Below are 98,106 nucleotides of genomic sequence, written 5' to 3'. Positions count from 1 at the left end.
CTTCCAGCGTCATGCCGGGTTTAAGGGGCTGGTTCTGGCCGTAGGCTGCTACGTTTTGTTGCGCCAGTCTGACTTTGATGCGGTACAGGGCTTCATTGCTGTTAAAGCCTTGCAGGCTTTGCTGGGCATTGCTGAGTATGGTGCTGGCGAGGTGGGTGGGTAATTCATTGGGGGCGATTGGGGTGCTGCTGACGTCGGTGACTGTGCCTTGTTGTAAGCCGAATTTTTGGTAAGGAAAGGCCTGGTAGCGGATCAGCACGGTTTGCCCGGCACTCACAAAGCCAGCAGTGCGGCTTGGGGCGTAGAGCTGGACTTCGAGTTCGCTTTGCTTGGGTAACAGGGTCAGCACATTTTGTCCGGCGGTGATGGTTTGTCCGGCGGCATAGCTGAGCACGCTGACGATGCCGTCTTGCGGGGCGGTGATCAGGGTGGATTTACGGTTACTGTTTTCTGCGCTTTCCTGTTTTAAGCTGGCCAGACTGCGTGCCAGCTGGGCCTGATCATTGGCGAGCTGGTTGTCGAGATCGGTCAGCTCAGCGCGTAAAGCGAGCTGATTCGCTGCAAGCTGGAGTTGATTACACTGCAGTGTCGATAAGCGACTCGACAGGTCGAGTAATTCTTCCTGCTTTTGTTGGGTCTGGGCGGTGGAAACGTAGCCGCTTTTTTCTAATTGTTCAAATTTATGCAGACTCTGTTGCGCCAGTGTGATTTCCTGATTCAATTGCTGTTGTTCGGTTTGCAGATTACTGAGGCGGGATTGCAATGCGGATTTTTTGTCACGGGTCTGGCTACTGCGCTGTCTTTGTTCGGTTTCCAGACTATGCTGACGCGCCGCTAACTGCTGTGCGATTAAGGCAGTGATTTCTCCCTGATCGCCCATGCGTTCGGTATTGAGTTCAAACAGGGCTTGTCCCGCTTGTACCAGCTGGCCTTCTTTGACCAACAATTGACGCAGAACACCCGTGCCGGGTGCGATCACACTCAGGCTGCCAGAGACCGGCAAAGTCAGACCAGTGACACGGGCTTTTTTAGTGATACTACCGAGGGTGATGTAGGCGATTAAGGCGATTAAGGCGATGCTGAGGCAAGTTGCGACTAAGGCAATCAGCCAGGACGACACCGGTTGCGCCAGACGAATCGCACCCATCCATTGCTGACTTTGTTCCGCAGTAACTTCATTGCGGAACAGGGGACTGCTGGGGGTAACGGACTGCGACATCGCTATTCACCTTATCAATTTGACTCAGTGTTTTTAATTTAGCATGTAAAAATTAATAAGGAAACAGAGTTTTTTTAAATATACTTATCTGTTGTTTTTTTAATGATCGCTAATAATAGGTATTGCCTGCGACATAAAAAAAGCGGTTATGTAAAATCGGTGCGAGCTAACTCATATCCGGAACTGAAGTTTCCAGATATTACAAAACATCCACTTGGGATAGGGTTGCCGTTTATGTCCCTTGAGCGCATAGCAATGCGTGATTCATCGCCGATGCGGATTGCAATTGCTGAGTGGTGCGCACAAAGCCTGGCGCTTAGCCCACTTTTAGCCCATGTCGCGATTAGCGCAGGAAATCAAATTCCAGTTTCTGTGTACTTTTGAATTCGCGATGTAGCCTGTGCAACTGCAATGATCGCTGAATCACATCACAGCCTCTTCTTTGTATCGCCTGTTCCTGTTCAATTCTCTCTATTTCCTTTTTGACTTTCAGATGGTCAGCACTTCTGCTGCTATGAATTCACTGTTTTGTGTTTTTTAAAAGCTTAATGACCTCAGCGTGATCTCAAAAAAATGATTCAGCGTGATAGAAAAACATGTTTTTTCATTGTTTAACAAATTCACGATGATTCGTTTCAGTTTTGCACTAAAGGGCAATATCAAACTCTAGCACGCCTTTATATTATTGATTTAAGGCAAGTTATTTTGGTTTTCTTGATGAAGAAAAAGCGTTTTATTTTTAATTAATTAGAAACAATGTTTCCTTAATAATGGGTTTTATAGAAGTTTGTGAAGAAGCGAAATTTCTGAACTTTAAATTGGCTGGAACGAGTGTTTTCTTGGAAAGTTGGCGCTAATTTTTATTGGGAGAAAACGGGCAGTGGTGACTAATCATGAGTTTAAAACCAATAAATGTAGATGAATTTCACGTCAAAAATTGGAGCCGTAATGTCTGTCAAAAAGGTGTTTAATTTTCGATTGATCGGCGTTAGCCCGCGTGATGCTGCACTGTTTGCTTCCTATGTCCGCGTCCTGGATTTCAGACTTGAACATAAGTGGCAGTATCAGGACAACGATGCGCACTTGATTATTTATGGTAGCCCATCCACTCAAACTCAATCGGTAGAAATCCAGGATGAATTCGTTCACGCGCTCTGTTTTTCTGCCAGTGAAACCGGTGACAAGTTTTTGCGCCTGCCTTTAAATTCTGCAGAAATTGAAGCTGCACTTAATCGGATAGGAAATTTAATCAATCTCAGGCAAGACCAACAAAACACATCAGCCATTAACCCGGAACAATCCTATCGCTTAAAGCGTTGGCCGCCCGCTGGCTTGCTCAATACATCTGATCGTATTCGCTTCGCTACGCTGTTGACTAAACGTGTTCTTTCGGTGAGCAAGCTACATATGCACACAGGATTAGCATTGGAAAAATGCAGATTATTTGTTGAGGAATTGTTGAGCAATGATTTGTTAGAAGAGGTGGCTGCTGAAGATGAAAAGTCCCCTGATCCACAAAGTAAGCGCATTGAGCAAGATAAGGGAATTTCACGGTCCGGTTTGATTTCTTTGATACGCAGCAATCTATCCCGATTTGCAAAGTGAGGTGAAGGGGAATGACAGAGCACAAAATATTATTTAGCGGCACGACAGGCGCAGGAAAGACAACGGCGATCAGCAGAGTCAGTGAAATAAGGACTTTAACGACTGAAGTCAGAAATACTGACGCTACTGTGAATAAAAGTACGACGACAGTAGGCTTGGATTATGGCGAGTTGACCTTGGATAACGGCGATAAGCTCAGGCTTTACGGGACACCGGGGCAAGTCCGTTTTGACTTTATGTGGGAGATTCTCGCGCGCGGCGCCTTGGGTTTAATCATCTTAATCGATAACAGTTCGGCCGATCCCTTAGCTGACTTAAGTATGTACGTAAAGGGATTTGAACGCTTGATCAAAGAGACTGCCTGTGTGGTCGCCATTACGCGCACAGAGACGCATCCAGAACCTGGTATCGATTGTTTTATTGAACATCTGGAGTCGTGTGGGGTAGTTTGCCCGGTCATCGCAGCAGACATTCGGGATACTTTTCAGGTGGTTGAATTATTGGAATTGTTGATGCTTCAGTTAGAAGTAAATCAGGAGGTTTCTTCGTATGCAGAATAAAGAAAGTCTACTAAGCGATGCAAAGGCTGCAATCGACTTAGTCCTGGCGGAAGTACGCAGTGTTAAGGCGGTTGTGATTTCTACCGGCGACGGTTTCGAAGTGGCAGCGAGAGTAGAGGACGCGACGCAAATTACACGTATGTCTGCGATGGCGAGTTCTTTGTCCGCGTTGGGGGCATTGGCCGGGGAAGAGAACGGTTTAGGTAATTGTAAAAATATGATTATCGAATCGGAGTCAGGAATGCTCGTTATTTTGCAGGTGCAGAGAGGAGCGGATACCTTCATTCTCAGTGTTATCGCGGGTAGCGATGCGGTGGTTGGGCAGATACTTTTCTTCGCTAAACAGGCTGTGCGGATATTACAGATCGCTTAGGAAATTTTCTGAATCAAGCTCACAAGACCCGCCTTGGCTGCAAATGATTTTGAGGCAATAACTTAGTGTCTGTAATCGCTGATATCAGGTGTTTGATGTTTTGCTTAGTTTTTTTGCAAATGGTAATTTTGACGCCATGCCATTTGCTTTTATTTGTGGCGCCAACCAATAGGAGTTTGAAATGGCAAGTATCTCTCAATCTGTGGAAGAAATAGTGAGTAGCATAGACGGCGCTATGTGTTCGGCTCTGGTCGATTCATCGAGCGGCATGATGCTGGGGCAGGCAGGCTTTGGCGTTGACCTCGAAATTGCAGCTGCGGGCAATACCGAGGTCGTAAGAGCAAAACTCAAAACCATGCGCGCGCTGGGTTTGAATGATGTGATCGAAGATATGTTGATCACCTTAGGAAAGCATTATCACATCATTCGCCCATTGCTTAAACATGAAGGTTTGTTTCTCTATGTGGTGCTCGATAAACAGAAATCGAATCTTGCTCTCGCGCGCAGAAAGATAGCTGATGTTGAGGCTGCATTGTCTGTGTAAATAATCGCTGGCTGTTAAAAAGCGCGTTAAACGATTTGCAGAGGTACATGCTTATGTATCTCTGCACACAGACAGTTTTATAGGTTTTACTGATAGACAGCCTGCTTTTTTCTTCGTTAAGACACTGAGCGAAATCAGAGCTCTTTATGAATTAAGGCAGTAAAAATTTTTAATAAGAGTGAGCTTCAGCGTGCATGTTTCTTGAATTTCGATGGAAATTTGAACATTGTTCTTCAGAATAGTTCATGTATTCCAATCGCTTAAATTGCGCGTTTTTTGGGGTGATAAACCTATCTGGTCATCGTTCTTTTACTATCCATCAATTGCAATGAAATTCAATGTCGCTTATAAAATTTGTGCCATTGTTGTCGCTGTTGGGTTTAGCCAAACTTTAGCGCAAGTAGCACCTTCGTTAAATCTGAATTCGATGCTTCAATATCCGGTAGTACAGCTATTTCTTAGCACGGACGTCAACAATAATCTGTCTATTGAGCCTGTTCCTGCGGAACATGCATTACTCATACAATTCTTAGAAGATAGACTTGACCTCAGGTTTAAGATAGAGCGCTTACCTTGGAAACGAGCATTGAGCAAGGCAATCGCTGGCGATGGTTTCTTATTTGGGGTCAGTAAAACTAAAGAGCGTCTGCAAGTGTTAGATTTTTCGGAGCCGCTTTTTGAAGATCATGCCTGGTTAGTGACCCGATGCGACTGTCAGTTTTCATTTAAAACTTTGGCAGACCTTAAAAATAAGACGATAGGCATAGTGCGAGGGACGAGTGTCGGAGAGGCTTTCGATGCGGAAGCAAATAAGTCCTTCAGAATTGAAGATGACACAGATGCGACTGAAGCGCGCTTCATTAAGCTTGATAAAGGGCGCATGGACGCCTTAGTTTTTTATAAGAGAACAGCCATCAGTCGGGAAGTGCTGGCCAGTGACTTAAATCAGCGTTATGCACCCAAACGTGAAAACAAGAAAGAACCCGTTTTTTGTGTGTTAGAAAAGCCAGTTGCGACTATTAGCATACACATAGCTGTCAAAAAAGCAGTTCATCAGCAATTACTACAAAGACTGAACGAGGTAATTGTGAGTGCCCGTTTTGTCAGTGGCTTGTAAGCCGAACCAGGAAACTGAGGCCGCTCTGATGCAGTTCGCAAGCGCTGAATTGACACGGCCTCTCGCTTTTCTGGTATTCGCATTTCACATGGCCTAGCGCTTGCCGCCGCCCAGGACACGTGCTGGCAGCATCACGATGGCGCGCAGCAATTCAAACACTCCATCAACCGCAATACCGAGTATGCGGAATGGCAGTGTGATGAGCCAGCAAACCGGATACAACAGCAGTGCGAGCAGGGCCAGTGGCCAGCAGATCACGAACAGGGTGAGCCAGATCAAAAATCCCAACATGCGTTGCTCCGTTCAGGCGAATAGCTGTTGAGCGAAATTCAGCACAGCGATCACTGCAATGCTGGCCAATAACAGGCTATCCATTTTGTCTGTGAGTTGCATGATATTTCCTTTCAAAGTGTGTGGCTGGTACGGTCACTGTAGCAGCATCTGGCTGGCATGAAAGGCTGGTGCGACTAACTGCCGTTTGTGCGGAACAGACGGCAATATCCTGTGATAAACAGGCGGATAAGACGAGGTGCAAAATACGGTCAGATGGCTCACCAGCCGTGAGCAGGCTGGTGAGCGGGCAGGTCTTACTTGAGCTTGAGCAGCAAGGCATCGATGATGGCAGCGGTTTCTGCATCCGGGTAGCCATCGAATTTACCAGGGCGGTATTTGGATTGAAAGGCGATCAGTACATTCCTGGTCGCTTCGTCCAGATTGCCATGCTGAGGGATGGCATAGCCGATTTTGGCGAGTTTTTGCTGAAACCATTTAATCTCAGGCATTTGCGTCTGATACTGCTCGCTCAGACGTGTCACTTCGTTAGCGTCAGGCCAGGGAATCAGGCCGGCATCGGCAAACTGCTTCCACGGGAACAGCGGCCCCGGATCGGACTTGCGTTGTGGTGCGATATCTGAATGGCCGAGTACATACTCGGGCCGGATCTGGTAACGCTGCACGATGTCTTTGGACAGCGCAATCACGCGGTCTATCTGCTCTTGCGGGAACGGATAATAAACGCGTCCTTGCGGTGTATCTTTATAGCCGAAGTTGACGATCTCTATGCCGATAGAGCTGGGATTAAGTTTGCTATTGCCCTTCCATTCACTGAGGCCGGCGTGATAGGCCATGCGGCTTTCATCCACCAGTTGCCAGACTTTGACCGGGCTGCGGTCACCGACCAGGTAGTGGGCGCTGACACCTTGCTGACTCAGCACGCGCAGCGAGGCCGGCTCATCAATCGCGGTGTAATGCAGGATCAGGAATTGTACCCGTGGCTCCTGGCTCACAGCAGAGATACTGCGCTCTATATCCTGTCTGGGCATCGGGGTGGTACAGGCGCTCAAGACTGCAAGGGCGAGCGTGGCAAATGAAATTCTTTTCATCATAAAGTATGTAAATGTTTAGCCGCCAGCCGCGCCGCTGAAAAATGCGCCTGGCAAGTGCTTTGGCGCAGACTGACTTCTGATGGTAAATGTTTGCGCAGCGATTCGACGATCATGGGGTGCAATTCCTGCACGCGTCCACTGAGCACGACAGGCTTATTGCCATATCTGGCGCACATAGACATACCCAGTCTGGCCAGTTCCTGCCCGGCGCGCCACAGTATATCTGCAGCCACCTGATCCTGTTGCGCAGCGGCCGCAACCGCTAAGGCCAGTTTGCCGATGTCGCCGCGACTGCGATGATAGACGAATTCCTTGGAGCTGTTCCAGTCGTGCGCACCTATCATATGAAACAGATTGCGTGCCAGCGGTGACTGTCTCCAGTAGCCTGGCTGCTCATCTTCTATGCGCCAGACATGGCGCAGCGCTTCACGCGCGATCCAGAAACCGCTGCCGCCATCATCGAGCAGATAACCGCGGCCACCGGCCCGGTGTAATTTGCCATCCGGGTCGATGTAGGCCGCAATCGAGCCTGTTCCTGCATAGATCAGGTAACCGCTGCCGGGCGAGAAAATATCGAGGTAAGCGATTTCTATATCATTGCCGACCGAGATGTGCTGTTCCGGCAGTTCGAAGATTTTTGCCAGCATCATCAGCAGCACATTGGCGTCACCACCAAAGCCTGTGATACCTGCTTTTACTGTTCTTAATTCACCATGGATGCGTGCGGTGGCCGACAGGCCTCCGAAAATTTGTTGAAATGCGGCTTTGCCATCCCGTGAATTCATTTGCAGCGCACTCAGTCCTTCGGCGGTGCCGCTGGCGATAATTTCCTGTCTGGCGGTCGCAAGTGCCCAGCGCGTTTGGGTTCCACCCGTATCGATACCCAGCCCCAGTTGCACAGGTATGTAGCTTTTCGGGCTGCTGGCTTCGGTTATGTCAGGCGGAACGTGTTCTGATTTCATGGATGAATGTATGGCGCAGGCGGATGAAAGCTAAGTCAGGCAATTTGAACTGGTGTTAAGTGGCTGATCGTTTATCATAGTCGGTTACAGACAAAACGGGCAGGTGCTGTATAAGTTTGCGTCAAACCAGTGATTCCTGCAGTCTTGTCAGAGTCAGCTGCTTATTATTGCATTTTAATTAGTATTTGATGCATAAATAGCGCACCCGTTTATATATAAATCAAGCAATGGAGATATCACACTGCATGCCTCAGGATAATCAGCCTACTGTCGGTCAGGCCGCCAAGACCAATGCCAGCACTGCTACAGTGAGTCCCGACATATCAGTCTGGCGCTGGATCCCCTCATTGTACTTCAGTCAGGGCATACCTTATGTCATCGTCATGACGCTGTCTGTGATTATGTACAAAAATATGGGTATCTCCAATACCGATATCGCACTGTATACCAGTTGGTTGTATCTGCCCTTTGTGATCAAGCCACTGTGGTCGCCGTTTGTGGATATGTTCAAGACTAAGCGCTACTGGATAGTCACCCTGGAGCTGGTGCTGGGCGCTTTGTTCGGGCTGGTGGCGCTGACCATACCACTGGATGGTTTTTTTCAGGCCAGCTTGCTGGCATTCTGGCTGGTCGCTTTCGCGTCGGCGACGCATGATATCGGTACCGATGGCTTTTATATGCTGGCGCTGGAACAGCATCAGCAAGCAGCCTTTGTCGGTGTGCGCAGCATGTTTTATCGTTTGTCCATGCTGACAGGACAGGGCGCACTGGTGTATCTGGCGGGGTGTGTCAAGGACTTCAGCGGCAGTACGCAAGTGGCCTGGATGGTGGTATTCGGCGTATTGGCGGCGATGTTTATCGCGCTCTCTTTTTATCACCGCTTTGCCTTGCCCATCCCGGTCAGCGATAAGGCGCAAGGCGATACAAGTCAGGTCGTCAGCAGCTTTTTTCAGGTGTTTGCGGCCTTCCTCAAAAAGAAGCGTGTGCTGGTGACCATCGCTTTCCTGTTGCTGTATCGCTTTGGCGAAGCGCAGCTGGTGAAGATCGCACCCTTGTTTTTGCTTGATGCGCTGGAAAAAGGTGGACTAGGTTTGAGCAATCAGGAGGTCGGCATCGTCTACGGCACCATAGGCATGGCCAGCCTGACGCTGGGCGGTTTGCTGGGGGGGGCCGCGATTGCACGCTTTGGTTTGAAAAACTGCCTGTGGCCGATGGCACTGGCGATTAACGTGCCTCATCTGGTGTATGTGTATCTGGCCTTCGTGCAGCCGTCTTCTATTTGGCTGATAGGCACTGCGGTGGCGGCTGAACAATTTGGTTATGGCTTTGGTTTCAGTGCCTATGTGCTGTACATGATTATGGTTGCTGATGGCGAGCACAAGACCGCGCATTATGCGATCTGCACCGGTTTCATGGCCTTGTCGATGATGTTGCCGGGGATGTTCAGTGGCAGTCTGCAGGCAATGCTGGGCTATTCACACTTTTTTGTGTGGATTTGCATTGCGGCCTTACCGACCTTTGTGGTTGCGGCGCTGATACGGGTAGAACCGGATTTCGGCCGCAAGAAAAAACTTCCGGCCTGACGGAGATGGGATAGATATGCAACTGCAAGACTTACAGTTTGTCAGCCACACGTTTCGTTCTCCGCTACCGGGGCCTAAGCTGATCATTACCGGTGCGGTGCATGGCAATGAAGTTTGCGGCACGCTGGCGATACGCCGTTTGCTGGAGCAATTACAAAGCGGTGCGCTGCAGCTGATCAGCGGTCAGCTTACGCTGGTGCCGGTCTGTAATCCGCTGGCCTATGCCAAGGGCGAACGCCAGGGCGAGCGCAATCTGAACCGGCGTCTGATCCCGACCGCGCATGCGCAGGAATTTGAAGACCATGTCGCGAACTGGCTGTGCCCTTTACTGGCCGCGCATGAGGTGCTGCTGGATTTGCATTCCTTCCGTGGTGCGGGCGAGCCCTTTGTGCTGGTGGGGCCGGAAAACAATCAGGGCGAGATCGAGCCCTTCCGCCATGCTGAAGCCGAGCTGGCCATGGCGGCACGGCTGGGTGTGCAGCGCATGGTAGATGGCTGGCTGAGCACCTATGCACACGGCGTGGCCAGACGTCAGCAGGCATTAGCACCGGATGCCGATGCGAAAACCCGCGCCAATGCAGATACCCGTTTTGGAGTAGGCACTACCGAATATATGCGTTCGGTCGGCGGCTATGCCGTCACGCTGGAATGTGGTCAGCATGAAGACCCCCAGGCGGCAGATGTGGCCTGGCGTGCGATTGACAACACGCTGCGGCATCTGGGACTGATCGCAGGTAGCCCGCCTGATCTACAGGCGCAGATCGAAACCCTGAGAATTTATGATGTGATCGACAAACAGCATCAGGACGATGTTTTCTGTCGCGACTGGTATAGCTTTGATACGGTCAGCGCCGGTGATCTGATTGGTACGCGCGCCGATGGCACAGCAGTCCGCGCCAGCATGGATGGCCGGATTATTTTTCCGGATGCAGCAGCCGGGGCAGGTGAAGAATGGTTTTACATCACGCGTTACAGTGATCGTCTGGCAGGAGTCGTATGATGCGGCGTCGTTTATTATCTGCACTGACCTTGATCGCGACACTGGGTATCAGCCTGCACAGCGGCAGCAGTATGGCGCGCACCGGGAATGCAAGCATTCCTGCCAATCCAGCCAAGGCGGTCAAAACTCTCAACGTGCTGGTGACCACGCCGGAAAGCAGTTTTGATCCTGCGCTAGCCTCGGACATCACCACCTTATCGGTCAATGAAAATCTGTTTGAGCCTATGCTGCGCTACGATTATCTGGCGCGTCCGCTCAAGCTCAAGCCCAATACCTTGCGTGCCATGCCCGAGATCAGCGCGGATGGCAAAACCTATACCCTGCGTTTGCAAGCCGGGATTTTCTTCAGCGAGGACGCAGCCTTCGGCGGCAAACGGCGCGAGCTGCAAGCGGCTGATTATGCCTATGCGATACAGCGCATGTATGATCCGGCGCTGAAATCACCGTGGTTATTCATGTTTGAAGGCAAGCTGCAGGGGGATGAGGCGCTGCGTGGCGACGCTTATGCAAAGACGGTGAAAAGCGGCAAACAGTCTGTGATTGCTGGCATACAGGTCGTCGATCGCTACACCTTGCGCTTGCGTTTGCAGGCGCCAGACCCGAATTTTCTGTTTATATTAGCGACGCCAGCCACGGGTGCCGTTGCGCGTGAAGTGATGGAGTTTTACGGCAATCAGGCTGGTAATCATCCGGTTGGTACCGGCCCGTTCCGGCTCGGTGAGTGGAAGCGCAGCTTTCAACTCAATCTGATCGCTAATCCCGATTATCGCCGCCCGTTGTTTGATGGTGAAGCGACTCAGGATGCGTATTCCAGGCGCATTGCAGAAAGCCTGCGCGGTAAAAGCTTACCGCTGGTTCAGCGCATCCGTATCTCGGTAGTGGAAGAACAGCAGGCCAGGGTGCTGGGCTTTTTGAATCGCGAGTTTGATTGCCTGGAACAGGTGCCTGCACCGCTGTCTGAAATGGTAATGCGTGATGGACAGCTAAAACCTGAACTCAGCAAGCAGGGCATACAGCTGCGTTTGTTTTCACCACTACAGACGTATTACGTCTGGATGAATATGGAAGACCCGGTGCTGGGTGGCTATACGCCGGACAAGATTGCGCTGCGGCGTGCGATTGCGCTCAGTTACAACCATCAGCAAGATATCGCGATGATGGAGAAAGGTCTGGCGCAGGCGGCGCAGTCGCCGCTGGCACCAAACGTGATCGGCTATGATCCCGAGTTTCGCAGTCCGGTCCAGTTTAATCCTGTACTCGCCAATGCACTGCTGGATAAATTTGGCTATCAGCGCGGGCCTGACCAATACCGCCGTCTGCCCGATGGACAGCCACTGGAGCTGACCATGCATACCCAGGCCAGCACTACCGGTCGTCTGCGCGATGAAGTCTGGCGCAAAAATATGGAGATGCTGGGCATACGCATCAGCTTTAAATCGGATAAGCATTCCGAGATATTACGTGCTGCCCGGCTGGGTAAAGTGCAGATGACGGAAGCAAACTGGGTCGCTGATTTCCCGGATGGAGAAAATTTTTTCCAGCTGCTGTATGGACCCAATACCGGACGCGCGAATTATGCGCGCTTTAATCTGCCGGAATATAACCGCTTGTTTGAGCAAAGCCGTCGCATGGCCGATGGCCCTGAACGGCGCACACTGTACCGCCAAATGTCCTTATACATCCATGCCTACAATCCCTGGATTTTACGTACCCATCCTTTGTCGGCCGATGTACAGCAGCCCTGGCTCATGAACTTCCAGCGCCATCCTGTGGATTTTACGAACTGGCGCTACCTCGATATCGCGCCGGATGCAAAGCAGAATATGAAGTAAAACCAGGTGCTGACTGTATTGCACTGCCTCGACTGTGCTGAGCAGGGATACTGGTTTTTTTTGACTAATTCAGGAGAATTCAACGATGCGTTGTGAACTGCTGGCCGGCCATCCTGATTTCCGGCGGCTCGATACCATACCCGCAATACGTGTCGACTTACGCTATGTCGGGCCGGATAATTTTGTCGGCCACGATCTGTATGGCGAGCTTGATTGTGCCTGGCTGCACCGCGAGGCGGCTGATGCGCTGGAGCGTGCGGCGGCTTTCCTGGCGCAGCATCATGCGGGCTATCATTTGCTGGTGCTGGATGCCTTGCGCCCGCACCGGGTGCAGGAAATGCTGTGGCAGCATCTGGCTGGCTCGCCTTTGCAAATGTATGTGGCCGATCCGGCACGGGGTTCTATCCATTCCTTCGGCATGGCGGTGGATGTGACGGTGTGTGATCCGCAAGGCCGTGAGCTGGACATGGGCAGTGCCTTCGATGAATTCGCTGAGCGATCCCATCCGGCTTTGGAAGCCGATTTACGTGCGCGTGGCGAACTCAGTGAGGATCATATCGCTCATCGGGACATGCTGCGTGCTGCCATGTTCCATGCGGGCTTTCATGGCATACACAGCGAGTGGTGGCATTTCAATCTGGGGCAGCTTGCTGAAGTGCGACAGCATTATCTGCGCATAGACTGAGGCAAAAACTATTCCTTGGCAGCAGTGAATTTTTTTAGATTGAATTCTTGTCGCTGATATGCTTTGATGCAATAGATGGCTGTTAGCTACAAACTCGCACCCCAGCGCCATCATTGAGGCCGCAGCAATGCCGGAAAGTGTAAGGTCAGCATGCAAATGAACCAGGAATTACATACGGTATTACCCGAACTTGCTCATCAGAGTGAGCTGCTGATTGCAATGTTCGACCAGCACGACATACTGCGCTATGCCAATCCTGCTTTTCAGGAGGTGTTTGCTGTACGTCTGGATGGCAGCATGAGCTGGTCGGCGATGGTGTTTGAGAGTTACACCACACAGCGTGGTGTGGCGATTAAAACCGACAATATTGAACAATGGATTGCTTCCGCCTATTCGCGCCGTGGCAAATTACCCTTCCGCGCGTTTGAATCCGATCTGACGGATGGGCGCTGGATCTGGATGACGGAAACCGTGCAGGAAAATGGCTGGATGATGTGCATTGCCAGCGATATCACCCATTTGCGTCAGGATGGGCGCGAATTACGGCAGGCCAGGGATCAGGCCTTACGTGCCGCCCAAACCGATATGCTGACCAGTATCAGTAACCGGCGGCACATTTCACAAATCATACAGCAGGCGATTCAGGACATGCATCAGAAGTCGATGTCACTGCACGTCGCTTTGTTCGATCTGGATCATTTTAAAAATGTGAATGACAGCTTTGGTCATGCTGCTGGCGACCTGGTGCTGATCAGCTTCTCCAGACGCCTGCAAGCCTGCACCCGGCGCGACGATGCCTGTGGCAGACTGGGCGGGGAGGAGTTCATACTCTGTCTGCCGCAACTGACGACAGCACAGGCGGTGCAGGTGGTGGAACGTTTGCTGGAAGATGTGCGGCATGATATGGCTTTGCCTGATATGCCGGACTTCCGCTACACCACTTCAGCTGGCTTGGTGCAGCTCAGGGCTGGTGAGACACTGGAGCAGGTGATAGACCGGGCAGATCATGCCTTGTATCAGGCCAAAGAACATGGGCGTAATCGCCTGGTCTGGCTGGATTGAATTTGTGTTGTGGAATGGGATAAAACAGCCACATGGCGTTGTTGCATCCCGCTGACAGTGATCACACTGCTGCGTGGGCTGCGCCTGGCCCTGCAACTGTTTTACCCCTTTCGCACACGTAATTTAAATGTTAACAGGCCCTAGACAAATACGGCTTATTTGAAGGTATAGGTCGCCATCATGGTCACTGAACGGCCACGCGGATCAGCCACCCTTGGCTCCCATGAGCTGCCAGCGCCAGAATTACTGTCGTAATTGATCGCAAACGGGGGATCTGTATTGAACAGGTTTTTAATGCCTGCGCTCAGGCTCAGATTTTTAAATCCGTTATACGTTACGCTCAGATTGAAGATGGAATAACTCTTCACATCCGGGTTGTAATTCGCTGGTGTGATGAGGCCATTGGCCACGCCGGGCAAGACCTGATCCTTGTAACCGGAACGGAAAATCTGGGTCAGGGTGCTGCTCCAGTTCCCTTCGCTATAACTGAAGTAAGCGCTGTGCTTCCAGCGCAAACCCAGATCGCCGGTATAGGTATAGCGTCCGACCTCGCTGCTGCCATAGGGCGCATTGTTATTCGGGCGGGACTTTTTCTCCAGCAGATAAGAGCCATCGATTCCGGCGGTCCATTTGCCATTCCATAGCTTGCCATTCGCGCTGGCACCGACCTCAATGCCACGGGTCAGGCTGGCGCCGGCATTCACCCAGCGCTGGTCGATCTGCACAATATTGCCGCCTGCATCGCGGATAAACTGGGCTTTGAACAGGCTGTAGTTTTGCAGCAGGGTGTTCAGATCGACTGCCATGATGCTGTTTTCTTTGCGAATTTCCCACAGATCCAGATTCATGCTGAATTGCGATAGCGGTGCCCAGACTACGCCCAGGCTGGCCTGCTTAGCGGTTTCCGGACCCAGACTGGCTTTGCCGCCGCTCAGGATATTCGGTGTGATTACCGCGCAGCCGGGTTTGTTGCTGTCCGCTTTCAAACCAGCGCAGGTAGCGGGATCGACCAGATCTTTGCCGGAATACGGTGACTCGGTCACGCCATTGAATAACTGGTTAAACGAGGGTGCTCGGAAGCCGCTGTTATACGAAGCACGTAACAAGACCTGTTCGAGCGGTGTATAGCGTAAGGCCAGCTTGGGATTAAAGGTATTGCCAAAGCCGCTGTAATGGTCCTGTCTTCCCGCGGCAGTCAGTTCCAGCGATTTGAACACAGGAATCAGAAATTCTGCATACAGGGCGCGGATATCACGGCTGACAGCGGGCAGCGCATTGGTATCATCGAAAGGCGCATTCAAAATCGCCGGACGCGCATTTGCGGCGCGCGCATCGCCATTAAAGGAATACTGTTCACGCCGCAGATCTGTACCAAAAGCCGCCATCAGCGGACCTGCGGGCAGCTTCCAAAGCGTACCGGAGACAGCCGCATCGGCTTGCGTCAGCGTGGTCTTACCGCCATACAGCACCACGCCTTTGGCGGACGTGCTATTGATCAGATCCATTGCTGCCTGGCTTTGTTTTTGTCCGGGTAGCAGGAAGGGATTGATGAGGCCGCTGCCGAGTGCGCTGGCCAGTGCATTGGTGTAGTTATAGCCATTACCCAGAGTCGATTGTGACTCGCTATAGGCGCGTGACAGGCCGACCCGGTAATCCCATTGTCCAAGCAGACCATCGGCACCCAATTGCAGACGTGCCGCATCTGTGCTGGTGTTGATTTCGCGGTTGCCGCATTCCATACAGCGCCAGCGATACGCGATAGGCAGTCCATAATTACTGCGGATAGATGGGATTTGCGCCGCGATAGCATTGAATACCATATCGTAAGCGGCACCGGTTTTCGGATAAAAGGAACTGGCCGGAAAACTGCTGCCAGGTGAAATCTGATTCGGTGAAAAACTCTTGGCGACTTCAACGCGCGAACCCAGCAGTTCTGCAAACACCTCATGTCCACCGCCGATATTCAGTGTCGCACGCGATACAAAATTATTGTTTTTGACTGATTGCTGTAAGACCGCAGCGCGTCCGGTATCCCAGGCGCAGGCATAGCGCGAAGCAGCCTGATCCCATAAGCGGTAGTCATAGGCAGACATCCCATCTATGCTGTTGCAGCCAGCCGCACCCGGCAGATTCAGGATATTGATGGCATTCGCACTCTGATTGCTGCCCGGCCACAGCGGGCCATTATTACTCTTATTGCTCAGTATGGTATTGCCCAGCGAAGTCGCGAACACGGTCGCAAATGGCGTACCGCGTGTATCCACAGATAAGCCGCGATCAGGCTGGAAGGTATTCACAAAATCGCGCTGATCGCCGCGCAATGCCTGATTCTCGCTGTGGCTGGCGGTCAGCAATACATTGTAATTGTCGCTGTCCAGATCACCGAAGCCCGCGAGTAAGGAGACACGGTTAATATCGCCACCCGGGCTTTGCGTCAGATCAGCGAAAGTCTGGGCCTGTATGCCTTGAAAATTTTTACGCAGAATGAAGTTAATCACACCACCAATCGCATCTGTGCCATAAATCGCCGATGCGCCATCCTTGAGGATTTCCACGCGTTCGACTGCTGCCATCGGTATGGAATTCAGATCGACTGCGGCGCCCTTCATGCCATGGGTGGCGATGCGGCGGCCATTCAGTAATACCAGCGTACTGTCAGCACCCTGACCGCGCAGATTGGCGGAGCTGGCGCCGTTATTACCGCGTTGCGCACCGGTAGTCACATCGGCATTGCTGGCCAGATTATCCGAGCCATTGCCATTCACATTCAGCGTGGCGATCAATTGTTCGGCGGTCACGATGCCGGCCGCTTCCAATTGTTTGCGGGTGATGATTTCCAGTGGCAAAGCGCCTTCTGCGGAGGTGCGTTTGATGCTGCTGCCGGTAATCTCAACTTTTTGCATCACTTCTTTTGATTGCTGCTGCGCCTGGGCGGGCAGCGCAAAGCCAGTGATCGAGCCAGTGATCATGCCAGCTTGGGCGAGGCAGTGTGCCAGTCTTGTTAACTTCACGAATTTCTCCTAACTCTTTTATTTATCCTGGTCGGTACGCATAGGCCAGCAAAGGCCAGAGCAAATATCACGCGCAGTCGCTGCAGGCGTGGCGGACAGATGCTGACAAATGAAAATGATGCTGAAGCAGGCAGCGCTCAAAAGTGAGCGGCTGAGCAGGTGTGCAGTGTGATTTTTTCAGATGTGCTGCGACGCGTGCGGGCAGATTGCAGCAGTCAGGCGTTTGCTGTTCTTGCTCAATTTGCCAGCTTGACTAATTTTACACAGTTACCGCCAGTCGTGACAAAAAAACATAGCCGCTGATTTGCATCAGCGGCTATGGACCTTGAGACTGTTGTTTATGTTGGCTGTACTGCCTGTGCTGGCTAAGGCGCAGAGAGACTGAATTTTGCCGGCAGGCTTTCCTGTCCTGAGCGGCTGACTGCCATCACCACCACTTGTTTTAATGGCGTTTGTTGTGCGTCTTTACGCAAGTCTATCGTGAGCTTGCTGGCGGGCTGTACGCTGAATTGCCATTGCTGCTCAGTCTGCTTCCAGATCGCCAGCCAGCGCGTGTTTTCCGGATCGGCCGGTTGTACCCGTAACAGTTTTTGCTCTTCATTCCATTGCAGCTGCGGCGGCGCGATATTAGTATTTTCCAGCCAGGGGGTAGCGGGTACTAAGGCGACCGACGTATATTTTTCCTGCGCCAGACGTTTGCGTATCTCTTTGCGATTCTGGCTCAGACTGACCATGCTGAAATGGATATGGCCGCTGCCGTTTTTTTCACGCAGCGCATCGACCTGATTCAGGATTTCATCGGCTTGCCAGGATTTTTCTGTGTGATCGATTTTACTGGTGAACAGGCCGGGCCAGATATGACGCTGCTGCAGATTCTGCGCGTTCCAATAGTCATACAAGACCTTAAAGGCTTGCGGGGTCTGCTGTATCGGCCAGTACAGTTGCGGCGCCAGATAATCGAGCCAGCCGCGCGCCAGCCACAGTTCGACATCGGCATACAGTTTGTCATACTGACTGAAGCCGGTAATGCCGGGCGGTAGCCGGTCCGGGCGGCCTATTCCAAACGGGCTGATGCCGAATTTGACCCAGGATTTTTCCTGATGCACTTGCTGATAAATGGCGGCCACCAGGCGGTTCACATTATCGCGCCGCCAGTCGGCGCGATTCAGATTGCCGCCCGATTGCAGGTAGCGGTTCCAGGCTGCCTCGTCCGGAAAATCCAATTCAGTGCCGGCACTGTTTTTAATCGGATATGGATAAAAATAATCATCAATGTGAATGCCGTCGACATCGTAGCGGCGTACCACATCGTTAATCACATTCAGGGTGTGCTGCATCGCCTGCGGCTCACCGGGGTCCATCCAGCTCATATCGCCATATTGCCTGACGACGGCAGGCATGGTTTTGCTGACATGGCTGCGCGCCTGCCCGGCCTTTGCCTGGGTAGTTCGGGCGCGGTAGGGATTGAACCAGGCATGCAATTCCAGACCGCGCTCATGTGCCTGCTCTATCCAGAATTGCAGCGGATCGTAATACGGTTGCGGTGGACGTCCTTGCTCGCCCGTGAGAAATTCTGACCAGGGTTCCAGCGCCGACGGATAGATCGCATCAGCCGATGGACGCACCTGCAACACGATCGCGTTCAGGCGCATTTGTACTGCCTGATCCAGGATGGCGATGGCTTCTGCTTTTTGTTTATCGCTGCTGAGTTCGCGCCGGCTTGGCCAGTCTATATTGGCGACGGTCGAGACCCAGACCGCACGGAATTCGCGTGGCGTCGCCGGGATATCTTTACTGAGCGGGTGTTGAGCTGGTGGCGCATTCACAATCACAGGTAACTTCGCTGTGCCCGACGCGGGCGCGATGCTGCCGGGTTTCGGTCCCGCACAGGCGGCCAGTAAGGTGGTCATGAAGGCGGCGCGCAGCATTCCGCTCAGTAGTCCGCCACGCTTGGCAGAGGGGCGGGAGACAGATAATTCAGAATAGCCGTTAAACAAAAACATGGATACAGACAGGGACAAAAAGAGCACAGATGCTACTGCATTCACTGCATGCCTGCCAGTGTTTCTTTTTCCGTTAATTAGCACGCTTGCGACTTTCATTAGCCATGCCAGTGCAAAACTCTTAGACGGTGCATTAGATTTTTTGCTATCATGCGCGCCCCATGTTGTCAGTCGTACTCAAATTTCATGATTCGGGTGCTGAAGGTCAGGATGGCAGTTGATCAATTTGGAGAATAGAAATGTTGAAGCGTCAAATGGTTGCTGCAGCAGTTGCGGCAACGGGTATGTTGTTCAGTGCTGGTGCATTTGCACAAGCTTATGTAGGTGGCACAGTGGGTCGTTCCGTCGTTAACACCACCGGTTGCTCTGCCAGCCAGGGTTGCAAAGGTGAAGCGAACATGGCCAAGCTGTTAGCTGGTTACAATTTTAATGAAAACTTCGGTCTGGAAGCATCTTACGCAGATTTGGGTAAAGTCAGTGCAGGTAGTGTGACAGCCAAAGGTACAGCGATAGACCTGGCCGCAATCGCCCGCGCAGAAGTGACTAACGGTGTTGGCGTTTTCATTAAAGGTGGCTTCTCCCGTACGAAGACCGATGGCATCATCGGTGACAAAGCGACCGAAGCTGTGTATGGTCTCGGTGCGACTTATAGTCTGACCAAGCAAGTTGCTTTGCGTGCTGAATGGGAAACCCGTAAAGTGCAATATAACCTGACCCAGAACGGCTGGCAGGAAACACAACGGAATCTGTCCGTTGGTGTGCAATACACATTCTGATCAAACGCGCAGCTCTGCGCTGCGCTTGTTGTAGCAGACTAAGGCATAGCGCAGTCGGGGCTATGCCTTTTTCTTTAGTCAGGGACATTAGTCCTCAACGCTGAAGTCAATGACAAAACTCGCGTGAAAAAATGAAGATCAGCGCCAGTGAGATCAGTGCCACGCAACTGGTGGTGACGAAGCTGGTGTAATTAGTGGGAACGCCGCGTTTGCGCCCTTCAGCGAAGATAATCAGTTCACCTACCAGCAGGATGCAGCTGACCCCGGTGACAAAGGCGGTCAGTAACATGGCCAGCGCTTCTTTATCGTTCAGGCGGCGGCAGTTCTGGCTGTACAAATGGGCTAATTTGAACGTGTGGTCATAGCCCATCAGATCGAACAGGATGGCGACGATCAGCGCAGAAATGCTCAGCATGGGGATGAACCAGGTCAGGAAATATTTATCCCTGATCGCGTCATGCAGCGTATGCATCCACTCCAACATCGCATCCTGTATCAGTTTCATCCCCTGCTCCCGATTCTGGTTACACGCGGACTTGCCTCCAGTCTGATGCCGGGCTGTACTGGCCAGGTCACACTGGCATGCGCTCAACATCTTGCATGCGTCCTCATTGACATCGTACCTGTCTGCATCATGTGCTGATGCAAATAACAAGTCGGGCTTGATTGTCATCTTTCTCAAAGGAAATAGAAAGGAAAAACAGCACGGTGTGAGCACTTCTGCTCATGCTATTGCAAATTAGCAACGCGTCAATATTCCGGCGTGACCGTACTTTGTTCAATGCGCGCACAGCCCGGCTTCGCGCAAAGCTTTATCCCATGCTGGTTCGGGCTGATATTGGGCCAGCAGGTAATCGATCAGTGCGCGCACTTTAGGCGAGACATAGCGGGTGGCCGGATACAAGGCGGTGAAATGATTGAGCGGCAATTGCCAGTCCGCCAATACCGGCAGCAGCCGTCCTTCGCACAGATCTCGCCAGGCCAGAAAGCTGGTGTTATAGGCGATGCCCACGCCCAGCAGCGCGGCCTGATGCAACACCTTGCCATTATTGGCGCTGAAAGCGGGCTGAATTTCCACGCTGAGCCTTTCTTCGCCGCGTTGAAATTCCCATTGCACACCCTGGGTCAGATGCTGAAAATGCAGGCAGCGGTGTGCGCTCAGTTCGGCCGGATGTTGTGGCATGCCATGTTGTGCCAGATAAGCCGGGCTGGCGCATAACACGCCACGGCAAGGTGCAATCGACCGCATATGCAAACCATGGCTGTCCGGGATGCCGCCGACCCGTATGCTCAGATCAAAACCATAGCGCACCGGGTCGAGCAACTGATCATCCAGATGCAGGCTGGGTTGCAATTGTGGATGCAGCAAAGCGAAGCGCGCCAGCGCATCGGCCAGCCATTCGGTGCCAAAACTGCTGGGCGCCTGTATGCGCAGACTGCCTTGCAGGATGTTACTGTCATTGCCAATGGCGGCACGTGCCTGTCGCGCATGCTCAACGCTGGCACTGCAGGGAGCCAGAAACGCCTGGCCGTTATCGGTCAGGCTGACTTCCCGCGTAGAGCGGTGCAATAACCTGGCCCCCAGATGTTGTTCCAGTTGCTGGATATGTTTGCTGACCAGCGCACGGCTTAAGCCCAGCTGACGTCCGGCCGCGCTGAAGCTGCGTAGCCGCGCCACTTCGACAAAAATTTCCATTGCTTTTAACTGATCCATGCATGCTCCTAAGCGAAAGGCGGCGCCCTGTACAAGTATTGTCAATAAAATTGCGACAATATGTCAATGATTGTCTGTATTGTGGTGAGTGCCTGGGTTTGGCTACACTTGCGCTACATCAATACCTTGCGCCAGACGCGGTCGCAGCGCTATCAAACTTAATTTTTCAGGAGTGACTATGTTAAATGCAGAACAGATCGCCCAATTCCACCAGGATGGTTATGTGGTCGTCCCCGATTTTAAAACCGCAACTGAAATCGCCGCGCTGCGCGAGCGTGCTGGCGCCATCGTCGATGCGTTTGATCCGGCGGAGTCAGTCTCGATTTTCACTACCAAGGAACAGGAAAGGAAAATCGATCATTATTTTCTGAATTCCGCTAATAACATCAGCTGCTTTTTTGAAGAGGAAGCGTTTGACAGCGAAGGCCAGTTACGCCAGCCCAAAGCGCTGTCTATCAATAAAATAGGCCATGCCATACATGACCTGGACCCGGTATTCAGTGCGTTCTCACGTGGTCAGGCGCTGGCGACAGTGGCGCAACAACTGGGTTTGCAACAGCCGGAAATCTGGCAATCCATGTATATTTTCAAGCAGCCTGGCATAGGCGGTGAAGTACGCTGGCATCAGGATGCGACTTACTTTGAAACGGATCCGGTCAGCGTCACCACCTTTTGGTTTGCATTAGAAGACGCAACGCTGGAGAATGGCTGCCTGTGGGCTGAGCCGGGCGGTCATCGCAGCCCTATGCGCGAACGCTTTGTGCGTGAGGGGGATCAGGTCAGGGTAGAAAAATTATCCGACCTGCCATGGCCGGACGACAGTACTGCAGTACCACTGGAAGTGAAGGCGGGCAGTCTGGTCTGTTTCCACGGCTTGCTGCCGCATTACAGCGCACCTAACCGTTCACCCGTGTCACGTCATGCGTATACCCTGCATGTGACTGATGGGAAGACGCAGTATTCTGCGGGTAACTGGATACAACGCGGTCCTGAATTTCCGGTGCGTGGATTTGTGTAAAACCACCTCAGGCGCGTGAACTTACAAGCGAAAGTAAGCATGAAATTACAGATTTTCGCCCCGCACTGGGGCAATGCGCATATCGCGCGCGACAGCTGGATCGCCAGCGTGAGGGCAGCCGGTTTTGATGGCATAGAAATGTCGTTGCCGCTGGAGCAAAAAGAGCGTGAAGCCTGGACCCGGGCCATAGAAGATGCGGGCTTATTACTGATCGCCCAGCAATGGGAGACCGTGTTTCACAGCGACTTCAAGGCGCATAAACAGGCCTTGCGCGAATTGCTGCAAAACGCGTGTGCGGCCAATCCTGTGCTGGTCAATACCCACACTGGCAAGGATTTTTACAGCTTTGCGCAAAACAGTGAATTGCTGGATCTGGCTGACAGCATCAGTCAGGAAACCGGCGTGCCCATCGTGCATGAAATTCATCGCAGCCGCTTCAGCGGTCATCCTATGTTACTCATGCCGTATTTGCAGCAGCGTCCGCAACTGCAACTCAATGCGGATTTATCGCATTGGTGTGTCGCCTGCGAATCGCTGCTGGAAGATCAGGCTGACATGCTGGCGCAGGTCTTTCCTCAGGTACGTCATATCCATGCACGGGTCGGTCATCAGCAGGGGCCGCAAGTGAATGACTTCCGTGCGCCGGAACATGCCGCCGCGCTGGAACAGCATTTAGGCTGGTGGGATCAGATCCTGCAGCAGCGCCAGGCGCGTGGCGAGACTTATCTGACGATCACGCCCGAGTTCGGTCCGACCCCGTACACACAAACCCTGCCTTATACCAATCAGGTGGTCAGCGATGCCTGGGAATTGAATGTGGCGATGATGCAGTTATTGCGTGCGCGTTTTCAGGACTGAAATCAGGCAGTAGTAAGCAGCTAAGCAAGCGCGCTGAGGCTGGATGCAGACGGCAAGACCTGATGTCTGCGTTTCAGCCCAGCTCGCTTTTTTAGGTCTTATAATGGGCTCACTTCCTCTACGCTGAGCTCAATTTGATGCAAATCCGAATCGCCGTCACTGCTGATCTCCCTGCCATTCAATCCCTGTTCAGTCAGGCTATGCGCAACGCAGACTGGTTGCCCGCCGCTGTAAGGCAAGCAAATAAGACCGATGATTTTGCCGCTGCCTCTGTCGGTGAAACTATACTGCTCGCAGAACTGGAACCCGGCGTCGTGGCTGGTTTTCTTTCGTATCAGCCTGAGCATGCTTTTATCCATCATTTGTATGTCGCGCAGCATGCGCAAGGACGTGGTGTCGGACGCAGTCTGCTGCATGCCTTGCATACGTACTTAGCCTGCCCCTGGCATTTGAAATGCGTCGTCAAGAATCACGCCGCGTATGCCTTTTATCTGCGCATGGGCTGGACAGTGGTGCAGCGTGCGACATCTGAGCATGGCGATTACTATTTACTCAGGCTGGCAGCGCCTGATGTACCTGATGTACCTGATGTGTCTGATGTGTCTGATGTGTCTGATGTGCCGGATGGCGCAATTCAGCAAGATTCATCAAACCCGGCATGAGTACAAGGCTTAAGCTGCAGTCTGTCAGGAGGAAACAGGAATGCAGATGAATACTGAGAGCAGCCTGCACACAGAGCAAGCCAGGCGGGCGCATTACAGGCAGCGTTTTGAACAAGTCGCTGCCTATATTGATGCCTGTCCGGATGGAGATTTGTCGCTGGACAGTCTCAGTGCGCTGGCTGCGATGTCGCGTTTTCATTTTCATCGCCAGTTCGCCAGCGTATTCGGACTCAGTCTGCATCAGTATGTGCTGCAGTCGCGCTTGCGCCGGGCCGGATCTCAACTCGCATTCCGCACTTCCTTGTCAGTCACCCGCATCGCACTCGATCATGGCTTTGAATCGCTCGCTGCTTTTTCCCGGGCATTCAGACAAATGAGCGGGCAATCGCCCACCGCGTTTCGCGCTGCACCCGACTGGCCGACCTGGCATCAGGCTTGTTCTTTGATTCCCGCTAACCGGAGTGTAGCTATGAATTTTGCGCATCAAGATGTACGTATTATCGACTTCCCAGCGACTGCGCTGGCCTGTATGGAGCACCGTGGTGACCCTGCGCTGATTGGTGATACCTTGCAGAAGTTTATCGCCTGGCGTCGCCAGGAAAAACTGCCACCTGGTCGCTACCGCACCTTCAATATTTTGTATGCTCATCCGGATCATGTGCCAGCTGCTGAATTTCGTTTGGATGTCGGTGTCGCAGTCGATCAGCCGGAATCCTATGCGGCGGCTGGTATCATCGCGAAAACCATTCCAGCCGGGCGCTGCGCCGTGCTGCGTCATACCGGGCCGGACAGTCAGCTGGAACACAGCATAGGCTATCTGTTTAATACCTGGCTCCCCGCCAGCGGCGAGGAGTTGCGCGACTTCCCGGTCTTTTTGCAAAGGCTGCGTTTTTACCCCGATGTGTCTGAGCAGCAGGCAGAGCTGGATATTTTTCTGCCGCTGCGCTGACAGCGGCATTTTTAGCGCAGGCTGCTCAGAAACTCCTGTAATCTGGCCGCCAGCACTTCCGGCTGATCCTGCATCACAAAGTGACGCGAGTCGGGAATAGACAACCTTGTTAGCATGGTCAGTCCCGGCAAACACAGCCTGACTATGCGGTCCAGGTCGTTTGCCTTATCTTGCTCAGCGCAAGACGCTTAAAGATTTGGCCGCCCGGCAGCGACCCAGTCTATCAGCGCATCGAGCGCGGGTTTGGCTCTGGAGGCCGCATCATGATTGACGATGGCAACCACTATCCAGGTCTGGTCTCGTATATCGCGTACATAGCCTGCAACGGCGACGCTGTCTTTCAGGGTACCGGTTTTGATGCGTGCGCGTGAATCCGCTGCGCTGCCTTTCAGACGACGGCGCATGGTGCCGTCCAGCGCCACAATGGGCAGGCTGCTCAGGTATTCGGCATTCCAGCTACTGCGCCAGCCGGTCTGCAGCACCTGAGCCAGCAGCTGGCTGCTGAGGCGTTCATTGCGCGACAAACCTGAGCCGTTTTCTACCACCAGCGCGCTGTCAGCGATCTGCTTTTTGTGCAGCCAGTCGCGTATTCTTTGTCTGCCTTGATCCAGACTGTTGCCCGCTGTTGCCTGTTCTGCACCCAGTGTCAGCAGCAGACTGCGTGCCATCATATTGTCGGAAAATTTATTCACCACCCTTACCGTTTCTGCCAGTGTGTCGGATTGCCGCTCGACCAGCAGTTTCGCCGAGTCTGGAGTCGTGCCATCGACGACCTGACCTTGCCAACTGCCGCCCATTTCCTGCCATAGCTGACGGAACAGGCGTGCGATGTATTGATTGCGATCCAGCAGATTCAGATGATTCGTGATCTGACAGTTCTTTGGAAAGCCTCCACTCAGGCGCAACTCCAGCACATCGCGCGGCTGGGTGGCTACTTGCGGCGGCTGCCATTCTTTTTCCCAGTCAGCGCAGCTTTTTTGGTTGAAATGCAGATGCGTCTCGACGCTGACTTTATCCAGTGGCATCAGCAGGCTGGCCTGAATTTTTTTACTGTCTGACGTAATTTGCACAGAGCTCAGATTACTGTGTATCAGCAGCGCATCCGGGATCACGTTGTAATACGCATCGGGATGCTCATCAAATGGCGCCGCATCCAGATCCAGTCTTTGCGGATTAAAGTAACTGCGGTCCAGCACCAGATCACCCTGGATTTTGCGTATGCCTTGCTGGCGCAGAGTACGCAGCATGAGTGCAAATTTATCCCAGGTCAGATTGGGATCGCCGCCGCCTTTCAGGTACAGATTCCCTTTCAGGACTTCGCGGGTGATCGTGGCCTCGCTCATAAAGCGGGTTTTCCAGCGGAATTGCGGACCCAGTTCTTCCAGCGCGGCCAGGGTGGTCACCAGCTTCATGGTGGAGGCCGGATTGACTGGCTGTTCAGCCTGTTGTTGCAGCAGTGGTGTCGTGCTGTCAGCCGCGATTACGGTCAGACTCAAGGCAGACGAAGGAAGCTCATTTTGCTGTAGCAGTTCGCTGACTTTGGCAGGCAGCGCACTCTGGGCCCATGCGACAGATACGGGCAGTAGCAGCACGCAGGGCAGCAAGGCTAAGCGGTATAACAGCGGACGTTTTTTTAACATAGCTTGGTTCAGGGTAAACAGGGTAAAGTCTGGTATTGAAGGCGCATACATAGCATATACGCACATCAGACCACGCTGACTGCGTCTGGTCAATTGCCCGGGGCTGCCGCAGCGGGTGTCGCCGCTAAGGAAAAGAACATGGTTTTTTGCTCACAAAGCCTGCTAATCGGGACATAACAGGACATAAGCCTTTGATTTCGTTATAATTTCGCCCTTTTCCCCGCCACTGGTTTGATCATGACCCTGCTTGCTCATCAGCTAGAACTGCTAGCCCCCGCCAAAAATATAGAAATAGGCAAAGAAGCCATTCTGCATGGTGCGGATGCGGTGTACATCGGCGGCCCTTCATTTGGTGCGCGCCATAACGCCAGCAATGAGGTCAGCGAGATTGCCGAGCTGGTGCGCTTTGCACATCGCTACCATGCGCGCATCTTCGTCACCATGAACACGATTTTGCATGAGTCTGAGCTGGAGCCGGCGCGCCGTCAGATCCATCAGCTCTACGATGCGGGCGTTGATGCGCTGATTATTCAGGACATGGGCATCATGGAGCTGGATCTTCCGCCCATGCAGTTACACGCGAGTACCCAGTGCGATATCCGCACGGTGGATAAGGCCCGTTTCCTCGGCGCTTCCGGTTTTTCTCAACTGGTGCTGGCGCGTGAACTCACGATAGAACAGATTCGCGCGATCAAGGCCGAAGTAGCGACCCCACTCGAATACTTTGTGCACGGCGCTTTATGCGTCGCATTTTCCGGGCAGTGCTATATCTCGCATGCGGATAACGGGCGCAGCGCCAATCGCGGCGACTGTTCGCAAGCCTGCCGTCTGCCTTATACCCTGACTGATGGTGAGGGCAGGGTAGTCGCTTACGAAAAGCATTTGCTGTCGATGAAGGACAATGATCAGAGCCGCAATCTTGAAGCTTTGATTGATGCCGGTGTGCAGTCGCTCAAGATCGAGGGCCGTTATAAAGACATGGGCTATGTCAAAAATATCACCGCTCATTACCGTTTGCTGCTGGATGAGATTCTGGAACGCAGGCCGGAATTCAGCCGTGCCTCCAGTGGCCGCAGTCAGATTGCTTTCACACCGGATGTGGATAAAAACTTCCATCGTGGTCATACCGATTATTTTGCAAACGGCAGGCTGGACAATATCGGTGCCTTCGACTCGCCCAAATATGTGGGCCTGCATCTGGGTTACGTCACACGTATCGGCAGCACCTGGTTTGAATTGGAAACCAATGAAGCCATGGCCAATGGCGACGGCCTGAATTACATGCTCAAGCGCGAAGTGATGGGCATACAGGCGAATACCGTTGAACGTCAGGGCAGTAATGAAAATGGCGAAATCTGGCGTGTATTCCCGAATGAAAAAATCAGTGAGCTGGCTGGCTTGAAAGTGGGCTTGCTGATTAACCGTAACCGCGATCACCGCTGGGAACAGGCGCTGACCAAAAAATCAGCCGAGCGTCGCGTGCCAGTCTGGCTGACCTTGTCTGACCATGAGCAAGGTTTACAACTGGCCATGACCGACGAGGATGGTGTGCATTCTGCGGTACAGCTGGCTTGTACGCTGGAGCCGGCGCAGCAGGCCGATAAGGCCGAGTCAGGCTTACGTGACAGCCTGGCCAAGCTGGGTAACACCATGTTTGAAGCCGCCAGTGTGGAACTGCGTCTGCGTCAGCCCTGGTTCGTCCCTTCTTCCGTGATCAATGCCTTGCGCCGTGACGCTGTGGCGGCGCATGAAGCGGCACGCAGTGCAGCCTGGCAGCGTCCGCAGCGCACCCCGGCACAGGAACCGCCTGTGCCTTATCCGGAAACCACGCTCAGCTATCTGGCCAATGTGTATAACAGCCAGGCACGTGCCTTTTATCAAAAGCATGGTGTGCAACTGATCGCCGCAGCGTATGAGGCGCATGAAGAAGCGGGCGAAGTCTCGCTGATGATTACCAAGCATTGCCTGCGTTTCTCATTCAACCTCTGCCCGAAACAGGCCAAGGGTGTGAAAGGTGTGCAGGGGCAGGTTAAGGCCGAACCCATGACACTGGTCACAGGCGAAGAAAAATATACCCTGAAGTTTGACTGCAAGCCCTGTGAAATGCATATCATCGGTGCGATGAAACCACATATCCTGCAAGCGCCACCGCCATCCTCAGTCGCATACAGCCCGCTGGTGTTTCACAAGACCAGACCAGCGAATCATTAACATCACTGAAATCGCTGAAATCACCGATTCCAGCCTGAATGGCTCAGCCGGATAGCCTCCGTCTGAGCCATTTTTACGACAGGATTTGACCAGCATGGCTGGCGGCGGTAACCTGTAGGGCTGACTTTACAAATCGTCTGTTCTCTTAGCTCTGGAATTCCGCATGAAAAAAATCGTCGTCAAATTTGGTGGTTCTAACCTGCGTCAGCCGCAGGATATCGACCGTGTCGTGAATGTGGTACAAGCCTACCAGCGCCCGCTGGTGCTGGTGGTTTCCGCGTTTTATGGGATTACCAATGCACTCATCGCCTGCGTACAGGCCGCCAGAGAAGGTGCCGGAACCAAGGCCGCACTGGCCGAAAGCCAGAACTACACGCAAACCCTGCGTGCGCTGAAAAAACAGATACTGGAAGCGAATATCAGCGACCCTGAGCACAGAGCACGTACCGAACAGGCACTTGGCGCGCGGCTGGATCAGCTGGACCGCTATCTGACTGGCATACATTGCATAGGCGATGTGCCGACCTTTGTGAATGATGCGATCTTAAGTTATGGCGAGCGTCTGTCCAGTCTGTTGCTGACTGAGGTCTTGCTGAGTCGCGGCATCGCTGCGCGTGAAGCCTTACCTGAAGATATAGGTCTGATTACCGATGGCGTATTCGGTAACTCGGCCTGTGATTTTGCAGCCAGCACCGCATCCGTTTCTGCCGCGCTGGCAGATGATGTGGTGTTTGTGGTGCCGGGATTTTATGGCGTCGATGCACAGGGCAAAACCACGCTGTTCGGGCGCGGCGGTTCGGATTATTCAGCGGCTTCGATTGCGGCTTGCATCTCGGCGGAATCGCTGGATGTATGGAAGGATGTGGATGGCTTCCTGAGTGCTGATCCGGGCGCGGTCAGTGCGCCACGGTCTATCTCGCAACTGAATTATCTGGAAGCGGCGGAATTGTCGTATTTCGGCGCAAAAATCCTGCATCCGCGCACAGTTGAGCCTTTGTTTGACCGCGATATTCCTATTCGCATTCTCAATATCACCCAGCCTGAACGTGGCTTGCAGCCTTACACCATCATCGATGCGCAACGCCATGTCACGCGCGATGTGGTGAAAAGCGTGAGCTCTACCGACGATGTTGCCATCCTCAAGTTACACGGTCCCGGCGTTGGTTTCAAAGCCGGTATTCTGGCACAGGTGACCAATACGCTGGACCAGCACGGCATCAATATCAAGAGCGTGTTGACGGCACAAACGGCGATCAATATTTTGCTGGCACGCGATCATCTGGATGCGGCGTATGCCGCTTTGTCCGAACATCATCTGGCGGGCGTAGTGAATGTCAGCCGTGATGATGCGGTTGCCATTGTTGCCGTGGTTGGCGATGGCGTGCTGGATGCTTCCGATGTGGGCAGTGCGATTGCGAGCCGCGCTTTGTCGGCGGCGCTGGCCGGTGGCGTAAGAGTACGTCTGGCAGCCGCCGGAGCAAGCGAAGTGGCGGCCTATATGCTGGTGCAGCAGGAAGACCGCAAGCTCGCGCTGCGTCTGGTGCATGAGGAATTTTTCGGCAAATAAGAGCGTAGACGCTATCGTTAATTACTAATAACAAGGGCTGCTGACGAATTGCAGCCCTTTTTATTTTGTGCGAAGCGTCTTTTTGCCACCCGGGCTTTGCCGGAATTGTTCCAGTATCGCTAAAAAATTCCGGCTTGCACCGTCCAGCGTAGCCAGCGGCCGGTGCGCGATACCGATATGGCGCGGCAAGGCAGGACGTAGAGGACGCAGCTGTAGCATAGGTTGCAGCCGCGTCGGGTCAGGCGTATCCAGCGGCAGAATAGCTGCACCATAGGAAGCCGCGACCAGACTCTTCATGGCTTCCGTGTAATTCAGCTCTATCTTGGCACGCGGTGCATAACCAGCGGCTGCAAACCATTCCATAGTCAGCCGGTACATATGGGTACTGGGCTCGTTGAAAATCAGCGGCTTATCCGCCAGCCAGTCGGGTGTGATGATTTTTGGCGCTTGCCAGGCGGCTGGTAAAAACGCCATCATCGGGTCAGTACGCCAGTGACGGATGCTGATTTCTTTGGGTGGGTTTTGTGGCATCGCGACGATGCCTATATCCAGCGTGCCTTGTTCCAGCCCTTGCAGTGTTTCAGCGGAGCCAGTGATGCTGACATTCACATCAATATCCGGAAACTGGCGGCCCAGGGTTTCCATCACTTGCGGCAGTTGATACACCAGAATACCGCTGGATGCACCCAGTCTGACGCGACCTTCGACACCTGCCACCTGTCGCCCCACTGCCGCGATGGCTTCGTCGGCGTCGCGTAATAATTTCCTGCCATGCTCAGCTAGTGTGAGGCCAGCCGCTGTTGCTGTCACTCGCCGTCCACCCCGTACCAATAAAGGCGTATCGAAACGCTGTTCCAGTTCGGCGATATGCAGACTGATGGTGGGTTGCGATAAATGCAGTGCCTGTGCAGCAGCCGAGAAGGTACCCAGGTCGATGATCGCGATCAGGGTTTTTAACTGATCCAGACTCAGTTCGCGCATGCTGCCTCCTGTATAGCTAAGTAAAACAGCTTATCAGTTTTTCTGATTATATCGATCAGAATTTGTCACTTCCCTGATTTAATCTGAGGTCGCAAGATAGCAGTCAATTCTTCAGGAGGTGTGAGATGGCAAATCGAAATGGGATGGTTGCGCTGCTTAAAGCTTGCCGTAGTTGGCTGCATCAGCAGCGCATTGCACGAGGCCGAGATGCGCTGGATTTACGTGGTATGGAAGACAGAGAATTGCAGGATCTGGGTATAGGACGCAGTGAGATTCCAGGCATCCTGCAACAGGAATCGCCTGAAGAGGCCGTGTGTTTGCGCTCATTGAGCGGTACTGCAGTCAGCCTGCCAGCACTGATTACGGAACAGCAGTGCGAGGTTCAGCGCCGCTCAGCCTGACGCGCGACGCTGAAGCGTCTGCGCTATAAGTCAGCGCCTGGTGTTGACCGCATCGTCGTTCAGAATTGTATCCAGCCGCGTTTTAAAGCAACGCCGATGATCAGGATAATGCAGGAACTGTAATACAGCGCGCCCCACAGCTGACTGGCTGGTGCTGTTTTCTGCGGTGTACCTGCATATAACACGCGGCGGCAGGAGCACAAAGAAAAGGCGATGAAAGCAATGCCCACCATGCCATGCGCGACCGAGGCGTTATTGATTGCCTGCATCAGGTCTACGCAACCTAGGGCGCTGAAGCAAAATAAAGTAGCAAGCGCCATGACTTTGAATTTAGTCTGTACTGTCGCCAGATCCAGTTTGTTTGAATTCATGCTATTCATGATTAATACTCACCCAGCAGATAACCGCTGATAAAAGAAAAATACTCGCGTAACCATACGTTATAACGCAGATACAAAGGCGTTTCTGCCGTAGCGCTGGCAGTATGACTAAAGCCGGCGCGTTGCGCAATCCTGGCCGAGCGCAGACTATGAAAATCGCTGGTCACGATCAGCAAACCCTGTTCTGGTTCGACGCCATATTGCAGCAGCAGTGCGCGGCTGAAGACAAAGTTTTCATAGGTGCTGGTACTGCGTTCTTCTTGCCAGATGCGCACAGCGGGTATGCCGTGTGAACGCAGATAGTCGCTCATGATCTGCGCCTCAGTACAGTCACGCCGCCAGTCTTTACCACCACTCACCATGATCATCGCTTGTGGCAGGCGCTGCGCCTGTACGATGCCCGCGTCCAGCCGCGCAGCCAGGGTTGGCGAAGCCTGACAATGCAGCGTCCCTGAGCCCAGTATCAGTATGGTATCGACCGGCTTTCCTGCGCTGTTCAGGTCGGTTTGATAGCCATGCTGGATATGCCAGAAAAACACCGCAACGCTGCCCACCCATGCTAAAGCTGCACCCCAGCCCAGACGCCACAGCCAGCGCCGCCATGTAGCGGCGGAAAACCAGTTGCGCAAGCGCTGCCAGTAGCCACCGGCCAGAACCAGCATCAATCCTACAAATAGCGGAAAAAAAGACCCAAAATGAAAAACACCGCGCCACATGACATAGATGGCATCGATGATCAGCAGTGCACCGGGTACGATCAGCAATTGCGGAATAAAGTGAGTCAAACTAAAACGAGTCAAACGATCTTCTCCTGATTCAGGTTCTGCCAGCGCAGTGCTGCGGGCGACCAGCTTGAGAGTGTGAATTTTCTGCACCGTACTCTTGTCAATATTGAACAAACGCGGGCATTTTAACTTGCTTTCGGAGTGACTCCTATGCCTCATTTTAGTGTCCTGGTCTGGCATTATTTTCTAGTGCCAGGCGGCTCAGTGAGCGCCACCCAGCACGCTTTGAGCGGTCTGCAGATAAAACGGAATACCAAACAGGATATTGATCGGGAAGGTCAGTCCTAAAGACAGGCTGAAATACAGTGAGGGAGAAGCCTCAGGCACGGCGTAGCGCAATACTGCAGGCACAGCGATATAGGAGGCACTGGCGGCCAGCACCATGAGTAGTCCTGCATCCCCGGCTGGAATCTTTAACAGCCAGGCCAGACCCAGCGCCAGTGCTGCATGGCAGACCGGTGCCAGTACGGCCCAGGCCAGCAGCAAAGGTGACTTGTCACGCAGCTCAGGCAGACTGCGCGCGGTTTTCAGCCCCATGTCGAGCAGGAAGAAAGCCAGCATGCCCTTGAACAGATCGCCGGAAAACGGCTGCATCGCGGCTTTGCCGGTGTCGCCACTCAGGATGCCGACCAGCATGGCGCCGATCAATAGCAACTGTGCGCCATCGGTCAGCGATTCATGCACGATTTTGCCTATGCCGGAAGGCGCAGTGTTGGCTGGCGCTGCTCCGGCTTGCACGCTCCCAGTGGAAGCGGGCGCTGCCTGGCGCAAGGTGTTGGCAATTAAGACGGCGAATACGATGGCAGGTGATTCCATCAGCGCCATGGCTGCTGACATATGACCGCCATAGCTGAGTTCGTGTTTTTCCAGATATTGGGTAGCTGTGATAAAAGTGACTGCGCTGACTGAGCCATAGGTGGCTGCCAGCGCCGCTGCATCAAAGCCCGACACCAGCTTACGCAGCACCAGATAACTGAGTGTGGGGACGATCAACGCCAGCGCGACAGCAAGTCCCAGGCTGCGTGCGATGTCCCAGTTCATGCCGGAATGGGCGAGCGCGAAGCCACCTTTAAGGCCGAGTGCCATCAACAGATACAGTGATAAAAAACGCGCAATCTGGGCTGGTATCTCCAAATTTGAACGTATCAGTCCGGCGAAAATACCGAACACAAAAAACAGGATGGCGGGATCAAGTAAGCTATTCATGATGGGAGGGGCGCATAGGTATTGCGGCGCCGTTACAGAGTGGAATTGAGGCGCATGATAGGGAAGATAAACTATCAGGTAAAATCAATTTTTATCGCATTTATCATCAGGAAAAATCTATGAATGTCACTTTCCGGCAATTGAAGCTGTTTCTGGCACTGGTGGAATTACGCAGCCTGACCGCAGTGGCGCACAGCATGCATGTGACGCAGCCCACCATTTCTATGCAGATGCGTGATTTGCAGGATGCGGTAGGCTTGCCGCTGTATGAAGTGATAGGCAAGCAACTGTATATCACTGCGGCTGGTGAAGAACTGGCCATCGCTGCGCGCGCCATGACTGAGGAATGGTCAGTGTTTGCTCAGAAAATCGCTGCCATGCAAGGCCTGACCCAGGGCCGTTTGCGGCTGGCGGTAGTGAGCACTGCCAAATACTTTGTGCCGCGCATGCTGGGTGCGTTTTGCCGCGAATTCCCTGAGATAGATATCGCGCTTGAAGTACAGAACCGCGATGGCGTGCTACAGCGTTTGCGCGATAACCGTGATGATCTGACCATCATGTCGATACCACCTAAAGATCTGGATATCGAGCAGGAGATTTTTTTACCGAATCCGCTGCGTGTGATTGCTGCGGTCAGTCATCCGCTGGCAGGCAGAAAACGCCTGAAGCTCAGCGATTTAGCCGATGAGCGTTTTATTTTGCGTGAAAAAGGTTCAGGCACGCGGCTGGCCTGTGACCGCTATTTCGCGGAGCAGGGCTTCCAAGCCAGGGTCAGGCTGGAGCTGGGTAGTAATGAGGCGATCAAACAGGCGGTGGCAGCAGAGATGGGCATCGCGGTGTTATCGCAACATGCGCTGGGCGAACATCTGGTGGATGAGTCTTTGCTGGAATTACCAGTGGCCGGTTTTCCTATCCACTCTAACTGGTACATCGTTTATCCCAAAGGCAAACGCCTGACGCCGGTGGCACAGAAATTTCTGAGCTATCTGCAGGCCAGTGCGCGGGCTGAAGCGGCTGTTGTTCCGTCTGCTCCCGCTCACAGATAGTCTGCGATCTGTATCGTGTCTATCTGTTCCGGCTTCAGATAGCGTCTGGCGTAATCCAGATATACGCCGGAGCGCAGGAACAGCGCAAACAGATCCCCGTCTAAATGCCGATCTTTGACCATAAAGCGCATGATGTTCAGGGATTCCGATAAGGTTTTGCCGGTTTTATAGGGACGGTCAGAAGCGGTTAAGGCTTCGAATACATCAGCGATTGCCATGATCCTTTCTTTGACCCCCATTTGCTCAGCACTGAGGCGACGCGGATAGCCTGTGCCATTGAGTTTTTCGTGATGTGAACCTGCAAGATGTGGTACCTGGCGCAAATGCCTGGGCAAAGGCAATTGTTCCAGCAAGCGTATAGTTTGTATCATGTGCTCATTAATTTTATAGCGCTCTTCTGCTGACAGGGTACCGCGTGCCACGCACAGGTTATACAGCTCACCTCGATTGTAAAGATACTCCGGCACCTCTACCTTGAACTGATGCGGATTATTTGCAGCGATCTGATCATGTGCTTCACGTTCAATCAGATGTTCAGGTTTATCATCGAGCAGGTATTCCTGTACCGGCAGACTGGGCTCTGCGCACGCCAGCTTGCGTTGCAGATCGCTGTGAGAGATACCGATACGGTCGGATAAAGTACGCATCCAGCTGCGTTGTCCGATGGCATGGATACGCGCGATTTTTTCGGCAGATAAAAATTCAGCACCCAGATTGCAATCGGCAATCAGGCTAAATTCTTCGTCCAGTGTCGCCAGCAACTGATCGCGCTCAGCTGCCAGCCGGTGTGGCTCACCACCGGCATGCAGTCTTTGCCAGTAGTCGATTTCTGCATCGCGTTTCAAGACCTCAAAACGCATACGGATTTCATGTATACGGTCATACAGAGTTTCCAGTTTGGTCGCCTTATCGAACACGTATTCCGGCGTGGTGACCTTGCCGCAATCATGTAACCAGGCCGCGATATGCAGCTCTTCCCACTCAGCTTCTGTCATCTGGAAACTGGCGAATATACCGGCCTTCTCATCGCAGGCAGCCTTTGCCAGTTGTTTGGTCAGATCGGGAACACGTTGGCAATGACCACCGGTATAAGGGCTTTTTGCATCGATCGCCATGGCCAGCAACTGGATAAATGCTTCTAATAATTTTTTTTGTTCCCTCACCAGGCGCTGATTTTCAATTGCGATTGCCGCAGTCCCCGAAATAGCGACAGCCATGGCTTGACGGCCACTGTCGATAGTTTCACCCTCAAGTACTAATACGATCGCGCCAACCAGTTGTCTTTTCTTATCATGCAAGGGGATAGTCAGTACATACAACTGTTCAGCCGTGCTCAGGCCGGCCGGAAAAATGGCCGGAAATGCCTGTTGCAGCGCCTCTCTGCTGAGTATAGTCATGCTGCTTTCAGCATCGCCCGTACTGGTCAGCAAATGCTGCTCAGTGAAGGCAATCACTTGTTTGGGACAAGTTTCGATATTCTGATGCAGATAACGCAGCGTGCTATGGAAGGATTTTTGTTCGCTGTCAAACAAATACAGTATGCCGGCATCGGCATGACAGACCGCAGACAACTCGCTCAAAACCCTTGCCAGTAAGTTGTCGAAATTAGTTTCGGAGCTCAGATTAGCTGCGATCGACAGGAAAGAATTGATAGTGGCACGCATACCGGCCATGGCATGAGAAAGTTCAGCAATTTCCTTGATGTGGGAGCTAATTTTGGGCGGCGCCTCAAAATCAAAACGTGCAATCCGGTTTGCTTCAGAGGCCAATTGTTGCAAAGGTCGTGAGAAGCGGCGCGACATCAACAGCGTGACTGCAATGGCGATGAGCAGGAAACTCAGAAAAATCCACAGGCTGTGTTGTTTTAACTCCAGCACTTGCGCCAGCAATTCACTGTGCGGACTCACTATCAACAGCGTCAACGGGACACCGCCGGGGACTTCGATCTGACGTTGAAATCCTGACCAGTCCTGATCCAGTGCCCGTATCAGCTGGCTGTGTCCCTTTTCCTGTGGTGTCGAGGCCAGCAGCGCATGTAGCACCGGGGTATCCTGATCTTCTAGTTTTGGTAAGCGTTTACTCCCATCCGGCTCAGTAATAATTTGAGGAATAAAACTGCCGCGGCTGGCGATTTTCATTGCCAATACCTGATGTTTCTGATCGATCAGAGCCAGCCGGCTACCCGGCGTGACCTGTTGTTGCTCCAGGATCGCGAGGATGTCGGTGAGTTTGATGGCCATTTCCACTACCGCATCGGTATTACGTATTTTTTGTGAGTAGGTGATACCTATACTTTGGCCAAAGTGGAAGTAATAGGGGCCGGTGACTACCGCATGCTCAGGCTGAAGTTGTGCCTGCTGATACCAGGGGCGCTGGCGTGGATCGTAATCATTCGATGTGGTTATGTGCAGGTTCAGTTTTTCCAGCTGCGCATTGAAACTCAGCACTTGCACAGGCCTCTCGCCGTTTTGCAGGATGGTGTTTTGTACCAGCCACACCGCATCGTCTGGTAGTTTATAGATCTGACGATCCTGCGCGGAACGAATTTTCTGCAGGCGGAAAAATTCGCCGTTTGCATAACCGATCTGGACTGAGTTTGAGGTCTTGATATTCTCCAGTGCTTTGATCATGTAGGGTAAGTGTTGTAGCCGCTGTTCCAGCGTATTGCCTGCGACAGGCATGGCTTGTGCAAGCAATTCAGCCTGTTCCTTCGCATCGTTATAAACGGCCTCCAGCTTGGCTGCAGTGAATTGACCGATCAGATCGTAATTGCCAGCTGCCTGTAGCAGGATAATTTGTTCCATGCGTTGAAAGTAGATCACACCGAACACAGCAGAAAAGCAAATTAATAAGCCTAATAAGGTGTAGGAGAGATAAATCTGGAATGAGATTTGGCGGGACTTAGGCACGGTATTTTCCTCTGACTGTAATCACTGCCTGATGGGGATACTTTTGTCATGAGATCATTTGCATTTTTAGTATAAAGCTAATGCTGCATACAATATTGCAATGTTGGTAATGTCGGCGTGCTAAGGGCTAAAAAATGGCCGCGCATCGCTGCGGAGTTGTGTGGCGGTCACAAAAAAGGCCGGGAACTTGCTCCCGGCCTTACTTACCTGCGCTAATTTCTGCTTGAATTACTTTAAATAAGGTAACAGTGTTTTGATATTTCAGCGTTTTAGAACACTTACACTGCTATTGAGCCCATCGCTGAGACTGATTTGTATACTGCCGCCTGCTGGTAACTGTTGTAGCGACAGGCGCTGATCACCACCGGTGGCTGACAGCGTCAGTGCAGTGCGCTTACCATTGGTAGCGATATGGATCACGCTTAACCATGGCTGTTGCAGATGATTCCAGCGTACCCGCAGGCTGCTTGCCGTCAGATCCGTCGTCAAGGCCTGTGCTGTGACTGGCGCTGCATCTGCTGATAGTTTCAATGCAGTTGTAGCTTTAGCTGGTGCAGCGGCTGTGTTGAGCATACCTGCTTTCGGCAACAACTGGCCTTGTTTCAACACATCGATACTGACGATACCTGCAATTGCTGGCAGTACGACAGAGACATGCATACTGCCGGCATGATCGAGTTGCAGCGGTGTGAATCGGTGCAGTGTGGTTTTGCCATCATTGCTGACAATCTTCAACTGATAATCGCCTTCTTCTGCATTCGCGGTATAGCCGCTGCCGAGGAATTGTACTGGTGATGGAATAAATGTACCTCCATTCAGCTCACCTGAAATCATCATCATGTTTTGCAGCGCAGCCGGATTGGCTGCTGCCTGATTCGCTGCTGCAGCTTTGTAATTGGCTCTGGTACGAATATAGCCAGAGATTTTATTGAAGCTGTATTCAGAGAACCAGAGTTTGCCGCCGCAATAACTCATCAGATCAGGTGAACGTGAACCCAGTACCCCGGGGGATGACAAAATACCGGCGCCCTGGTTGTACAGCGGAACTTCGCTGAGCTGTGCTTTATCTGAATTAGGCCAGGGCAAAGGATCGGTCGAGAAGTAAGGGTCGGGACCGGCCGGACCGCCACAAGGTGCATGAGACAGGCTCAGGTTATGTCCGACTTCATGCATCATGGTTTCATCGGTTGCATCCGCACCGCTGCGCAAATCGCGTCCAATTGCAGCGAGTCCCGGTACATAGCCAATACCCGTTGTACCACTCCATTTCACCCAAGGTACCATGCCGTAGTAATGGTCACTGCTTTTCTCACTGACGCGCAGGTTGTTGACGAGGCTTAGTACCTGGCCCATCTGATCCTTGCCGCTGAGACTGTCATCAAAAGTGCCTGCTGGTGCCCATGGCGCATGAACCGTGACGACCACGTTCGCGAACGGCATGAGGCGTTTGACCACAGACGTCAACACTTCTGCCGTTGGGATTTGTGCAGTTTGACCATTGATGATCAGCGGCACCAGCGTGATACGCACCGTATTGGCATCATTGACGACCAGATTGGCAGACAGTGACTGACCATCACTGGTCACGATATCCATAGCGGCACCGGATTTGATCAGGCGGCCTGGGATCGTGGTGTAGCAATGCTGATTCAGTGTATAGGAAATCGCATTGCTGCTATCGTCGGCGGGCAATTTCGCCGGGCAAGTCATTGCGAATTGTTCCCCACCGATTTTTACGTTAGTGGCCGGTGTGGCCGCATCTGCACTGCGTGCATACAGATAAGCACGTACCAGCAAGTCGCGATCTGGTACCAGGGTCTGGTATTTGCTGCCGGGACGCTGTGCCAGTACCTGTGCCAGCTCCATGCTGGCGAGCCTTGTTTTGGCTACAGCTGGCGTCACGGTCAGGGTATAGCTGGCACTGGTGGCGGTGTACAAATCAGCAGGTAAGCTGGCAGTGATGACCGTGGTGCCTGCATTCAGGGCGCTGACATTGCCAGTCGTTGCATCAACCGTAGCTACAGCCGGATTACTGCTGTTGTAGCGGATCGCAAAGCTGTTCAGTGCCGCACCGCTCAGGGTTTTTGCAGTTGCCAGTTGTATCGCTGTGCCAGTCACACCGCTGACGACAGATTTACTGGCTTCAGCAAAGCTCAACACGGCAGGCGTCACGCAACTGATGCTGATTGTCACGTCGCTGTTGGCAATTGAAGTACGGCCAGTCGGCGTAGCGCTGCAGCTTTGGCCGCTGGCCGGTTGTGCAGAAATCGTAGCACCATATTTTTCACCGTTGAGGACGGGAATGAAGCTGGTTTTGCTGCCATTAGCAGAAATCGTTTCCGTACCTCGCACCCATCCATTGTCGGCATAGCCGTCAACTACCAGGCTCAGATTGTTGCCGGTGCTGTTATCAAAGCCACTGGTCGTCAGGGTGATTTTGTAACGTGCGCGCGTACTGGCCGTGCTGGCCGGACTGTTGTCTGAACACAGACTATCGATACAGGCTTGTAACTGATAGCTGTACGCTGTGCCCGGTTCTAAGCCTGCATCTGCAAAGCTGAGTGCACTCAGGGCGTCGCCACCCACTTGTACTCCATTACGTTTGAGTACATAACGATTCGCGCCGCTGATCGCAGTCCAGGAGACTGTCAGGCTGCTGCTATTGGTGACCGCCACGCTGGGCGCAGCCGGTATTGCTGGTGCGACTGGCGGTTTGGGTGGTGTCACCACTTCTGCCAACGTCTGCACGCTGAGTGCCGTGCTCCAGTCTGAGCAAGTGTTGCCATTACAAGCTTGCAAGCGATAGCTATATTTGGTCGCCGCCGCCAGGCCGCTGTCGAGGTAAGTGACTTGACGGATATCAGCACCGTTCGCGATCAGCTGAGCATTTCTTTCCAACTTGTAGCTGGATGCACCGTCCACTGCGGTCCATTCCAGACTGATTTGATTGCTTTCAATTTTAGCTGCGCGTGGCACGCCTGGGGTCGCGATAGTCACAGCCTTAGGCTTGGTTTTGCCTGCTAGTTCTACGTGCTTGGAGCAGCCCGTACTGGCACATGCATGCAGACGATACATATAGTCGGTACCGGGCGCCAGATTGGAATCCTGATAGCTATTGCTGTTAGGGCGGGACACTAACTGAAATGCTGCCTGATCTTGTGGGTTGGTGTTATTACGCCAAATTTCATAGTAGCTGGCACCGGCTACCGCCTGCCAGTTGAGTGTGAGTGTGGTATCTGAGCTTGCTTGCACAGCAGCACCACCGACGGTAGCTGGCACCTGTGCGGTCGCGCCGCTGCTGGCTGGCGTTTCTGAAGTAGAACCTCCGCCACCACCACAAGCGGTCAGGGTGACAGCGACACAAGTCGCGGTCAAAAGTTGCAAAGTTGCTTTCATCATAGACCTCTGAGGAAGACGAAATCAGGTAGTTTGACCTGAAAAACATAGCAAAAACAGAAACTCTGTTTCTGAAATAAGGGGAGTAAATCGATGCATACAGCACGGATGCACACATCCTGCCGCAGGAAGTTCCTAGCAGCAATGAAGATTACAAACGGAAACTAATTTCGCCTATTGCACTTTGGGGCAGGAAAGCGGGGATTGTGTAAAGATATGTAAGTGGGGTAATTAAAGCTAGACATGCCTGTCTTATTGTAAATCGTTGAGGCAGATCCGCATGAACAGGGCTTAGCCGTACCGGACAAAAAAAAACCAAGCGCCAGCGCTTGGTTTTTTTGAATTCTGGTGGAGTCGGCGGGAATCGAACCCGCGATATATCCAGTGTTTATGCGGGTTTCGAGAGGGTGGCTGTCTTATTGTTGTCATTCCCGAATAAACTCTCTGCCCGGCTGCCTGCGCCGGTATCCGCGTCCGGCATCCATTTCCCGTACACGCGGGCGATCATCGTCCAGTCTGCGTGGCCCATTTGTTTCGCGACCCACATCGGGTGTTCCCCAGCGCTCAGCATCATCGATGCGTAGGTGTGTCGGGTTTGATATGGGTTTCTATAGCGTACCTTCGCTTTTTTCAGTAATGGCTCAAACATCCGCTTGCGGATAGGCTGATCGCCAGCCCACCGTTCGCCGGTTGCGGGATTCTGAAACACTTCTTTCCCGGCCAGGTAGGTGAATTGCTTCTGTGCAATGATCGCATCGAGCGCTGGCCCCAGCAATTTGACTTCCCGCAGGCCGCTGATCGTTTTTGTTGTCTCCGCCTCATCTGATTTTTGCGTCAGGGCTTTATCGACAATGATCACATTGCGCACAAAGTCCACATCCTCCCAGTTGAGCGCAACATACTCAGACGTGCGCAGACCTGTCCAGAAGGCAAACTGCAGCAGGTTCTTTGCCTGGCCGGTTGCTGTGTCCAGGATGAGCTTTTGTTCTTCTTTGGAGAATGGGTCGATCTTGAGTTTTTTCTTTGGCGCGTCTTGCTTGCTGTAAGTCCATCCTGCCAGTGGGTTCGTCTCGATCAGTTCGTCCTCTGCAGCATCATGCAGGGCTTTGCGTAGTGGGCTTTGGATGTTGGCCAGCGTTTTGTTAGTGCAGGTCTGCAGTGAGAGTATTTCTCTGACATGCAGCCGCTTGATTTCAGCTAATTTGAGGTGACCGAACCAGGGGATTAGTTTGTAGTCGACGATTTTTCTATAACCATCGTATGCTGATACCTTGAGTTCAGGCTTTCGGCTGGACAGCCACTGTTCGAGGTATTCGCCCAGGTATTGCACTTCACCTTTGTATTCTGCGAATTTAGCGGCGTTTGCTGAGTTTGGAAATGTTGCTGAGTAGTCGAATGAGTTGGTTGCTATCGCGTGCAGGATTGCTGCGCGGTGCTGCTCTGCGCGCTTTAAATTAGCGGGGGTGGGCTTGAGCGGTAGGCGCTCGCGGCAGCGCTTGCCTTGATAGGTAAAGGTGATTTCAATGCTGCTTTGCGACGCACTTTTAACGCCGCTCCCGTCTCTACCCATTTTTCATACCCTTGTACGTCAATCAAAATGCGCCCGTCTGGCGCTTTGATCCAGACGGAGCTTTCAGGCCAAATTCCGTCACGAATTTTCGTGCGTATTGCATCCTCGGAGTAACCCGATTCGATGGAGAATTTAGCGATGGTCAAATAGCGTAACATTTTTTGTACAAAAGCGGAAATATGGGTAGGACAGTGCGTCGGGGTTTCTTGTGGCTGTTCGAAAACTACCAGGAAGGCGGGCTTGATCTTCCTGGGCGTTCTGTCAGTGCGATCCGGATTTTCTGGATTGCCTTAGCTACTGCGCCTGGCTTATAAGAGCCGCTGCAGGCGTGATCTTCGACAAATGGCAGTGCAACATGAAGTGCTGCTACCAGTTCGTCTTCCCGCCTCGTAGTTGCTCCGTTGGCGACGTTTTGAATGTCACCCCATTGTTCTGGGGTGATCTGAACATTCTCAATGTCGCTGCTATAGCCGCTTTTTGCTCGTAGCTTTAGGCTCAGAGTTCCCATTTTTTCTGTGCCTGACGCGCATGTGCATGCACGTCCCTGGTTGCAGTTGTGTGTGCATTGGTTCATGGTTTTCATGTCAGCCCCGTAGTCTGTGTTTAGTGATGCCGGTAATGCCTGGTGGCAGGCTGCCGGGTGGGGTTCTGATTGGTGCCATTTCGAGGAAATTGCTGCCGGCAGCGCCAGTCGCTTTTGCGTATTCAACCTCAACTTTTGCACTATTGATGATTGTTTGGGCGACTTCGGATATGGCCTTGGCTCTATCAATATCCATGGGCTTATCTTTGTCATTTAAAGCAGTCAACGTATTGAACAAATGACTGCGCAGGGTTTCGATGTTATTCATGATTTTCCTTAGTGACGCGGTTAATTTTTCGATTGATGACTGCTCGGAGCCGAACTACTTCAACCAACTCTTTTGGCAGGTTGTGGACAGTATTTCTCTTCATGTTTTCTGCCAGTGAAATACACTCGACTTTCTCAATAGTTATCTCATCTAAAACAGTTGTTCGTGTTCCTGGCTTAAAAACTACAATGTGTTTTTCTGGTACGGCTCCATTTGATTCGACCCAAACCAGCTCGTGTACACCGCGCCATCGATTACTATTGCTGCCTTTGTTGTTGCTTATTTTTCGTTGCAAGGTGCCGTCTTTGGTGATCCGATAGCTTCCGATCGCTTGTGTATTGGGTGCCGTTTGACCAGGTTTGAATTGTGTTTGTTTTCCGCCGAGATTTAGTCCTTTTAGTCCCTGGTTCCAGCTGGTTTGACCTTTAAAAAAACGAGTGCCTTTGCCGTGCTGGCCATTGGTTCTTCCAGATTTTTCCCCGGAATAAAACTCCGCTGATTTTTTAAGGCCAAGCGCTTTTGCCTTCCTATAAATGTGATGCGTTTTCATACCTAGAGAGCTGGCAATGTCGGCTGCTAACTGGTCTGCGTACTGCTGCTTCAGTATTTCAATCTTTTCTGCAGTCCATTTAGCGCGAGTCAGGATTCCTCGAGATTTAGTCATGCTGCCTCCGCCTTTTTCTTGAGCGAAAGAGTAGGGCGTTTGATGGGTATAGCATCGACCGGCCGCTCCAGATCTGCGCGTACCTGGTCGACGTCGATACCCTCGGTTTTTGCGATGTTTATCAGTGCGTCGTACTCCAGGGTTTGGTTTGGATTATTCCAGCCGATGCTGAAAGCTTCACCGAGTAACATGTCGAGCATGATGTTCATCACGGTAGCCTTGTCCGCCAGGTCGATGTAGGTGTGAACTGCAGCGTCGGAGCCATCAGTGCCGAACGGATATAGGTCGGCAAGTACATCATCAGGGATGGCATAGGTGCAGAGCAGCAGTTTTGCCAATTCTCGTAGCGATTCGATTGTGAAGTTAACGAACCCGTTTAGTCGGATGCGCTTGTACGTAGCAATGCGGAATGCCAGCTCTTTTTCTGCTTTCGCTTTTGCCAGATCTTCCTGCCTGCAGCGTTCCAGGTATGGATCTGTAGCTGTAGCTTTGAGTGTGGCCGCGCCAATGGTAATTGCTGGACGTTGTGAGTCTTTTTGTTCTTCTGGAAAGTAAGTGTCTTTGTACTTAGTTGCTGCATTTTTGTCGAAGGCTTCCAGGAGGTTGTCACAATACCCTGCTTTTTCCAGTGCGGCCTGGACGTGATTTACGTCGTAAAGTGGAGTAAATTTATTTGAATCCGACAGTGCATAGGCTGCAGGCGTGCCAAGCTGAACCTTATTTAAAACCGCACAGATAGCCTGTTTTGATTTATTGTTTTTGTGATGGTGCGGAAAGGCTGTAATGAATGTGGACTCAATCACATAATTTCCACTCCCATTTCTTGCATCATTCAGCGCCTGAACAAAGTCCTCGCCGCGAAATACTGGCAAGTTGTTTCTCAAGTACTTCGCTACTTTGTTTTCCGTGGCCGCACCAGTTTTATCTGCAAAGCAATCGGGGTCAGTGCAAACGTCTGGATTAATGTCCGTAAAAATCTCAGGTTGATTGCCGGTGCGCTTTGGGCATTTGGCGCAGCAGGGTGCCTCTGTCAGCTTGCTATCTGCAATGTCGAAAGTGGCATCAGCTAATTTCAAGGTGTAGCGGTTGGTAATGTGGCGCTGTGCCTCTCGGACAGAGAGTGGTTCCTCTCTAAATGATGGTGTCAGGATTTCTTTGCAGGCGCGTATCTGGAGTGCTGGCACAGGGATTCTGGCGAGCAGCAGCGCCGTCGATGCATCGAATTTTTTCGCATAAAAGTCGCCATGCAGTGGAGCGGCTAAGGAACATAATTTCAGGCGGCCGTAAATATAGCTCTTTGACCGATTCAGTTTTTCGATCAGCATTTCGACGGTCCAGCCGTGTTTGAACATCAGGTTTTGATAACCCAGGGCTTCTTCCAGCGGGTGTGGATCTTCGCGCTGCAGGTTCTCAATGATCTGCACTTCTGCAGCCTGTTCATCCGACATGTTTCTGCACATGGCCGGGATAGTAGCGAGGCCAGCGATGATGCTTGCGCGATAGCGGCGCTCACCGGCTACGATTTCGTATTCCTCAGGCTCTTCTGCTGTTGGCGTGACAGGGCGAATTAGGATAGGTTCGAGTACTCCCATCGCTTTGACGGTCGCCGCCAGTTCAGCCAGCTTTGTTTCGTCAAAATGTTTGCGGTTGGTTTTCGAGATCCGGATTTTGCTGATTTCATAGATGCCGAATACGCCGGAATCTGTTGTCTGCTCATTGGCTACGATGGCCGTAGCTATTTTTTTCTTAGCGACCATGATTGCTCCGTGTGATTGTGCTTGCTAGGTTCATGTGCGGTGCTGTCAGCTCCTGGACTGGGATTGCGGTCTCGCGGACGTCTAGTGGGTTCAATGAGACTATTCGCACCAGGGCAATGCGCTGGCCGTTCGTGATGTCGGTTTTGAAGCCGACAATATGGCCATTGCCAAGTGCTGCTGCGGTTGTGGCGACGCTGTCGCCTATGCTGAATCCGTGATTCATTGCTGCGCCTCTTTTGCGATGCCTGCCAGCGCTTTCAGATCCTTGATGCTGATGCCACTTTCCTCATGCGCAGTGATCAGCAGAGACGGGCCTACTGGCAGTGTGCCGTGGCGCAGCTTGCTGATCACTGGTGGTGCCACTTTCAGGCGGCGTGCCAGCGCAGCGTCGTTTTTGAGCTGCATTGTTGCGACCAGGGCGTCGAGCATGACATTTGCGGGTGCGTGGCGCAGTTGTGATTTCTGATTTGTTTGCATGTGGATCTCCAGTGTTAATTAATCGTCGTTTTTGCAGCGCGCAGCGACCGGGTCAAAGCGTGCCAAGCGCTTTGCGTGGTTTCGTGCTGCGTTTTCCAGGGTGCGTTTGAGCGCGGGGTTTTTCAGCATGTCATCGAGTGACTGCTGTTTGATTTTTAGACGGTCATAGACGGCCTGCAGGGAACTGCGGTCGGGGGATGGCTTACTCATGCTGGCCTCCCGTTTGTGCAGACGTATGCACTTTTTGTGCTTTGCCCAGGTTGCGTGCCGCGATGTATGCCTGGCCGCGCAGTCCAGCGTAGGCATCGCGCGCGGTGGCGCGGATACGGACCTTCGGCTTGATGTCAGTAGGCTCGTTGCGGTGTGCCAGGAAGTTGAATTTAGCCACGGTGCACCTCCGTCATTGCTTTCAGCCGCTCTGCATCGCCAGGTGCTTGTTTTCCCTGTGTAATGTCGTTCCACAGGCAGTACGCGCCAAAGGCAAGACCTTCGATGATGGCTATATATTGGGGGTCTTGGGTGTTGCGCTGTTTTGCTGCCATTTCCATCAAATAATTGATGCGAGCTTCGGCTTCGTATGTGATCTCTGCATATGTCCAGGTGCGCTTAGCCATGATGCACCCCTGGCTTAGCAGTTACTGATGCGATGCCGAACGTATCCAGGGCTGCATCGATGGCAGCACTGGTGCTGGCCGCTATAGCTGTGTACTGATACACGGCATGCGGAGTGCGGACGGTCACAGAAAAGGCGCTCATGACAAAAGCTCCTTAACGCTGCGAATGAATTCCATCGTTTCGCACGTGACGGTTCCGGTTTCTTCAAAGTCTGTGTCGGCGCGATGCAATGCCTGGCGCATCAAGTTAATTTGAAGCGTAGCCTTGTGGACCTGTTTTCTTAACTCTGCTAATTGAGGGGTGGACATGGCGGCTCCTTTTAGTGGGAGCGAGCGAAGAGGCCGCGCAGAATGTTGCCCAGGCGGTGATCTTTGATGATGATGAGGATAATCAGGATGCGTGCAGCGACCCATCCGATATATGACCGCTTTGATTCTGTGTGTTCTTTGGTTGTAGCGTGAACTGCAACGAATACACTTTTCAGTTTTTGAAAGTCCATTTTTCGCTCCATCAGATTAAGGTAATTAAAAAGCATCTGAAATATACCCCAAGGTAAATTAATAGTAAATACCTTGAGGTAAATAAACGGGGCGGAAAAATACGTCTGTTACATTTTTTTATACTTGTGTTGGATTTTACTGATTGGATTTTTGGTTTCTGGAGGGTGATTCCGTGCTAGGACGACTGTTTTTATGTAACATGCAGCCCATGAACGCAAATATAAAAACAGTAATTTCAACATGGGTTAGAGATGCTCGGGAATATGCCGGACTATCAGGGGTGCAGCTCGGTGTGCGGCTGGCTATTGAGCTAGGCGTTGCGCGTGGGAATACCAGAGCTAATATCTCTCACTGGGAGAATGAGCGTCATCAGCCGAGCGTGCTGCAAATATTGGCTATTTCAAAAATAACTGGCTTCCAATTGCCGATTGAGTTTGCGGGCTACTTACCTGAGCCGACCGGTGCTGTGTTGGAAATCCCAGTTGATAAGTTGAGTCGGCAGATCTACGCGCTGAGCTGGAATAGTCCTGACGAAATTGAGTTGCTTTCTGAATATCGCTCAATGACCGATGATGCGCGTTCCGCCATACGTGAATTGATCAAGAAATCGCCTAAAGATGGTCGTTGTATGCCACCTGGCTTTCATCGGGGCTAGTGGTTTAGTTTGATTAAATATTTGATCAAAGTGTTGACCTCATCTGAAAGGCTTCCTTTCTCCCGGATAACCGCAGACAGTAGATTTTCTGCCCAGTCATCTAATAGTCGAACATAGGTGACTGGGTAAATCGAAATAAACCGTTTTGCTACCGATTCCAGCGTAGGTGCAATGCCTATATCTGTGCGCGATACCATGTGTGCCTGGATTTCGAAGTGCGGTACGGTCATGGGGATGTGTAGATGTGCTCCAATTCTTTTTGCCTCATCCATGAGGTGTCCGGTGATGTGTTCCAGATTGTTCGATAGGATCATCGGATAGCGTATGGCATCAGCAAAATACAGCGTTTTATATCGAATTAATGGATGGTTATTCGGGATTAGTAGGCAGATATGTTCTTTTCTTATGGGGCGTCCCTGCAGGCCAATGACTTTCGGATCGCCTGCAATTAGCCCGGCATCAGCCTGGTGATCATTGACTGCTTGAATAATTTGATTGAATGACCCAGTGGTTAAGTGAATTGACAACTTTGGGATGTCGGATGTCATTTGCTGCAGAACTAACGGTAGGTCGTGTATCAGTAGGCTATGGTCAGCCATAATTTTGATTGATGGATTTTTTAGCTGATCTAGTCGGCGAGCCAAATCATCGCTGTGCATTTTTAAGTGTGTTGCGGTTCGTAACACTTCCATCCCTGCTTCTGTAAGCCTGATATTCCTTTTGCGCGTCGCAATACGATGTCCTAAGCGATCTTCCATTCGCTCTATTCGCTGTGAAATAGCAGATGTTGTCATGCTTAGTCGACGCGCAATTCTGCCAAGGCTCAATTCCGTATTGAGTAACAAGACAATTTCAACATCTAGTGGATCAAGTGGTAGCACGTGTTGCCTCAAAAAACTTCCTTAAGGCAATACTGGATGGCGTTTCGATGTATTGAAATAGTTTTTAATTATCGTTAACTCACGTTTAAATCAATTTAACTAAATGTGACAAAAATTAATGTATATTTTTATCTGCAGATAAAGACATAAAGGCAACAGGTAATGAATATTGAGCAAAGTTTGTCGGAGGCGGAATGGGAGGTGGTGCGCCTATTTAGGCGTATTGACGACGTTGGCCAGCGTATCGTGAGAGGTACGCTTCATGGTTACACGGTATCGTTCCCGCGTAAGGTCGGTGCGGAAATTGTAAATATTAGCGAGATTCGTCGCGCAATCGAGCAGCGGCTGCAGACAGAATCAATTCACGGCCACGTGCGCTGATTGATCGGAAGTGGTCTATTAGTATTGATTCTTGATGGCTAATGATTCGAGCTCGCATCACGTTGTGATCGGACTCGTCGCCATCGCCTAGTATGAGCCAATTAAAGCTAACGCCGCCTCGTTTTGCGATCTTTGCCATTACTATAGCTGATGGTTGTTTGATCGCACCAGACAATATGCGATTTAATGTGGTGGTTGATACGCCTGCTTCGCGAGCAAATCGGCTTTGATCGACAACGCCGCATGCTTTCATGACGAGATCAGTTCTGTGAGCAATATCCATGGTGTGGCGATTATGTCGCCCTTGGATTCGCCCCCGAAAATTCTATACATATACGCAATTAATGGCGCATATGTATTCACTTGGTTTTCAGATATGCCTCTTGTTCGGCAAATGAGCCGTTAATCATTCCCTCAATTGCGGGAATAATACTTGGGTCCTGAATGCGGGCAATTCTCGATACCAGGGATGCGGGTAGTAGGCCGATATTACTGGCCTGCGTTTGGCGTTTCTGGTACTCGTAGTACGCATCCTCTGCATAAATACGAATGCGCTTCCTGCCGTCATCAGAAGCTGACAGCATTAATTCCACAATTGCTCGAACGTCCTCTGGCAGCTCCTGTTGGGTAATGTATTGCGCACGATGCTCATTCACTTCGTGCTGCACCCCCTCCGGTACGTCCAGCGAGTATTTCGGTATGTCTAATAGTTTCTCAAATTCGCGGGCTAATTCAGAGCCTAACTTTTTTTTACCTACAAACAAGCGTGAGATGTAGTCCGGCTGACGTTGCAAATGTGCGGCCAGGGCAGACTGTTTCCCGTTAAAGCGTTCGACCGTAATCGCCCGCAGATTATTGATTCGAATAGTGTTGTCGTCCATGAGGTAAAGATATTTGAAATTTACTTACAGGTAAAATACCTATAGGTATTGATTTAATATGTACCTTCGGGTAATCTTTGGGGTATGAAAAAACTGCTCCTATTCATTAATGGCCTCGATAAAGTCCGGCGCGCTGCATTTTGTGGTGCATGTGGGACTACTGAAGGTTATCTACGTAAGGCAATCAGTCGCAGTCAGCGTCTAAGTGCTGATCTATGTATCAACATTGAGCGCGAGAGTGCTCGCCAGGTGCGCTGCGAAGATCTGCGGCCAGATGCTGACTGGGCATATATCCGTGGCACCTCTCAGTGCTCACCGGTTATGGCTGAGGTGCCTAGCCATGCCTCCTGAATTTCTTTCGCCAATAGTTGATCCCTCAATTTTTATTGATGGGACATTTGACGATGCCGAGTGGGTTGAGCGGCAGCGCATTCTTTTTGAGTCCCAAAGTGTTCAGCGCTTGTTGGCTCTCTTTCGCGCAACAGGTGAGTCGCCAAAGACAGCGGCAACGATTTCTGATGGGTTGTGAATGGGCTTCTTTTTCATTTCTTCTCGGATTGATCGCGCAATCAATGAGCGATCTCCGCTCACGCTACGGTTTTCTGTCGGTATTTCTATTTCACTTAACGCATTCAGTATGACTGGCGCTGTACTTGGGTCGTGCGCAATTAGGTGCTTAAAGATGATCGCAAGTGATTGGGAAAATGCTAAGCGTTGGGTATCAAGTAAATCTTGTACAAATCGTGACTTTTTTAAATGTTCGTTTAGGAATTGGTGGAGTTCGTGATGGGCATCGTTCTGATCGGTCATGGCGCTCTCGGTTTAGTGTTTGATCGTGTGTTTGCGTAAAAAAATTTTAATTAAACCACAAGAAAGTGCCACGCGTCGTTGTTCTGCGGTCGTCATGTCGGCCTCCGTTGAATTGAGTGCATTTTAGGTGCGTAAAAAAGTTTGTGAAACCATAAAAAAAGGGGCGAATTATGGATGTCCGAAACGAGATCATTGAGATGGTCAACCAGGTGAATGGCAGTTGGCCAGTCGCTGCAGCGTATTTGGGTATGAGCGAGACAGCGCTGCGTAACCGTGCGTATGAAAGTAAGGGGCAGGCATTGCGTTGGCGTGATGCGTTGCGCCTGCAGGAGTTGTCGCAGACGACTTATTTTGCTGAGGCTATTGCCGCTGAGAGTGGCGGCACGTTTATCAAGCTGCCAGAAATCGGCGGCGTTGATAGTAAGGACGTTGCTGCTAAGTTTCATGAGCTGTATGCGGAGCTCGGTGAGCTGTCTGTTGAGTTCCGGGATGCTACGGCTGACGGAAAAATTAGTAAGAATGAACGCGAGCGAATTAATGATGTTGTTGATCGCATGCACAAAACGATGGATGAGTTGCGTGCCGTGACGTTTGTTGTGTATTGCCCCGAAACCAAAGCAGCTACGGTGGCGAAGCGGGGAGATAAGCATGATTAAACCCGCATCAATTCGCACGGATAGTGCCGCGCATACAGCGTTATTGCGCTTGGTTGAATTGGGGGGCACTGCGTTGCTCAACGAGCTTAAGGTGCCGCTATCGCCGCGTTACCGCGTGGACCATATTTTCCGCTCTGCGGTCGTTAGCACGTTGGTCGACGCGGGATTGGCACGCATGGAAGACCGTTACCGTCTGAAAGCAACGCACGCCGGGAAAAACTACGCTGGTGAATTTCTGTCTGCGCCGGTTGCTGAAAAATATGTGCCGCAGATCGTGCCTGGCCGCGCTCTGCGTGAGCGCCGTGATCTGGATATTGCCAAGTATCGTTCTGCGGCTCCAATTCGCCCTGGATCTGATGATCACAAAAATATCCCATCACTGATGGGCGTTACGCGTAAGTTGCCAAGCGGTGAGGTACTTGCCTCATGATGCTAGAAGAAATTTGCCTGGCACAGATGGTCGATGCGGGATACAACAATGTACCGTCTGGCCATCCTGTGCTTGATGGCACAATCCACCGTTTTGGCAAGGGCAAGAAAAGCTGGTATATCGCACGCCGTGTCTCGCTGCCGTCCGGGAAGGAAACCGTTAGCGGTGCGTTTGGTACTTACCACGGCGAGGATAACGGTGCGATTAAGTTTAAGGGTGACGTTGAGCGCATGTCTGATGCAGATCGGGCGGCGCTGGTCACAAAGCAGACCGAGCTGGCGCGCATCGAGCGAGAAAAAGAAGAGGAAAAGCATCGCCTGGCCGCAAACCGTGCGCGTCAACAATGGGGTAGCGCAGTTGAATGTGATCACGCGGCCCCACATCCATACCTGGTGAAAAAGCAGGTTCCTGCGTTTGGTCTGCGGCTGAGCAGTGATGGCGATTTGTTGATGCCATTGTGGGCTGATGGCGGGTGCAGTCCTGTTTTGCGCGGCCTGCAGAAGATCGATGCAAAAGGCGAAAAGCGATTTAATAAAGGTATCGATAAGGTCGGTGCGGCATTTCACCTGATGAATATCCCTGCAGATGCTGAGCTGATCGATATAGGGGAGGGCTACGCAACATGCGCGTCCGTGCTGCTTGCAGCACCCGGCTCGTTTGTGGTTTGTGCGCTCGATGCGGGAAACCTAATGCCAGTCGCCAAGCACATTCGGGCTACGTACCCGAATGCGCATATCCGCTTCATCGCGGACGATGATTATCTGCTGTTGCCCCGTTTCATCGAGCGCTTGCGCGAGCAATTCAATCTCTCGCTGCCTGATCCGGTGATCGATGGCCAGAGCCGCACATACCAGGCGGCAGATGGTGAGCCGGTTGAGGTCACTGCCTGGTGGCGTACAGACCCGCAGGGCATTGAGTATATTGAGGCAGACATGCGCAAGGGGCGCATGCATCGCACGGAGCCGTTCCGCAATGCAGGGCTGTATCGCTCGCATGAGGCCGCTGCAGCGGTGGGTAATGCCTCTGTGATTCATCCTGTATTTAGCGGTCGAGACGGCCAGAAATGGACTGATTTTAATGACCTGCATGTTCTTGAATCCCTTGACGCGGTAGCGTCACAAATTAATGCTGCGGTTGCAGCGATACGGTTAGCGCCTGATTCTCCCGCACCCTCTGCTGAGGTGCAGGGTTTTTCTTTTCCTGCTGCGCAGCAGCCAATAGAAGATTCTGCCTTTGAAAAAATTCCTTCATGGGTTGATGATGCCCCATCAGTTGATTCGCTTCCTCCCCCGCCCCCTCCTGAGGGTGCTGCGGAAATTGTGGGGTTGGTGCCAATTGCGTGGGCGCTTTCGCATTGCGCGTTGATACAAGGGACGACGGAGGTTTGGGACTCGGTCAATAAGCTGCGCATCAAAAAGGCAGCGTTCGTTGCAATGGTTGGCAAAGAGGCTGCAAAGCAGTGGGATGCTCATCCTGAACGACGATCAATCAGCCCTCGCAATTTGCCTAAAGTCGTTCGCGGCGTAGCAAAAGACCTCGGGGAGGCGGGGGATGATGGTATGGCGAAGATGCTGGATCGCTATACCTTGTTGTACGGGACAAAGACGGTGTGGGATGCGGAAAAGAAAGTCGTTGTCAATTTTGATGCGATGGCGCTCGCCCGTGGTGAGCTGGCAACGCGTTGGCTTCAGCATCCACTCAGACAAGAAAAGGATCATGACAAGCTAGTATTTGATCCGACTCAAAAAGTAGATCCTGAGACGCACATCAATATGTTTGAGGGCTTTCAGATCAAGCCACGTCACGATGATGCGAAGGCAACGCTGGTCTTACGCTTGCTGGAAAGTCTTTGCTCTACCGAGGCGAATGGCGCGGACGTGTTTGTGTGGGTGCTGCGTTGGCTGGCTTATCCACTGCAACACCCTGGGGCAAAGATGCAGACGGCGCTGCTGTTTTTTGGCGATAAGCAGGGAACGGGTAAGAGCCTGTTTTTCGAGGGCATTATCAAGCCGATCTATGGCAAACACGGTGCAACTGGTGGACAGAATCAGCTCGATGCTAATTACTCTGCCTGGCGCTCGCAAAAACTCTATGTGCTGTTTGAAGAGATTTTGTCGCGTCAGGATAAGTACAGCTCGTTCGGCCTGGTGAAGCACCTGATTACTGGTCGCGATACGCCGATCACGCAAAAATTCAAGGATGATCGTTTCGAGGCAAACCACTTAAACGTAGTCATGTTGTCGAACGAGTTTCAGGCGGTTCCTATCGAGCCTGAAGACCGACGTTTCCAGGTGGTAGAGGCTAGAAATCCACTTGACCTCGAGCTGCTGGCTGAACTGGTTGCGCAGCTAGATAAGGGGCTGGTCGAAGCCTTCTATGACTTCCTGCTGCGATATCCGCTCGCTGATTTCAACCCGCATACAAAGCCGATCATGACGCAATCTAAACAGCGAATGATTGAATTTGGTCGGCCGGATTGGGAAGTGTTTTATCTCGAGTGGCAGTTGGGCGGCCTGTCAATCCCTTACTGCTCCTGCATCGCTGAGCATTTATTTGAGGCGTACGAGGGCTACTGTTCACGGTTCCATTTCCGGGCGCTATCGATGAAGAAGTTCTCAGAGTTGATTAATAGCCGGTTAAAGCGAGATCGCCAGTGGATAACGCTAGGTGTGCAGAAGAAGCGCTTGCGTACGGTATTCCATGTTGAGTGTGATAGCGGTGAAACGCTATCTCAGCAGTGCAATTCGTTCATGTTGGCCGCCAATATCAAGGATGAGACGAAATGATCGCGCCGTTTATATCAGGGTTTTCACTGTGCCGGTTTGATGCTGTTACGCGCAAAGCCAATATCCATGCGGGTTTAACAGGGTTAACAGGGTTAACAGTGTCGTCCGCGCACGTGCGCGTAGAAAAATGCCTCAATTACTTAATTCTGAAAAAAATAGAATTTCTCTCACGTGTGTGTATTCACCGTGTTAACCCTGTTAACCCTGTTAAACATCAATATTCATGCGGGTTTCAGCGTATCAGGGTCAGTGGTGTCAAGTGTAAGACGCTGTTAACTGGTGCGCAGGAGTTGATATGACGACGCTCAGGGACGTAATGCCAGTGACCGCTGCGCGAATCGATAGGATGCGCAAGCAGTTAGGGGTAGATGTGGTGAATACAATGATCAGAAATGCGATGGAAGGGCAGCCGGGGCAGTTCTTTGCAATGGAAAACCACCGCACCTTCGGCACGCCAGAAACAACGGTGACAACAGTGATTTGCTGGGATGAGTTAGACAGATGCTATCGCCGCGATCCGCAGTGGATGATTGATGCAACCGAGTTTGCAAACAGTATCGGGATTGAGATTGAAGTGGTGGATGAGCAGGATCATGAGGAAGCGCGGGAAAGAGCGAAGCAGTTACGTAAAATTTTGAGAGAGGCAAGGCATGCGTAAAAGTAAGTCAAAAATTTTAGTTTGCAGGTCAGGCGTTGATGACTATCAGAATGATAAATACGAAGAAGTCGAAACGCCTGCGTATAAGAGGCCGGTTCCGCAAATTGGTGAAAGAGATAGGGATATGGAATTGCGATTGGTTGATTGGGGGAATGTTGTTAATCCCGTGAATACAAGTTCGTCGCAGGCGTCAACATTTTGGGCGACCCGATATTATGAGATTCGAAATTCAGAATTCCGACGTGAGCTTATTATGCGCGGATTGATCGAGCATAAGACTATGCTGCAACAGATCGAAGATCAGGCGCTGGCTGAACTGCGCCATCAGGATGCATTGTTGATTGAGAGCGCTTGGGCAAAACTCATTGATCACCAGCAAAAACAAGCGTTGTTGATGCGTTACGTATATCGTCACAAAGATGAGTACATCCGCAATCGTTTGAAGCTGCGCGGGCGTCAAAATCTGACGTTGACGTTGTGGAAGGCAAGGACAAGTTTGAAACAAATACTTGAACGCGAAAAAAATGCGGCTATAATTCGACCTGACAATTTAAATTTATTTGCCGGATAACCGCGCCGTATCACGCACCTCAAAAGGGTGTGTTGTCGCGCCTAGCAAAAGAGTAGCCCTGACAGACTTTGGTCTTCAGGGCTTTTTTGTTTTCAGACAATCAGTGCAGACGTATGTACTGTTGCATGGTGTCTCCTTGACTGTAATTTAGCCTTCGCCCTGGCTGCGACCGCAGCTGGGGTTTTTTTATGGTGGATGTATGCCAGTATCAGCGCCGCGTAAATGCACGATGGTTGGTTGCTATCAGTATGTGTCTGATGGCTCTGGTCGATGCGCTGCGCATCAATATCAAAAGTGGCAGAAGCGCAAGGATGTGGCTAAGCGCATCACTGGCCGCCGCTTGCAGGAGTTGCGTGAGCAGTTGTTCAGGGCTGATCCATTGTGCGCTGAGTGCAGGCGCAATGATCGCATTACAGCTGCGACACAGCGCGATCATATCGTCCCATTGTCTGAAGGCGGTGAGGACGTTCCAAAGAACGTGCAAGGTCTGTGCGATGCCTGTCATGACGCAAAGTCTAAGGCTGAGGCAAAGCGTGGCCGCGCAAGGAAAAAATCAAACGGGGTGGGGTGGTAAAAGTCTGCGGCAGATTGCTGGAAACCGGACGCCCAGGTTGATTTTTTCGCGAAGAGAAAACTACCCCCCGGGGGTTTAAGGTGTATCTCAGTGGAGAATCAAAGTGAGTGATGATTATAGTTTTGCAGCATCGCCGCCTGCAGTAGGTAATGCTGCGCGGACGATTATCAATTCGCCAGAGCCGCCGCCAGGCATGGATTTTGACGGTGATGAGAAAAAGATTTATGAGTACCTGTGCTGCGTCCTGCGTGATGCCGGGCTGGAGCATATGACCGCAGGCATGCCGTTGGCGGTTATCGTGCGAACGTACCGGCAGTGGTTGTATGCGCTGCGCGAGTGTGAGGAAAAGGGGCGCACGCAAGTCGCAAAGTCTGGCTGGGCGCAGGCTGCGCCGTGGGCGGAAGACGAGAAGCGGCTAAAAATGGAGTTGGGGCAATGGTTGCCAAAAGCATGTTTAACGATTCCATCGCTGGCCCGGGTCAAAAAAGAAACAGGGGCAGTAAGCGGTCAGGACGATCTCTTCCAAGACTTAGTAAGCCACGGTTTATCCTCTCCAGCAAGAAAGCCGCCGCACTAATCCCGGCGCAGCTGCATGAGTGGGACGAGCGTTACGGCTTGCCTGTTCTGCGTGGGCAGGTTGTTGTTGGTGAGTATGTTTATCTTGCGGTAGTGCGCCATTACAGGGACTTGCAGACCGGCGCAAAACGCGGGCTCAACTTTTCGTCAGAGCATGCGCTTCACATCATCGATTTCATCGAGCGCTTTTTCGTGCACATAAAAGGTCCGTTAGCAGGGCAGCCGATTCTGCTGGATCCGTGGCAGAAGTTCTGGACTGCTGTGCTGTACGGTTGGCGTAGAGCTGATGGCTATCGCCGATTCACGCGGGCATACGAAGAGGTGGCGCGGAAAAATGGGAAGTCGACCTGGAAGGGGCCGCAGGGGATGTACTTGCTGGCTATGGATGGTGAGATCGGTGCCGAGGTGTATGCGGTCGCGACGACCAGGGAGCAGGCCAAAACGGTTTTTAAACCAGCCTTCGACAACGTTGCAAAGTGGTGTCGAAAGTCGCCGCGTATCGCAAAGTCGTTCAAAGTCTTTTCTGGCCTGAATCAGGAAAAGATTGTCTATGACACATCCGTGTTTGCGCCATTGCCAGCGATGGAAGAGAACCTGGACGGCTTGAATCCATACGCGATCTTGTTTGATGAGTTGCATGCGCAGAAGTCTCGCGGGGTTTGGGATGTAATGGAGTCTGCGCTGGGTGCGCGAAAGGCTCCGCTGCTATCGGCGATTACAACATCCGGATTCATCCTGGATGGCATCTGCGTGGAGATTCGCGATTACTGCCTGGCTGTATTGCGCGGTGATGCGGAAGATGATTCGTTTTTTGGTTATGTCTACACGTTGGACCGTGGAGATGATCCATTCGATGAGCGCGTCTGGTGTAAGGCTAATCCTGGGCTCGGTATGTCAAAGCAAATTGACTACATGCGTACTCAGGCGTTGAAGGCCAAGCGCACGCCCGGTGCGCGAGTCAACTTTATGACCAAGGATCTCAATATCTGGTGTAACAGCGCGGATGGTTATTACGACCTGGATGTGTGGGATTCGTGCGGTAAAAAATTTGATCCGGAGATATTGCGAGGGCGGCGCTGTTATGGTGGTCTGGACTTAGCGTCTACGCGAGACTTGACGGCCTATTCGTTAGTGTTTCCGTCAGATGAGCCGGATGAGCCCTGGTATGTGCTGGTTTGGTTCTTTTGCCCGCAATCAAAAATTGACAACGAGGCACATAACGATAAAGCGCCGTATGCGGCCTGGCAGGATGCTGGGTGGTTGACTGCTACGGATGGCAATGTCACGGATTACGCTGTCGTCAAGCGAGTGATCCTCGAATCCCTGCGCGACTACGATGTTCAAAAAATCGGCTATGACCGCTGGAATGCGCTGCAGCTGGTGAATGAGCTGATGGATTTGGGTGCTCCGATGTTCGAAATTCCGCAGAACACTGGAGGTATGTATCCCGGCACAAAAGCACTGGATGAGCTGATTTACAGCGGGCGATTGCAGCATAGTGGTAATCCAGTATTGCGCTGGAATGCAGTGAATGTATCCATGCTCTACGACACAAACGGCAACTACAGGCCGGATAAGAAACGATCTCAACAAAATGGACGAATAGACGGTGTGGTCGCGACAGTCATGGCCTGTGCGTTAGCGTCTGAGCCGGTTGCTGAGTTTAACGCGGTATGGAAAACGGAGGGGTAATGAAATGGCTTAACAGTGTCAAAAGTGCGCTCGGATTTGCTCCGAAAAATGAAACACAGATTCCGTGGAATAGTGCGCAGTCACTTGAATTCCTTTCTGGAATGCCAGCATCTGCTGGTGTGTATGTGACGCCGGAGAATGCGCAGCGCTTGGCGACGGTCTATGCATGCTGCGATAAAGTGGCGGGCGCAATATCGACATTGCCGCTCGGGTTGTATAAGCGAACTAAGACGGTGCGGGACGAAGTGCATGATCATCCAGTGCATGCGCTATTGAATGAGCGTCCCTCTGCTGCGTGGACGGCGGCAGATGCAAAGTTTAAGGCGATGCTCTACGTCATGCTGCGCGGTGACGGTTACATGCTTATTAAACGCAATCGCATGGGCGAGGTGAAAGAGCTGATCCAGGTGCCATGGGAGGTTTGTAATCCGATTAAGCAGGAGCCTACTCTCGAAAGTCGTATTGTGTATGCCGTATCAGATGGTCTTTCAATGAAAGGCTGGGATATGGATGATGTATTACATTTTGCTGGCTATGGGTTCAACGGATTGTCAAGCATGTCTGTCATTAGTTGGGGCGCAAAAAACGCGATTGGTAACGCGCTGGCGATGGATGAGTACTCTGGTCGATACTTTGCGGATGGGGCGCATGCGTCGCTCGTGCTGAAGCAAGATTCTGGCGGTATGGACCAGAAGAAAATCGACTTTCTTCGCGCTCAGATTCGGGAGTTATTCGGGGGGCTACGTAACGCGCATAAGCATCCGTTGATTTTGCCGCCTGGGATAAGTTCTGAAAATGTGTCAATCACGGCTTCAGATGCGCAGCTGCTGGAAGCGCGGAAATTTCAGGTAATCGACATTTGCCGGGCCTTCGGTGTACCGCCACATATGATCGGTGAAACATCGGCAAGTACTAGCTGGGGTAGTGGTATCGAATCGATTAACCGTGGATTTCTGACATACACATTAAATCCGCGCCTGGTGAAGATCGAGGAAGAGATTAATCACAAGCTCATGCGCGGTACCGGAATGTTTTTTGAATTTGACCGATCGTCGATGTTGGAAGGTGACGCGAAAACACAAGGCGAGTTTTTCCGTGGTGCGCTGGGTGGTCCCGGCTCTGGACCCGGCTGGATGACAACAAACGAAGTACGTGGGCGCAGAAATCTGGCTCCGGTACCGGGTGGTGATGTGCTGTTCGATCCGAATGCAGGTAAGACAACAGGGGGTAAGAGTGAAAAAGATTAATTTTGCAAATTTGCTGCGTAATGAACAGACAAAGCCGCGTAATGCGTTAAAGCTAAAAAATGGTCCTGTAGGGCCGGTGCTGTATATCTATGATGTGATTGATTCCTGGTATGGCATCAGTGCTGAGAGCGTCGCCAGTTTATTGGCTGATTTAAAGGGGGAGGCGCTGACAGTGCGTTTCAATTCGCCTGGTGGTGATGCGTTTGAGGGGCGTGCAATCGCGTCATTGCTGAAGTCATATGAAGGTGAGGTCATAGGTATTGTTGATAGTATTGCTGCCAGTGCTGCGACAACCATTCTTTACGCGTGCGATAAGATACAGATGGCGTCAGGTGCATATCTGATGATTCACAATGCGTGGACATACGCTGCGGGTGATAAGAATGATTTGGCGGAAACAGTCAAGTTGCTGGACAGGATGGATAACACCATTGCAGCTGATTATGCCGCTAAGTCGGGTAAATCAATCGACGATGTAAAAGCATGGATGAATGCCGAAACATGGTTCTCTGCAGAGGAGGCGATTGCGGCAGGTATGGCAGATGGATTGACTGATGGCGATGATGAAGAGTCAGACGATGATCCGGATGATGTTCAAAACGGTTTTGTGCTGGATGTCTATAACAATGTACCAGCAAAACTGAAAAACAAAGCAGAAGATAAGGCGCTCGGCGAAGCTACTAAGCGTCATTTTGAAAACAGCCAGCGACGTATGAAAGTGCTGGGTATTCACTGACATTCAGTCAGTCCAAAAGCAAGCCACTCATTTGGGTGGCTTTTTTATTTTCCGAAAAAAGGGAGTGCTTATGTCAATTCAAGAACTGCGTAACGAACGTGCCGAGCTGGCGCGTCAGGCTAATAAATTGCTCGCTGATCAGGGCGAGAAAAAGTGGACAAACGAATCGCAGCAAAAATTCGACAATATCGCGGCAGACATCGAAGCGATTGATCGCAAAATTTCGTCGATCGAAAAACTGAATAATCTGACTGCTGAAAATTCGTTTAAAGATGCCGTGCCTGCGCTGAACACAGATGATAAAAAGTCTGTGCAAAACAAAGCAGTTGAAATTTACTTGCGCAAGGCGGAGAAGCATTGGACGCCCGACGAGCAGGCGATTGTGCAGAACACGATGACAACAACGACTGGTTCTCAGGGTGGTTTTACTGTTCCTGCGCAGATTTCATCAACCGTTATTGAGCTTCTGAAAGACTTTAATGGCATTCGCCGTGTAGCGGACAGTATTCGCACGGCGAATGGCCAGCCGCTTTCATATCCTGGTACTGACGGCACGGTGGAGATCGGTGAGATTGTTGATCAGAATTCGCAAGTCAGTGGACAAGATGCGTCATTCTTTTCGGTGCCGTTGAATGTATTTAAGTTCAGCTCAAAAGTGATCGTTGTCCCGATTGAGCTTGTACAGGATACAACAGTTGATCTGCTTGGTTTGCTGAATCGTCGTATTCGTACCCGTATCGGTCGTATCCAAAATCTGAAGTTCACCAATGGTGCTGGCGGTACTGAGCCGGACGGATTGCTGGCAAAGGCGGTAGTGCGTCGTATTGGTCAGACGGGCTCAACGACCACATACACCTATGACGACTTGGTTGAGTTGATTGAATCAATGGATATTGCTTATGCGGAGCAGGGTGATCTCAGCTGGATGATGTCGCAGGCAGGTCGCAAAGTCGTTCGTAAGATGAAGGATGGTAACGGTCGTCCAATCTGGACGCCTTCTTATGACAAAGGTATCTCGGTTGAAGGTGCTGATGAGCTGATGGGCTTTAAGTTGAACATCAACAATGACTACGCTGCGCCTGCTGCGAGCGCTAAGTCAATGACATTCGGTGTGCATAAAAACTACATGATTCGTGATGCAATGGACGTCACATTTATGCGTTTTGATGATTCTAACTATGCGCGTCTGGGTCAGGTTGGTTTTATGGCGTTCTGCCGTTCCGGTGGCAATTTGCTGGACATTAACTCTGTGTCTGCTTACCAGCATTCCGCAACTTAACCATGATTGCCCGGCATGGTTCGGGCGAAGGAGAAAAGCATGAAAGTAAAAAAAGGTATGGTTGCAGCGCTGGCGTTGTCTGCGCTGCCTTATGAAAATGCCGGTTGCGGTTGTATTGTAGTTGGTCCTGAGTCGGTGATTGTGAATCTAGCAAAAGCGGGTTTGGTTGACATGGCGGGTGCCGCAATTGAGTCGGCTGCAGGTCGTTGTGAAGAGCCGGTAATCATTGGTATTGATGCAGAAGAATTTGCTGCATTGATGGCTCAGCCGGATCTGATTACCGAGCCTGATGCGGCGCAGAAATCCACTGATCCGCAGCATCAGGAAGGTGCGTAAAAATGGGTCTGCGCGTTGTTGTCGAGCCGGTCGGTGAGCCGGTCAGTCTGGATCTTGCAAAGAATCATTTGCGCATTGATCCGGACATCACTGACGATGATGCGCTGATCCGGCTGCTGATCAGCGCAGCACGGCGCTATGCGGAGGATTACACAAGCCGCTCATTTTTCACGCAAAAGTTGCAGCAGGTGCTGGATCTGTTTCCGGGTGCGCCGGACTATGTTGTTCCTGGTCAGCTGTTGCCGCTTTCCCTTCGTGGTTATGCGTCCAGTCCAGTGATCTTGTTGCGGCGTGGTCCAGTGCAGTCGGTGGAGGCGGTTGAGTACCGCACTGCGGCGGGGTGGCTGACGTTATCGCCTGATCAGTATGTACTGGATACTTCAAGCGTTATTGCGCGACTTGCGCCTGCAGCTGGCTGTTCATGGCCTTTCGTGCTCAATCAGATCGGGTCCGTTCGCATTAGTTATACGGCTGGGTATGGGGCTATCGAGGCGAGCGTTCCGGAGGGTATCCGTCACTGGATAATGTTGCGATTGACGACGTTGTATCAGAACCGTGAAGAGGTCGCCATCATGTCGCGTGGCAAGGTTGATCCGTTGCCCTATGTTGATTCGTTGCTCGATTTCGTGAAGGAGCCAGTCATATGATTCGTGTTGGCGAGTTGACAAAGCGGGTGCAGGTGCAGACTAAGGTGGCGGTGACTGGTGCGCGGGGTGAGCAGGTTCAGCAGTGGCAGGTTCTGTTTCCGGCATGGGCCAGGGTTCAGCCTTTGTCCGCTGGCCAGAAAATAGCAGCTGCAGCTGAGCACCCAACGGCATCGCACAAGGTGGTGATTCGATATCGTTCTAGCCTGGCTGATATTCACGTTTTATCGAATATGCGTCTCATGCTAGGCAAGCGGGTGCTCTCTGTCCTGGGTGGCATTGATATCGATGAGAAGCGGCAGTGGTATGAATTCACCGTTGAGGAGGGTTTGAATAATGGCTGATATAACCGGCCTCGATGCGTTGCAGCTTACGCTGACGAAAATGGCGCAGGGGGTGCAATCTGAATTGCCCAGCATAGTTTCACGCGCTGCGGATGAGGTTGTGGCAGAAATTGAGCCGCGTATGCCGGAGCGCACCGGTGCGTTAAAGGCGGCGCTTGAGCACGATGAGGTGGCTGGCAGACGTTCTGCAACGTCAGTAGTGCAGGTCGATTCATCTGCGCAGGGCGGCGGTATTCACTATGCCATCTTTAAAGAGTTTGGAACGGCACTGCAGCCTGCGGAGCCGTTTTTCCGTCCTGGTGTCGATGCTGCAGCGGTAAAGGTTAAGCAGGTGATCGCTGACGGTGTTGTGAATGCAATGGTGGCACATGGCGGCGAATGATCTGTTTTACACAGTGCTACGCGCTGCATTTGATGTATCGGTAGAAATCAGGCCGCTGAAAGCAGAAGCGACAGATGGCCCTGAGTACATCGTATATCGCCAGGTCTCAGGTGTTCCGGCAAACGTCTTAAACGGCATGCCATCAATCAGCCGGTATGTTTGGCAGGTTGATGCCTATGCACAGTCTCCAGCGCGGGCTGAGCAGTTGGGTGCGGCGGCAAAGGTGGGGCTGACGGGTTCGCAGCAGTTGTCTGCTGTGTTGCTATCGGAAGGCGATGGCTATGATTTTGACGTCAAGCTGTATCGATGGCGCCAGGATTTTGCAGCCTGGCTGTGAAGTGAAGTAAATTTTTTTAACTGGCCCGCAATTGCGGGCTTTTCTTTTATATAGGAGTGCATCTATGTCAAATGCAATTCGCAGTCAGAACACGCGTATTCAGCGTGGTACGGCACAAGCAAGTGCGCCCGGCAAGACAATCACAACGATTGCTAATGCTGCCGGTGCGCCGAACATCCTGCAAGTGACGACACAAACGGCTCATGGTCTGTCGTCCGGCGATCTGGCTACACATATCGGTATCGCGCCTGCTGCTTATAACGGGACTTATCCAGTGCAGGTAATTTCGGCGACATCATATCAATTGATGTTACCGGGTCCTGGCATCGGTAATGCGACGGCTGTAGGCACATATACTGCCGTTTCGTTCACCTATGCTGATGTTGATGAGCCGACTGACGTTAAGTTTGGCGGTATCTCTGTGTCTCAGCTCGATGTCTCGCACCTGCAGTCCACTGCAAAGGAATTCATTCCTGGTCTGGTTGATAATGGATCGGTCGATTTCACCTGCAATTTTACAAATTCAGCGATGCAGAATCAGCTGCTGGCTGATCAGTACCAGGCAACAGTAACTAACTGGCGCGTGATCCTGGGTGGCATTGTGCAGCGTACGTTTGCAGGTTTTGTGTTCAAGTTTGACGGTCCAACTGCAAAGACGGACAGCAAAATGGATGTGCAGGCATCGCTCAAGATTTCCGGCGCTATCGTTTCGGGTTAATCACCTGGCTGGCTCGTAGTTTGTCATTGATTGGAGTGCATACGTATGCACTCCTTTTTTTATTCTCATTTTGAAAGTTATTGTCATGGATACAGTTACAAATCAGGTAGATGTGGTCGTTGAGCAGATCGAGGCTATGCAGGTGAAGTTATTTGATATGGCCGCATTGTTTGGGGCTTTAAAGGCAAAATCAAAGTTGGTGCATATCGAAGGTTTCGGCAATTTGCTGGTGCGTGGTGTGTCTCAACAACGCAATGAAGAGTTACAGGAGCGGGCAAAGAAAAAAAATATCCCATCCTGGAAGTTGGTACTGGTAGAGAGCATCTTCACTCCGGATGGCTCACAACGCGTGTTTTCTGAGTCGGATATTGCAGCGCTCGGTGAGTGTGGTGAGGCTGCGATTCAAATGCTCCTGGATCCAGTGCTGATTCTGAATAACTGGAAAAAGGATCCTGACGCAAAAAACTCGCAGACAACCCAGAAAGACGATTCAAGTTCCGCCTAGCATTGGCTCTGGGTAAAACGGTCGGTGAGATTGAGCAGATGCCTCAGGCGGAGTTTGTCGAGTGGATGGAGTTTTACGATATTGAGCCGTTTGGACTGCCAGTTGCGGATGTGTTTCACGCACACGGGCTGGCTGTACATCTCAATATGCAGCGTGATCAAAAGTCACGGCCAGAGCCATTCGCCATCGAGGATTTCCGTTTGTTCGCAGAACGTCGGCAGCCTAAGCAAGAGGCACTGGTTGACGGTCTGACTGCAGAGCAGTGGCGTCTGAAATTTGCTATGGATCGTTTTGAATATCAGCAAAAGCAAGCAAAAGCGCAGGATTGACCTGCGCTTTTTTTATTGGGAGGTCGTATGGGTTTAGGGAATCTCTCGGTCAAAGTAACGGCTGATATCGGCCAGTTTCAGACGGGTCTGCAAGTCGTTAGTAAGACTGCTCAGGAACAGATGGGCGTCGCTGGTGGCGCGGTGGCTGAATATGAGCGCGCCATGTCGCGGGCGGGTGAGAACACTGCCGCCAGTGCGCAGCAAATAGAAAGCAGCATGAAGGCTGCGAATGACGCGATCATTCAGGGATCTGAAAAAGCAGTCGAGTCTATTGGCCAGATTGCGGAAGTGGCTAAGACGGCAGATATGCGCCCGCTAGGTGAGCGAATTGCTGAGGCGATTGGTACCGGCGTTGGTGTTGGCATCGTAGCCGCAGAGAAGGGTTGGAATGCATTTGTCGAATACTCAAAGGCTAAGGCCGTTGTAGTTGGAATTGCGATCTCTGCAGCGTTTGCTGCTGTGGGGTTGGGTGCAGTGTATGCGGGCTACAAAGTATTAAGTGGTTCGATGGATTTTATTACCGGTCTGCTGACTGGTGACAGCTATAAGAATGAAAACATTGATGCCTTGCTCAAGGCAAATGAGCAGGTCAAAGAGATTCAAAAGTCGTTGGGCATTACCGCAGACCAGGCGGCAATCACCAATGAAGCATTGAAGGGCTTAGGGGTTGATAAGGGCGATTATGTCGCTGTTTTTACCCAGGCACGCGATGCGATGACGGGGAATAAGGAAGTCCTGGAGCAATTGGGCATCAAGTATGGCTCAACGTCAGAACTGATTCAGTCTGCGAATCAAAAGCTTGGTGAATATACCGAAGGCTGGGAACGTAATCAGGTCGCGCAGCTGATCGGCATTGGTTCGGCTTCGCAGGTGGCGGATGCTGCGAAGTTGACGGCGACAGAGTTGGCTAACGCGCATGAGCGTCTGTCAGATTACAACCTGGGCATGAGTACAGAAAGTCAGGCGGCTGCTGCAGCGTACACTGATACGACCAGGGAATTTCAGAACAACCTGGCGCTGACGCAGCAAGGATTTAAAGTCGCGATCGCTGACAACATCATGCCGATGTTGACGGATCTGGCGGACTTTTTTAAGGATGGTTTCCCTGGCGCTGTAAATGCGTTTCGCTATTCGATGGCGACGATCACATCGCTGGTTTATGGGCTAAAGATCGTAATTTACAGCGTGCTGGAATTCATTGTTGGGTCGCTCTCTGCGGCGGGGTCGATGCTGGCGGGGATTGCATTCAGTGCGACATCGATCATGCGTGGCGATCTGACTTCGGCGAAAGATGAATTGATTCGCGGCTGGGAAGGCGCAAAGGACCGCCTTGGTCAGATCTATACAGGTATATCTAACCAGGCGCAGCAAAGTGCATCGGCAATGCGGCTGGCGTGGGCATTTGACGAGCGGTTGGTGCCAAGTGGTGTCGAGGGTAAATCGTCAAAAGGCACGGTTGAGCAGATCAAGCTGACGAAAGAGCAGAACGCAACCTATAAAGAGTTGATGCAGTCGGTTGGATTGCGTTTGGAGCAGCAGGACCAGGAGCTGAAGGGTGGTGAAAAACTCGGTGAAATGCAGCGCAAGCTGATCGAGCTGCGGCGCGGCCTGGACAATGGCACTGTTAAGCTCGATACAGATCAGCAAAAAGAAGTGCTGGCCGCGATGCAAAAGGCGGCAGAGCAAGAAAAGCGCATCAGGCAAATGGAGCATAAGCCAGCTGCTAATGATGGCGCGTATGACAGCCTGGTGCGCGGTATGGCTGAGCGCATATCCACGTTTAAGGCGGAAGCCGAAGCGATGGATGGTGTGACTGAAGGTCAAAAGGCGGCATTGCGGATCCTGACAAATTTGCGCGATGGTGTCCTGGATCTGACGCTGGCTCAGCGTAAACGCGTTGGCTCACTGATGGAGGAAATGCTGACACAGGAGCAGGTTGCTCTGGCGCATAAAGAGGCAATCAAAAATGCTGAGGCGCTGCAAAAAGCGGATGAGCAGTCTATGCAGGCTCTGCAGACGCAGATTGACCAAGAGCGTGTGCGCAATCAAGAGATTGGTCTGACTAAGGCGCAGATCGAGGCGGTCGCAGCGTCCAGACTGATCGATGCTGCAGCGACCGATGAACAGACTGCAGCAAAGCTGCGGGAGGTGGCAGCCAGTGGCGCAGCTGGTGAGTTCACTGACGCGTATGTGCAGCACGCTAACCAGTTATTGCGAATGGCTGCGGCAAAGCGCGAGCTGGCCAGTATCAAAATCGACTCCAGTGATCGCGAGTCGATTGTCGCCCAGGGTGAGGCTGCAAAGAAAGCGGCTGAAGAGTTGGACCGTATGCTGGATCCTGCCCGGGGTCGTGATTTTGGTTTGGCGATTAAAGGGTCGGTCGGTGAGGCCATCAGCGCTGTGGTGAAGCTCGATGCGGCATTCCGCCAGTACGGGTCGAACCAGGCCATGCTGGCAAAACAGATCGAGCTGGCCTACAAAGAGTCGAACGGCAATCAGGAGACGTTGAATAGTCGGCTGAATCAGATCAATCGCAAGGCCACGGAATCCCAGCTGTCCAACTATGCAGCCATGACGGGTGCGGCAAAAGGGTTCTTTAACGAGCAAAGCCGGGGCTATAAAGCGCTGCAGGCTGCTGAGCAGGTTTTCCAGATGGCTCAGCTGGCAATGACGCTGGCAACGACAGTTGCAAAAATTGCGGGGATTGAGAGTGTTACTGCAGCGACGGCGGCAGGGGCTGCAGCACAAACTGCAGCAGTTGAGGGCGGCGTGGCTGTTCAGCTGGCAGCTGACCAGGTGAAGGGCGCGAGCGCGGCATCAGTAGCGGTTGCAACGCAGGCTGCAGGCGATCCCTATACCGCGTGGGCGCGTATGGCTGCAATGGCCGCTGCGATGGCTGCGCTGGGCTTTGCGACTGGCGTGTTTGGTGGGGATGATGGCGGTAGTTCAACGCTGGCTGCAGATCGCCAAAAAATGCAGGGTACGGGCACGGTGTTCGGCGATGCGATGGCGAAATCTGAATCCATCTCGAAATCGATTGAGTTGCTGAAGTCAAACTCTGATCTGATGCTGCCAGTGAACCAGGCAATGCTGGTCTCTCTGCGGGCGATCCAGTCGAATATCTCCGGTCTCACGAATTTGATTGTTCGTGCTGGCGGTGTCGCCAATGGCGGCAATTTTGGGATACAGGAGGGGGTGATATCGAGCGGTAACTCTCTGGGGAATCTGCTGACTAAGATCCCGGTCATCGGTGGCCTGCTGGGCGGCATTGTCAATCTGTGGGGTAAGACGACACAGACAATTACTGATTCCGGCATTCAGTTCAGCGGGTTCGTTCGTGATCTGCAACGTGGTGTGGGTTATTTGCAGTATGCAAATGTCCAGACAACGGAGTCTAGCTGGTTCGGTCTCAAAAAAGACACGACGAATTCCGTGATGACGCAAGGGCTGTCGTCTGAGTTGACTACGCAGTTCGGCTTGATTTTCACCAATCTCGAAAAGACGCTCAAGGCGTCTGCGATCAAGCTAGGATCCAGTTCTGCAGATGTTGAAAAAGTGCTTGGCAGTCTGCGAATCGATACGACTACTGTGTCACTCAAGGGGCTGCAGGGCCAGGCATTGCAGGATGCGATCAGTAGCATCATCAGCAAAGCGATGGATCAAATGTCCTCGGCAGCATTCCCGGGCTTGGATGCGTTTAGGCAGGTCGGTGAGGGTTATACCCAGACCGTCATGCGGATTGCGTCGGGTGTTGAGGTGGCGGCATCTGTCCTGGATAAGTTGGGTGTTGCTGCAGTGAGCTATACCCAGATCATCGATAAGCAGGGCGATGTTGGTGGTGAGATCGTGCGCCAGTCTATCCTGGCAAAAGAGGGATTGTCCGGGGTTGGCACGATATTAGAGGGTATGACCGGCACTGCGCAGGATCTGGCAGCCGCATACAAAGAAATGACGGATATCCGCAAGCAAATGGCGGGTGTTGGTCTGAACGGTGCAAATCTGGGCGGTGCGCTGATCAATGGTGCGGGATCGACCAAGGATCTGAGTAGTGCGCTGTCGACGTATCAGGATAAGTATTTTTCTGATGCTGAGAAGGCTGCATCTGCTACGCAGAGTGTTGCTGCTGAATTTGCACGTCTGGGTATCGCAATGCCACGGACTAAGGATGAGTTCAGAAAACTGATCCAGCAGACCGGCACTGGCACTGATGCTGCTGCGAAATTGACGGGGCAGTTGTTGGTCTTGTCCGGATCGTTTTCCGACATGGTTGATGCTGTCGATAAAGCGAATGCGGCACAAAAGCAGTCTGTGCAGGAAACGCTGGATAGTTACGCATCGTTTGCATCGAGCATGGGGCGATTCCGCGAGTCGTTGCTGTTGTCGAATAGCTCCACTCTGACGCCGCAGCAAAAGTATGAGCAGGCTAAATCTCAGTATGAGAAGACGCTTGCCTTGGCTAAGTCTGGTGACAAGGATGCGCAGCAGCGTATCCAGCAGGCTGCCAACGACTTCCTAGAAGCGTCAAGGGTGGTCAATTCCAGCAGCGATGCGTATTCCCGCGATTTCAACAGCGTGATGAACCAGTCGGCTGAAATTGAGAAATGGGCGCAGCAGCAGGCGGATCTGGCAAGGGCCAGCCTGGATGCAATGAATCAGCAGGTCGTTGCAACAGGTCGGGTTGAACAGGCTGTGCTGGATCTGGGGCGTCGTATCCGCGTGATGGAGGATCCTGTTGTGCGCATTACGGATCCTAAGGGATCACCAAACGTCGATTTTTCGCAATACGGTCGTCCGTCGGATGTTGCTTTGATCGATGAGATTAAGCGTCTCAATGGTCAGGTGGCTCAGTTGCGTGCTGATGCAAATCAAAACGCAAATGACCAGGTAGCTGCGACCTATGACGCGACTGAGCGCAATGCGCAGGCGGTCTCTGCTGCGAATGTAAAAATCCAGAAGGAAGTCGTCTGGCAGCAAAACAATCAAGGGGTATTACGTCGATGAATCAAGCTGATTTTGTGCGTTGGTTGAAATCCCGCGCGCGTCGGGTTGTGCTGATCGAGATAGGTGTCAACTCCGGAGGTCAGGAGTTGACACGTTATTTGTCGACCGGTGCATACAACACGGGGCCAGCCGATGTGCCTGCGAACCAGGTGTATCTGCCTGTGGTTGAGGTCGGTATGAGTTTTCCTGAACAGTTGTCGATCGGCGCATCGTCGTCGGTGTCATCAGGGGATATTGAGATCAATAACACTGGCGGCGTGCGCGATGCCTGGCTGACTGACATTTGGATGAATAGGCCGATTCGTGCCTGGATTGGTGATCCGGATTGGGGGCGTGCTGATTTTCAGTTGATCTTTAGCGGCGTCGTTGCGGATGTTAGTCCAAAGGGTCGGGATGTTCTGGCGCTGAAATTGCGGGATCGGATGCAGCTGTTAAACATGCCGCTTTCTGAGGCGGTGATTGGTGGGGCGGGTGCAAACGCCGGTGCGCTGTTGCCAGTCTGTTTTGGTGAGTGTCACAACGTCACGCCGGTGCTGACGGATCCGGCCACGTTGGAGTATGCAGTGCATACGTCTGCAATCGAGCAAATCATTGAGGTACGTGACAATGGGCTGCCAGTTAGTTTTGCGCCCATTCTGAGTGCTGGCCGGTTCCGTCTTAATCAGGCAGCTATCGGACAGATTACCTGCAGCGTCCAGGGTGACAATTCTGGGGGGTACGTCAATTCTCTGGCGGGGATCGTGCGGCGAATCTTAACGTCATTTGGTCCGCAATCGACCAGGCTACAGGCGTCCGACATCGATGCGCCTAACTTCTTAGCGTTCGACCAGGCGCACGCTCAGCCTATGGGTATCTATCTGACTGAGCGCACCAATTGCATCGCAGCCGTGCAGCAGCTGGCTGGGAGTGTTGGTGCGCAGCTGGTGGCATCGGCGCAAGGTGTGTTTCAGCTGTATCAGATCAGCTTACCGTCGCCTGGCGGGTTTCAGATCCTTGACCGGCACATCGAGGAGCGGTCCTTGGTGCCTAAGACCAGGACTGATGTAGTCGCGGGTATCAAGCTGGGCTACTGCCGAAACTACACAGTGCAAAACCAGCTGCAGACAGCCTTGCCGCCGGAGCACAAAGCGCTGTACGCGCAGGACTACCTAGTTGCATCTGTATCGGATGAGACGACCAGAGCGCTGTATCGATTGGATGCAACGGTAGCGCAACAAAATACCTGCTTGCTGCGTAAAAGTGATGCTGACATTGAGGCAGCACGGCAGTTGGCGATGTGGAAGGTCCCTCGCGCTGTGTATGAGGCGCAGGGCGTACCGGAGCTGATGCAATTGTCGGTAGGGCAGCCGGTGACGGTGATGGTTAGCCGGTTCGGATTGTCTGCTGGTGTTGGTGGTGTTGTCGTGATGCGCTCTGTTGCCTGGGATACCGGCAAAGTAAAAATCGGGGTGATTGTATGAGTGTGATTGTGAATGACCGTGATGTGCTCCTGCAGGCGGCAGCTATCAGGAGCGACAATCCTAAGCAGGGAAAAGCGATACTGATGAGTGTCAGTTCATCGGTGTTTAAAGTGACTGCTGGCGTCGCGTCTCCGGCCGCAATTGCGATCAATGTTTCCCTGGTCGGTTTGATTGGTTCTCCGGCGATTACAGTAAATGGGGCATCAAGGCTGATTGGGTCTGCTGGCCTCACGCGCACGTTGGCGTATGCCGATGTGACAGCTGATACTGTTGAGGTCACCGCCACACTGCAGGCAGACGGTCAGACCTATACCGCAAAACAGACCATTGCCCGCGTGACGGATGGCGCACCAGGTCAGCAAGGCGCACAAGGGCCGCAAGGTGCGCAGGGTCCGCAGGGTGTGGCTGGTGCGGGTGGTATCAACGGTGCTGCCGGGTTGTCTAATGCGCAGGTTAATGCATACAAACGTTCTGCGACTATCCCGGCAGATCGGCCAGGTGATGTTGTGTACACGTTTTCTGCTGGGGCAATTACCAGTCCAGCCGGTGATGCATTGGCAAATGGTTGGTCAAAAACAATCTCTGCCGGATCTGATCCGCTGTATGTCTGTGTTGCGAGTGCCAGCAGCGCAGCTGCAACGGATGGTATAGCGTCTGCAGAATGGTCGTCCCCGGTGCTGCTGGTGCAAAACGGTGCGCCAGGTCAGCCGGGTCAGCCCGGACAGAATGGGCAGAACGGCCAAAACGGTATTAGCGTGGCTACGGTCTACATTTACCAGCGTACCGCCAGTGATCAGCCGCCCGCCAGACCAACAGCACAGACTGTCTATACATTTAATCCGCCATCGTTGGCGGGCTTGAATGGTGGATGGTCAACGGCGGTACCGGCAGCAGGTGGTGCCTATTTGTATGTGTCAACGTCGACAGCCGCCAGCAACACCGCAACTGATGCGATTGAGCCGGGTGAGTGGGCGGTACCGCAGCTGCTCGTCAAGGATGGGCAGCCTGGCCAAGCGGGGCCAGCTGGCGTATCGATGGGGACTGCTCGAGCTTATCAGTGGTCGATCAATGGTGCGCCTGCAATCGCGGGGGCTGCGACATTTACCTGGACAACCGGCGCTTATAACAACGTGCCGCAGGGCTGGAGTGCCACAAAGCCGCCGCCTCCTACGCGTGGCGCGACTTTGTACGAGGCAGCTGTCAACCTGGTGAATCCTAATGCTGCAGCAACGTCGTTGATCGATTGGAGCACTGCATCGATATCCGCAATTGGTTATGTGGGGTTGGATGGTCAACCCGGCCAGCCTGGTCAAAACGGACAAAACGGGCAGAACGGCCAAAACGGTGCGCAGGGTGCGTCTGCAGTCATTGCATATTGCCTGATTGATGGTTACAGCCTCAATCCGTCACCCGCGTTCGCGTCTGTGAGCGGCTATAGCTTGCCTGCTACCGGCACATGGGGTGAGTCGCGTGCGTGGCAGTGGAGTACACCTGTTCCTGCGGCTGGGCAATCTGTATTTCAGGTCAACGGCATTTTTAACCCGGTCACCGGCAACACAGTTTGGTCTGCGCCATATCAGTCGACGGCTAAGTTCGGGAGTCTGTCAGCGCAATCTACAAATACCGGTGATTTAACTGTGACGGGGACGATTCGATCTGCAAATGGGAATTTCCAGGTTGATGCACTGGGTAACTTGCAGCTTCGTAGTGCTGAGGTAGGCGAGCGTTTTGAGCTTAAATCAAATGGGCTCTATGGTTACGACAAAAACGGGCAAATCAGAACATTTATAGGTGTGCGGCCATGACCGATTTTGTTTTTAGGACTTGGGATGCGGGTGGTGTACTCACTTTTGATACTGGTGACCGGTTGGGTCGTGTGTTGGGGAAAATAGAGATCGATGGTGCGGCTGGTAATGGTGGTGTCGATAAGCCAGAGTTGGCAAATGGCACTCCGTTTGCGATGTTTTATTCAGATGGATCTGGCTCACAAATGGTGATGTGCTTCGTTGAAATTGTAGGTACGCGGATAAATTGGACATTCAGGGGGAACTATGCGAATCAAGGTGCAAATCCTAGCGGGTTTATTAATTACGGCATTTTTTAGTGGGTGTGGCGGAGGTTCTGGTGGCGGTTCTTCTCCTGGTGTTGATGTGGTTGATTCCTTAGCTTTTGAGAGAGTTTCAAATATGTCATTTGGGTTTCAGATAATTGGTGATCATGGAATCACTCAAATTGATGATAAGTTTTTCAATCTGTCACTTAAGCAAAAAGGGCAGATTTACATGGCGCAGCAAACTGCGGACATGCAGTTTGCGACGTTAACCGTTAATGCGCAAAACCCAGTGCTGTGTATACGTCCAACATTAACTTCGATTGCACTGATTAAGGTGCAGCGAGCTGGTGACCAGTACACGTACACATTTGGCGGCTTTGATCCGAATCCGGAAACATTTTGGTGGTACTTGTTTGACCAGGTGCCCGTGGTGCAGCAATGGGGGAATGCGATGGCCTGGAATGAGCAAGGGCAGCCCACGTTTAATAGCGACTATCCAGTCATGAAGGTTCGTGGTATCGCGCCATTGCCAGCTGCTGATTTAACTGCGCAAAATGGATCTGTTGACGCAGGTGTTGCTGGCCAATATGCAGTCTGTATCACTCAGGGGCGTATTCAGCACATCAGTCGCGCAATTGCGGCGGGCCAATTTCAAGGGGCAATGTACGTCGAGGGGGTGAGGGTTACAAACACTGGCGCTGTATCGTCCCCTGTGTTGAGATCAAGGGATAACGCTGGTATTCGCTTTAGTAGTTTTGGTGGTGGACAGCTGATGCTCGTTGATGTCGCGGGGTTGTAATGCCAGCAAACCTGCGAATCATTTATGACAATGCAGCAGATCGCGCCGCCATATCTGCCGCGTCCAGCGCCGGTGCGATGACGCCGGATCGCCTGCAAAATGACATGAAATCCGATGTGTGGCGGTCTACATCAGCCACGGCCACGCTGACGCTGAGCTGGCCCACAGTAGAGCCGGTTGCTGGTGTGGCGCTCTGCTACAGCAATCTGTCGTCCCAGGCACAGATGCGTGTCACCGCATATGGCTACGCTGGCGACCTGGTGGCGGATACCGGCTGGCAGCTGGCGTGTCCGCCTAAGACAATCGATGAGCTGCGTTGGGGTGTGGAGCCGCTTGCTATGCATGCCTATTTGCCGCGTCAGGCAATCGCGCAGTGCTGGATAGCGCCAGTGCTTGCTTTGCGCCTGGTGATTGAGTTGATGGATCCATCTAGTCAAACCGGATACATCGAGGCAGGGCGCGCAGTTGTCGGCGACTATTGGTCGCCAGAGCGCAGTGCTGATTTGGGCGTCTCGATTGGTATGACGGATACCAGCAAGCATTACCGGACGGGTGGGGGTGATCTGTTGACCGATATGAGTACCCGGCATCGCAAGCAAAACATCTCATTATCAATGATGCGGGCCAGTGACCGGGACCGATTCTGGGATGTCGTTTGGGGTGGTGGTCTGGCGCGGCCATTTTATTTTTCGCTCTACCCTGATTCGCTGGATGTCAGGTTGGAGCAGACACACAGCATGTATTGCAAACTAGCCGTCACACCTGTGATGACGACGCCTTTTTTTAACCGTACAAGTGCAGCGATAGAGCTGGAGGAGATTTGATGGCGGATTTATTTAGACCTGGTGACCGTGATTATGTAACAAAGCTCAATCAGCTGTGGCAGCAGTTTCAGGCGGCGGGTAATCCGGTTAACCCCGTATTCAGTACGTTCGGTGGTAGTTGGGCTATTCCTGATACGCGGCCTGGTAAAAAACTACCCCAGGAGTATAAAAATTACGCGTCAGTGATCGAATTCAATGAGTCGGTGAATTTTGATAATCCGCCTGGCTCGGGTGTTGGATATGCATATGTGATGACCGTAGCTGGCTTTAACTCATCTGGCGCTGGAGGCGGGGGAACTCCCGTGCAGCTGAGTATCGGCGATAGTGTGGCGATGCGGCGGGCGGTATCTGCTACATCGTGGGGGCCGTGGAAGCGCCTTGCAAGTTATGATGATGTGATAGCAATTTTCGGCTCACCATCATCGGTCGGTCAGACTCTGGTTGTTGGTGGTGATGGCATAAGCCGTGGCGCATCTATGTTGGTGCAGACAGGCGGCGGGACAGTAATTGCTATGGGTAATAAATCGGGATTAGTTGGCGGCAATTTTGACAATACTCCGATGATATATGCGCCAAGTATTATCGAGTGCAATACCGGGATGAGATTGGGTAATCAGCTTCAAATTAAGGGTGGTTCTGAGTTGATTCGGTTGACCGATGATTTAGCATACGTTTCATTTTGGAATAGTTCGGCAACCACTCGCATGGGTTACATTCAGGGTGGTGTAAATAGTCGCATTGAAGTGCATGCCGCTGCTAACCATTATTTAATGCTGAGCGCAAACGGTTCGGGTAGAGCGATTATTGATGGTAATGGTAATTTTTATCCAACTACTGATGGTGGACAATACAATGGGATCGCTGCTAATCGTTGGGCTGGCATCTATTCAACGACTGGCGCTATCCAGACATCAGATGCTCGCAAAAAAACAGCAGTCCAGCCATTTGCTGCCGCCATGCGCGCTGCAGCTCGCGAAATGCACGATAGCATTGGTGTTTATCAGTGGTTGGATGCCGTTGCAGAAAAAGGCGAGGATAAAGCTCGCTGGCATATTGGTCTGACTGTTCAGCATGCGATCTCCATCCTCGAAAAGCATGGCATTGATCCTTTTTCTCTCGGGTTTATTTGTCACGATGTGTGGTCGGCTGAATACGAAAAGCGCCAGACCAACATGGGAGAGAAAGTCATTAAGCATCGCGAAGTGCGGCAACAAAAAGTTGCTGTGCATGAGCGTGACCAGGAGGTGATCGAGATCATCGACGATAAGCCGGTGCTGGTTGTCAGGCCGGTCGTTATTAAAGAGCCGATGTTCATTGATGCTCCTGTATCCCGGCCAGATGGCAGTCCGGTGGTAGATGAGTCTGGTCAGCAAATGACTGTCCGTTTGCCGGTAATGGAAACCGTCTCAGAGCCTTATGAGGCAGATGCTGATCCCGTCTATGAGGATGTTTTGATACGTGAGGCTGGTGACGGTTTTTCGTTCCGCTACGACGAATTGACGCTTTTCATTTTGGCCGGGCTGACCGGGTAAGGCGTTAGAAAAGAAAAAAGACAGGGCCGCGAAAGCGGTTTTTTTATGCCCGGATTCGTCCGGGCTTTTATTTTTGGGGAGGCGGTAATGTCGGGTAAAGAGCTGGCAGAGGCAGCGGGGAAAGAGGCGTTAAAGCAGGCGCTGAAGGAATGGCTGGATGAAAAGCTGGCTGAGTTCGGATGGTGGAGCCTGAAGATGTTAGCGGCGGGCGCACTGGTGGCGGGCGTGTATTTTTATCTGATTGCAACGGGGTGGCACAAATGATGATCGATCTGTTGATTGCGGAACTGATCCGCGATGAGGGTATGCGTGCATCGCCTTACAAGGATACCAAAGGTATCTTGACAGTAGGAGTAGGGCATAACCTTCAGGCGCATCCATTGCCTGGTGAGGCATACCCGATGACTGATGCGCGTATCAAGGCCGTGCTGGCGTCGGATCTGAAAGCGCTATTTGCTGATCTTGATACGCGCCTCACCTGGTGGCGCGGCCTCGATGAGGTGCGTCAACGTGTGATTGCCAATATGGCGTTTAACCTGGGTGTATCGGGTCTGCTGCAGTTTAAAAACACGCTGGCAGATGCCCAGCGTGGCGATTACATTGCGGCGGCAACGGGCATGCGCGCATCGCTATGGGCAAAACAAGTAGGTGGCCGTGCAACGCGGCTGTCTGAGGCCATGCAAACCGGCATCATGCCAAAATAATCAGGAGGTGGTATGGCGCTCGATCCAATCAGCGCCGCTCTCGATGTGGGCGGCAAATTGATAGACCGGCTCTGGCCGGACCCGGAAAAAGCTGATGCAGCCAAGTTTGAGCTGTTTAAGCTGCAGCAGTCCGGCGAGTTGGCGCAAATGCTCGGCCAGATGGATATCAACAAAGTTGAGGCTGCCAGCACTAGCGTATTCGTCGCAGGCTGGCGCCCCTTCGTCGGCTGGGTCTGTGGTTTTGCATTTGCGGTCAAGTTCGTCGTTGTGCCGGTCGCGGCATTTGTCCTGGCGGCAGCCGGCCATCCGGTCGTTGTGCCGGTGCTAGACATCAGTGAGATGTTGACTGTCTTGGGTGGGTTGCTCGGTTTGAGTGGTTACCGGACGCTGGAAAAGATAAAAGGGGTGGAGGGTAATCGGTAGGTATTTTTTAAACAACAAAATCTTAAAATAGTCCTTGCATGTAGCTCAAATTGAGCCTAATATACACACATCGACAGCGCAATGCTGTCACCGGCGCCTCGCGGGATCAGGGGTGGAGAAATAAAATGGAATCATTAATTTATGTTGGCCTTGACTCTGAGCGGTATGCCGATTTTGTCGCTAATACAGTCAAAGTTGACGAAGTTGAAGACCTTACTGGCAAAGTGCCACATGCTGGATATGGTGGTGCTGTCAAATCAACATACATATCACCTAAAGATGGGCAGCTAAAATTTGTTTTGGAACGCCATCAACAATATGCGCCAGATGCTTGGGGTAATGATGTCTGGATCTTTGCGGATGATTTTACGGTGGCTGAAGCAAGCGAGTTCATTTCAAATTTTGATAAAACAAAAAGTGCTTAATCGTCAAAATTATGAACGTATATTATGAGGAGTAGCTATGGGCCACGGTAACCGTGGCCGCCTGACCGTCAATCATGGTGGTGCATGGCGGCTTTATGCAAATACTTTGCCAGATGGTAGTCAGGCGGTTGGGACTGTCGCTCGTGGTGAGGGCGATATTGGTGCGCTTGTGTTGATGCCGGCAACAGGTTTATACGTCCAGATCAATGCCAATACGCTCAGGCCGTTGGATCAGCGTAAAGTTAAGGCTGCATTAAGTGGCGCGTAAGGCTACTATCATCGGCACTGCAACCGATTGGAGTGGTGATCTGTGGGATGTGCGCGAGTCGCGTCCCACTGTGCACGATTTTGATTTGCTTTTAGGATGGCCGCAATCTGCCGCGAGGGGCAGGGGTGGGTGTGGTGTCGCTGTCATATTGACCGTTGAGCTGGCGGATTACCTGTCTTGTACCAGGTTGTTTGCTGTTGATTTGCCGTGTGGGCGCAATGCTATCAAGCGGATGCGGGCAGATATTGGAGTGCGCTGGGTCGCCGGTGATTGGCGGGGCGCAAGGTTGCCAGACTTGGCATCATTAACGCTTGAGCAATTTTGTGCTCGGCACGGTTGTAGCATGGGGGCAGCCAGCCAGTGGCGTAATAAGTTGATAAACAAGGACTTTAATAATGACGCCTGACAATCTGCGTGCCTGGCAAAGCCAGATGGGTTATACGCAAGCCGGGGCTGCTGAGGCTCTAGGCGTCAGCCTTGCAACGTACAAAGACTGGCTGACTGGTAAAAGTCGCACCACCGGGAGGCCTGTAACTATTGACCGGCGTACAGCGCTAGCCTGCGCTGCTCTGGTGGCGGGTATTCCGCCATTTGCATGTAATGGTGGTGATGATTAGTAAGTAAAAAAGCCCGGAAAACCGGGCTTTTTTTATGCTGTCATTTTGTTGTCATTGCGGAGCCTAAACAGCCCCAAATAACCCTAATTAATGACAATCTTAAAATCGTAAGTCATTGATTTTAAATGATATTTTGGTGGAGTCGGCGGGAATCGAACCCGCGTCCAGAAGCACTCTACAGACAGTTCTACATACTTAGTGCTGCCATTTGATTTAACCACATTGACGCGGACGCACACGCTGCAATGTAGCGAGTTACCTTAAATTTAATCTTGCGCCAAGTAACCCGGTTCAAGACGATTCCCTATGAATGTCCTTACTGCTGTTGCCAGCCCACCCTAGGGAAGAGGTGGTGTAAGGTTAGCCGGTATTAAGCGGCTAATGCGTACGAGTTATCGTTTGCAGTTATATAGTTCAGATTGTATTTACGAGGTAGTCTGGCCTCGGTATGCCCTGCGCTGCTTTGCAACCCCTGTCGAAACCTGGTCGACCCCAAAGCCCTGCTAGTATAACCTATTACGGGACTTCGCGTCCAAGCTTGTCAGGCAGGTTTTTTCTGCTGCAGTTTGGCGCGTATCAGTTCGAGTAATTCCAGTGGGCTGTCGACGATGGCATCTGCTTTCCAGTGCGCTGGTTCGGTGGCGCCACAATAACCCCAGGCAGCGGCGATACTGGTCATGCCAGCGGCCTCAGCAGCCTGAATATCACGCAAATCATCACCGACGTACCAGCAGTCTTCCGAGCGTATTCCTAATTGCCTTGCGGCTTCCAGCAAGGGTGCCGGATGCGGTTTGGCGTGCGGCGTAGTGTCGCCAGAAATCACGCAGCGCGCTTCCTGCAAATCGATTTGCGGTATCAATGGATTGGTCAGGCGTTTTGCCTTATTGGTCACGATACCCCAAGGCAGTGCCAGCATATCCAGACCACGCAACAAACTGGGCACGTGTTCGAACAATTTGCTGTTGACGGCAATCGTGGATGCGTACTGCTCAAGAAATTCCGTGCGCATCGCTTCAAAATCCGGATGTTCGGGTGTGATCTGAAAACCAGCCTGCAATAAGCCGCGTGCACCTGCGGATGCCTGAGGACGCAAAGTCAGGTAATGCACAGGCGCGAGATTGCGTCGGCTGCGCATGGTATTGACGGCGGCAGCCAGATCGGGTGCGGTATCGGCCAGGGTGCCGTCGAGGTCAAACAATATGGCTGATGGAATACGCATAGGTAATGACGAAGGAAAAATCAGTGATCAGACGATAGCTGAGCGAGCAGCGAACTTAGCCGTTCGCTCAGCAGTAGGGGCTCAGGCTGGACGTACGCAGGCGACCATGTAATTGACGCTGGTATCGTTATTAAGTGAGTACATTTTGGTGAAGGGGTTGTAACCCAGGCCCTTCATCATTTTGAGTTCCAGACCTGCATTGCGAATATCCTGCGAAAGCTCAGCCGGTGTAATGAATTTCGCATAATCATGCGTGCCCTTAGGCAGCATCTGCAGTACATATTCGGCACCGATAATGGCGAACAGATAGGACTTAGGATTGCGGTTCAGGGTGGAGAAAAATACATGGCCACCCGGTTTGACCAGTTTGGTGCAGGCGCGGATGATAGAGGCTGGATCGGGTACGTGTTCCAGCATTTCCATGCAGGTCACAACATCGAACTGCCCAGTTTCTGCTTCAGCCATTTCTTCAGCCGCGATCATTTTGTAGCGCACTTGTACGCCCGATTCCAGGCTATGCAGATCGGCGACATTTAAGGCTTTTTCTGATAAATCGATGCCGGTCACAGTGGCACCTTTTTTGGCCATCGATTCAGCCAGGATGCCGCCGCCGCAGCCGACGTCGATCACATTTTTACCCGCCAGCGGAATGCGTTGATTAATCCACTCCAGGCGTAAAGGATTGATTTCATGAAGAGGGCGGAATTCTGAACTGGGGTCCCACCAGCGGTGAGCAAGTTCACTGAATTTTTGAATTTCTGCTGGATCGGCGTTCAAGGTAGACATGGTAGTTTGACTGGCGCAGTTTATAGGCGCGAGAGGCAAAAAGCGTATTGTAGGCGATTCAAGCGGCAGCCGCTTACTTTGCCTGAAACGAAAGTAGTGGCTTCTGCGCTGGCGCAGAAATCAGCTATATTTTTTATCGGCGATCCTGTCAGTTGCGCATGAAAAAAAATCCTGCACCGATGAAAATGATTCAGCAAAAAATGTGGGAATTTTGACGTAGCGATAAGCTTAATGCGGCACAGCGCAGCATCTTTGCTTTGCGTATTAGCTAGCTTGATTTGGTGGGGGAAATAAAAAACCCCGCACGAAGCGGGGCTTTTCAAACAATCAGAGACTGATTATTTTACGTTGCGTGTACCAACAACTTCGATCTCAACGCGACGGTTTTTAGCACGGCCTTCAGCTGTTTTGTTGTCAGCTACAGGTTGTGTTTTGCCTTTGCCTTCAGTGTAAACACGGTTAGCTTCGATACCTTTGCTGACCAGGTATGCTTTTACCGCTTCAGCACGACGGATGGACAGTTTTTGGTTGTATGCATCTTTACCAACAGAGTCAGTATGACCAACTGCGATCACAACTTCCAGATTGATTGCTTTCAATTTGGATGCCATGTCGTCCAGCTGAGCTTTACCTTCTGGTTTCAGAACAGACTTGTCAAAGTCGAACAGTGCGCTAGCAGCGAAAGTAACTTTTTCAGATGTCGGTGCTGGTTTAGCTACTGGTGTTGGTGCTACAACCGGAGTAACTACTGGAGTTGGAGGTGGAGGTGTAGCTGCTTTAGGTGCTTCAACAACCAGAGGAGCGTCGCAACCTGGCACTGCGTCAGCAGGTGTCCAGTAGCCAGTGCGCCAGCACAGACCGAATGCGTCACGAGCGATTACACCGCGTGCATCCTGAACGTATGCGCTGTTAGGTGTCTTTGCTTTGATGTCTTGTTGCGCGGCAGCAGAAAAGGATGCAACTGCGGACGCTGCGATAACGAGCTTAACTAAAATTTTCATATTTCTCCTCTCGGGTGAGATTTAATTACCGCAGATAAACTGCGCAAAATACTGCATAAAACCAGATGATACCACGTGCTTGATGACATTACTATTTCGTCAAACAAGCTTTCTATCAATCAAGGAGCATTCTGCCATAGAGAATGCAGTCGAATGCCATATGAATAAAACCATAAAGTAACACTTAGTTAAATATGTCGTGTATTCACAACGCATTCTAAGTGATTTAAACGTAGTAATCTACATTTGATATTTTATTGATAATTAATTTCCTGTTTTTAGGGGAGCAATCTCCCTGGGGTCGTGAGTGATGCTGCGATGCGGCATTTTAATCGGTTTTTATCTTCTTGCTTAAGAGTTGCAGTGATTCAAAGCTGACAGAGTACTTTCATCATGTTGTGATAGCGCATCGGTTTTTGTCTGCTTGCAATGAGTGTGTCGAATTGCAAAATGAGCAGATTTAGCTTTTATATTAGTTCAATTCCGCAATTTGCCAATCAGATACAGATATTGTGCGAAAAATCCGTTGTTTTGCTGTGCGTCTTCGCGGGGTTGTGGTTCTCTGGCTGGCGGCATTCATCTGTCGCATCGATTTTTGGCCGCACTAACGGCAGCAGGGCAGGTGAAGTCTGCTTTTGTCATTTATGCCGCTTGAGACGCCTTAGCCATGTTAGAATCAAGAGTTAAACGTCAATATAGTCAGGGGCTTTAATAATGCAGTCTCAGCGATATGGTGGCTCCCGCCTGAACAGGTGTGCGAACCGGCAGACTGGCTGATATTCGCCTGCGTTACCCTGTATATGGATGTTGCCAATTAACCAAGCTTTTATTTGCCGGCCTGCCAATGGATCAATTCGCAAAAGAAACACTCCCGATTTCCCTTGAAGAAGAAATGCGCAAAAGCTACCTCGATTACGCGATGAGCGTGATTGTTGGGCGTGCTTTGCCGGACGTGCGTGATGGCTTAAAGCCAGTGCATCGCCGCGTGCTGTTCGCGATGCATGAAATGAATAATGTCTACAACCGCCCGTTTGTAAAATGCGCGCGCGTGGTGGGTGAAGTGATGGGTAAGTATCACCCGCACGGTGATGCTTCCATTTATGACACCCTGGTTCGTATGGCGCAGGACTTCTCGCTGCGTTACACCCTGGTCGATGGGCAGGGTAACTTCGGTTCCATCGACGGCGATAATGCAGCGGCGATGCGTTATACCGAGTGCCGCCTGGATAAGATCGCTAATGAAATTCTGGCTGACATAGAAAAGGAAACGGTTGATTTCGTTCCTAACTATGATGGCAAAGAAAAAGAGCCTTCTGTACTGCCTACCCGCATCCCGAATCTGCTGATCAATGGCGCTTCCGGTATTGCGGTGGGTATGGCGACCAATATCCCGCCACATAACATCACAGAGACCATCAATGGTGCCCTGCATGTTTTGCGCAATCCGGAATGTACGATCGATGAATTGATCGAGATTATTCCTGCGCCAGACTTCCCTACCGGCGGCATTATCTATGGCGTATCTGGTGTACGCGATGGTTACCGCACTGGCCGTGGTCGCGTGGTTATGCGCGCCAAGACCCACTTTGAAGAGTTTGGCAAAGATAATCGTACAGCGCTGATCGTTGATGAGTTGCCTTTCCAGGTCAATAAGAAATCTCTGCTGGAACGTATCGCTGAACTGGTACGTGACAAAAAGCTTGATGGTATTTCCGATATCCGCGATGAGTCGGATAAATCCGGTATGCGCGTTGTGATCGAACTCAAGCGCGGCGAAGTACCGGATGTCGTACTGAATAATCTGTACAAGCAGACTCAGTTGCAAGACACCTTCGGTATGAATATGGTTGCGCTGGTCAATGGTCAGCCTAAATTGCTGAACCTGAAGGAAATGCTGTCTTGCTTCCTGTCGCATCGTCGTGAAGTGGTGACGCGCCGTACTGTGTTCGAATTGCGCAAAGCGCGCGAACGCGGTCATGTGCTGGAAGGTCTGGCGGTCGCGCTGGCAAATATTGACGATTTCATCGCGATTATCAAAGCAGCGCCAACACCACCGATTGCGAAACAGGAATTGATGACACGTGCCTGGGACAGCTCCATGGTACGTGAAATGCTGACCCGTACTGCGGCGGATAATCCTGGTGGGATTGAGGCTTTCCGCCCTGAAAACCTGCCTAAGCATTACGGCATTCAGCCTGATGGCCTGTATAAACTGTCTGACGACCAGGCGCAGGAAATCCTGCAGATGCGACTGCAACGCCTGACCGGACTGGAGCAGGACAAGATCGTCAATGAATACAAAGACGTGATGGCTGAAATTGCCGATTTGCTGGATATTCTGTCTAAGCCTGAACGTGTCACAGTCATCATTACTGATGAGCTGACGCTGGCGCGTAATGAGTACGGCGAAGGTAATAAAGATGTACGCCGCTCTGAAATCACACACAATGCGACCGATCTAGAAACCGAAGATCTGATCACGCCGCAAGACATGGTGGTGACCTTGTCGCACACCGGTTATATGAAGTCTCAGCCTTTGTCTGAATACCGCGCGCAGAAGCGTGGCGGCCGCGGCAAGCAGGCGACGGCAACTAAGGATGATGACTGGATCGAACAGCTGTTCGTCGCGAATACCCATGATTACATCCTGTGCTTCAGTAACCGTGGCCGTCTGTACTGGCTCAAAGTGTGGGAAGTACCACAAGGTTCGCGCACTTCGCGCGGCAAGCCTATCGTGAATATGTTCCCGCTGCAGGATGGCGAAAAAATTACCGTGATTCTGCCTTTGTCGGGTGACAATCGCAGCTTCCCTGAAGACCATTACGTGTTCATGTCTACCAGCCTCGGTACCGTGAAGAAAACACCGTTGACTGACTTCAGTAATCCACGTAAGGCCGGCATTATTGCAGTCGATCTGGATGATGGCGACTTCCTGATCGGTGCGGCGCTGACCGATGGTAAGCACGATGTGATGTTGTTCTCCGATGCTGGTAAAGCGGTGCGCTTCGATGAAAACGATGTGCGTCCTATGGGCCGTACGGCGCGCGGTGTGCGCGGCATGAATCTGGATGAAGGTCAACAGGTCATCGCGTTATTGGTCGCTGAAAATGAACAGCAATCGGTGCTGACTGCTACCGAAAATGGCTTCGGAAAACGTACCCCGATTACGGAATACACCCGTCATGGACGTGGCACCAAAGGCATGATCGCGATTCAGACTTCTGAGCGCAACGGTAAGGTGGTGGCAGCGACATTGGTGGATACCAGCGATGAAATCATGCTCATCACTACCGGTGGTGTGCTGATCCGTACCCGCGTCTCGGAAATTCGTGAAATGGGCCGTGCTACCCAAGGTGTGACTCTGATTGCGGTGGAAGATGGCACCAGCTTGTCGGGTTTGCAGCGCATCGTTGAAACTGATGCGGATCAGGACGTACTGGATGCACCAGCTGCGGCCGATGGCGGCGCGTCTGACGAGGCCGACGCGGCGGAGTAAATCATGACGACCATCTACAATTTCTCAGCTGGCCCTGCGGTGTTACCTAAAGAAGTGTTGCAGCAGGCTGCTGCAGAAATGCTGGACTGGCATGGCAGTGGCATGTCAGTCATGGAGATGAGTCATCGTGGCGCCGAGTTCATGTCTATCATGGACGCTGCCCAGCAGGATTTACGTGATTTGCTGGCAGTGCCGGCAAATTACCAAATCCTGTTCCTGCAGGGTGGCGGACTCGGCGAAAATGCGATTGTGCCGATGAACCTGATGGGTGCATCACCTGATGCGACGATAGACGTCTTACATACTGGTTCCTGGAGTGGCAAGTCACTCAAGGAAGCGCAAAAGTATGGCAAGGTCAATGTCGTTGCGTCAGCCGCAGACAACGGTTTTACGGCGATACCTGCGCGCGACAGTTGGCGCTTAAGCAAAGATGCCGCCTACGTGCATGTCTGCACCAATGAAACCATAGACGGCATAGAATTTCATGCCACTCCGGATGTGAGTCTGGAGACTAATGGCGCGCCGCTGGTCGCCGATATGTCTTCCCATATTTTGTCGCGCGAAATCGATGTGTCGCGTTATGGCGTGATTTTTGGCGGAGCCCAAAAGAACATAGGCCCTGCTGGCCTGACCATTGCCATTGTGCGTGATGATTTGTTGGGACGTGCGCTGCCTTATTGTCCATCGGCCTTTGACTGGAAGACCATAGCTGACAATGGCTCTATGTATAACACCCCGCCGACCTATGCGATCTACATCGCAGGCCTGGTATTCCAATGGCTGAAACGCCAGGGTGGTGTGGCTGCGATGGAGCAGCGTAACATCGCCAAAGCTAAGCTGTTGTATGATTATCTGGATTCCACCGATTTTTACGCAAACCGCGTGGCGCATGATTGCCGTTCCCGCATGAATATCCCTTTCTATCTGCGCGATGAGTCGCTGAATGCGGATTTCCTGAGTGCTGCCAAAGCGCACGGTCTGCTGCAGTTGAAGGGGCATAAGTCTGTCGGTGGTATGCGTGCATCGATCTATAACGCAATGCCACTGGAGGGCGTACAGGCGCTGGTGGCATTTATGCAGGAATTTGCGCAAACGCATTCCTGATGTTGCGGGATTCACGCTGTATCTCACCTGAACTGAGTCCCGCATTTCTGTCCTCAACCGGCAGCCCTTTCTGAGCATGGCATACCCATCACCTGGAAACCGTGGCGCTGCTGAACCAGACCAAAAGACTGGCGAGGCAATCGAAACTTGAAGGAGCAGGCCATGCCTGCTCTGCATTATTCATAAAAAGCGGGGCTGACGAAAAGCTGTTCCGGCAAGGCTTGGTGACGCAGGCAGTACACATGTACGATAAAGCGCCATAAGGCTGCCGGGGCTGTTTTAGGTAAGTCCTGTAACGGTTTTTAGGTCAAGTATGAGCGATAATAAATTACTCCCTTTGCGTCTGAAAATTGACGCTATCGATGCCCAGATTCTGGACTTACTGAATCAGCGCGCCCGTGTGGCCGAAGAAGTTGGCCATGTGAAGGCAGAAACTAATGCACCGGTATTCCGTCCTGAGCGTGAAGCCCAGGTATTACGCGGTGTGGCAGAGCGCAATCCGGGCCCGCTGGCCAGCGCGGATATACAATTGATTTTCCGGGAAATCATGTCGGCCTGTCGCGCGCTGGAACGCCGTGTGGTGGTGGCTTTTCTGGGGCCGGTTGGTACCTTCAGTGAGCAGGCGGTGTATAAACAGTTTGGACATGCCATACTGGCTTTGCCTTGCGTATCGATTGATGAAGTGTTCCGTGCCACTGAGGCCGGTACCGCCGATTTTGGTGTGGTACCGATAGAAAATTCTTCGGAAGGCGCAATTAACCGCACTCTCGATTTACTGCTGCAAACCAGTCTGGCGATTAGCGGTGAGCTGGCGATACCAGTGCAGCATAGCCTGATGACGCGCACCGGCAATATGGATGGCGTCAGCCGTATCTGCGCGCATTCTCAGGCGCTGGCACAGTGTCAGGCCTGGCTCAATCAGCATTATCCGCATGTAGAGCGGCAGGCAGTGGCATCGAATGCCGAGGCGGCACGCATGGCCAGCGGTGATGCGACGGTAGCGGCGATTGCGAGTGAAATTGCAGGTACTCAATACCAGTTAGGCATCGTCAGTGCGCATATCCAGGATGATCCGCATAACCGCACCCGTTTCGCGGTGATCGGTCGTCTGCATACCACGCCTAGCGGCAAAGACCAGACCTCTATCGTGCTGGCGACACCGAATAAAGCGGGCGCGGTGTATCACCTGCTGGCACCACTGTCCAAGCATGGTGTTTCCATGACCCGTTTTGAATCCCGCCCGGCCCGCACCGGTAACTGGGAATATTATTTCTATGTCGATGTAGAAGGTCATGTGCAGGATGAAAAAGTCGCTGCGGCGATGGCGGAACTGAACGACAAGGCTGCCTTCTTTAAGGTGTTGGGCTCTTACCCTTGTACCCTGTGAGCTGCGGATGAGTGAACAAAGCAGAGTATTGAAAAAAATCGCCATATTCGGTGTTGGTCTGATCGGCGGTTCGTTTGCACTGGGCTTAAAAAAAGCTGGTGTGCAGGCACAAATTGCAGGTGTCGGGCGTAGCCAGGCTTCACTTGAAGTAGCTCTTGAGGCTGGCATCATCGATGTGATTGCCGCCTCGGTACAGGATGCCTGCCGCGATGCTGACCTGATACTGATCGCCGCGCCAGTCGCACAGACTTACGACATTCTTGTGTCCATCCTGCCTTATCTGGAAGCACATACAGTGGTGACCGATGCTGGCAGTACCAAGGCTGATGTGGTGAGTGCCGCACGACAGGCGCTGGGCGATAAAATCAGCCAGTTTGTGCCAGCCCATCCTATCGCCGGTCGCGAACAGAATGGACCGCAGGCAGCGCTGGCCGATTTATATGCCGGTAAAAAACTGGTGATTACGGCTTTGCCGGAAAACAGTGCGCAGTCTGTCGGCCTGGTTGAGCAAGCCTGGTGCTATTGTGGCGCCGTGATCCATCATTTGCAGCCAGCTGAACATGATGCGGTGTTTGCTGCCGTGAGCCATTTGCCACATATGCTGGCCTATGCGCTGGTGGATGATGTGGCCAACAAGCCGCATGCAGACCGTTTGTTTCAGTATGCAGCCAGCGGTTTTCGCGACTTCACGCGCATTGCCGGTTCGTCGCCGGAAATGTGGCGCGATATTACGCTCGCTAACCGCAGCGCTTTATTGCAGGAACTGGATTCTTATACGCAGACACTGGAGCGGCTGCGTGGCCATTTGCTGCAGGCTGACGGTGCCGCTATCGAGGCCATGTATGCCAACGCACAGCGTGCGCGCCATAATTGGATTACTTCCATAGAAACGGCAGAGAAGCAAAAAGTGGAGGGCGGTGACTGAGCGCCGCTGCGCCTCTCATTGCTCCGGTAAAAAACGAATTTTACAGACCAGATTATGAATCAAGCCATCAAGCAGTATCCTCCTTACCTCGATTTGCAGCCCGTGATGTCGGTGCAGGGCACAGTGCGTTTGCCGGGATCGAAGAGTATTTCTAACCGTACTTTGCTGCTGGCTGCGCTGGCAGAAGGTGAAACTCTGATCAAGGATTTGCTGGCCTCGGACGACACGTTGGTGATGCTGAACGCCTTGCAAAAGCTGGGCGTGCACTGGGAGCAGCAAGGCAGTTCGCAGGATTACCTGGTCAAAGGCTGTGCCGCTGCTTTCCCTCAGCATCATGCTGATCTGTTTATGGGTAATGCCGGTACGGCAATTCGTCCTTTGGTGGCGGCGCTGGCTGTGCTGGGCGGCGACTATACGATACATGGCGTGCCGCGCATGCATGAACGGCCTATCGGTGATCTGGTCGATGCGCTTAACCATGCCGGAGCGCAAATCGCTTACACAGGTCAGGCTGGCTATCCGCCGCTGCATATCCAGCGTGGTCACATTCATGCACAGCGCTTGCAAGTAAAGGGTAATGTCTCCTCGCAATTCCTGACCGCCTTGCTGATGGCGTCACCGCTGATGGCGAAGACTTATGATGTGCGTATAGAAGTGCTGGGTGAATTGATTTCCAAGCCATATATCGAAATTACGCTGAACCTGATGCAGCGTTTCGGTGTCACGGTGGAGCGTGAAGGCTGGCAGGCGTTTGTGATCCGCAAGGGCCAGCGTTATGTGTCGCCGGGCGTAATTCATGTTGAGGGCGATGCTTCATCAGCCTCGTATTTTCTGGCAGCTGGTGCGATTGCAGGCGGGCCGGTCAGGGTGGAAGGCGTAGGACGCGACAGTATTCAGGGCGATATCCGTTTTGCTGAAGCGCTGGAAAAAATGGGGGCAGTGATTACCCGTGGCGAGAATTGGATAGAAGCGCGTTCGGGCGGCGTGCTGCAGGCGATAGATATGGATTTCAATCATATTCCTGATGCCGCGATGACCATAGCGATTGCTGCCCTGTACGCGAATGGCACCACTACCTTGCGTAATATCGCGAGTTGGCGTGTGAAGGAAACCGATCGCTTGTCGGCCATGGCAACGGAGTTGCGTAAGCTCGGTGCGCAAGTGGAAGAGGGTGCTGATTATATGACCGTGACGCCACCGGCACAGATACAGCCAGCCAGTATCGCGACCTATGATGATCACCGTATGGCGATGTGCTTTTCGCTCGCCAGCCTGGATGGTAAGGCGCGGCGCGGTGCTGCCATGCGTATCCTGGAACCGCATTGCGTGGCGAAGACTTTCCCGGACTATTTTCAGGTGTTCGCTCAGATTCATCATGAGGAATTGTTCTGAAGTACAATCCTGCCCTTTTCAGGGAACAGATTTAAAGGAATGCGTATGAACCCAGCTTGCATCGTCATCACTATCGACGGCCCGACTGCCTCCGGCAAAGGCACGGTCGCACACAGGGTCGCCAAACATCTGGGTTTTCAATACCTGGATTCCGGTGCCCTGTACCGCCTGACTGCCTTGATGGCTATCAGCAAAGGCGTTTCCTTGCAGGATGAGGCGGGAATCGCGGCGTTGGCACGTACGCTGCCTTGTCAATTTCAGCATGGTCACGTATTGCTGGATGGGCAGGATGTGACGGATGCGGTACGTGCTGAGCAAATCGGTGTCGCAGCATCGCAGATTGCAGTGTTGCCCCAGGTACGACAAGCATTGGTAGAGTTGCAAGTTTCTTTCCGTAATGGCGTGGGTCTGGTGGCAGATGGCCGGGATATGGGGACAGTTATTTTCCCCGACGCAAGATTAAAAGTCTTTCTGACCGCCAGCGCCGAGGCCAGGGCCGGTCGCCGATATAAGCAATTGATTGAAAAGGGAATTGCTGCTAATATGGAAGACTTGGTAAAAGATTTGACAGAACGCGATGCAAGGGATAGTTCCCGCGCAACTGCGCCCCTCAAACCCGCGCCAGACGCCATCATCCTCGATACCTCTGAGATGAATGCCGAACAGGCAGTGCAGCAGGTGTTGGAATGGTACGCGGAAGCACAGCGAGCAATGTAGTGCTGGTTTGTGTGTGTAAGTCCCCATTGTAAAGGCAAGCTTGGCAATGGGTTGTTCAACCTAACCCGGTAAATAGACGCTTTGTACTATTCCGGCTAACCCGTAAATATTATGTCTACAGTATACATGTCCCAAGATTTCGCAACCGGTGCAGACAGCTTCGCAGCTTTGTTCGAAGAGTCCCTGTCACGTCAGGATATGCGTTCCGGTGAAGTGATTTCTGCTGAAGTCGTTCGTATCGACCACAACTTCGTGATCGTGAACGCAGGCTTGAAATCTGAAGCCTTCATCCCTGTTGAAGAATTCAAAAACGACCAGGGCGACCTGGAAGTTAACGTTGGCGATTTCGTTTCCGTAGCGATTGACTCTCTGGAAAACGGTTTCGGCGACACTATCCTGTCCCGCGACAAAGCAAAACGTCTGGCATCCTGGCTCGCGCTCGAAAAAGCGCTGGAGTCTGGCGAGATCGTTACCGGTACAGTAAATGGCAAAGTTAAAGGTGGTCTGACTGTTCTGACCAACGGCATCCGCGCTTTCCTGCCAGGTTCTTTGGTTGACACACGCCCAGTTAAGGATACAACTCCTTACGAAGGCAAAACCATGGAATTCAAGGTTATCAAGCTGGATCGTAAGCGTAACAACGTTGTTCTGTCCCGCCGCGCTGTGGTTGAAGCATCCATGGGCGAAGAGCGTCAGAAACTGATGGAAACCCTGAAAGAAGGTACAGTGGTTACTGGTGTTGTTAAAAACATCACCGACTACGGTGCGTTCGTTGATCTGGGTGGCATCGATGGCCTGTTGCACATCACAGACCTGGCATGGCGCCGTGTACGTCACCCTTCCGAGGTGTTGACAGTTGGTCAGGAAATCACTGCAAAAGTATTGAAGTTCGACCAAGAGAAAAACCGTGTTTCCCTGGGCGTAAAACAACTGGGCGACGATCCATGGACAGGTCTGTCCCGTCGTTACCCAGCGAACACACGTCTGTTCGGTAAAGTCACTAACCTGACCGACTACGGTGCGTTCGTTGAAGTAGAACAAGGTATCGAAGGTCTGGTTCACGTTTCCGAAATGGACTGGACAAACAAAAACGTTGCTCCAAACAAAGTTGTTCAATTGGGCGACGAAGTTGAAGTTATGGTTCTGGAAATCGACGAAGAACGTCGTCGTATCAGCCTGGGCATGAAACAATGTAAAGCTAATCCTTGGGATGATTTCGCGATCAACCACAAGAAAGGCGACAAAGTACGTGGCGCGATCAAATCGATCACTGACTTCGGCGTATTCATTGGCTTGTCCGGTAACATCGACGGTCTGGTTCACTTGTCTGACCTGTCCTGGAACGAAACTGGCGAAGAAGCAGTTCGCAAGTTCAAGAAAGGTGACGAACTGGAAGCCGTTGTTCTGGCAATCGACGTTGAGCGTGAGCGCGTTTCCCTGGGCGTTAAGCAACTGGAAGGCGACCCATTCAACAACTATTGCGCAATGAACGACAAAGGTGCTGTTGTAACTGGTACTGTGAAGTCTGTTGAAGCAAAAGGCGCAGTTGTTCAGTTGGCTGACGACGTAGAAGGCTATCTGCGTGCATCCGAAATCTCCCGCGACCGCGTGGAAGATGCTGGTACACACCTGAAAGTCGGCGACGCAGTTGAAGCGCTGATCCTGAACATCGACCGCAAAGCACGTGGTATTCAGTTGTCTATCAAAGCAAAAGACAGCGCTGAAACTCAGGAAGCAATGCAAAAAATGTCTACTGACGCTAACGCAGCATCCGGCACAACCAGCCTGGGCGCATTGTTGAAAGCTAAGCTCGACAACAAAAACTAAGCTCAATCTCAGTCATCAGGTTTTATAAAATATGACGAAGTCGGAGCTGATTGCTCGTCTGGCAGAGCGGTATCCGCAACTGGTTGCAAAGGATGTGGATATCGCTGTTAAAACGATACTGGATGCAATGTCTGATGCCCTGGCAACAGGGCAGAGGATAGAGATCCGTGGTTTTGGCAGCTTTGCTCTGAACAGCCGTCCACCGAGAATAGGGCGTAACCCTAAGTCTGGCGACAAAGTGATGGTGCCTGAAAAGCGCGTCCCTCACTTCAAACCGGGTAAGGAATTGCGCGAGCGTGTGGATGCCATGGTGGGGCAACCCATCCATGATGATTAGATGAGCATGACTGCAACGTGATTGAAGAAAGTTAAAAACGGTGTATCGGTTTCCGATATGCCGTTTTTTTTCAGTACAATGCATCCTTATCATGACGAAGTTATAAATGTTATGAAAGGGATCACAAGGGTGATCAGACAGTGCCACACTCAGGGATAGACGCAATGCAAATTTGCAGCGGTCCCGACATCATTGAAGGATGTACTCATGAAGTATGTTTCCCGGCTTGTAGCAATCATATTATTTGTTTTGTTCTTCGGTTTTGCGTTGAAGAATGATCAGATCGTGACCTTGCAGTATTTTTTTGGGTATCAACAGTCTGCGCCTCTGGTCATTATGCTGCTGCTGTTTTTCATCGCCGGAGCCGTATTGGGTGCACTGGCCATGGTTCCTATGATTTACCGTCACCGTCGTGATCTCTCGCGCCATAAGAAAACCCTGGCAGAAATTGAGAAAGAGCGTGAAGCAGCTGCTTTGGCCAGCACGCAGGCGCCACAACCTGATAGCATTCGGAATACCTGAAATGTGTGGAATCAGGACGCAGAGTCCAGATCACAACTCCCTAGAGAAATAAGAAAAAATGGAATTTGAAATTTGGTGGTTGCTTGGCATCCCCTTGTTTTTTGCTTTGGGCTGGATAGCTGCACGCGTGGATATCCGTCAATTAATGTCAGAATCCCGCAGCCTGCCCAGCGGCTATTTTAAAGGGCTCAATTTCCTGCTCAATGAACAGCCGGATAAAGCCATTGATGCCTTCATCGATATTGTACGGCTCGATCCGGAAGCCGTTGAATTGCACTTCGCGCTCGGTAATTTGTTTCGCCGCCGTGGTGAGACTGAACGTGCGATCCGTGTGCATCAGAATTTATTAGCTCGACCTGATTTGCCGACTGAGCAAAAAACCCAGGCGATGTTTGAACTGGGGCAGGATTACCTGAAGGCGGGATTGCTGGACCGCGCCGAAGAAACCTTCAATCAATTGGTCGCAAGTTCGTTCGAAGCGCAGGCCAGAAGAGCCTTGCTGGAAATTTATCAACGCGAGAAAGAATGGGCGCGCGCCGTGGATGCAGCTTTTGCGTTGCAGGAGGCCGGTGCCGGTGGTCGTCAAAAAGAAATCGCGCAATTCTATTGTGAAATGGCACAGGATGAACTGGTGCACACGAATGCAGATGCAGCGATTGCGATGCTGGATAAAGCACTGGCGATAGACAGAAACAATGTGCGCGCTACCATCCTGCTAGGCGACGTGTATCAAAAAAATGGCGATACCGAAAAAGCGGTATTGACCTGGCGTCGGGTTGAGCAGCAGAGTGTGCCGCATGTGGCACTGGTTGCGCAGCGCCTGATGGATGGCTACAGAAAACTCGAGCGTCCGGAAGAAGGTCTGAGCCTGCTCAGAAACTATCTGTCAGAAGCACAATCTATCGATTTGCTGGAGGTCGTGTTTAAGGCCAGTCTGGAACTGGAAGGGATAGAGGCTGCGAATCAAATCGTGAAAGATGAATTGCGCCGGACCCCGACACTGCTGGGCCTTGATAAATTGCTGGATGCACGTCTGCTCGATGCACCAATGGAGATGCGGCCTGAGCTGACCATAGTAAAGAATCTGGTACATGGCTATGCGCAGAAGCTGGCACGCTATCAGTGCTCGCATTGTGGCTTCAAAGCTCGTCAGTTTTACTGGCATTGCCCTGGCTGCAGCCGCTGGGAGACTTATCCACCCAGACGTACTGAAGAATTGAACGTGATGAACTGAAGCGGCTGTGGTGCAGGGATACAGTCAGAGCAGACTGATGTCACCAGACCAGAGACGATATCAATATTTTTTTAGACTGTGATCACAATATGAAAATTACCATTATTGGCACCGGCTATGTGGGCCTGGTGACAGGCGCTTGCCTGGCAGAATTAGGTAACGATGTCTTTTGCCTGGATGTGGATCAGCGCAAGATCGATATACTCAACAGTGGCGGCATCCCTATTCATGAGCCTGGCCTGGAAGAAATCGTGGCACGCAACCGCGCTGCCGGCCGCATACAGTTTTCTACCGATGTAGCCGCCAGTGTTGCGCATGGTGATGTACAGTTTATTGCGGTAGGAACGCCGCCAGATGAAGATGGCTCAGCGGATCTGCAGTATGTGCTCGCCGCTGCACGCAACATCGGTAAGTATATGAATGGCTTCAAAGTGGTGGTCGACAAGTCTACGGTACCGGTCGGTACTGCGGACCGTGTTGCTGCTGCATTGAAGGAAGAGTTAAATCAGCGCGCCACGCAGGCAGAGTTTTCTGTCGTGTCTAATCCTGAATTCCTGAAAGAAGGCGCAGCGGTTGAAGACTTCATGCGCCCGGACCGTATTGTCATCGGTTGCGACTCTTCTGCTCAGGGCGAAAAAGCACGCAGCCTGATGAAGAAACTGTATGCGCCGTTTAACCGCAATCATGAACGTACTTACTGGATGGATGTGCGTTCGGCTGAATTTACCAAGTACGCTGCTAACGCGATGCTGGCCACCCGTATCTCATTCATGAATGAACTCGCGAATCTGGCCGACCATGTCGGTGCCGATATTGAAGCGGTACGCCATGGTATAGGATCTGATCCGCGTATCGGTCACAGCTTCCTGTATGCAGGTTGCGGCTATGGTGGCTCCTGCTTCCCTAAAGACGTACAGGCCTTGGAGCGTACCGCGCAGGAATATGGTCTGAATCTGTTGATACTGCAGGCAGTCGAAGCGGTGAATGCGCGACAAAAACAGGTATTGGGTAGCAAGATACAGGCGCGTTTCGATAATCAACTGGTCGGCAAGCATTTTGCGATCTGGGGACTGGCGTTTAAGCCGAATACCGATGATATGCGCGCAGCTTCATCCCGTGTGCTGATCGGTGAGTTGTTACGCAGCGGCGCCACGGTGGCAGTGTACGATCCGGTTTCTATGGAAGAGGCTAAGCGCGTATTTGAACTCGATTTCTACGATGCACCGGAATTGCTCGAAAACATACGTTACGCGAGCAATCCTATGGAGGCATTGAATGATGCTGATGCGCTCGCGATAGTCACTGAATGGAAGGCCTTCCGCAGTCCTGATTTTGATCAGGTCAAAGCACGTTTGAAGCAGCCTGTTATTTTTGACGGACGCAATTTATTCGAGCCTGCTGTCATGAATGAACTGCAAATTGAATATCATGGTATCGGCCGTTCCGTACTCACGCGTGTTTAAGGTTAAGTGATGTTGCAAAAAGATAAGCGCATCCTGGTTGCCGGTGATGTGATGCTGGACCGTTACTGGTTTGGCGAAGTCAATCGTATCTCACCGGAAGCGCCGGTGCCGATTGTACGTGTAGAGCGGCGTGAGGAACGTCTGGGTGGTGCGGCGAATGTGGCATTGAATGCGCTCGCGCTGGGCGCTGGTGCCGCACTGATGGGGGTGATTGGTGATGATGAGGCGGGCAACTCAATAGAGGGCCTGCTTGAGAAGCATCATATTTCCAGTTATCTGAGCCGCGATGCTCAGATATCTACCATTAT

At 52.0% G+C, this 98,106-nt stretch carries 100 protein-coding genes and 1 other RNA gene (1 of these 101 cut by a window edge); 66 read left to right on the top strand and 35 right to left on the bottom strand.

The window, feature by feature from the left end; translation table 11 throughout:
• Positions 1-1,219 (bottom strand): HlyD family secretion protein (locus H8K43_RS10205; RefSeq protein WP_186903719.1); only part of this gene is annotated, 1,219 nt, incomplete at its 3' end.
• A 948-nt stretch (positions 1,220-2,167) separates the two neighbouring features.
• Here H8K43_RS10205 and H8K43_RS10200 point away from each other — a divergent pair.
• From H8K43_RS10200 to H8K43_RS10180, 5 genes are all read left to right on the top strand, one after another.
• On the top strand, positions 2,168-2,824 hold the full coding sequence (locus H8K43_RS10200) for a hypothetical protein (RefSeq protein ID WP_186903718.1): 657 nt from the start codon (positions 2,168-2,170) through the stop codon (positions 2,822-2,824).
• 11 nt (positions 2,825-2,835) lie between these two features.
• The gene (locus H8K43_RS10195) at positions 2,836-3,384 is read left to right on the top strand and encodes a GTP-binding protein (RefSeq protein ID WP_186903717.1); all 549 of its coding nucleotides are present in this window, start codon (positions 2,836-2,838) and stop codon (positions 3,382-3,384) included.
• Positions 3,374-3,757, top strand: coding sequence for a roadblock/LC7 domain-containing protein (locus tag H8K43_RS10190; protein WP_186903716.1), 384 nt, complete (start codon positions 3,374-3,376; stop codon positions 3,755-3,757). Before H8K43_RS10195 ends, H8K43_RS10190 begins: the two co-directional genes overlap by 11 nt.
• Before the next feature lie 181 nt (positions 3,758-3,938).
• Positions 3,939-4,301, top strand: coding sequence for a hypothetical protein (locus H8K43_RS10185; RefSeq protein WP_186903715.1), 363 nt, complete (start codon positions 3,939-3,941; stop codon positions 4,299-4,301).
• A 328-nt stretch (positions 4,302-4,629) separates the two neighbouring features.
• Positions 4,630-5,418, top strand: a complete 789-nt coding sequence (locus H8K43_RS10180) for a substrate-binding periplasmic protein (RefSeq protein ID WP_186903714.1) — start codon at positions 4,630-4,632, stop codon at positions 5,416-5,418.
• Positions 5,419-5,511: 93 nt separating this feature from the next.
• Here the strand turns inward: H8K43_RS10180 and H8K43_RS10175 are convergent, their stop codons facing one another.
• From H8K43_RS10175 to H8K43_RS10165, 3 genes are all read right to left on the bottom strand, one after another.
• Entirely contained in the window at positions 5,512-5,709 is a 198-nt protein-coding gene (locus tag H8K43_RS10175; RefSeq protein ID WP_186903713.1) for a hypothetical protein, read from the bottom strand.
• Positions 5,710-6,005: 296 nt separating this feature from the next.
• Positions 6,006-6,803 (bottom strand): N-acetylmuramoyl-L-alanine amidase, encoded by a 798-nt coding sequence (locus tag H8K43_RS10170; protein WP_230403821.1) that lies wholly within the window; start codon positions 6,801-6,803, stop codon positions 6,006-6,008.
• The gene (locus tag H8K43_RS10165; protein ID WP_186903712.1) at positions 6,800-7,765 is read right to left on the bottom strand and encodes an N-acetylglucosamine kinase; all 966 of its coding nucleotides are present in this window, start codon (positions 7,763-7,765) and stop codon (positions 6,800-6,802) included. The genes H8K43_RS10170 and H8K43_RS10165 overlap by 4 nt, the downstream gene beginning before the upstream one ends.
• Positions 7,766-8,010: 245 nt before the next feature.
• On the opposite strand from H8K43_RS10165, the gene H8K43_RS10160 reads away from it, so the two are divergent.
• From H8K43_RS10160 to H8K43_RS10140, 5 genes are all read left to right on the top strand, one after another.
• Entirely contained in the window at positions 8,011-9,348 is a 1,338-nt protein-coding gene (locus H8K43_RS10160; RefSeq protein WP_329604506.1) for an MFS transporter, read from the top strand.
• 16 nt (positions 9,349-9,364) lie between these two features.
• On the top strand, positions 9,365-10,348 hold the full coding sequence (locus H8K43_RS10155) for a M14 family metallopeptidase (protein WP_186903711.1): 984 nt from the start codon (positions 9,365-9,367) through the stop codon (positions 10,346-10,348).
• 134 nt (positions 10,349-10,482) lie between these two features.
• Complete coding sequence (locus H8K43_RS10150; protein ID WP_408058514.1) at positions 10,483-12,180, top strand: ABC transporter substrate-binding protein; 1,698 nt, start codon at positions 10,483-10,485, stop codon at positions 12,178-12,180.
• Between the two features lie 85 nt (positions 12,181-12,265).
• A complete protein-coding gene (locus H8K43_RS10145) occupies positions 12,266-12,865 on the top strand; it encodes a M15 family metallopeptidase (protein WP_186903710.1) in 600 nt (199 codons plus the stop codon).
• 150 nt (positions 12,866-13,015) lie between these two features.
• Positions 13,016-13,927, top strand: a complete 912-nt coding sequence (locus H8K43_RS10140; RefSeq protein ID WP_222611003.1) for a sensor domain-containing diguanylate cyclase — start codon at positions 13,016-13,018, stop codon at positions 13,925-13,927.
• A 155-nt stretch (positions 13,928-14,082) separates the two neighbouring features.
• On the opposite strand, the gene H8K43_RS10135 is transcribed toward H8K43_RS10140, so the two are convergent.
• Positions 14,083-16,938: a TonB-dependent receptor domain-containing protein gene (locus tag H8K43_RS10135; protein ID WP_329604505.1), complete on the bottom strand. Its 2,856-nt coding sequence runs from the start codon at positions 16,936-16,938 to the stop codon at positions 14,083-14,085.
• A gap of 365 nt (positions 16,939-17,303) precedes the next feature.
• Complete coding sequence (locus H8K43_RS10130; RefSeq protein WP_230403819.1) at positions 17,304-18,941, bottom strand: glycoside hydrolase family 10-like protein; 1,638 nt, start codon at positions 18,939-18,941, stop codon at positions 17,304-17,306.
• Between the two features lie 239 nt (positions 18,942-19,180).
• Between H8K43_RS10130 and H8K43_RS10125 the strand changes: the two genes are divergently transcribed.
• Complete coding sequence (locus H8K43_RS10125; protein WP_186903708.1) at positions 19,181-19,717, top strand: porin family protein; 537 nt, start codon at positions 19,181-19,183, stop codon at positions 19,715-19,717.
• A 106-nt stretch (positions 19,718-19,823) separates the two neighbouring features.
• On the opposite strand, the gene H8K43_RS10120 is transcribed toward H8K43_RS10125, so the two are convergent.
• Positions 19,824-20,222, bottom strand: a complete 399-nt coding sequence (locus H8K43_RS10120; protein WP_186903707.1) for a hypothetical protein — start codon at positions 20,220-20,222, stop codon at positions 19,824-19,826.
• Between the two features lie 273 nt (positions 20,223-20,495).
• A complete protein-coding gene (locus tag H8K43_RS10115) occupies positions 20,496-21,431 on the bottom strand; it encodes a LysR family transcriptional regulator (protein WP_230403818.1) in 936 nt (311 codons plus the stop codon).
• 178 nt (positions 21,432-21,609) lie between these two features.
• On the opposite strand from H8K43_RS10115, the gene H8K43_RS10110 reads away from it, so the two are divergent.
• From H8K43_RS10110 to H8K43_RS10095, 4 genes are all read left to right on the top strand, one after another.
• Entirely contained in the window at positions 21,610-22,449 is an 840-nt protein-coding gene (locus H8K43_RS10110) for a phytanoyl-CoA dioxygenase family protein (protein WP_186903706.1), read from the top strand.
• Positions 22,450-22,488: 39 nt separating this feature from the next.
• Positions 22,489-23,307, top strand: coding sequence for a sugar phosphate isomerase/epimerase family protein (locus H8K43_RS10105; RefSeq protein WP_186903705.1), 819 nt, complete (start codon positions 22,489-22,491; stop codon positions 23,305-23,307).
• 137 nt (positions 23,308-23,444) lie between these two features.
• The gene (locus H8K43_RS10100) at positions 23,445-23,969 is read left to right on the top strand and encodes a GNAT family N-acetyltransferase (protein WP_186903704.1); all 525 of its coding nucleotides are present in this window, start codon (positions 23,445-23,447) and stop codon (positions 23,967-23,969) included.
• 46 nt (positions 23,970-24,015) lie between these two features.
• Positions 24,016-24,918: an AraC family transcriptional regulator gene (locus tag H8K43_RS10095; RefSeq protein WP_186903703.1), complete on the top strand. Its 903-nt coding sequence runs from the start codon at positions 24,016-24,018 to the stop codon at positions 24,916-24,918.
• Between the two features lie 188 nt (positions 24,919-25,106).
• Here H8K43_RS10095 and dacB read toward each other — a convergent pair whose 3' ends face one another.
• Positions 25,107-26,558, bottom strand: a complete 1,452-nt coding sequence (gene dacB / locus H8K43_RS10090) for a D-alanyl-D-alanine carboxypeptidase/D-alanyl-D-alanine endopeptidase (protein ID WP_186903702.1) — start codon at positions 26,556-26,558, stop codon at positions 25,107-25,109.
• Positions 26,559-26,795: 237 nt separating this feature from the next.
• On the opposite strand from dacB, the gene H8K43_RS10085 reads away from it, so the two are divergent.
• Together H8K43_RS10085 and H8K43_RS10080 are read left to right on the top strand one after the other, a co-directional pair.
• Entirely contained in the window at positions 26,796-28,769 is a 1,974-nt protein-coding gene (locus H8K43_RS10085) for a peptidase U32 family protein (protein ID WP_186903701.1), read from the top strand.
• A 163-nt stretch (positions 28,770-28,932) separates the two neighbouring features.
• The gene (locus H8K43_RS10080; RefSeq protein WP_186903700.1) at positions 28,933-30,336 is read left to right on the top strand and encodes an aspartate kinase; all 1,404 of its coding nucleotides are present in this window, start codon (positions 28,933-28,935) and stop codon (positions 30,334-30,336) included.
• 60 nt (positions 30,337-30,396) lie between these two features.
• Here the strand turns inward: H8K43_RS10080 and H8K43_RS10075 are convergent, their stop codons facing one another.
• Positions 30,397-31,317: a LysR family transcriptional regulator gene (locus H8K43_RS10075; RefSeq protein ID WP_186903699.1), complete on the bottom strand. Its 921-nt coding sequence runs from the start codon at positions 31,315-31,317 to the stop codon at positions 30,397-30,399.
• A 125-nt stretch (positions 31,318-31,442) separates the two neighbouring features.
• Between H8K43_RS10075 and H8K43_RS10070 the strand changes: the two genes are divergently transcribed.
• Entirely contained in the window at positions 31,443-31,718 is a 276-nt protein-coding gene (locus H8K43_RS10070) for a hypothetical protein (RefSeq protein WP_186903698.1), read from the top strand.
• A gap of 59 nt (positions 31,719-31,777) precedes the next feature.
• Here H8K43_RS10070 and H8K43_RS10065 read toward each other — a convergent pair whose 3' ends face one another.
• The 3 genes from H8K43_RS10065 to H8K43_RS10055 form a co-directional block, all read right to left on the bottom strand.
• Positions 31,778-32,089 (bottom strand): hypothetical protein, encoded by a 312-nt coding sequence (locus H8K43_RS10065; RefSeq protein ID WP_186903697.1) that lies wholly within the window; start codon positions 32,087-32,089, stop codon positions 31,778-31,780.
• 11 nt (positions 32,090-32,100) lie between these two features.
• Complete coding sequence (locus H8K43_RS10060; protein WP_230403815.1) at positions 32,101-32,898, bottom strand: YdcF family protein; 798 nt, start codon at positions 32,896-32,898, stop codon at positions 32,101-32,103.
• Positions 32,899-33,084: 186 nt separating this feature from the next.
• Positions 33,085-34,089, bottom strand: a complete 1,005-nt coding sequence (locus H8K43_RS10055) for a sodium-dependent bicarbonate transport family permease (protein WP_186903696.1) — start codon at positions 34,087-34,089, stop codon at positions 33,085-33,087.
• A 119-nt stretch (positions 34,090-34,208) separates the two neighbouring features.
• Here H8K43_RS10055 and H8K43_RS10050 point away from each other — a divergent pair, with 119 nt between their 5' ends.
• Entirely contained in the window at positions 34,209-35,135 is a 927-nt protein-coding gene (locus H8K43_RS10050; RefSeq protein WP_186903695.1) for a LysR family transcriptional regulator, read from the top strand.
• Here the strand turns inward: H8K43_RS10050 and H8K43_RS19185 are convergent.
• The 13 genes from H8K43_RS19185 to H8K43_RS09985 form a co-directional block, all read right to left on the bottom strand.
• Positions 35,126-38,044, bottom strand: coding sequence for an HD domain-containing phosphohydrolase (locus tag H8K43_RS19185; protein WP_186903694.1), 2,919 nt, complete (start codon positions 38,042-38,044; stop codon positions 35,126-35,128). The two genes, H8K43_RS10050 and H8K43_RS19185, sit on opposite strands and share 10 nt — an antisense overlap.
• Before the next feature lie 261 nt (positions 38,045-38,305).
• Positions 38,306-41,443 (bottom strand): Ig-like domain-containing protein, encoded by a 3,138-nt coding sequence (locus tag H8K43_RS10040; RefSeq protein WP_186903693.1) that lies wholly within the window; start codon positions 41,441-41,443, stop codon positions 38,306-38,308.
• A 385-nt stretch (positions 41,444-41,828) separates the two neighbouring features.
• Positions 41,829-43,010 carry a tyrosine-type recombinase/integrase gene (locus H8K43_RS10035; protein ID WP_186903692.1) on the bottom strand — a complete coding sequence of 394 codons (1,182 nt, stop codon included), beginning with the start codon at positions 43,008-43,010 and terminating at the stop codon, positions 41,829-41,831.
• Positions 43,011-43,594: 584 nt separating this feature from the next.
• Positions 43,595-43,861 (bottom strand): hypothetical protein, encoded by a 267-nt coding sequence (locus H8K43_RS10030; protein ID WP_186903691.1) that lies wholly within the window; start codon positions 43,859-43,861, stop codon positions 43,595-43,597.
• Positions 43,854-44,525, bottom strand: a complete 672-nt coding sequence (locus H8K43_RS10025) for an HNH endonuclease family protein (protein ID WP_186903690.1) — start codon at positions 44,523-44,525, stop codon at positions 43,854-43,856. Before H8K43_RS10025 ends, H8K43_RS10030 begins: the two co-directional genes overlap by 8 nt.
• A complete protein-coding gene (locus H8K43_RS10020) occupies positions 44,522-46,282 on the bottom strand; it encodes a ParB/RepB/Spo0J family partition protein (protein ID WP_186903689.1) in 1,761 nt (586 codons plus the stop codon). The genes H8K43_RS10025 and H8K43_RS10020 overlap by 4 nt, the downstream gene beginning before the upstream one ends.
• Positions 46,283-46,501: 219 nt before the next feature.
• Entirely contained in the window at positions 46,502-46,759 is a 258-nt protein-coding gene (locus H8K43_RS10015; protein WP_186903688.1) for a hypothetical protein, read from the bottom strand.
• A gap of 18 nt (positions 46,760-46,777) precedes the next feature.
• Positions 46,778-46,969, bottom strand: coding sequence for a hypothetical protein (locus H8K43_RS10010; protein WP_186903687.1), 192 nt, complete (start codon positions 46,967-46,969; stop codon positions 46,778-46,780).
• Positions 46,962-47,147 carry a hypothetical protein gene (locus H8K43_RS10005; RefSeq protein WP_186903686.1) on the bottom strand — a complete coding sequence of 62 codons (186 nt, stop codon included), beginning with the start codon at positions 47,145-47,147 and terminating at the stop codon, positions 46,962-46,964. Before H8K43_RS10005 ends, H8K43_RS10010 begins: the two co-directional genes overlap by 8 nt.
• The gene (locus H8K43_RS10000) at positions 47,140-47,373 is read right to left on the bottom strand and encodes a hypothetical protein (RefSeq protein WP_186903685.1); all 234 of its coding nucleotides are present in this window, start codon (positions 47,371-47,373) and stop codon (positions 47,140-47,142) included. Before H8K43_RS10000 ends, H8K43_RS10005 begins: the two co-directional genes overlap by 8 nt.
• Positions 47,366-47,515, bottom strand: coding sequence for a hypothetical protein (locus H8K43_RS09995; protein ID WP_186903684.1), 150 nt, complete (start codon positions 47,513-47,515; stop codon positions 47,366-47,368). The genes H8K43_RS10000 and H8K43_RS09995 overlap by 8 nt, the downstream gene beginning before the upstream one ends.
• Positions 47,512-47,682, bottom strand: coding sequence for a hypothetical protein (locus tag H8K43_RS09990; RefSeq protein ID WP_186903683.1), 171 nt, complete (start codon positions 47,680-47,682; stop codon positions 47,512-47,514). Before H8K43_RS09990 ends, H8K43_RS09995 begins: the two co-directional genes overlap by 4 nt.
• An 11-nt stretch (positions 47,683-47,693) precedes the next feature.
• Positions 47,694-47,873 carry a hypothetical protein gene (locus H8K43_RS09985; protein WP_186903682.1) on the bottom strand — a complete coding sequence of 60 codons (180 nt, stop codon included), beginning with the start codon at positions 47,871-47,873 and terminating at the stop codon, positions 47,694-47,696.
• A 209-nt stretch (positions 47,874-48,082) separates the two neighbouring features.
• On the opposite strand from H8K43_RS09985, the gene H8K43_RS09980 reads away from it, so the two are divergent.
• Entirely contained in the window at positions 48,083-48,529 is a 447-nt protein-coding gene (locus tag H8K43_RS09980; protein ID WP_186903681.1) for a helix-turn-helix transcriptional regulator, read from the top strand.
• Here H8K43_RS09980 and H8K43_RS09975 read toward each other — a convergent pair.
• Entirely contained in the window at positions 48,526-49,410 is an 885-nt protein-coding gene (locus H8K43_RS09975) for a LysR family transcriptional regulator (protein WP_186903680.1), read from the bottom strand. The genes H8K43_RS09980 and H8K43_RS09975 overlap by 4 nt on opposite strands.
• Before the next feature lie 162 nt (positions 49,411-49,572).
• On the opposite strand from H8K43_RS09975, the gene H8K43_RS09970 reads away from it, so the two are divergent.
• The gene (locus tag H8K43_RS09970) at positions 49,573-49,791 is read left to right on the top strand and encodes a hypothetical protein (RefSeq protein WP_186903755.1); all 219 of its coding nucleotides are present in this window, start codon (positions 49,573-49,575) and stop codon (positions 49,789-49,791) included.
• Here H8K43_RS09970 and H8K43_RS19260 read toward each other — a convergent pair.
• Together H8K43_RS19260 and H8K43_RS09960 are read right to left on the bottom strand one after the other, a co-directional pair.
• On the bottom strand, positions 49,724-50,044 hold the full coding sequence (locus H8K43_RS19260; protein WP_408058513.1) for a helix-turn-helix domain-containing protein: 321 nt from the start codon (positions 50,042-50,044) through the stop codon (positions 49,724-49,726). The two genes, H8K43_RS09970 and H8K43_RS19260, sit on opposite strands and share 68 nt — an antisense overlap.
• 106 nt (positions 50,045-50,150) lie before the next feature.
• Positions 50,151-50,672, bottom strand: coding sequence for a hypothetical protein (locus H8K43_RS09960; protein WP_186903678.1), 522 nt, complete (start codon positions 50,670-50,672; stop codon positions 50,151-50,153).
• 84 nt (positions 50,673-50,756) lie between these two features.
• On the opposite strand from H8K43_RS09960, the gene H8K43_RS09955 reads away from it, so the two are divergent.
• Entirely contained in the window at positions 50,757-51,023 is a 267-nt protein-coding gene (locus H8K43_RS09955) for a transcriptional regulator (RefSeq protein WP_186903677.1), read from the top strand.
• 102 nt (positions 51,024-51,125) lie between these two features.
• Here H8K43_RS09955 and H8K43_RS09950 read toward each other — a convergent pair whose 3' ends face one another.
• On the bottom strand, positions 51,126-51,482 hold the full coding sequence (locus H8K43_RS09950) for a hypothetical protein (protein ID WP_186903676.1): 357 nt from the start codon (positions 51,480-51,482) through the stop codon (positions 51,126-51,128).
• Between the two features lie 170 nt (positions 51,483-51,652).
• On the opposite strand from H8K43_RS09950, the gene H8K43_RS09945 reads away from it, so the two are divergent.
• The 5 genes from H8K43_RS09945 (at position 51,653) to H8K43_RS09925 (ending at position 56,583) form a co-directional block, all read left to right on the top strand.
• Entirely contained in the window at positions 51,653-52,138 is a 486-nt protein-coding gene (locus H8K43_RS09945) for a YmfL family putative regulatory protein (RefSeq protein ID WP_186903675.1), read from the top strand.
• On the top strand, positions 52,131-52,568 hold the full coding sequence (locus H8K43_RS09940) for a hypothetical protein (RefSeq protein WP_186903674.1): 438 nt from the start codon (positions 52,131-52,133) through the stop codon (positions 52,566-52,568). Before H8K43_RS09945 ends, H8K43_RS09940 begins: the two co-directional genes overlap by 8 nt.
• Entirely contained in the window at positions 52,565-55,354 is a 2,790-nt protein-coding gene (locus H8K43_RS09935; protein WP_186903673.1) for a DUF5906 domain-containing protein, read from the top strand. Before H8K43_RS09940 ends, H8K43_RS09935 begins: the two co-directional genes overlap by 4 nt.
• Positions 55,355-55,649: 295 nt before the next feature.
• On the top strand, positions 55,650-56,012 hold the full coding sequence (locus tag H8K43_RS09930; protein WP_186903672.1) for a hypothetical protein: 363 nt from the start codon (positions 55,650-55,652) through the stop codon (positions 56,010-56,012).
• Positions 56,005-56,583 (top strand): hypothetical protein, encoded by a 579-nt coding sequence (locus H8K43_RS09925; protein ID WP_186903671.1) that lies wholly within the window; start codon positions 56,005-56,007, stop codon positions 56,581-56,583. The genes H8K43_RS09930 and H8K43_RS09925 overlap by 8 nt, the downstream gene beginning before the upstream one ends.
• Positions 56,584-56,791: 208 nt before the next feature.
• On the opposite strand, the gene H8K43_RS19180 is transcribed toward H8K43_RS09925, so the two are convergent.
• Positions 56,792-57,088 carry a hypothetical protein gene (locus H8K43_RS19180; protein ID WP_329604508.1) on the bottom strand — a complete coding sequence of 99 codons (297 nt, stop codon included), beginning with the start codon at positions 57,086-57,088 and terminating at the stop codon, positions 56,792-56,794.
• Here H8K43_RS19180 and H8K43_RS19175 point away from each other — a divergent pair.
• The 27 genes from H8K43_RS19175 to H8K43_RS09795 all read left to right on the top strand — a co-directional run bounded on the left by H8K43_RS19175 (position 57,020) and on the right by H8K43_RS09795 (position 80,388).
• Positions 57,020-57,157, top strand: a complete 138-nt coding sequence (locus H8K43_RS19175; protein WP_329604507.1) for an HNH endonuclease — start codon at positions 57,020-57,022, stop codon at positions 57,155-57,157. The two genes, H8K43_RS19180 and H8K43_RS19175, sit on opposite strands and share 69 nt — an antisense overlap.
• A gap of 103 nt (positions 57,158-57,260) precedes the next feature.
• Positions 57,261-57,734 carry a P27 family phage terminase small subunit gene (locus tag H8K43_RS18985; protein WP_230403814.1) on the top strand — a complete coding sequence of 158 codons (474 nt, stop codon included), beginning with the start codon at positions 57,261-57,263 and terminating at the stop codon, positions 57,732-57,734.
• Positions 57,735-57,772: 38 nt separating this feature from the next.
• Positions 57,773-59,425 carry a terminase large subunit gene (locus H8K43_RS09915; RefSeq protein WP_230403813.1) on the top strand — a complete coding sequence of 551 codons (1,653 nt, stop codon included), beginning with the start codon at positions 57,773-57,775 and terminating at the stop codon, positions 59,423-59,425.
• Positions 59,425-60,672, top strand: a complete 1,248-nt coding sequence (locus H8K43_RS09910) for a phage portal protein (RefSeq protein ID WP_186903668.1) — start codon at positions 59,425-59,427, stop codon at positions 60,670-60,672. The genes H8K43_RS09915 and H8K43_RS09910 overlap by 1 nt, the downstream gene beginning before the upstream one ends.
• The gene (locus H8K43_RS09905) at positions 60,659-61,408 is read left to right on the top strand and encodes a head maturation protease, ClpP-related (protein ID WP_186903667.1); all 750 of its coding nucleotides are present in this window, start codon (positions 60,659-60,661) and stop codon (positions 61,406-61,408) included. Before H8K43_RS09910 ends, H8K43_RS09905 begins: the two co-directional genes overlap by 14 nt.
• A gap of 70 nt (positions 61,409-61,478) precedes the next feature.
• On the top strand, positions 61,479-62,687 hold the full coding sequence (locus tag H8K43_RS09900; protein WP_186903666.1) for a phage major capsid protein: 1,209 nt from the start codon (positions 61,479-61,481) through the stop codon (positions 62,685-62,687).
• 39 nt (positions 62,688-62,726) lie between these two features.
• Positions 62,727-63,023: a hypothetical protein gene (locus tag H8K43_RS09895; RefSeq protein ID WP_186903665.1), complete on the top strand. Its 297-nt coding sequence runs from the start codon at positions 62,727-62,729 to the stop codon at positions 63,021-63,023.
• Positions 63,024-63,025: 2 nt separating this feature from the next.
• Entirely contained in the window at positions 63,026-63,670 is a 645-nt protein-coding gene (locus H8K43_RS09890; protein WP_186903664.1) for a head-tail connector protein, read from the top strand.
• Positions 63,667-64,011: a phage head closure protein gene (locus H8K43_RS09885; protein ID WP_186903663.1), complete on the top strand. Its 345-nt coding sequence runs from the start codon at positions 63,667-63,669 to the stop codon at positions 64,009-64,011. Before H8K43_RS09890 ends, H8K43_RS09885 begins: the two co-directional genes overlap by 4 nt.
• The gene (locus H8K43_RS09880; RefSeq protein ID WP_186903662.1) at positions 64,004-64,393 is read left to right on the top strand and encodes an HK97-gp10 family putative phage morphogenesis protein; all 390 of its coding nucleotides are present in this window, start codon (positions 64,004-64,006) and stop codon (positions 64,391-64,393) included. The genes H8K43_RS09885 and H8K43_RS09880 overlap by 8 nt, the downstream gene beginning before the upstream one ends.
• Positions 64,365-64,730, top strand: a complete 366-nt coding sequence (gene gp17 / locus H8K43_RS09875; RefSeq protein ID WP_186903661.1) for a tail completion protein gp17 — start codon at positions 64,365-64,367, stop codon at positions 64,728-64,730. Before H8K43_RS09880 ends, gp17 begins: the two co-directional genes overlap by 29 nt.
• Positions 64,731-64,794: 64 nt before the next feature.
• Positions 64,795-65,448, top strand: coding sequence for a phage tail protein (locus H8K43_RS09870; protein WP_186903660.1), 654 nt, complete (start codon positions 64,795-64,797; stop codon positions 65,446-65,448).
• 70 nt (positions 65,449-65,518) lie between these two features.
• Entirely contained in the window at positions 65,519-65,953 is a 435-nt protein-coding gene (locus H8K43_RS09865) for a hypothetical protein (RefSeq protein WP_186903659.1), read from the top strand.
• 2 nt (positions 65,954-65,955) lie between these two features.
• Positions 65,956-66,282, top strand: a complete 327-nt coding sequence (locus H8K43_RS09860; protein ID WP_186903658.1) for a phage tail assembly protein T — start codon at positions 65,956-65,958, stop codon at positions 66,280-66,282.
• Positions 66,283-66,309: 27 nt separating this feature from the next.
• A complete protein-coding gene (locus tag H8K43_RS09855; protein WP_186903657.1) occupies positions 66,310-71,283 on the top strand; it encodes a coiled-coil domain-containing protein in 4,974 nt (1,657 codons plus the stop codon).
• Positions 71,280-72,743 (top strand): hypothetical protein, encoded by a 1,464-nt coding sequence (locus tag H8K43_RS09850; RefSeq protein ID WP_186903656.1) that lies wholly within the window; start codon positions 71,280-71,282, stop codon positions 72,741-72,743. Before H8K43_RS09855 ends, H8K43_RS09850 begins: the two co-directional genes overlap by 4 nt.
• The gene (locus H8K43_RS09845) at positions 72,740-74,548 is read left to right on the top strand and encodes a hypothetical protein (protein ID WP_186903655.1); all 1,809 of its coding nucleotides are present in this window, start codon (positions 72,740-72,742) and stop codon (positions 74,546-74,548) included. Before H8K43_RS09850 ends, H8K43_RS09845 begins: the two co-directional genes overlap by 4 nt.
• Positions 74,545-74,847, top strand: coding sequence for a hypothetical protein (locus H8K43_RS09840; protein WP_186903654.1), 303 nt, complete (start codon positions 74,545-74,547; stop codon positions 74,845-74,847). Before H8K43_RS09845 ends, H8K43_RS09840 begins: the two co-directional genes overlap by 4 nt.
• Positions 74,795-75,595 (top strand): hypothetical protein, encoded by an 801-nt coding sequence (locus H8K43_RS09835; RefSeq protein WP_186903653.1) that lies wholly within the window; start codon positions 74,795-74,797, stop codon positions 75,593-75,595. Before H8K43_RS09840 ends, H8K43_RS09835 begins: the two co-directional genes overlap by 53 nt.
• The gene (locus H8K43_RS09830; RefSeq protein WP_186903652.1) at positions 75,595-76,419 is read left to right on the top strand and encodes a hypothetical protein; all 825 of its coding nucleotides are present in this window, start codon (positions 75,595-75,597) and stop codon (positions 76,417-76,419) included. Before H8K43_RS09835 ends, H8K43_RS09830 begins: the two co-directional genes overlap by 1 nt.
• Positions 76,419-77,951 carry a tail fiber domain-containing protein gene (locus tag H8K43_RS09825; RefSeq protein ID WP_186903651.1) on the top strand — a complete coding sequence of 511 codons (1,533 nt, stop codon included), beginning with the start codon at positions 76,419-76,421 and terminating at the stop codon, positions 77,949-77,951. The genes H8K43_RS09830 and H8K43_RS09825 overlap by 1 nt, the downstream gene beginning before the upstream one ends.
• A gap of 87 nt (positions 77,952-78,038) precedes the next feature.
• The gene (locus H8K43_RS09820) at positions 78,039-78,215 is read left to right on the top strand and encodes a hypothetical protein (protein WP_186903650.1); all 177 of its coding nucleotides are present in this window, start codon (positions 78,039-78,041) and stop codon (positions 78,213-78,215) included.
• Entirely contained in the window at positions 78,212-78,655 is a 444-nt protein-coding gene (locus tag H8K43_RS09815; RefSeq protein ID WP_186903649.1) for a glycoside hydrolase family protein, read from the top strand. The genes H8K43_RS09820 and H8K43_RS09815 overlap by 4 nt, the downstream gene beginning before the upstream one ends.
• Positions 78,656-78,667: 12 nt before the next feature.
• A complete protein-coding gene (locus H8K43_RS09810) occupies positions 78,668-79,078 on the top strand; it encodes a 3TM-type holin (RefSeq protein ID WP_186903648.1) in 411 nt (136 codons plus the stop codon).
• 125 nt (positions 79,079-79,203) lie between these two features.
• Positions 79,204-79,503: a hypothetical protein gene (locus H8K43_RS09805; protein WP_186903647.1), complete on the top strand. Its 300-nt coding sequence runs from the start codon at positions 79,204-79,206 to the stop codon at positions 79,501-79,503.
• Between the two features lie 37 nt (positions 79,504-79,540).
• Positions 79,541-79,771 carry a hypothetical protein gene (locus H8K43_RS09800; RefSeq protein ID WP_186903646.1) on the top strand — a complete coding sequence of 77 codons (231 nt, stop codon included), beginning with the start codon at positions 79,541-79,543 and terminating at the stop codon, positions 79,769-79,771.
• 395 nt (positions 79,772-80,166) lie between these two features.
• On the top strand, positions 80,167-80,388 hold the full coding sequence (locus H8K43_RS09795; protein WP_186903645.1) for a helix-turn-helix domain-containing protein: 222 nt from the start codon (positions 80,167-80,169) through the stop codon (positions 80,386-80,388).
• Positions 80,389-80,522: 134 nt separating this feature from the next.
• Here the strand turns inward: H8K43_RS09795 and ssrA are convergent.
• The 4 genes from ssrA to ompA all read right to left on the bottom strand — a co-directional run bounded on the left by ssrA (position 80,523) and on the right by ompA (position 83,394).
• Positions 80,523-80,882: a transfer-messenger RNA gene (gene ssrA / locus H8K43_RS09790) on the bottom strand.
• A 47-nt stretch (positions 80,883-80,929) separates the two neighbouring features.
• A complete protein-coding gene (locus tag H8K43_RS09785; RefSeq protein WP_186903644.1) occupies positions 80,930-81,607 on the bottom strand; it encodes an HAD family hydrolase in 678 nt (225 codons plus the stop codon).
• An 81-nt stretch (positions 81,608-81,688) separates the two neighbouring features.
• Entirely contained in the window at positions 81,689-82,393 is a 705-nt protein-coding gene (gene ubiG, locus H8K43_RS09780; RefSeq protein WP_186903643.1) for a bifunctional 2-polyprenyl-6-hydroxyphenol methylase/3-demethylubiquinol 3-O-methyltransferase UbiG, read from the bottom strand.
• 338 nt (positions 82,394-82,731) lie between these two features.
• Complete coding sequence (gene ompA, locus H8K43_RS09775) at positions 82,732-83,394, bottom strand: outer membrane protein OmpA (protein WP_186903642.1); 663 nt, start codon at positions 83,392-83,394, stop codon at positions 82,732-82,734.
• A gap of 844 nt (positions 83,395-84,238) precedes the next feature.
• Between ompA and gyrA the strand changes: the two genes are divergently transcribed.
• The 12 genes from gyrA to rfaE1 all read left to right on the top strand — a co-directional run.
• Positions 84,239-86,890, top strand: a complete 2,652-nt coding sequence (gyrA, locus tag H8K43_RS09770) for a DNA gyrase subunit A (RefSeq protein ID WP_186903641.1) — start codon at positions 84,239-84,241, stop codon at positions 86,888-86,890.
• A 3-nt stretch (positions 86,891-86,893) separates the two neighbouring features.
• Positions 86,894-87,994 carry a 3-phosphoserine/phosphohydroxythreonine transaminase gene (gene serC, locus H8K43_RS09765; protein ID WP_186903640.1) on the top strand — a complete coding sequence of 367 codons (1,101 nt, stop codon included), beginning with the start codon at positions 86,894-86,896 and terminating at the stop codon, positions 87,992-87,994.
• A 313-nt stretch (positions 87,995-88,307) separates the two neighbouring features.
• Positions 88,308-89,381, top strand: a complete 1,074-nt coding sequence (pheA, locus tag H8K43_RS09760) for a prephenate dehydratase (RefSeq protein ID WP_162021375.1) — start codon at positions 88,308-88,310, stop codon at positions 89,379-89,381.
• 7 nt (positions 89,382-89,388) lie between these two features.
• A complete protein-coding gene (locus H8K43_RS09755) occupies positions 89,389-90,306 on the top strand; it encodes a prephenate dehydrogenase (RefSeq protein ID WP_186903639.1) in 918 nt (305 codons plus the stop codon).
• A 66-nt stretch (positions 90,307-90,372) separates the two neighbouring features.
• Positions 90,373-91,698: a 3-phosphoshikimate 1-carboxyvinyltransferase gene (gene aroA, locus H8K43_RS09750; RefSeq protein ID WP_186903747.1), complete on the top strand. Its 1,326-nt coding sequence runs from the start codon at positions 90,373-90,375 to the stop codon at positions 91,696-91,698.
• A gap of 45 nt (positions 91,699-91,743) precedes the next feature.
• A complete protein-coding gene (gene cmk, locus H8K43_RS09745; RefSeq protein WP_186903638.1) occupies positions 91,744-92,415 on the top strand; it encodes a (d)CMP kinase in 672 nt (223 codons plus the stop codon).
• 126 nt (positions 92,416-92,541) lie between these two features.
• Positions 92,542-94,242: a 30S ribosomal protein S1 gene (rpsA, locus tag H8K43_RS09740; RefSeq protein WP_162021372.1), complete on the top strand. Its 1,701-nt coding sequence runs from the start codon at positions 92,542-92,544 to the stop codon at positions 94,240-94,242.
• A gap of 31 nt (positions 94,243-94,273) precedes the next feature.
• Positions 94,274-94,579: an integration host factor subunit beta gene (locus H8K43_RS09735; RefSeq protein WP_110256992.1), complete on the top strand. Its 306-nt coding sequence runs from the start codon at positions 94,274-94,276 to the stop codon at positions 94,577-94,579.
• A gap of 207 nt (positions 94,580-94,786) precedes the next feature.
• A complete protein-coding gene (locus H8K43_RS09730) occupies positions 94,787-95,101 on the top strand; it encodes a LapA family protein (RefSeq protein WP_186903637.1) in 315 nt (104 codons plus the stop codon).
• A gap of 58 nt (positions 95,102-95,159) precedes the next feature.
• Entirely contained in the window at positions 95,160-96,335 is a 1,176-nt protein-coding gene (lapB, locus tag H8K43_RS09725; protein ID WP_186903636.1) for a lipopolysaccharide assembly protein LapB, read from the top strand.
• An 89-nt stretch (positions 96,336-96,424) separates the two neighbouring features.
• Entirely contained in the window at positions 96,425-97,798 is a 1,374-nt protein-coding gene (locus H8K43_RS09720; RefSeq protein ID WP_162021369.1) for a UDP-glucose dehydrogenase family protein, read from the top strand.
• A gap of 9 nt (positions 97,799-97,807) precedes the next feature.
• Positions 97,808-98,106, top strand: the 5' end (the start) of a protein-coding gene (gene rfaE1 / locus H8K43_RS09715; protein WP_186903635.1) for a D-glycero-beta-D-manno-heptose-7-phosphate kinase. It continues 622 nt past the right edge of the window; only the first 299 of its 921 coding nucleotides appear in the window; it begins with the start codon at positions 97,808-97,810; its stop codon lies off the right edge, out of view.

This window comes from Cognatundibacterium curvum (genome assembly GCF_014284235.1).
Lineage (GTDB): Bacteria > Pseudomonadota > Gammaproteobacteria > Burkholderiales > Burkholderiaceae_D > Undibacterium > Undibacterium curvum.
This window is presented reverse-complemented; position numbering and strand designations above follow the sequence as displayed.

Bases quoted from the DNA above. Each gene is read 5' to 3' on its own strand.
- H8K43_RS10200 (WP_186903718.1), top strand. From the start codon at position 2,168: ATGTCTGTCAAAAAGGTGTTTAATTTTCGATTGATCGGCGTTAGCCCG.
- H8K43_RS10195 (WP_186903717.1), top strand. From the start codon at position 2,836: ATGACAGAGCACAAAATATTATTTAGCGGCACGACAGGCGCAGGAAAG.
- H8K43_RS10190 (WP_186903716.1), top strand. From the start codon at position 3,374: ATGCAGAATAAAGAAAGTCTACTAAGCGATGCAAAGGCTGCAATCGAC.
- H8K43_RS10185 (WP_186903715.1), top strand. From the start codon at position 3,939: ATGGCAAGTATCTCTCAATCTGTGGAAGAAATAGTGAGTAGCATAGAC.
- H8K43_RS10180 (WP_186903714.1), top strand. From the start codon at position 4,630: ATGAAATTCAATGTCGCTTATAAAATTTGTGCCATTGTTGTCGCTGTT.
- H8K43_RS10175 (WP_186903713.1), bottom strand. From the start codon at position 5,709: ATGTTGGGATTTTTGATCTGGCTCACCCTGTTCGTGATCTGCTGGCCA.
- H8K43_RS10170 (WP_230403821.1), bottom strand. From the start codon at position 6,803: ATGATGAAAAGAATTTCATTTGCCACGCTCGCCCTTGCAGTCTTGAGC.
- H8K43_RS10165 (WP_186903712.1), bottom strand. From the start codon at position 7,765: ATGAAATCAGAACACGTTCCGCCTGACATAACCGAAGCCAGCAGCCCG.
- H8K43_RS10160 (WP_329604506.1), top strand. From the start codon at position 8,011: ATGCCTCAGGATAATCAGCCTACTGTCGGTCAGGCCGCCAAGACCAAT.
- H8K43_RS10155 (WP_186903711.1), top strand. From the start codon at position 9,365: ATGCAACTGCAAGACTTACAGTTTGTCAGCCACACGTTTCGTTCTCCG.
- H8K43_RS10145 (WP_186903710.1), top strand. From the start codon at position 12,266: ATGCGTTGTGAACTGCTGGCCGGCCATCCTGATTTCCGGCGGCTCGAT.
- H8K43_RS10140 (WP_222611003.1), top strand. From the start codon at position 13,016: ATGCAAATGAACCAGGAATTACATACGGTATTACCCGAACTTGCTCAT.
- H8K43_RS10130 (WP_230403819.1), bottom strand. From the start codon at position 18,941: ATGTTTTTGTTTAACGGCTATTCTGAATTATCTGTCTCCCGCCCCTCT.
- H8K43_RS10125 (WP_186903708.1), top strand. From the start codon at position 19,181: ATGTTGAAGCGTCAAATGGTTGCTGCAGCAGTTGCGGCAACGGGTATG.
- H8K43_RS10120 (WP_186903707.1), bottom strand. From the start codon at position 20,222: ATGAAACTGATACAGGATGCGATGTTGGAGTGGATGCATACGCTGCAT.
- H8K43_RS10115 (WP_230403818.1), bottom strand. From the start codon at position 21,431: ATGGATCAGTTAAAAGCAATGGAAATTTTTGTCGAAGTGGCGCGGCTA.
- H8K43_RS10110 (WP_186903706.1), top strand. From the start codon at position 21,610: ATGTTAAATGCAGAACAGATCGCCCAATTCCACCAGGATGGTTATGTG.
- H8K43_RS10105 (WP_186903705.1), top strand. From the start codon at position 22,489: ATGAAATTACAGATTTTCGCCCCGCACTGGGGCAATGCGCATATCGCG.
- H8K43_RS10100 (WP_186903704.1), top strand. From the start codon at position 23,445: ATGCAAATCCGAATCGCCGTCACTGCTGATCTCCCTGCCATTCAATCC.
- H8K43_RS10095 (WP_186903703.1), top strand. From the start codon at position 24,016: ATGAATACTGAGAGCAGCCTGCACACAGAGCAAGCCAGGCGGGCGCAT.
- dacB (WP_186903702.1), bottom strand. From the start codon at position 26,558: ATGTTAAAAAAACGTCCGCTGTTATACCGCTTAGCCTTGCTGCCCTGC.
- H8K43_RS10085 (WP_186903701.1), top strand. From the start codon at position 26,796: ATGACCCTGCTTGCTCATCAGCTAGAACTGCTAGCCCCCGCCAAAAAT.
- H8K43_RS10080 (WP_186903700.1), top strand. From the start codon at position 28,933: ATGAAAAAAATCGTCGTCAAATTTGGTGGTTCTAACCTGCGTCAGCCG.
- H8K43_RS10075 (WP_186903699.1), bottom strand. From the start codon at position 31,317: ATGCGCGAACTGAGTCTGGATCAGTTAAAAACCCTGATCGCGATCATC.
- H8K43_RS10070 (WP_186903698.1), top strand. From the start codon at position 31,443: ATGGCAAATCGAAATGGGATGGTTGCGCTGCTTAAAGCTTGCCGTAGT.
- H8K43_RS10065 (WP_186903697.1), bottom strand. From the start codon at position 32,089: ATGAATTCAAACAAACTGGATCTGGCGACAGTACAGACTAAATTCAAA.
- H8K43_RS10055 (WP_186903696.1), bottom strand. From the start codon at position 34,089: ATGAATAGCTTACTTGATCCCGCCATCCTGTTTTTTGTGTTCGGTATT.
- H8K43_RS10050 (WP_186903695.1), top strand. From the start codon at position 34,209: ATGAATGTCACTTTCCGGCAATTGAAGCTGTTTCTGGCACTGGTGGAA.
- H8K43_RS10040 (WP_186903693.1), bottom strand. From the start codon at position 41,443: ATGATGAAAGCAACTTTGCAACTTTTGACCGCGACTTGTGTCGCTGTC.
- H8K43_RS10035 (WP_186903692.1), bottom strand. From the start codon at position 43,010: ATGGGTAGAGACGGGAGCGGCGTTAAAAGTGCGTCGCAAAGCAGCATT.
- H8K43_RS10030 (WP_186903691.1), bottom strand. From the start codon at position 43,861: ATGAATAACATCGAAACCCTGCGCAGTCATTTGTTCAATACGTTGACT.
- H8K43_RS10025 (WP_186903690.1), bottom strand. From the start codon at position 44,525: ATGACTAAATCTCGAGGAATCCTGACTCGCGCTAAATGGACTGCAGAA.
- H8K43_RS10020 (WP_186903689.1), bottom strand. From the start codon at position 46,282: ATGGTCGCTAAGAAAAAAATAGCTACGGCCATCGTAGCCAATGAGCAG.
- H8K43_RS10015 (WP_186903688.1), bottom strand. From the start codon at position 46,759: ATGCAAACAAATCAGAAATCACAACTGCGCCACGCACCCGCAAATGTC.
- H8K43_RS10010 (WP_186903687.1), bottom strand. From the start codon at position 46,969: ATGAGTAAGCCATCCCCCGACCGCAGTTCCCTGCAGGCCGTCTATGAC.
- H8K43_RS10000 (WP_186903685.1), bottom strand. From the start codon at position 47,373: ATGGCTAAGCGCACCTGGACATATGCAGAGATCACATACGAAGCCGAA.
- H8K43_RS09995 (WP_186903684.1), bottom strand. From the start codon at position 47,515: ATGAGCGCCTTTTCTGTGACCGTCCGCACTCCGCATGCCGTGTATCAG.
- H8K43_RS09990 (WP_186903683.1), bottom strand. From the start codon at position 47,682: ATGTCCACCCCTCAATTAGCAGAGTTAAGAAAACAGGTCCACAAGGCT.
- H8K43_RS09985 (WP_186903682.1), bottom strand. From the start codon at position 47,873: ATGGACTTTCAAAAACTGAAAAGTGTATTCGTTGCAGTTCACGCTACA.
- H8K43_RS09980 (WP_186903681.1), top strand. From the start codon at position 48,083: ATGAACGCAAATATAAAAACAGTAATTTCAACATGGGTTAGAGATGCT.
- H8K43_RS09970 (WP_186903755.1), top strand. From the start codon at position 49,573: ATGAATATTGAGCAAAGTTTGTCGGAGGCGGAATGGGAGGTGGTGCGC.
- H8K43_RS19260 (WP_408058513.1), bottom strand. From the start codon at position 50,044: ATGAAAGCATGCGGCGTTGTCGATCAAAGCCGATTTGCTCGCGAAGCA.
- H8K43_RS09960 (WP_186903678.1), bottom strand. From the start codon at position 50,672: ATGGACGACAACACTATTCGAATCAATAATCTGCGGGCGATTACGGTC.
- H8K43_RS09955 (WP_186903677.1), top strand. From the start codon at position 50,757: ATGAAAAAACTGCTCCTATTCATTAATGGCCTCGATAAAGTCCGGCGC.
- H8K43_RS09950 (WP_186903676.1), bottom strand. From the start codon at position 51,482: ATGACCGATCAGAACGATGCCCATCACGAACTCCACCAATTCCTAAAC.
- H8K43_RS09945 (WP_186903675.1), top strand. From the start codon at position 51,653: ATGGATGTCCGAAACGAGATCATTGAGATGGTCAACCAGGTGAATGGC.
- H8K43_RS09940 (WP_186903674.1), top strand. From the start codon at position 52,131: ATGATTAAACCCGCATCAATTCGCACGGATAGTGCCGCGCATACAGCG.
- H8K43_RS09935 (WP_186903673.1), top strand. From the start codon at position 52,565: ATGATGCTAGAAGAAATTTGCCTGGCACAGATGGTCGATGCGGGATAC.
- H8K43_RS09930 (WP_186903672.1), top strand. From the start codon at position 55,650: ATGACGACGCTCAGGGACGTAATGCCAGTGACCGCTGCGCGAATCGAT.
- H8K43_RS09925 (WP_186903671.1), top strand. From the start codon at position 56,005: ATGCGTAAAAGTAAGTCAAAAATTTTAGTTTGCAGGTCAGGCGTTGAT.
- H8K43_RS19180 (WP_329604508.1), bottom strand. From the start codon at position 57,088: ATGACAGGCATCGCACAGACCTTGCACGTTCTTTGGAACGTCCTCACC.
- H8K43_RS09910 (WP_186903668.1), top strand. From the start codon at position 59,425: ATGAAATGGCTTAACAGTGTCAAAAGTGCGCTCGGATTTGCTCCGAAA.
- H8K43_RS09900 (WP_186903666.1), top strand. From the start codon at position 61,479: ATGTCAATTCAAGAACTGCGTAACGAACGTGCCGAGCTGGCGCGTCAG.
- H8K43_RS09895 (WP_186903665.1), top strand. From the start codon at position 62,727: ATGAAAGTAAAAAAAGGTATGGTTGCAGCGCTGGCGTTGTCTGCGCTG.
- H8K43_RS09890 (WP_186903664.1), top strand. From the start codon at position 63,026: ATGGGTCTGCGCGTTGTTGTCGAGCCGGTCGGTGAGCCGGTCAGTCTG.
- H8K43_RS09885 (WP_186903663.1), top strand. From the start codon at position 63,667: ATGATTCGTGTTGGCGAGTTGACAAAGCGGGTGCAGGTGCAGACTAAG.
- H8K43_RS09880 (WP_186903662.1), top strand. From the start codon at position 64,004: ATGGCTGATATAACCGGCCTCGATGCGTTGCAGCTTACGCTGACGAAA.
- gp17 (WP_186903661.1), top strand. From the start codon at position 64,365: ATGCAATGGTGGCACATGGCGGCGAATGATCTGTTTTACACAGTGCTA.
- H8K43_RS09870 (WP_186903660.1), top strand. From the start codon at position 64,795: ATGTCAAATGCAATTCGCAGTCAGAACACGCGTATTCAGCGTGGTACG.
- H8K43_RS09855 (WP_186903657.1), top strand. From the start codon at position 66,310: ATGGGTTTAGGGAATCTCTCGGTCAAAGTAACGGCTGATATCGGCCAG.
- H8K43_RS09850 (WP_186903656.1), top strand. From the start codon at position 71,280: ATGAATCAAGCTGATTTTGTGCGTTGGTTGAAATCCCGCGCGCGTCGG.
- H8K43_RS09845 (WP_186903655.1), top strand. From the start codon at position 72,740: ATGAGTGTGATTGTGAATGACCGTGATGTGCTCCTGCAGGCGGCAGCT.
- H8K43_RS09840 (WP_186903654.1), top strand. From the start codon at position 74,545: ATGACCGATTTTGTTTTTAGGACTTGGGATGCGGGTGGTGTACTCACT.
- H8K43_RS09835 (WP_186903653.1), top strand. From the start codon at position 74,795: ATGCGAATCAAGGTGCAAATCCTAGCGGGTTTATTAATTACGGCATTT.
- H8K43_RS09830 (WP_186903652.1), top strand. From the start codon at position 75,595: ATGCCAGCAAACCTGCGAATCATTTATGACAATGCAGCAGATCGCGCC.
- H8K43_RS09825 (WP_186903651.1), top strand. From the start codon at position 76,419: ATGGCGGATTTATTTAGACCTGGTGACCGTGATTATGTAACAAAGCTC.
- H8K43_RS09820 (WP_186903650.1), top strand. From the start codon at position 78,039: ATGTCGGGTAAAGAGCTGGCAGAGGCAGCGGGGAAAGAGGCGTTAAAG.
- H8K43_RS09815 (WP_186903649.1), top strand. From the start codon at position 78,212: ATGATGATCGATCTGTTGATTGCGGAACTGATCCGCGATGAGGGTATG.
- H8K43_RS09810 (WP_186903648.1), top strand. From the start codon at position 78,668: ATGGCGCTCGATCCAATCAGCGCCGCTCTCGATGTGGGCGGCAAATTG.
- H8K43_RS09805 (WP_186903647.1), top strand. From the start codon at position 79,204: ATGGAATCATTAATTTATGTTGGCCTTGACTCTGAGCGGTATGCCGAT.
- H8K43_RS09800 (WP_186903646.1), top strand. From the start codon at position 79,541: ATGGGCCACGGTAACCGTGGCCGCCTGACCGTCAATCATGGTGGTGCA.
- H8K43_RS09795 (WP_186903645.1), top strand. From the start codon at position 80,167: ATGACGCCTGACAATCTGCGTGCCTGGCAAAGCCAGATGGGTTATACG.
- H8K43_RS09785 (WP_186903644.1), bottom strand. From the start codon at position 81,607: ATGCGTATTCCATCAGCCATATTGTTTGACCTCGACGGCACCCTGGCC.
- ubiG (WP_186903643.1), bottom strand. From the start codon at position 82,393: ATGTCTACCTTGAACGCCGATCCAGCAGAAATTCAAAAATTCAGTGAA.
- ompA (WP_186903642.1), bottom strand. From the start codon at position 83,394: ATGAAAATTTTAGTTAAGCTCGTTATCGCAGCGTCCGCAGTTGCATCC.
- gyrA (WP_186903641.1), top strand. From the start codon at position 84,239: ATGGATCAATTCGCAAAAGAAACACTCCCGATTTCCCTTGAAGAAGAA.
- serC (WP_186903640.1), top strand. From the start codon at position 86,894: ATGACGACCATCTACAATTTCTCAGCTGGCCCTGCGGTGTTACCTAAA.
- pheA (WP_162021375.1), top strand. From the start codon at position 88,308: ATGAGCGATAATAAATTACTCCCTTTGCGTCTGAAAATTGACGCTATC.
- H8K43_RS09755 (WP_186903639.1), top strand. From the start codon at position 89,389: ATGAGTGAACAAAGCAGAGTATTGAAAAAAATCGCCATATTCGGTGTT.
- cmk (WP_186903638.1), top strand. From the start codon at position 91,744: ATGAACCCAGCTTGCATCGTCATCACTATCGACGGCCCGACTGCCTCC.
- rpsA (WP_162021372.1), top strand. From the start codon at position 92,542: ATGTCCCAAGATTTCGCAACCGGTGCAGACAGCTTCGCAGCTTTGTTC.
- H8K43_RS09735 (WP_110256992.1), top strand. From the start codon at position 94,274: ATGACGAAGTCGGAGCTGATTGCTCGTCTGGCAGAGCGGTATCCGCAA.
- H8K43_RS09730 (WP_186903637.1), top strand. From the start codon at position 94,787: ATGAAGTATGTTTCCCGGCTTGTAGCAATCATATTATTTGTTTTGTTC.
- lapB (WP_186903636.1), top strand. From the start codon at position 95,160: ATGGAATTTGAAATTTGGTGGTTGCTTGGCATCCCCTTGTTTTTTGCT.
- H8K43_RS09720 (WP_162021369.1), top strand. From the start codon at position 96,425: ATGAAAATTACCATTATTGGCACCGGCTATGTGGGCCTGGTGACAGGC.